50 protein-coding genes are annotated in these 81,180 nt (G+C 43.9%); 19 read left to right on the top strand and 31 right to left on the bottom strand.

Features of this window, described 5'->3' with window-relative positions; all coding sequences use genetic code 11:
* Window positions 1-630: 630 nt before the first annotated feature.
* Window positions 631-822: a response regulator gene (locus tag FAM09_RS30580; protein ID WP_136580982.1), complete on the bottom strand. Its 192-nt coding sequence runs from the start codon at window positions 820-822 to the stop codon at window positions 631-633.
* 549 nt (window positions 823-1,371) lie between these two features.
* Here FAM09_RS30580 and FAM09_RS30575 point away from each other — a divergent pair.
* Window positions 1,372-2,856, top strand: a complete 1,485-nt coding sequence (locus tag FAM09_RS30575) for a hypothetical protein (RefSeq protein WP_136580981.1) — start codon at window positions 1,372-1,374, stop codon at window positions 2,854-2,856.
* A 335-nt stretch (window positions 2,857-3,191) separates the two neighbouring features.
* A complete protein-coding gene (locus FAM09_RS30570) occupies window positions 3,192-6,653 on the top strand; it encodes a transglutaminase family protein (protein WP_136580980.1) in 3,462 nt (1,153 codons plus the stop codon).
* Between the two features lie 95 nt (window positions 6,654-6,748).
* On the opposite strand, the gene FAM09_RS30565 is transcribed toward FAM09_RS30570, so the two are convergent.
* From FAM09_RS30565 to FAM09_RS30555, 3 genes are all read right to left on the bottom strand, one after another.
* Window positions 6,749-7,630, bottom strand: coding sequence for a transglutaminase family protein (locus FAM09_RS30565; RefSeq protein WP_136580979.1), 882 nt, complete (start codon window positions 7,628-7,630; stop codon window positions 6,749-6,751).
* A 7-nt stretch (window positions 7,631-7,637) separates the two neighbouring features.
* Window positions 7,638-10,217 (bottom strand): circularly permuted type 2 ATP-grasp protein, encoded by a 2,580-nt coding sequence (locus tag FAM09_RS30560; RefSeq protein ID WP_136580978.1) that lies wholly within the window; start codon window positions 10,215-10,217, stop codon window positions 7,638-7,640.
* Window positions 10,218-10,632: 415 nt separating this feature from the next.
* Window positions 10,633-13,434 (bottom strand): beta propeller repeat protein, encoded by a 2,802-nt coding sequence (locus tag FAM09_RS30555; RefSeq protein ID WP_243751818.1) that lies wholly within the window; start codon window positions 13,432-13,434, stop codon window positions 10,633-10,635.
* Window positions 13,435-13,783: 349 nt separating this feature from the next.
* Between FAM09_RS30555 and FAM09_RS30550 the strand changes: the two genes are divergently transcribed.
* The gene (locus FAM09_RS30550) at window positions 13,784-14,068 is read left to right on the top strand and encodes a VOC family protein (RefSeq protein WP_136580977.1); all 285 of its coding nucleotides are present in this window, start codon (window positions 13,784-13,786) and stop codon (window positions 14,066-14,068) included.
* Between the two features lie 54 nt (window positions 14,069-14,122).
* Here the strand turns inward: FAM09_RS30550 and FAM09_RS30545 are convergent, their stop codons facing one another.
* Window positions 14,123-15,715, bottom strand: a complete 1,593-nt coding sequence (locus FAM09_RS30545; RefSeq protein ID WP_136580976.1) for a glycoside hydrolase family 71/99-like protein — start codon at window positions 15,713-15,715, stop codon at window positions 14,123-14,125.
* Window positions 15,716-15,945: 230 nt separating this feature from the next.
* Window positions 15,946-18,012 carry a T9SS type A sorting domain-containing protein gene (locus FAM09_RS30540; RefSeq protein ID WP_136580975.1) on the bottom strand — a complete coding sequence of 689 codons (2,067 nt, stop codon included), beginning with the start codon at window positions 18,010-18,012 and terminating at the stop codon, window positions 15,946-15,948.
* A gap of 443 nt (window positions 18,013-18,455) precedes the next feature.
* On the opposite strand from FAM09_RS30540, the gene FAM09_RS30535 reads away from it, so the two are divergent.
* The gene (locus tag FAM09_RS30535) at window positions 18,456-19,298 is read left to right on the top strand and encodes an SDR family NAD(P)-dependent oxidoreductase (RefSeq protein WP_136580974.1); all 843 of its coding nucleotides are present in this window, start codon (window positions 18,456-18,458) and stop codon (window positions 19,296-19,298) included.
* A gap of 59 nt (window positions 19,299-19,357) precedes the next feature.
* Window positions 19,358-20,260 carry a helix-turn-helix domain-containing protein gene (locus FAM09_RS30530; protein WP_136580973.1) on the top strand — a complete coding sequence of 301 codons (903 nt, stop codon included), beginning with the start codon at window positions 19,358-19,360 and terminating at the stop codon, window positions 20,258-20,260.
* A 174-nt stretch (window positions 20,261-20,434) separates the two neighbouring features.
* Here FAM09_RS30530 and FAM09_RS30525 read toward each other — a convergent pair whose 3' ends face one another.
* Window positions 20,435-20,803: a winged helix-turn-helix transcriptional regulator gene (locus FAM09_RS30525; protein WP_136580972.1), complete on the bottom strand. Its 369-nt coding sequence runs from the start codon at window positions 20,801-20,803 to the stop codon at window positions 20,435-20,437.
* Window positions 20,804-20,979: 176 nt separating this feature from the next.
* On the opposite strand from FAM09_RS30525, the gene FAM09_RS30520 reads away from it, so the two are divergent.
* On the top strand, window positions 20,980-21,354 hold the full coding sequence (locus FAM09_RS30520; protein ID WP_166437326.1) for a nuclear transport factor 2 family protein: 375 nt from the start codon (window positions 20,980-20,982) through the stop codon (window positions 21,352-21,354).
* A gap of 122 nt (window positions 21,355-21,476) precedes the next feature.
* Here FAM09_RS30520 and FAM09_RS30515 read toward each other — a convergent pair whose 3' ends face one another.
* Complete coding sequence (locus FAM09_RS30515; protein ID WP_136580970.1) at window positions 21,477-21,848, bottom strand: nuclear transport factor 2 family protein; 372 nt, start codon at window positions 21,846-21,848, stop codon at window positions 21,477-21,479.
* 36 nt (window positions 21,849-21,884) lie between these two features.
* Window positions 21,885-22,022: a hypothetical protein gene (locus tag FAM09_RS30860; RefSeq protein ID WP_153825488.1), complete on the bottom strand. Its 138-nt coding sequence runs from the start codon at window positions 22,020-22,022 to the stop codon at window positions 21,885-21,887.
* Between the two features lie 401 nt (window positions 22,023-22,423).
* Between FAM09_RS30860 and FAM09_RS30510 the strand changes: the two genes are divergently transcribed.
* The 3 genes from FAM09_RS30510 (at window position 22,424) to FAM09_RS30500 (ending at window position 29,102) form a co-directional block, all read left to right on the top strand.
* Window positions 22,424-27,700 carry a LamG-like jellyroll fold domain-containing protein gene (locus FAM09_RS30510; protein ID WP_136580969.1) on the top strand — a complete coding sequence of 1,759 codons (5,277 nt, stop codon included), beginning with the start codon at window positions 22,424-22,426 and terminating at the stop codon, window positions 27,698-27,700.
* A 399-nt stretch (window positions 27,701-28,099) separates the two neighbouring features.
* On the top strand, window positions 28,100-28,612 hold the full coding sequence (locus FAM09_RS30505; protein WP_208025687.1) for a MauE/DoxX family redox-associated membrane protein: 513 nt from the start codon (window positions 28,100-28,102) through the stop codon (window positions 28,610-28,612).
* 184 nt (window positions 28,613-28,796) lie between these two features.
* Entirely contained in the window at window positions 28,797-29,102 is a 306-nt protein-coding gene (locus tag FAM09_RS30500; RefSeq protein WP_136580968.1) for a DUF6520 family protein, read from the top strand.
* 115 nt (window positions 29,103-29,217) lie between these two features.
* Here FAM09_RS30500 and FAM09_RS30495 read toward each other — a convergent pair whose 3' ends face one another.
* The 13 genes from FAM09_RS30495 to FAM09_RS30435 form a co-directional block, all read right to left on the bottom strand.
* Entirely contained in the window at window positions 29,218-29,808 is a 591-nt protein-coding gene (locus tag FAM09_RS30495; RefSeq protein WP_136580967.1) for a hypothetical protein, read from the bottom strand.
* A gap of 40 nt (window positions 29,809-29,848) precedes the next feature.
* The gene (locus FAM09_RS30490; RefSeq protein WP_136580966.1) at window positions 29,849-30,028 is read right to left on the bottom strand and encodes a hypothetical protein; all 180 of its coding nucleotides are present in this window, start codon (window positions 30,026-30,028) and stop codon (window positions 29,849-29,851) included.
* Window positions 30,029-30,184: 156 nt separating this feature from the next.
* Window positions 30,185-31,939 carry a tetratricopeptide repeat protein gene (locus FAM09_RS30485; protein ID WP_136580965.1) on the bottom strand — a complete coding sequence of 585 codons (1,755 nt, stop codon included), beginning with the start codon at window positions 31,937-31,939 and terminating at the stop codon, window positions 30,185-30,187.
* A 250-nt stretch (window positions 31,940-32,189) separates the two neighbouring features.
* Entirely contained in the window at window positions 32,190-33,443 is a 1,254-nt protein-coding gene (locus tag FAM09_RS30480) for an NHL repeat-containing protein (RefSeq protein WP_136580964.1), read from the bottom strand.
* Window positions 33,444-33,756: 313 nt separating this feature from the next.
* Window positions 33,757-35,295, bottom strand: coding sequence for a SulP family inorganic anion transporter (locus FAM09_RS30475; RefSeq protein WP_136580963.1), 1,539 nt, complete (start codon window positions 35,293-35,295; stop codon window positions 33,757-33,759).
* 402 nt (window positions 35,296-35,697) lie between these two features.
* Entirely contained in the window at window positions 35,698-36,306 is a 609-nt protein-coding gene (locus FAM09_RS30470) for a methyltransferase domain-containing protein (RefSeq protein ID WP_136580962.1), read from the bottom strand.
* Between the two features lie 46 nt (window positions 36,307-36,352).
* Window positions 36,353-36,751, bottom strand: coding sequence for a glycine cleavage system protein H (locus FAM09_RS30465; RefSeq protein ID WP_136580961.1), 399 nt, complete (start codon window positions 36,749-36,751; stop codon window positions 36,353-36,355).
* Window positions 36,752-36,767: 16 nt separating this feature from the next.
* Complete coding sequence (locus FAM09_RS30460; RefSeq protein ID WP_317130706.1) at window positions 36,768-37,094, bottom strand: DUF983 domain-containing protein; 327 nt, start codon at window positions 37,092-37,094, stop codon at window positions 36,768-36,770.
* Between the two features lie 163 nt (window positions 37,095-37,257).
* Window positions 37,258-37,776 (bottom strand): methyltransferase domain-containing protein, encoded by a 519-nt coding sequence (locus tag FAM09_RS30455; RefSeq protein WP_243751817.1) that lies wholly within the window; start codon window positions 37,774-37,776, stop codon window positions 37,258-37,260.
* A gap of 262 nt (window positions 37,777-38,038) precedes the next feature.
* On the bottom strand, window positions 38,039-38,743 hold the full coding sequence (locus FAM09_RS30450; protein WP_136580958.1) for a Crp/Fnr family transcriptional regulator: 705 nt from the start codon (window positions 38,741-38,743) through the stop codon (window positions 38,039-38,041).
* Window positions 38,744-39,004: 261 nt separating this feature from the next.
* Window positions 39,005-39,262, bottom strand: a complete 258-nt coding sequence (locus tag FAM09_RS30445) for a hypothetical protein (protein WP_208025686.1) — start codon at window positions 39,260-39,262, stop codon at window positions 39,005-39,007.
* A 135-nt stretch (window positions 39,263-39,397) separates the two neighbouring features.
* A complete protein-coding gene (locus tag FAM09_RS30440; protein ID WP_208025685.1) occupies window positions 39,398-40,138 on the bottom strand; it encodes a LytR/AlgR family response regulator transcription factor in 741 nt (246 codons plus the stop codon).
* Entirely contained in the window at window positions 40,135-41,856 is a 1,722-nt protein-coding gene (locus tag FAM09_RS30435; RefSeq protein WP_136580955.1) for a sensor histidine kinase, read from the bottom strand. The genes FAM09_RS30440 and FAM09_RS30435 overlap by 4 nt, the downstream gene beginning before the upstream one ends.
* A gap of 271 nt (window positions 41,857-42,127) precedes the next feature.
* Between FAM09_RS30435 and FAM09_RS30430 the strand changes: the two genes are divergently transcribed.
* The gene (locus FAM09_RS30430) at window positions 42,128-43,777 is read left to right on the top strand and encodes an RluA family pseudouridine synthase (RefSeq protein ID WP_243751816.1); all 1,650 of its coding nucleotides are present in this window, start codon (window positions 42,128-42,130) and stop codon (window positions 43,775-43,777) included.
* A gap of 165 nt (window positions 43,778-43,942) precedes the next feature.
* Here the strand turns inward: FAM09_RS30430 and FAM09_RS30425 are convergent, their stop codons facing one another.
* The 4 genes from FAM09_RS30425 to FAM09_RS30410 all read right to left on the bottom strand — a co-directional run bounded on the left by FAM09_RS30425 (window position 43,943) and on the right by FAM09_RS30410 (window position 52,803).
* Window positions 43,943-45,487 carry a right-handed parallel beta-helix repeat-containing protein gene (locus tag FAM09_RS30425; RefSeq protein ID WP_166437325.1) on the bottom strand — a complete coding sequence of 515 codons (1,545 nt, stop codon included), beginning with the start codon at window positions 45,485-45,487 and terminating at the stop codon, window positions 43,943-43,945.
* 159 nt (window positions 45,488-45,646) lie between these two features.
* Entirely contained in the window at window positions 45,647-46,276 is a 630-nt protein-coding gene (locus tag FAM09_RS30420) for a response regulator (RefSeq protein WP_136580952.1), read from the bottom strand.
* 3 nt (window positions 46,277-46,279) lie between these two features.
* Window positions 46,280-49,276 carry a sensor histidine kinase gene (locus tag FAM09_RS30415; RefSeq protein WP_166437324.1) on the bottom strand — a complete coding sequence of 999 codons (2,997 nt, stop codon included), beginning with the start codon at window positions 49,274-49,276 and terminating at the stop codon, window positions 46,280-46,282.
* Between the two features lie 332 nt (window positions 49,277-49,608).
* Entirely contained in the window at window positions 49,609-52,803 is a 3,195-nt protein-coding gene (locus tag FAM09_RS30410; RefSeq protein WP_136580950.1) for a reprolysin-like metallopeptidase, read from the bottom strand.
* Window positions 52,804-53,313: 510 nt separating this feature from the next.
* Here FAM09_RS30410 and FAM09_RS30405 point away from each other — a divergent pair.
* The 4 genes from FAM09_RS30405 to FAM09_RS30390 all read left to right on the top strand — a co-directional run bounded on the left by FAM09_RS30405 (window position 53,314) and on the right by FAM09_RS30390 (window position 60,227).
* Complete coding sequence (locus tag FAM09_RS30405; RefSeq protein WP_136580949.1) at window positions 53,314-53,844, top strand: RNA polymerase sigma-70 factor; 531 nt, start codon at window positions 53,314-53,316, stop codon at window positions 53,842-53,844.
* A gap of 57 nt (window positions 53,845-53,901) precedes the next feature.
* Window positions 53,902-54,960, top strand: coding sequence for a FecR family protein (locus FAM09_RS30400; protein ID WP_136580948.1), 1,059 nt, complete (start codon window positions 53,902-53,904; stop codon window positions 54,958-54,960).
* 181 nt (window positions 54,961-55,141) lie between these two features.
* Window positions 55,142-58,480: a SusC/RagA family TonB-linked outer membrane protein gene (locus FAM09_RS30395; RefSeq protein ID WP_243751815.1), complete on the top strand. Its 3,339-nt coding sequence runs from the start codon at window positions 55,142-55,144 to the stop codon at window positions 58,478-58,480.
* A gap of 25 nt (window positions 58,481-58,505) precedes the next feature.
* Window positions 58,506-60,227 carry a RagB/SusD family nutrient uptake outer membrane protein gene (locus FAM09_RS30390; RefSeq protein ID WP_136580947.1) on the top strand — a complete coding sequence of 574 codons (1,722 nt, stop codon included), beginning with the start codon at window positions 58,506-58,508 and terminating at the stop codon, window positions 60,225-60,227.
* A gap of 117 nt (window positions 60,228-60,344) precedes the next feature.
* On the opposite strand, the gene FAM09_RS30385 is transcribed toward FAM09_RS30390, so the two are convergent.
* On the bottom strand, window positions 60,345-62,624 hold the full coding sequence (locus FAM09_RS30385) for a TonB-dependent receptor (protein ID WP_136580946.1): 2,280 nt from the start codon (window positions 62,622-62,624) through the stop codon (window positions 60,345-60,347).
* A gap of 223 nt (window positions 62,625-62,847) precedes the next feature.
* On the opposite strand from FAM09_RS30385, the gene FAM09_RS30380 reads away from it, so the two are divergent.
* The 3 genes from FAM09_RS30380 to FAM09_RS30370 all read left to right on the top strand — a co-directional run bounded on the left by FAM09_RS30380 (window position 62,848) and on the right by FAM09_RS30370 (window position 65,585).
* Window positions 62,848-64,044, top strand: a complete 1,197-nt coding sequence (locus FAM09_RS30380; protein WP_136580945.1) for an aminotransferase class V-fold PLP-dependent enzyme — start codon at window positions 62,848-62,850, stop codon at window positions 64,042-64,044.
* A 273-nt stretch (window positions 64,045-64,317) separates the two neighbouring features.
* Window positions 64,318-64,863, top strand: coding sequence for a hypothetical protein (locus tag FAM09_RS30375; RefSeq protein WP_136580944.1), 546 nt, complete (start codon window positions 64,318-64,320; stop codon window positions 64,861-64,863).
* A gap of 188 nt (window positions 64,864-65,051) precedes the next feature.
* Entirely contained in the window at window positions 65,052-65,585 is a 534-nt protein-coding gene (locus FAM09_RS30370) for a MauE/DoxX family redox-associated membrane protein (RefSeq protein WP_136580943.1), read from the top strand.
* 92 nt (window positions 65,586-65,677) lie between these two features.
* Here the strand turns inward: FAM09_RS30370 and FAM09_RS30365 are convergent, their stop codons facing one another.
* From FAM09_RS30365 to FAM09_RS30855, 4 genes are all read right to left on the bottom strand, one after another.
* Window positions 65,678-67,000: a T9SS type A sorting domain-containing protein gene (locus FAM09_RS30365; RefSeq protein ID WP_136580942.1), complete on the bottom strand. Its 1,323-nt coding sequence runs from the start codon at window positions 66,998-67,000 to the stop codon at window positions 65,678-65,680.
* Between the two features lie 326 nt (window positions 67,001-67,326).
* On the bottom strand, window positions 67,327-67,824 hold the full coding sequence (locus FAM09_RS30360) for a YciE/YciF ferroxidase family protein (RefSeq protein ID WP_243751814.1): 498 nt from the start codon (window positions 67,822-67,824) through the stop codon (window positions 67,327-67,329).
* A 167-nt stretch (window positions 67,825-67,991) separates the two neighbouring features.
* Window positions 67,992-68,768: a hypothetical protein gene (locus FAM09_RS30355; protein ID WP_136580940.1), complete on the bottom strand. Its 777-nt coding sequence runs from the start codon at window positions 68,766-68,768 to the stop codon at window positions 67,992-67,994.
* 396 nt (window positions 68,769-69,164) lie between these two features.
* Entirely contained in the window at window positions 69,165-69,329 is a 165-nt protein-coding gene (locus FAM09_RS30855; protein WP_153825487.1) for a hypothetical protein, read from the bottom strand.
* A gap of 641 nt (window positions 69,330-69,970) precedes the next feature.
* Here FAM09_RS30855 and FAM09_RS30350 point away from each other — a divergent pair.
* A complete protein-coding gene (locus FAM09_RS30350; RefSeq protein WP_136580939.1) occupies window positions 69,971-79,627 on the top strand; it encodes a beta strand repeat-containing protein in 9,657 nt (3,218 codons plus the stop codon).
* 16 nt (window positions 79,628-79,643) lie between these two features.
* The coding region (locus tag FAM09_RS30345) for a hypothetical protein (RefSeq protein ID WP_136580938.1) at window positions 79,644-81,180 on the top strand (1,537 nt) is incomplete at its 3' end.

Below are 81,180 nucleotides of genomic sequence, written 5' to 3'. Positions count from 1 at the left end.
CTCAAACTGTAAAGCAACTTCAGGATTATCACTTGCTTGTGTATAGCTTCTTCAGGACTATCTGCCGCTTGTGTATAGTTGCTTCAGGATTTATTCTTCACCTGTATAGTTATGTTAGGACGAGACACTATGAATTAACCCTCGTTCACTTACTTTCCATCAATTCTTATCTATACGTCACCAATTCTTATCTATAGGTCATCAATAACCAACTATGGAGCATCAGTTCATAACTTTTCAACATAAGTTTGTAACTTGTGAATGTAAGTAAAGAACTTTACACAAAAGTTATGCACTTATTGGCCAATATTGTATAGGGCTGCCCCAAAGTTTAATCAGGTTGTTCTAACGTTTGTCAGGTTGCGCCAATGTTTAATCAGATTGCTCCAAAGTTTAGTCATATTGGTCTAAAGTTAGTTATGGATGCGTCATAGTAAGTTATAAATGCTTCGTATTACATTAGATGTGCGACAAAGTTTGTAACATACATTCAGAATATTTAAAGATGTTACATAATTGCCAACTTTACGCTGAAACTTTCATCTTTAATCAAAGACATTTATCTATATCCGTAAAATAATTACGAGAAGTCATCTTATTGTTTGAAGTTAATAATTTCACTTGATCTATTTAGTGATTCCAACTGAGAGCCCTCCAGGAAAACAATGTGGGGCTGTGCTGTTCTATAAGCAGCCGCCCCTGTTGCAAACCGGCAGCTTTACCCACAAGATCGATCTCTGGAATATATGCCGCCAGCAGGCGGGAAAGCACCTCTCTTCCGGAATGTTCATCGTCAATGATCACCGCCCTGTATTTATACATGCTTATAAATTATCTGGCATGGAAAAAGATACGGAGGTGCCTGCTGCAGTTCCGTCGGGGTGGAATAGGTCTTTTATGGTCAGTTTGAATCGATCCGTTGCATAAATAGAATTTAGTTTTGCCAGCCGTTTATTGATATTTCCGGTGGCCACCCCAAACAGTGGCTATTCCATTTATGGCAGACCTAATTCCCCACCTTTATTAACTAATTAAACTATAATATGAAATTGCTTATTTGATCAACCCTTACCCAATATGCTCGAACCCAGCAAAACGGAATGAAGGCAGTATTACCATGCCATGTTTTGCACGCTTATTGGCACTTTCTACTCAGTTATAGACGATTTCAACGCATTTGTAAAATAGTTGCCTCGTGATAATTAATTTTTCTTAACATCGCACTATAACAACCTGGATTAAGTTTAGGCAGGCTGTTTCAGCCAAAACGGGTTCAAAACGGTCCAGGGGTAAATAGTAATATTATTTTTTTCAATTTTTCATTTACCGGGTACCTGGGAAGTGCCTCCGGGAGAAAAACAAATCGGATCTATGATAAAATACAAACGTGTATTAATCTTCTGCCTGATATCTTTTGTTCTGTTCATTATCCTGCAGAACATCTACCCGGTACCTAATTTTGTCACAGATTCAAGAATGTATATTTACGGTGCTGCTGACGAAAACAGTGTTGTTTCTTATCGTCCGCTGGGATATTCTGTTTTCCTGAAAGCAGTACATAACTACAACTCTTCCATATCAGCTGTCGTCTTTGCGCAATATTTTCTATACCTGGCATCCACATTATTCTTTCTTTTTACCATTCTTAAAGTATTTGACTTAAAGCCTTTATACCAGAATATTCTTTTTTTCTTTACATTGGTCAACCCACCTATGCTATTTCTGGCAAATAGCATACTATCTGATAGCCTTTTTATCTCCTTAACGGTTATCTGGATCACCTTACTGATAAGAATACTGTTATATTATCGCTGGATGGATATTGCACTCATGTTGTTAACACTATGGTGCAGCTTCTTTGTCAGGTATAGCGTATTGGTATACCCGGTACTTGCCATCATAGTGATTCTGCTCTTCCTGCCTCATAAGCTCAAGAAATTTTCCACCATTGCATGCATATTACTGTTAAGTGCTATTTTTTACCAGCATACAAAAAGCCTGGTAGAAGACGCTACGGGCGTATCCACATTTTCCGGGTTCGGTGGCTGGCAACTAGCCAATAATGCCATGAGCGTGTATGAAAGAACTCCTGGCGCCAAGGTAGACACTGACGATCCTGATATCAGCCTACTGGATAGCCTGGCGAGGAAGTACGCCGATTCAGTCCGGAAAGTCAACCCGAACTACAATGGAGTCACGGAGGATGACTATATGTGGCTGGATGCCAGCCCCTTCGTGGTTTTCAAACGCTGGTACCGCGCCCGCAATCCTTTTGTAGATGAGTTTTCCGCATGGACGGCCGAGTCTGTAATTTTAAACAAGTATGCATGGGATATTATTAAACAATACCCTATTAGATATTTCAGGTATTTCGTGCTTCCTAACGCCAGGACTTTTTTTATCCCGGAGATGAATGGGTTATCTGCATACACTACTCCTGAAATCTACCAGATTCCCATCGTCCGGCAATGGTATGGGCTTCCTGAAAGGATTAGTAATGATGCGAACGCTTTACTGCCACGCTACCTGAACGAACCGTTCCGGGATATTTATTCCCTGTTTAGCGTTGCTTTCGTGGTAACCATGCTGTTTTATCTAATGAATCCCCGCAAGTTCATCCTGTCCGCTGTGCCTAGAAAAATCATCTTTTCTATTGCCATTTTCTGGTTATTCCTGGCGGGGTTTAATATCCTGGTAGCGCCGGTGCACTACCGTTTTATCGCTATGCTGTTTCCGATTATTTTATGCGGCATACTCGTTGTATGGGGGAATTACAAAAAGGAGGGAGTACGAGGTAATCCCGGGACTGCTCCTACATCAAAGAAATACGCTGCTGACGTAGCCGCACGGACATGAGCCAGCAGCCTATTTAGTAAATAATCTGTTGCCTCCTCGGAAGTTCCAGCGAAATATTGATGGCCCATTCGAAGGTATTTTTTAAGTTAGAACTCTCAATATTGCCGCCGGCAAGGAACCCTTTTCATGGGCTGGGGTGCCTGTAAATGGCATTAATGTTTAATTTGAATTATCTGAATCCATCTGAGGTAAAAAAGACATTGCTTTCTAAACAATAAAATTCAAGTTCAGCTGCCGATGCCGGGATTGGAAATATATTTTAATATCACCATTTTCAAACTTAAATTTAAATAACGATTGTATTGCTTATTCTATACTTAACCAAACTCTGCTTTATGGCTATCAGGGTGGCAATACAACATAAAACCGTTTATACCTACGACAGGCTGGTTGCTCTTTCCCCTCATATATTCCGGTTGCGGCCTGCGACTCACTCCCGAACTGCCATTGAGGCTTATTCATTTAAGCTGAAACCACGAGACCATTTTATAAACTGGCAGCAAGACCCTTTTGGCAATTACCAGGCCCGGGTAGTTTTTCCTGAAAAAACGGACGTCATGGAAATTGATGTGGAAGTTATCGCCAATTTACAGGTGATCAATCCATTCGATTTTTTTGTAGAGGACTATGCTGAATTATTTCCTTTTGTATATGCGCCTGTGCTGGCTAAAGAACTGGCCCCTTACCTTGAGCATAAAGCGGAAGGACCTTTACTGCAAAAATGGGTTAAAAAACATATTGACACCAATACCCCAACTCCCATTGTTGATTTCCTGGTGAACATTAACCGGCAACTGAATAATGAAATTGTATACACTACCCGTATGGAACCGGGCGTACAAACGCCCGACGAAACACTCACCAAAGCGTTGGGGTCGTGCAGAGATTCGGCCTGGTTGCTGGTTAATATTTTGCGTCATGCCGGCCTGGCCGCACGTTTTGTATCGGGTTATCTGGTGCAGTTGAAAGCTGATGAACAATCGCTGGATGGCCCTTCGGGTGCTGCCAGTGATTTTACCGACCTGCACGCCTGGGCAGAAGTATATGTGCCAGGGGCAGGCTGGATTGGCCTGGACCCCACCTCGGGCCTGTTTGCCGGCGAGGGGCATATTCCATTGGCCTGTACGGCCGATTATGCCAGCGCCGCCCCCGTTGTGGGCGCCGCAGATAAAAGCGAGGTAACATTTACATTTGAAAATAAAGTTTCCCGTATTCATGAAGATCCGCGGGTGACCAAACCGTTTTCTGAAGCGCAATGGCAGCAAATTAACGCCATTGGCTACCAGGTTGATGAAGACCTGGTAGCCGGTGATGTGCGGTTAACCATGGGTGGAGAACCCACTTTTGTTTCTATCGACGATATGGAATCGGCGCAATGGAATACCGCGGCTGATGGCTATGAAAAAAGGATCCTGAGCCACGACCTCATTTACCGGTTACGCGAACAATTCGGGCCGGGTGGGTTCATTCATTACGGGCAGGGGAAATGGTACCCTGGTGAGCCCCTGCCTCGCTGGCAATATGGGTTGTACTGGCGAAAGGATGGTTACCCCATATGGCGGAATATTAATCTGATTGCACATGAAAAAAACGGCCGGGACCTTACGTATAAAGATGCCGAGCGCTTTTTGAATGAACTGGCCCGGCACCTGGCCGTTAGCACCGATAATATAAGCCCGGCTTATGAAGATGTGTTCTATTTTCTGTGGTCAGAGGGGAAGCTGCCGGTAAACGTTGATCCGCTGAAAAGCAACCTGAAAGATCCGCTGGAAAGAAAAACACTGGCGCAATTGCTGAACCAGGGGCTGGGCGAACCTGTTGGTTATGTATTACCCCTGGAATGGAATTACTGGAATAATAAATGGCTCAGCTGTAAATGGGTGTTTAACCGCGAACATCTTTATTTGATGCCGGGCAATTCCCCTGTGGGGCTTCGATTGCCGTTAGACTCATTGCCTGTAGTGACCAGGGCCAAAATGTCGCAGGCTGTAGAGCGTAGTATGTTTGAAGAATTGCCGGCGCTTGATTTTTTTCATGATACCATTACTGAGCGGTATGGGACCATTACGGCGCATTCAGTACCGGAACAGCGGATCGTGCATCAAACCGTAGTTGCTGCCGGGGAAGGAAGCGGAAAGAAGAAGAAAGCGCCTGTAGCCAAAGAAACGCTTCCGGAACCAGAGACTGAAATTACATTTAACGTTGCTACTATCAGAACCGCATTAAGCGTGGAAATAAGAAATGGCTTCTTATACGTTTTTATGCCGCCCATGCATTACCTGGAACATTACCTGGATGCGATGGCATCTATAGAAGCTACCGCTTCCAAACTGAATATACCGGTTCGCATTGAAGGGTATGAACCGCCCCGCGATAACCGGCTCGAAAAACTGGTAGTGTCGCCCGACCCCGGGGTGATAGAAGTAAATATTCATCCTGCCAAAAGCTGGGAAGCGCTTTGTAATAATACCAGCCTGTTGTATGAACAGGCCCGCCTGTGCCGGCTGGGTACTGAAAAATTTATGCTCGATGGCCGCCATACCGGCACAGGTGGCGGTAACCATATAACCATTGGGGGGGCAACACCTGCTGATAGTCCTTTGTTGCGAAGGCCCGATCTGTTGCGCAGTTTGATCACCTTCTGGCAGCACCACCCAGCCCTGTCGTACTTATTTTCCGGCGCTTTTGTTGGCCCCACCAGCCAGGCGCCGAGAATTGATGAAGGGTTGGAAGATAATTTGTATGAAATGGAAATTGCCTTTGGGCAGGTGCCGGAAAAAGGATTCATACCATTCTGGATAACCGACAGGCTGTTCAGGCATTTATTAACCGATCTTACCGGCAATACCCACCGCTCGGAATTTTGTATAGATAAAATGTATTCACCCGATTCGTCATCGGGCCGGTTGGGTATTTTGGAATTCCGTGGATTCGATATGCCACCCCACAAACACATGAGCCTGTTGCAATCTTTGCTCATCAGGGCCCTGGTTGCTGCATTTTGGAAAAAACCTTATAAACATAAACTGGTACGGCGGGGAACTGCTTTGTACGACAAGTACCTGTTGCCCCATTTTGTAAAACAGGATATGGAAGATGTGGTGGCGTATTTGAATAATGCAGGCTATGCATTTGATGTAAACTGGTTCAATGCTTTTTTTGAATTCCGGTTCCCGCAATACGGTTCTTTAAACATACGCGATATAGAATTGGAGTTGCGCATGGGCATAGAACCCTGGCATGTGTTGGGTGAAGAAATGTCGAACACGGGTACTTCCCGCTTTGTTGATTCCTCGCTTGAAAAAGTGCAGGTAAAGCTGAAAGGTTTGGTTGATAAACGATATATTTTATTGTGCAACGGCTCGATAGTGCCATTGACGGCTACCGGAGTAAAAGGCGAATATGTATGTGGTGTAAGGTACCGGGCCTGGCAACCGCCCAGTGCCCTGCATCCTACCATCGGCATAGATTCTCCATTAACCTTTGATATTGTAGATACCTGGAATGGTCGTTCCATTGGCGGATGTACCTACTATGTATCACACCCGGGCGGCAGAAGTTATGATACATTTCCAGTAAATAGTTTTGAAGCAGAATCCCGCCGTCATAACCGGTTTGGTGTTACCAGCCATACACAGGGACAGGCACAACAGCCTTTCCAGTCATTTACTTCGGGCGTGCAGCGTTATGTATTGAACAACCGGTTACCGTTCGTATATGATTCGCCCATACCTGATATCGATAGCGAGTTTCCTACCACCCTTGACCTTCGGAAAAAGAAAAGTTTTAGTTTGTAGTTTGTGGTTTGCAGTTTGTGGTTGCTGCCGCGCTTTGAGCCTCGCTATTAATAATGACTTTTCGAATTAAAGAACAACAAACCATAAACCTCAAACTACAAACCCGTGAGCCGTTTAACATCTACGGCAATAAACAACTGGTGCAGATCGCTGCTCATAATAATGCCGCGCAGGGGAACGATGTCGAAATAATTCCTTCCCCAGCCAATAACTATGTATTGTTCATCTGGCAATTTGTTATTGGTAGGGTCAAAATCAACCCAGCCCATTTCTGGTATAAAAACCGAAAACCAGGCATGTGAGGCGTCGGAACCTGTTAGCCTTTCCTGGCCAGGTGGTGGTACCGATTCAAGATAACCGCTGATGTACCGGGCGGCCAGTCCCATTGACTGCATACAGGCAATGCCCAGGTGGGCAAAATCCTGGCATACTCCTTTTCTTTCTTGCATTACTACCGATAGCGGAGTTGAAACCGTTGTGAAGCCTGGTGTATAGGTAAAATCAGTATAGATGCGCTGCATCAGGTCGCTTGCTGCTTCGAGTAAGGGGCGTTGTGGTGTAAAGGATTGGGCGGCATATTGCTGAATAGCTTCCGTTGCAATAGTAATATCAGCAGGAAAAACGAATTGTTTCTCGTGCATGTATTCTCCCGTTGATGACTGCAGCAGATCGCGTACACTTTCCCAGCTTTGAAGGTTTGGGGCTGTTAGTTTCCATTCCGGCGTTTTCCTTTCTACAATAGAGGAGGTGGTTACCGATAACATTTCATGCTCCTGTTCTACCACGAAATAGAAAACCCGGTTACCAAAAAAGTCAAGGTATTCATCAACGATCCCGGCTACAGGCGATATATCTAGTGCAAAGGAGCGGCATATCTGCGAAGGGGTATCCCGGGGCGCCAGCGTGGCCAGGTTATGGCAAAGCGGCACGGTTTCCTTATACGTATAAGTGGTGGTATGTTTAATGCTATACAACATAAAGCAATTATAAGATCCGGGTAACAAATAATTGTTGCTGCGAAAGGGTATGTTTGAAATAAGTTTTTGAAATAACGGCATTGGCTTCCAATAATAATTCGTTGAGCTTAAAAAGCAATTTGCTCAAGGCAACATATTCTTCGCCGCTACCTTCCGATTTTGATAATACCAGTCCGTTTGACAAACTCAGCAGGGTATGCGCTTCCAGCATCAGCCGCTCCGGCTCACTCAATGTTTGGGTTTTACCCTGTTTGGGCAGTGCTGATACATGCAGCCTGATCTTATCAAAAAGGTAAGCCAGTGATTTGGGATAGTTCATATCTAACATCAGCAACTCCAGTACCAGCGGCAGCTGCAAATGGTCTCTGAAGGTGTACCGGTAGGTAACCATGCTTTGAGTGGCCGTCAGTATGGCTTCCAGCAGTTCATATTCTGTTTGCGTTTCCTGTCTTTTATACAATACCTGTTGCAATATCCTTATAATAAACAGCGACTGTTCCAACTTTCTTCCCAGGTCGAAGATAGCCCATTCCTGCTCGCGCCGGGCGCTTTCACGGTTCATGCCCAAAAAAGCAAACATGGAAGTGTTCAAATTGTCTATGTCGTTGATCATAGAAGCCGGTTCGTGATGGGGCTGGCTTTTTGCCCGTTGCCATGTTTCGCCCAGTTGGTCTATCACCCGCCAGGAGTCGGCCGATAAAAAGCTGCGAATAGTATATACCGATTTTTTAAACAGGACCAGGTTTTGCGAAAGTGCGCCGCTTTTATTTTCATCATACTGGGTTTGCAAAAATTCATTCCAGGGGTCATTGAGCAGCTGCTGATAGGGTTCTGTATTTTCATCGCCTGTAAAGCCCGGATAGGAATAGGTACAATGTGTAAGCGCTGCCAGCAATATTTTTTTGGTAGCATTTGCTGTAGCAGGGGAGGGCTGCTGACTATGCATAACAAATTGCATAACGGTTCGCAACAACCGGGCGTTATTAATAAGCCGGTCTGTATAACGTCCGGCCCAAAACAGGTTTTCGGCAGTATGGCTTGGTAAAGATTCCTTTTGTATCAAATTGTAAGAACCGCTGGTTTGCAACTGAAATTTGAGTGGTTGCACATGGTCTTCGCCCGACGAAATAACCCAGGTGTCTTTACTGATGCCGCCGGTTTGGTTAGAAATAACAAAGCTGCTTTTGGTGTAATTGGTGCGGGTAAGCGCACCAGGCATAGCAACAAAACTATCTTCTTTTTTTACCAGGAAACCCCGGATCAGCGAATGCCTGGATTCTATTTTCCCATTCACCCACGAAGGGGTGGATGAGAAATCGATCTTTTCCTGACCGGTGTATAAATGGGGATTGGCTTTAATTTTTCTTATAAGCGCTGATTTTTCAGCGGCAGTAAGGGACGCTCCGTCAACAGCACTGCGGTTGCCGGCAGTATGCCTGAATATTCTGCGAATAACCAGGTGGGGCAGGTTGTCGATCACATATTGCATTTCCCGGGGCTGGCCACACCACCAGGTAGCAATAGAGGGAACTATCAGGTCTTCGCTGAGCAGGTGGCGGGCGGCCAGGTGCAAAAAAGGCATCAACCCGGCATTTTCAATAATACTGCTGCCCAGGGGATTGGCAATTGCTACGTTTCCTTTTCGTACTACATGTAATAATCCTGGTACACCCAGTAATGAATCACTTTTCAGCTCAAGCGGATCGCAGTATACGTCGTCCATCCTGCGCAGGATCACATCTACTCTTTCAAGGCCGTCAATGGTTTTCAGCCATACAAAATTATCTTTTACCATCAGGTCGTTACCCTGCACCAGGGTAATGCCCAGGTAACCCGACAGATAGGAATGCTCGAAATAGGTTTCATTTTCCGGACCGGGTGTAAGTATAACAATTCTGGGGGTATCATTCGTGTTTGGCGCAATGCTATGGAGCGCTTGTTGCACGGAGTCGAAAAATGGCGATAATCTTCTTACCTGTAAATTGGAAAATAATTCCGGTAAAACGCTCGACATGGCAAAACGATTTTCAAGGGCATACCCGTAGCCCGAAGGGGCCTGGGTTCTGTCGCTGACGATCCATAACCGGCCATCACTTCCGCGTGCCATATCGGCTGCGTATACCACCAGGTGTTGTTGTGCGGGTAATTTAATATGCATGCACGATCGTAAAAACCCGGGGTGCATATATATTAACTCCTGTGGAATAATTCCCTCTTTGATAAGCGTTTGAGGACCGTAAATATCTTTTAGCAATAAATTGAACAGCGTAGCCCGCTGTACCAACCCGCTATTAATGACTGCCCAATCTGTTGCGGATATAATTTGTGGAATGGGGTCTAGCTCCCATGGACGATTTTCTCCTGAAGGATCATTATAAATGTTATACGCCACGCCATTTTCCTTCAGTAGCCGTAAAATATCATGGGTGCGGTTTTGTATTTCCGTATGCCCCATTCCTTGCAACGAAGAAAAAAAACTTTCCCAAACAGCCTTTATGGCACCGTGTTCGGTATATAGTTCATTATACGACTGGGAATCGGGAATATATTGTTGCAGGAAGGCCTCTACAGAAATTTGTGCCGACATATTTGTTCTCAATAATTTTGTATATTTAAAATTACTGAATATTAAGCTGTGAATACGTATCTTTTAAGCCAGCTTGAGGTTCCTGAATGCTCAAAAATAGCTTATAATTCAATTCCTCATTATAAATAGGACCTTGTATGCCCAAAAATTTACTGCAATTGCGTTGACAATAAAGAATAATAAATCCAATTTGAATCGTCATGTAAGATATTGTCAGGCCTTATTCCATAATCTTCATACTGCAAAAGTTTTGCACTTCCTTTCAATAGGTTCTATATTCGTCCGGTTGTTCCGGCGAAAAAAAATTAAAAGCCCCTTCAAATCATCGGATTTGAAGGGGCTTTTGCGTTCGAAGTATTCTTGTGAAAAAGGTACGCAATCAGTACAAGCCGGAACCCAACCTTATTCTCAGCGATCAGAAAATTATTTTTATGGTGGCGATCTTTGATCCACCGGCTGCATTCAACACTTCTGCAAAACAAATATTGCTATGGGGAAACTGATCTGCTGGTATATTTATTACATTCTCTCCTGGTTCTACGGGCACAACAGCACTGGTATAAAGGGTTTGTCCAAACAGGTTAACCACCCGCACCACTACCTGTTGTTTTGCCTGGCTATTCAGGTACAAATTAATAACGTTATTTATGACCGGATTGGGCCTTACAGAAATTGTTGTTCGGGTAATAGCTGATAATCGCAGCGTAAGTACGGCGCTATAGCTGCCATAACCACTCTTATTAATTTCCCTGATACGGTAGCGTATGGTACCACTTAAAGCAGTAACATCTTCGCTGTATGTATAATTATTCTGCCTGTTTGCGGTGGTAGTATATACTTCCTGCCAATGAACCGCATCCAGGCTTCTTTCCACTGCATACCCGGTAATACCGGCATCGGCATTTGTTTGCCATTTCACATCTGCATACACTTTTTGTGATACCGGCCGTTGCGATACGGATGCATGGGTAAATTGCAGGGGCAGCACCGACAGATCTGATTCGACAGAAACCAGACCTCGTCCTACTGTAGCCATATACGCCCGGCCATATACGTTCATATCGCCCATTACAAAATTACCGTTACCCACGCCTCCCCACTCATGGGCATCGTCGTTTATTCGTGTCCACGAAGCGCCCTGGTCTGTAGAACGGAACATACCTCTTACCCCGCCAACAGTTCCCCAAATATAAACAGCGGGATAAGCAGCTCCCGTTGCAGCTTTACCAAATCCAACAGCTCTGCAATTAGTAACATTGGCAACAGTTGTCCATGAGGTTCCATTGTTCGTGGTGTATTTCAATCCGCCCCCGCCCAAAGCTACCCATACATGTCCTTCATTATCCGGAACTGCCCTTGCCCGTGCTGATCCCCATTGACCTGGGTTAGATGCTGAGGCGGTAAAACTTACACCTTTATTGGTACTTACTAACAGTTGTCCGCTATTAGGGCTATACATGTAAAATTTATTGGTGTTAACGTAATCTGCTATTGGATGAGCATCCTGCACATTAGTAACACCTGTACTTGTCCATGAACCTCCATTATTTGTTGAATAATAAGTTGTACTACTGCCGCCGGGACAATGAAGTATGGTATTTCCATCTGCCGACAATGCTACTTTCCCATAGCCGCCGCCATTAGTAGAAGCCGCTTGCGTCCAGGTTGACCCCTGATCGGTAGAGTAGTATAAATTATCTGTAACCCTTACGACTTTACTGGTGTTGTTAGCGGCATATGCCACACTGGTGTTATTAGGAGCACTAGGGTTAATTAACTGAGTCGCATAGGTATAAATATCCGAAGCGTACACCGCTCCGTGTTGGTCTCCCATTACGGTTATAAGAGGGCCTCCCGGAATGCTTATAGCATCAAGCACTACCGTTTCTTCCAGTCCTTTTACATCAAATTTCCAGGAAACGTTGGTTGCATTGATATCATCGCAGGTAAAAAGTCCATTCCCCGACATCACCCTTACTCTTGCCGTATTTAACGGATCAAAGTCAATGCAATCTGCCCAATGTATCCCATAAGGAGCGATCCAGCCAATGCCATTGGTGTTCAGGGTGCTTGTGCACGTCAACTTTGAGGTCCAGGTACTCCCTCCGTCGGTAGATAAGTAAATACGATCTCCCCAAACGTTGTTGCAAAACTGGTTGTTATTCCAGACGTTAACCGTGGAAACAATAACCCTGTTTTTATTTGCCGGATCAACACTTACGCCACCATAAGGGTAATTATTTCCCTCTGGAGTAATGTTGGTCCAGGTTCCCGTAGCAGTAGCCAATTTGTAAACTCTTCCGCTGCTGCCGTTCGATGGACCCTGTTCATCCGCCATTGATACATATAAAGTAGAATTATCAGAAGATAAAACGGCCCTGTGAGGCATAAATGAATTATCAGGCTGAATTGCGGAGAACGTGTTGCCCCCGTCCGTACTTTTGTATATGTTATTGGCTCCCGTGCGGGATACTCCAATATAAATAGTTTGGGTAACTCCTCCCGAAACACTGGAAGGGTCAAACACTACAAAGCAGATCCCGTTTCCATTGGTTGTAGTGGTTACTCCATTCCAGGCCAGCGTCCAGGTAGAACCACCGTTGGTACTTTTCCACAAACCATTTGATTTCGTTCCGCAAAATAGGACGTTGCTGTTATTAGGATCCACAGCCAGACGTTCGCCATTACCCCTTCCCAAAGCATTTCCGTGAGTCTTAAATTGTGAAGTCACCTCCACTATAGAAAATGTATTTCCCTTATCTGTGGATTTTAAGATCGCTGTTTTTCCACCATTGAAGTAATCAGTCCCGGCAAATAAATATAGATTATTTGGATTCTGAGGGTCCAGCGCCAAAGCTTCCACTCCCTGATAGGTTGTTTCATCCTCAGAATTCCAATCGAGCAAAGGGATCCATTTTGAATTTACGGCATCCCAACGGTAAGCGCCTCCAACATCTGTGCGGCAGTAAACATCGCCTGATGTTTTATGACTTATGATCCCTGTTATAAAACCACCTCCCCCAAAGGCTACATTACCAAATGATTGTGCAATTAGATTTGTTTGTGAAAAGCAAAAAAGGATCAGCCAGAAAGCCACTATAAATCGGGGCCGGCAATACTTTACATTTTTCCATGCATAGGTTTGAGCATCAGCCTTTGCTGATATTATGTACAACATTAAGAACAATAAAAGCTTCTTAGGATAACATTGTTTCATGTGACGGATTTTATTCGTTGGTTGAAGCCGTTTAGGATTCAAATGTTATGCCATTAAGGGTGCACCATAGTGTCTGATTGTTTCAGGATGGGGTAGGAAATGTTACAAATGAGTGATTATTATGGTCAAAATTCTCTTGTTTTAATATCCAAACTACCCCTTGTATATATGAAGAGGGTGAAAAAGTAATTTTGGGGATTACTTCAATTCCATTACGCTCTATACATCGCCATAAAACACAAAAAAGGCGCCTCTTATTTTTGAGACGCCTTCGTTTGCTTTTTAACGTTTTCTGGAATGCAGGTCAGGAGCGGGATTGCGGTCTTTCTTTTATCCGCGTTGAATAATTATGCAGCAGAATCAGTTCGGCTGGACGCCCACCGGTATTCCTTTTGCCAACCTGGTGAACACCCGTACTACAGATGGTATACAGGGGCAAATTGTTGCTTTGGGTCATGAACCCCATAATTATGTAATGGTATACATCCAGGTTGACGACATCTATGCACATTTGGAAAAGATAGCCACAGAAGGAGGAGAAAAGCTGATTGGCCCAGTGACCCTGCCTAATGGCAAACAGTTTGCCTGGTTCAAAGATCCTGAAGGTAATATGATAGGGTTGGTGACGAAATAATTGCTCACGATGCTTTTGTGCGAGATAAGCAACTGTTATTTGATTGCGCAAATATTATTTTACCAAACTCCACTGATTACTCTCAAAATAATCTGGCACCACTGTACACTGCGCCAACCCACTCTGATTCTCCAAATTGAGATAAGTGCCTTTCCATTCATTCTTCAACCGCGTATACCCGTTATAATTTTCCAGCACCCAATAACTGCTATAGTAAGTACCCGGTACATCCGTGCTTTCCACATAACTATATAAGTGCTCTACATTCAGGTAATGCCCCGTGGAAAGATTCTTAAATCGTACATGTCCATTCACCGTCTCTTGTACCCAACGATATTGATTCCCGCCTGGGAACGTGGTGTACTTCACCTGCCCATTATCTTCATACAAATAAGTACTCAACCACCTGTTTTTTATATACACCCCCGTAGTTGTATTTCCACCACCCAAATTATTCAATAATGACTCTGCCTGGGTTACCTGCAAATTAGCCAGGTAAATAAACACCTGGTCCAACTGCATCTGCACAGCCGAATTTCCTGCATACGTTTTCCGGGCCTGGTACAATTGATAGATCAACTCTAATTCATGTTGCGTGTAAGGAACGCCTAATTTTTGTTGCATAGTCGTAAGGAAAGAATATCCGAATTCCTGTGTAGGCTCTATCATCGTTCCTTCTCCATAATCATTCCAGGTGGCAAATTGAATAATATTCACCCGGGAAGCAAGTGCCTTATCTAACATCATCCCAAAAGTTCCGTTATACGGAATTTTCCATGTAGGGCCATCTGCCTGCCCTGCTGCATAAAAAGAATTAAACCCAGGATACACTACACCAATAGACAAAGGAAAATTGGCTGATTGTACATAATAGTTATCCACCACCCCGGGATGGCTCTGGTATATCCAGGGATATTCCCCACCTGCATTATTCGTTCCTACTTCTGAAGTAAATCCATACAATGGTAGTATCCTGGGCTTCGGACTGATACCATGTAGAATAGCATCCCACTCAGTAGATGTATGAAAAGTGATCGGTCCAAAATTGAGTACAACAGGGGCGCCATTTGTTGTCAAATAATTAGATTGCGGGAAATAATTGTTTTGCATATAAACAAAGTCACCATGCGCGCCAGCGGTATTGCCGGCATTCCAGTTCCGGTCTTCCTGTACAATTCCAAATTGTAAACCTACTGCATTGAGCTTGCTAATGAATGCATTGGAATTGGTAAGATTATCGGGTAAGTCATAGATCGCTCTCGTTCCGGGCCAATCAATAAAAACGCCATCGGCGCCTGCATATTTCATCAATAATAATTGGTACTCAATGATTGCAGGATCGCCTGAGTAATAAGGCCCGGTTTGTGGATAATAATAAGCGGCAATCTGCCGCTTCCCATTTACAATAATTTCCGGATTCTGCGTATTCATTTTCCAATGGTATCCCCATACCCCTTTAGAGTCAGGCGTTTCAAACCAGGGCATGTAGTGAATGAAAATTTTCTTAGTCGTCGTTTTACTTACCGCTACAACATTGGCTAATGCCGCTGTAGTTGTAGTTTTTTTTGTCAATAGGGGAACGTGCTGTTGTTTATTACATGCAAACAGTAATAATACTGCACAACTGAGCCAGGATAGATTTTTCATATTAGATATTTATATGAATAATAAGGTATGTATCAACGTGGACCTGTACCCGTAAAAGTAAATAGTTTAGCACATGCAAATGTGGCCTGTTAAACAGGAAAAATCCACAAAATGAAGCCGTTGTTCACCTTGCGGCCTGATAATAGTGAATGCTATTTATAAAATGTGGAACGGCACAATGGAGGTGCCTATGTTAGAGGGATAGGAAAGTAAAAAAGCTTATGTATTACTTAGCGCTGCAATTTTACCAATTTACCATTCCGGTAACTGGCGCCATCGGAGGCTTTGACAAAATATATTCCGTTCGGCAAGCTTTGCAGGTCGGTTAGCCGCAATTCATTAAGGCCTGTTTTTAACTTGTATTGCCGGCTCAGCACGGCATGACCGGTTACATCGAACATGGTAACCTGGAGTTTATTAATGCCGGTTGAAGGCCATCTGAGTGTAACATGCTCCATGGCAGGAACAGGACCTATATCCAATGCGCCTTCAGAAAAACCGGTTTGTATGGTAATAACCTTACTTAAAAATGTTTGACCGTTCGTACTGCGTGCTTTGATGCGGTAAAAGACAGTCGCTTCTGTACCGGTTGATGCATCTGAAAAGTTATACCTGCCCATCTCGTCATTCCCACGCTTTACTATGCCGGCTGTAACAAAACTGGTCCCATTGTTACTCCGTTCTATGGTATAGTTTGTTACCTCTTTTTCATGGGCAACCTCCCAGTTGATCAATACCTGCGCCCCGTTCCTTTTTCCATTTATCATTAAAAATTTCATGGGTAAAGCCGTACAGGTAGGAGGGAAGGCCACCACCGTTCCTGTAATTAATGCCCCTGCAGCGCCGCCCTGGGCGCCATAATTAATAGTACCCGAACCATTATTTGTAGTGCCGGCTGTTCCGCCTGTTACCGAAGCTGCATTCAGTGTTCCGTTGGTGCATATAACACCGCCACCGCCACCACCGCCGGGCCCGTGTTGCGGAGTAGGGTTGTTAGTAATCCAAAAATTAGTGCCGCCATTTCCGCCATTGGCAAATACAGTGAGATTGGAATGACCGCTGTGGGCGTTGATCAATACGCTACCACCAGCGCCACCACCGCCTGCTGCGTCGTTGGTAACAGTGCTATTTGCGTTACTACCATTGGCCAATACAACCCCCGGGTTAATAATGGCGCCGGCGCTGATGATAACAATGCCGCCACCCGCGGCGCCGCTGGAAGCCAACCCGCCGCCTGGGGCGCCGGTACCGTCATTACTGTCGCCGGCTCCGCCGCCGCCGCCCATCACCAGTTGCAACGGGTTTCGCTGCGCGAATGGAGCGCCGGGATTACCGCCGTACAGCCTATTCGTTCCATATGTGTTGCCGCCCTTTCCACCTGCGCCGCCATTACCACCGCCACCACCGCCACTGTTAATTTCATTGCCGCCCCCACCAGCGTTGCCGGGGGCGCCCCTGCCAAAACTGCCGCCGGGATAGCCTTCTTCTGTATTTTGCACCAGAGAACCATAATGGTTGCTGTTAATTAGCCGCGGTGTTCCGGCTATCCCTTCCCCCTTGGAAGCATGGAAGCCAGTCTGGGCAATTATGTTGGCATTGGTGGGCGACGCAGTGACAAAGACGGGGTTGTTTTCATTGCCAACAGTCAGCCGTACGCCGCCGCCGCCGCGGAAACCGGCGCCGGAAACGTTGATCGTATCACCGTTCATGTTAAGGGTGTTCATCACCGCCATCACTATTACTCCGCCGGTTGCCCCATTCCAGCGAGGCGCCGTAATGTCGGCGTTCAAAATAAGGTTGTAATATACCGGTACACGAATTACCTGGTAAGTGTACTGGCCATCGGCGCCAAAAGCGGCTTTTTTATAATTATTAACCGTTCCCGTCTGCAGCGTCAACGTACCGCCGGTCAACGGAACGGAATTAGTTGCTACTACATATTCCATATTACCGGCGTATAATTCAGCATTATTCAGGTAACCGCTACTGCTTACACCATCTCCATAAGTAGCGTCATTGGCTGAAATGATCTGCGCACCCTGCATTTGAATGATCAATAGAATATCACCCGCACTTACAGGCGTTGTTCCATAAGCGGCGGCGCCTATGGCAACAGCAGTACTGCCTGCGCTAACCGTTGCCTGCAGCCCCGGATAATACGTATTGGCATTGGAAGTGATAGTGGTTGCAACTGGCGGCGGACAAGTTTGCCCCTTTACGTTATATACTGATAATATCGCTATACACAATATTACCGGAAGGTGTTTAACAACGCTTGCCTGTAAGACGGTTTTCATCGGGTAACGAATTTTCGTTATAGGTATCAGATCCTGAATGTGTAAAAATGAACAGGCCGGGGCAACTGTTTCCTAGTATTAGTTGGATATTGAAAATTCGTTAATTGTATGTTGATGAACAAGAAACTGATTTATACCCGATCCGCTGAAGTGTTGGGTAATACAACAATATCGATTACCCCCGATACCCGTAAATTATTGCCAATTTGAAAATTCAATCAAAGGAGAATGATTATCGATTTTATCAATATTTCCGTTTTGCTTAATCATTCCATTATAAGCCACTTGCTTCTGCTTTTTGTTTGATTCACGCAATTTTCGGTTTGATAGCAGCAACAGATGGCGTCCGGCCGGCCTGTAATTTTGTTGAAATAAAAACAACCATGGCCGCCAGGTATACCCCGGCACATGAGTGTTATTATACAAACAAAAAAACAGCAACAATGAATATTAAAGAAAACAAAAAGGTGTGGTTTGTTACCGGTGCCTCGAAAGGACTGGGACTTGCATTAACGAAAACATTACTTGAAGCAGAATACCGGGTCGCAGCTACCTCCAGAAACGAGGCACAGCTTATTTCATCAGCAGGGGCAGTTTCTGATAAATTTTTGCCGCTTGGTGTTGACCTTACTGATAAGCTTGCTGTTAAAAAAGCAATAGCAAATACGGTGCAAAAATTTGGCCAGTTGGATGTGATCGTGAACAATGCCGGTTATGGCATGGGCGGAACCGTTGAAGAATTTTCTGAACAGGAATTGAAGCAAAGTTTTGATGTAAATGTTTTCGCGCCCGTTTATGTAATGCAGGCAGCCCTTCCTTTTTTACGCAGACAACGGAGTGGACATATCATCAATATTTCTTCCATAGCCGGTTTTGCCGCAGCCACCGGCTGGGCTATGTATGCAGCTACAAAATTTGCATTAACCGGAATGACCGAAGTGTTAGCGCAAGATTTAAAAGATCTGGATATTCACGCAACCGTAGTGGCCCCAGGGGCTTTTCGTACCGAATTCCTTTCGAACAATTCGCTGGTATTTACCCAAAACAGCATTGGCGATTATAGTTCGGTACGTAAATCACACCAAAGATACAGGAGTATGCATGGTGTGCAGGCTGGTGATCCAAATAAAGCCGCAGCCGCTTTTATTGAACTGGCCGAAATGCCTGATCCGCCGACTATACTATTCCTTGGTTCCGATGCGTATAACAGAGCAAAAGGAAAGATCGATGATTTGAACAGGTCGCTGAACGAATTAAAAAACATTACCTTTTCAACCGATTATTGAAACAATGAAAGTCCTGGGCACGGTCATGGGACTTTTTTTAATTTTTGCTAAATTGGATTATGGAAAAAACACAGACCCTTTCAGCGTTCTACAAATCGAAATTCAAGTGGATCCCTGCAGAGCTGAAAGAAGGGCTCGGTCACTTCAATGTCTTTGAGCTGGATCCGTTCGTGGGCAAGAATGCAAAACCGCTCCCGTATAACCGGAAAGATTTTTATAAGATCACCTTGTTGATAGGAAACAACCGTATACATTATGCTGATAAAACGGTTGATTGTCTGAAATATTCTTTGTTATTCGGTAACCCAATGATCCCTTATAGTTGGGAACCGCTGGATGATAACCAATGCGGCTATTTTTGCATTTTTACGGAAGACTTCTTTAGCCATTTCGGTAACATAAAAGAATATCCGGTATTCAAACCAGGGGGCGATAAGGTCTTTATGTTAAATGAGACAACTGTGCAAGAGGTGATCGATACCTTTAAACAGATGTTGGCTGAAATTAAATCAGATTACCAGTTCAGGTATGATGTACTGCGCAATCTGGTGTATGCACTCGTGCACAAGGCACAGAAAATGCAACCAGCCACTTCGGCTGCCGAAGCTGAAACCAGGGGTAATGCTGCTATGCGAACTACGGCCATTTTTATTGAATTGCTGGAAAGACAGTTTCCTGTTGAATCAATAAACCAACAAATAAAATTAAAAACTCCGGCCGAATTTGCCGACCAGTTGGCAGTACATGTCAACCACTTGAACCGGAATGTAAAAGCGGTAATGGGCAAAACAACCTCGCAGGTAATTTCCGGGCGCATAGCTCAGGAAGCCCGTGCCTTGTTAAAGCATACGAACTGGAATATTTCAGAGATCTCGTGGTGCCTGGGATTTGAAGAACTGGCGCATTTCATTCATTTTTTCAAGCGCTTCAATAATTCGACGCCGAAGGAGTTCAGGGGGTGACTTGACAGTTCCAGAAACTTTAACTTGCCACCTCTCAATATGGAATGGATGTGCGCGCCAAAAAGGGAACAGATCATTTGAATGACCTGTTCCTTTTTATTGGAGAGATGATACAATAAAAAGGAACAGCTTACTTTTTGATCAGCCAGCTTTCTACTACCCTCGAAAATTCGGCTACGATTTCTGTCCAATCATTTTTTGGCGATGCTTTTTCCCCCATTCATGCATGGCAATGATCACCTCGGAAAGCGTATTACTGTAGGGTGTAAGTTCATATTCCACCATGATGGGTCTGGTGTCCAGTACCGTCCGGGTAACCAGACCATTGATTTCCATCTCCTTCAATTCCTTTGATAATATTCGGGGCGATATCCCGGCTTCCCTGGATAGTTCCCGAAACTTTAACTTACCGCCTCTCAATATGGAGATCAGTACCAGTTTCCATTTTCCGCCTACTACATCCAGTGTGTCCTGAAGGCTGAGTCTTGCCCTTCTGCATTCTTCGTCGGTGGCGGGTGTTAAACAACGATTTTTGTTTGGCATAGTATCCTTTTTGTAACTGGTATCCTTTGTGTAACAGATATCAAAGATATAGCATCACCCCTGTAGTTTTGTGAGGGAATAAAAAACAGTTAAAAGACGCTCAACTTATTAAAAAAAAGCTCATGAACACAACCATCACCGACAATAGCGCGGCTCGCGCTGAACGTTTATTTCGAATGCACCTTGCTATGTTTACCGACTCTGCCATGACTCGGGAAGCCTATGCCAACCTATGGACTGAGGACGCCGTGCACGAGTATCCTTATGCACCCGCCCCCTATTCAAAGCAGGTAGAAGGACGAGACGCTATTACGGCGTACATCGCTAACGTGACCCAAAGCGCTACCAACTGGAGTTTTTCTAACTTTGCCTTCTCAGCCACATCTGATCCCGATATAGTGTTTGTGGAGTTCGAAGGCAGTTCTCTGGTGACTGCTACCGGCAAGCAGTACAAGCAGATCTATGTAGGCCGCATTACGTTGCGAGAAGGGAAGATCGCAAACTACCGTGAATTTTGGAATCCAAGTTGGATCTTAGATGCCTTTCTTTAAGGTACCTCAGTATTATTTGAATTTATAACATAGCTAAGTCCTTGAATTTCTGTCAAAGCTCTAATCAACAGGTTAGAAATATTTGTTCTGCCGCCCCAACTAAATTTACGAGCCCCTATAAGTCATTGGATTGAAGGGGCTTTTTCCCCGCCTTTAATAACGAAAGCCTTTAGTTCTACAAACTTCCCATCATGTAAACGCCATACGTCACAGTACGTATAGTTAATTTCCTTCCCATCCTTGTCTTTCATAGTTACAATGCCCAGTGCTGTCAGGAACTCATTTTCGGCAATCAGATTAGTAATTGTAACCTTTGGCGGCTCCAAATATGTAGTTGCCATCCATTGACGAACAGCCTCCTTGCCTTTAAGTGTTTTGTCGCCAACAAATGTCCACTCGGTATCATCTGTGCATAACGACAAAAAGAAATCATAATTTCCTTCAGCAATAGCCGCATTTCCCATTTTTAAGATCGCTTTATTTTTATCGGACATATAAAACCAGTAGTTTGAGCATACTCACTTCAAATATCATTCCTTGGTAATAGTGGTGAGATTACTCAGCAGGTTCATAGTGTTACCAATTGGGTATCGTTTTTCCTGAGCATAGGTAAGGGCACTTGCTGCAAATACACCTAACAGTAGCAGGTGAAATTTTAATTTCAGCATAGTGTTTGGATTTAGGGGTGACGCTAAAGTCTTCCGCGGTCCCCGGTTTTACAATTACTTGGATATAAAATCTAATCAATGTCTTATGCAGAACTATTGTAAAGGCATATGTCTTTTTAAAACAACAGGTAGTAATAATTGGAAAAATGATGGGCATGGTTCTCTGCAACACATGTTAACCGAACTTACTATTACCATTGGATAGTGATGTAATAATCTATCTGCATTTACTTTAGAAGTGATCTTTTTGTTTAATGCAAATAAACTATCGTGCAGGCATATGTTTTTTTAAAAAATACCGGGCTCGTAATAATTGGAAAATTAAAAATAAACTTTTCCCGTAAAAGATCCGATTGCCCAACTTTGCCGGCATAAAACCAGTTCCAAACAAAAATCCCTCCATGAGAAAGCTAACTACTATCTTATTGCTACAATTAGTGGCAATCAGTTTCCTGTTTGCACAAACAGGCCCCGGCAAACGAAGAGATGCCATTTTCAATCTTCCCCCTGGCGTGCAGGCTCCCCGTTGGATAACGGATACCGACTGGGAGCACCCCAATATTTTCAGCATCGATGCCGCCATTGCAGCATTCGAAAATGACAATCATTCCGAAGCATCGGAAAAGAAAGGGAACGGTGAAGATCCCTATGTAATGGCCTATATGCGCTGGCGACGGAGCATAGAGCCTTTTATACAGGCAGATGGTTCTGTTGTTGAAAAACCCGGTTATTACGACCAGGTACTGAAAAACGCCATCAACGCACAAGCGAAAAATAAGCAGCAGTCTGCCAGCGCGCGAATAGCGGGCAGCGCCAACTGGACCGTACTTGGGCCCATTGAAACATTTACTGAGGCAAAAAGCAAGATCAGTCTTCAGGTGAATATGTATTCTATCGCCATTGCCCCTTCGAATCCTAATATATTATATGCGGGATCCGAAACAGGCGTGATATTCAGATCAACCGACAAAGGACTTCACTGGGCAAGCATCAGCGATGTCCTGCCGTTGTTTAGTGCAACGTCAATTGCAGTAGATCACACGAATCCTAATATTGTATATGCTGTCTCAGAAAGGGGCGAGATCATAAAAACTACTGACGCAGGATCACAATGGGCTTATCTCTCAGGTTACCAGGGCGGCAGAACCGAAAAGATCACCATCAATAAAAATACGGGAAGGATCTTGGTTGCCGGTGATAAAGGTGTGTATTACAGTAACAACAACGGATCAACCTGGCAACTGGCTTCAGGCAGCAGCGCCGACAGGATGTGGGACGTGGAGATCAATGCCGTTAACACCGACCTGGTGTATGCCGTGGGCAAATCGCAGGCAGGCGCTATTATGATCCTGCGCTCAACGAATGGCGGCGCCAGCTTTTCTGCGGTTAATTCTTCATCGCTGAACAACGTTTCCTCCCAGGACGGAGCAAGGTTCGGCGTTACCCCGGCCAATGGCAATACGGTATATTGTATCACCCTCGGTGGCCTTGGCGTGGCGCCCAGGCTTCTCAAAAGCACCGATGCCGGCGTTAACTGGAACATAAGCTTCACAGGGGGAACGCAATGGGGCACCTTTATCAACGGTCAGGGCTTTTATGACCTTGATATATTGGTTTCTCCCACCAACGAAAACCACCTGATCACAGGTACCTATGAGCCATTTAAGTCGGTAGATGGAGGGCTTACCTTTTCTTCTATCAAAAATATGGGGTATCCGATACATGCCGATGTGCAGTGTATGCGGGCGCTGGGCAATGATACCTATATGTGCACCGATGGCGGCATCGATCACTCAACGGATTTTTTTACCAATATAAATAACTGGTCGGCCCGCAATCACGGGCTCACCGGTGCCGATTACTGGGGCTTCGACCAGGGATGGGACCAGGATCTTATAGTGGGTGGCCGCTACCATAATGGCGACGCCGCGTTGTTTGATAAGTATGGACCCGGGAATGCTTTATCTGTACTGGGAGGTTCAGAGGAGCCTACGGGTCATGTTTTCCATGGCAAAAAAAACACGGTCGGTTTCCTGCTTCACGGTGTTAAAGAGGTCCCGTCTTCTCTTCCCGGAAATGTTACCATACCCGCGGCTCAAAACAGCAAATGGCCACAGGTAGATTATTATGGTATATTTTCAAGTAAATTAATGATCGATCCCTGTTATAGCAATACGTACTATGTGGGCGGCGGTCGCGGGTCTACGGTAGACAGCAATATTCTGTGGAAATCGGTTAATAATGGCATTTCATACACTGCATTGCATGATTTTGGCAGCAAGGTGTGGCGTTTCGATATTGCACGAAGCAACCGGAATGTGCTATATGTATGTACAAAAAACGGGATTTTCAAAACTACCGATGGCGGCCAGGGATGGACATCCCTAACGTTACCAACAGGGGTAACCTATAATTACTATAATGCTGATATTGCTGTTGACCAACTGAATGAAAATATAGTTTTTCTTTGCATGCGGCATGGTATTGAGGGACAAAAAGTTTTCAAATCAATTAACGGCGGCGCTACCTGGGTTAATTACACCGGCATACTAACCAAACAGCCCATCGCATTCATTGTTCCGCAGGCAGGCACCAATGGCGGCGTTTACGCCATAGCCAATGAAGAGCCGCAGAACGACGGTTACCAGGTATATTACCGCGATAACGCCCTGAGCGACTGGATACCTTACAGCAGCGGCCTGCCACGAAATTTTCGTTGCAGACAAGGTGGCATTATTTTTTACCGCGACAACAAGTTACGGATGGCGGGTAACCGGGGCATTTGGGAATCGCCGTTATATAGCACAGGAACACCCGTAGCCCAACCTATGGCCGACAGGCAATTCCTCAACCGTTCGGTCGACACTGTTTATTTTACCGATTATTCGAACCTGAACCATTCAGGCGCCACCTGGAAATGGACATTTCCAGGCGCTTCATACGTTAGCAGCACAACCGACCGGGAACCCAAAGTAGTATACACTTCACCCGGCTCTTATTCTGTAACGCTTGAAGTAACCGATGCATCGGGCAACAAAAATACCCGCACCATCAACAATATGATCACGCAGCTCGCATCGGCGCCAGGAAACTACGTGATAGATACGGTTCCCGGTAAGTGTTTGCAGATGGCAGGCAGTACCGCCATTGACCTGGGTAAAGTAAATATCAACAGCAACAATTTTTCCATTTCCTGCTGGATAAAGCCCAATGGCCTGCAAAAAAGTTTTTCGCAGATCATAGCACATGGTCCCTATCCCGGTTCAGGCACCAGAGGGTTAGGCATTGAATTCGCCTTCCAGGGCACCTATACCCCAACGCTTGAATTGGCCTATACCGATGGCAGCGGGGGATGGCGTAGCGGGTTGTTTGCCGACAGCGAAACCTGGAACTTTGTGGTGCTTACCTATTCGCCAACAGGGGTTAAGCTTTATTTGAACGGCGTGCCGTTTACTGTCAATGGCAACAATTGGCCCGTTGTAGACCTGTCGCAATCGCCATTTTACGTGAACAAAGATATTCACGGGCAGGGCGGCGCTTACAAAGGAGCCATAGACGAGATCAAATTTTACAACTATGCTTTGAGCCAGGATGAGGTAAGAGAAAAGATGCACCTGATCCAAAAATCCCCTGCCGAAAACGGATTACTGAAGTATTTCCAGTTCAACCAATATAACAGCAATGCAGGTACAGTTCCTGATCTAATGAGTACTTTTGAAGCGCTCATTCCCAATGCATCTTTCATAACAGCGTCTACTGCACCGGTAGCCGCCGGCAAGGTGTTTAGAAAACCGAATGTGAATGCAGGAGGCCTGCATAGCTTCCCCGGTACAGGCATCGATCTTTATTTGAAAAACGGCGGCACGTATCCCAACGGAGAAGTGGTAGCCTTTCAGCTTAATGCAGCGCCCGACCAAAATCCCGGCACGCTTCCGCTGGCACCCGCTTCGACGTATTTTATCATTAATAACTATGGCGACAACAAAACGATTACGGCTCCCGACAGCATCCGGTTCAGCGGCCTCAACATCAATGAACCTGCTTACAGCGCAACTGAATTCCGTTTATACAAACGCGCTTCCGGCGCCTTCGGCGCTACCTGGGGCAATGAGCTCAGCCGTTCAACCGGCTTTGGTTATGCGCCCGGCAACAGTATAGTTTCTTTCGGCACAGGCAATAACGTTACCACCTTCGGCCAGTTCGCGCTTTCGGCATCGCCCCTGAAGGCAGGTGATACGGTTGCCGGTAAGTGTGTAACGGTAAGTGCGTATAACGACACCGTTAACCTGGGAAAAGTAAATATCAACAGCAACAATTTTTCTATTTCCTGCTGGATAAAGCCCAATGGCTTGCAGAAGAGTTTTTCGCAGCTCATAGCGCATGATCCTTATCCCGGTTCAATTTACGGGTTCGGGCTTGGCTTTTCATTCAGCGGGTATGCGCCCAATCTTGAATTGGTTTATACCGATAATAAAGTGGAATGGACTAACAGAAACCTCAACCTGATAGCCGACAGTGCTACCTGGAATTTTGTGGTGCTTACCTATTCGCCAACAGGGGTAAAGATCTATTTGAACGGCGAGCCGTTTACGGCTAATCCCAACGCTATGCCTGCTATTGACCTGTCGCAGTCGCCTTTTTATGTGAACAAGGATATTCACGGGCAGGGCGGCGCCTATAAAGGCGCCATCGATGAGATCAAATTCTACAACTATACCTTAAGCCAGGAAGAGGTAAGGGAAAAGATGCACCTGATACAAAAATACCCGGGCACCGAAAACGGATTGCTGAAGTATTTCCAGTTCAACCAATACAACAGCAGCACAGGCAAAGTGCCGGATCTGGTGAGTGATTTCGAAGCCACTATCCCCAATGCATCTTTCATAACGGCATCTACTGCACCGGTAGCCACGGGCAAGGTGTTCAGAAGACCGAATGTAAATGCAGCGGGCCTCTATTATTTCCCCGGCCCCGAAGTGCTGTTTTCTCTGAAAAGCGGCGCAACTTATCCTAACGGAGAAGTAGTAGCCTTTCAGCTCGATGCAGCGCCCGACCAGAATCCAGGCACGCTTCCGCTGGCGCCCCGTTCGAAATATTTCATCATCAATAACTATGGCACTAACAAAACCTTTACTGCTCCCGAATTGATCGCATTCAGCGGCCTCGATCTAACGTCTGGTTACAGCGCAACGGATTTTCATTTATTCAAACGCGCTTCCGGTGCATTTGGCGCCACCTGGGGCAATGAACTCAGCCGTTCAACCCATTTTAATTATGGGCCCGGCAACAGTAACGTCGGATTCAACACCGGCAACAACGTTACCTCGTTTGGCCAGTTCGCTCTTACGGCTCCCGCAGCGGCCCGCTTATCCGCTACAACACCCGGGGAAAACACCGTTCCAAACAACAATGCCCTGACCACTGCGGAGTTTTATCCTAACCCCAACAAGGGATGGGGTTACCTGAATATCAGTTCGCCCTATAATAACGGGCATGTTACCCTGTACCTGCAGGATATAAACGGGAACATCGTGTACAAGGCTTCGGAGCAATTAAATGGCAGTAACAAAGCTATGATGCTATTGAACCTTCATGGAATACCATCAGGTGCTTATGTTTTACAGATCCGGTTCAACACCGGGGAATTGATAACTAAAAAAGTGATGATCGTTAAATAACGGTCCTTTACAGCCGCTTTATAAAGCAGAAGGCCGTCCCGGTTTAACCGGAGCGGCTTTCTGTTTTTAAATTTTCACGAGCCAGTATGGCTACTCTTTATTTTCAAATGTTATGGTTATTATATTACCCTTGCCATTGCCCGGCACAATGTGAAGAATCCCATGTAACCTGCCCGGGGTTGGCTGGCATTTATTAAAAATTAATATGAGGAGCTGTTTCTGGCGGTAGATAAAAAAATGATCCTTGGTTATCGCTCTTTATAAAGTGTAGTAATGATAAAAAATTGTGCAAATACGATAAAGCAAGTGAACTAACTTGCACCCGGTTGAAACGGCAATCACCTTCGCTAATTAACCGGAAACAGCTTATTACCTGTTCCCGGCCTAAAAACCGTATTTATGAAAAATGCTACCTTATCCAGTGCAATGAAAAGAAATGCTTTTGTGAATTTTGTTGTTGCGAAAAGAACTACGATCGTGGAATTAATTTCGGCCTTGTTTATATTGTTGTTTGTGTATACGGCAATTAATAAATTTCTTGCGCTTAAAGATTTGAAATATGTATTAAAAAACTTCCCCCTTATTGGCAGTTTTGCGCAGGTTATAACCTGGGGGCTCCCTATAAGTGAATCGATTATTGCGTTACTGTTATTTATACCCCGCACTAAATTATCAGGTCTTTATGGTTCACTGGCAATGATGACAGCATTTACCATTTATCTTGGTTATATGCTTGTATATACACCTAAATTGCCTTGTACCTGTGGCGGCATGCTACAGAAATTAAGTTGGCCGCAGCATTTGATATTCAATATATTTTTTGTTTTCCTGGCCATTGTTGCCATTCGGCTATATAAAAAGCAACAGGTTACCGGAGAAATAACAGAACCCCCGCTCGTCGTATTTACATAACTAAGATTCTTTGTTTTTTACTGAAAATTCGTAATACAATTTTACTTGTTGGTTCCAACAATACAACCGGAGTTGCGCAGCTCAGGTTGTAAACGGACACCACCGCCGCTATGGTGGTAAATCAGGGAGAGCCGAAAACCTGTTTAAGAGAGTAGGCGATCATTAAACTTAAAAATCACATTTTATGAAAAAGTATTTATTAAGTGCGTCCGCCATTGTTTTGGCAGTTGGTTTCACTGCTTTCACTGTTAAAAAAGAGGCTACACTTTATCTGTATGATGGTGCGCAGTCGGAAAGTGAAAGAAAAATTGCAACAAATTATACAAAATCGGATTCTGACATAATTTGCCTTGGTTCTGGCAATGAGTGCGCCGTTTTGATGTCATCTGACAATGGAGATCATCCTGATTTTACAAACGTTACCTTCCAACCTGGTACCGGGTTTCCTAAAAGTGGAGGTGCATTATTATTTAATTTAAGAAAGAACTAATTTACAGCCGCTATAATGCAGGAGCCGCAGAGAATGTATTCTCTGCGGCTTTCTGCTTTTAAAATTTCAAGGGTCAACAGGATTTTAATTTTTTAGTTTTCATGGGTCGTCAATATCAACAAGGATTATCTGCTATATTTCTTTTAAATGAGGAAACAAGCTCCAGTATCAAAAGACTAAATACATGTTGAATTGTTTCATCGCCCGATGGCGTTATTTCACTCCAACCTAACTTCTTCTGAAGCAGCCAGAACAAAACAGTAACTGTCGCTGCAGTTAAAGTATCAGGAATAACAACAGGATTATTGGAAGCTATTGCTGTAATAGTATTAAGGTGTGTTATGGGCATTCCGCCGGCAATTTCAAATTGAGGCGCAAAGCAAAAAACTTTAAAATGGCAATCGTCACTAAAGCTTAGTAGCTGAACGGTCACTTTGGGAATCTTGTAAAGAAGCATCCCTTTGGAAAGTTTGAATTTTTTCATATCCAGCACCAGGGTAACTTCGCCTTTCTCAATGTATAGGATGGCTGCATCATCTGTTTCCGCAGGGCTCATGAGTGGAAAAAGCTCCATCTCCGTAGAATCTACTATTGAAAAGGAGATCTTCCTTCCGTCGCTGTTTGTTTCTGTCTCAGAAATGCTATTGCAATCCGCCGGATCATATATGCTTTTTACCTGAACGGAAAATTGATGTGCGTTGTTCATTTTATACTGGTTTATAAGACGTTTTTGAATAGAAAAATTATCACAAGATCTCAAAATAGGGGGGATCGGCGGGCGCTGGAACGCAGTGGTCTGATATACTGGCGCGGATCATCTTATTTTCAATCTGCTCAATTCTTTTAGCATAGATCCAGAAAACAATTGCGATCAGCAACCCTGCTGTAAGAATAATAATGAGCAGGAACCAATTTTTTTTCTTCATGGAAATTCAGGCGTCTGCCATTTTGTTAAAGCGAATATACCTGCATACAGGTGCGAGGTCCAAATACGGAGGCTGACAAAAGCCTGACACCGACTGGACAAAAATTGGACATATTTTCATAAACCCTTTCAGGAGAGGGATTTAAACACAGGCTGGTTAAATTTTGGTCAGAAACGTTTCTGTGGCTAACTCATCATCCAGTTGCAGCCGCTTGCGGAGACGTTGCCTGATTTTATAAACGCTATCAGTAGAAATGCCGAGCATGGACGCCATTTGTTTGGTGTTCAGATGCAACCGGATTAGCGCTGCCATGCGCTGCTCGGCTACAGTAATGTCGGGTACCATTTCCTTGAGTTTTAAAAAAAAGCCCGGATATATTTTTTCGAAAAGCGTCTTAAATTTTTCCCAGTCTTCTTCGGTAAGTATGGTTTGCCGGCTAAGTTCGCTGGCAAGCTGCTGCTGTTCATCGGTGAATGGTTTGGTTGCTATCTGCTGTTCCAACTGTTCTATAACCATCGTTTTTTCAATAATGCTTTGGGTAAACATTTCCAGTTGCTCTTTTGCTGCGGTCAGTTCATTTTCGGCCGCAACCTTATGCTGAAAAGCCAATTGGCGCTGAAACCTGGATTTCAAACGCTGGCGATTGAGAATAAGTAAACCCACAATGGCAGCAAAAACAATGGCGGCGATAATGTAATTACGCTCTCGTGTTTGGGCGTCTTTTTCTTTTTGAAGATCACGGATCTCAGAAATATTCGACTGATTGTCGAGTCTAAGCCGGGCAATTTCCAGCCGGCTGTTGGCAACGGCCCGTTCTATAGAATCGTGGAGGTTATTGTATAATTGTGTATAGTGATAAAAACTGTCGTTGTTGCCCAGTACACGATATACATCCGCCGTGGCATAATACACATCTTGAAGGTAATAGGGCAGGGGGTGGGGTTGTTGTTGAAGCATTCGCAGAGATTCCTTCACCTGCAGCAATGCGCTGTCTTTTTTGCCCTGCATTAAATTGAGTCTCGCTATCATTTGCAACGCATGGGCCGCATTGGCAATTTCGTCATGCTGTATACTGGCGCGGTAGTCATATTCAAGCAATGGTTTAGCGATGTCGTATTTTTTTTGTAAGAAATAGACGTATCCCTTATTTCCCGAAATAATTCCCTTCCAAACTTCAGAATTTAACGCCTCTGCCATTTGCATGGCAATATCAAAATAATGAAAGGCAGAATCGTAGTTGCCAATTTTACGCCAGCAAAGGGCTATCGTATTCCAGCGGCTCATCGTATTTACTCTTGCATCACGCGACGTGTCTTTTTCATTTTTAATAGACCGGCGAATGTAATAGATACCCTTGTCAAGGTCGCGAGTGAGATAATAAAGCTCTCCAAGAAACTGGTATTTGTTTGATTCAGCGGTTATTCCTTTTTTATCAAGAATTTCAACCGCATTTAAACAATACATTGATGATAGTTCAATTTGATTGCAGAAAAACATCGTTTCTCCATACCACCAGCTCACATTTGCGATCAGATGATCGTCATTTATGGCATAAGCCTGTTGCAATGCAGGCTTCATTAGTTGTATGATGGAATCCTTTGCCGCCTTGTCGCGTATTTTCCATAGCATAATAGCCCGAAGGTGTTTTATGCGCACCTGAAAATACGGTCCTTCCCGGGCGCCTTTTTTTTCGAGCTCATTTAAAGTTCGGAAAACAATGGTAGTGTCTGTTTTCTGTAATATTTCTACGATCTCGGTAAAGTTTTTATTGAGCGTATCATCATCGGCATCTAAAATTTTTACCCATTTTTCCAGTGGCAGAGATTTGTTTTGTGAAAATGCAGGAACGTTTTGTTGAAGAAAGACAAATAATATCAATAGCAGGTATGGCGTTTTATTCAGGCGCATCATTTGCTGTTATTAAAACGTTACAACAAATTTATAGCAATCTGGTTTATTCATTGTTACATAAAAACCCGGTACTAAGTTACACGCTTAAAGATTAATAAATATTGATGTTGCCATTTTGATATAATCGGGTTCAAAGTCTGCCCGGCTAAAATTAAAAAGAGCCTTCAAATTGTTGAATTTGAAGGCCCTTTAGGTTGATGTACCCGATAGATACCGCAACATAAACCATAATTATAGAAGCTCACAAAAACTACCACCTTTCTATCGCCAGCTTGTGCGTACTTACCACAGCATTCCTTTCATTCAAGATGCGTATATAGTAGAAAGCCTGTGCTGTGATTTTAGGGATCTGTATTAGTTCGGTTTGTCTTTGTCTTGTCAGCTTTACTTTCTGTTGAATTACTTTTCTTCCAAATGGATCTGCCAATTCAATTATATACCTACCGGTGGGCAGATCATTGAATTGAATATTCACTTCATCAAACAACACAGGATTGGGATATACTTTGATATTACCGGTTTTTAGAAGTGGCCTGCCAAATAATATGACCGAAGGGGTGGATTTTTTTATGGGTAACACATTACTGCTTGCCAGATCGGCGATGCCATACAGGTGCTGTATTGCGGGCGAAGGCGATGCCTGCCAGCTTTTATGGTCAACTATAAAAGAGGCTTCTGTGTATATTGAACTGCTTACAAGCAGGTTCCCATTTTCGTTTATGGCAGCTCCGTTGGTCGTAAATGTAGCCGGTAATTTTGCAATTGTTGCAAGATAGGTTGCCAGCCTGGTTTTGATCTCGATCTTATAAACGTGGTTGCTGGCAGTAATGAGATAAAGGTTGCCTGCATCATCGGCAACCATATCGCCGCCAAGGTTGCTACAGGTATTGAGTATTGACATTTCCTTGTTGCGGGGATCATCTTTCAACTCGCCCATGTCGGTAAAAGAAGGCTTGTTATTTGTGGTAAACCGAATCAGGCGATTGTTGTCGGTTGTAATAGTATATCCATACCCATCAGGCGTTATTACCAGCCTGCTAATCGGATTGTTGCTTTTAAATGTATAATTGCCTGCCTTGCTGAAAGACAACTCCGGGTCGGCATATGCCTTCATGGTGGAAAGATCGATATACCTCAGCATGTCATCGTTCATGGCAACATAGAACAGCCGGTTTGTCCTTTGGTCAAAGGCAATGGCTGCAACTCCGGTGTTTACTTTGGGCGCCGCAGCATTATTAGCCATTATTGGAAAGGGCAAAACAGGCCAGACTATGTTATCCTTAAGCTGGTGCGTAGCCATATCGTATTGAAGTTCCCCTCTGTCGTTCATGTTTAACAGCATCTGGCTTAACTTCCCCGTACTCATATTCAGGGTCCGTAAGGCGATCCAATCGTTGCTTCCCTTGTTGACAGATGTGATGGCATAGGTGGTTTGATCTGACTGACCGATAACAGAAACCGGGAAGACAGCAAGCATCAACACATATCTTAACATATTGCGCATAACTTTTTGTTTTAGATTTTACAACAGCGTTGTTCTAATAAGAAATAAGATATGGATTGGGAGGAAGAGCGAGAAATTAAAAGTCGCTGGTTTAAAGAAAGAATAATTGACTTAGCTGATCGTAAGGCTTCGCCAATCATAATCACAGTTACAATGGATCAGGTTCCCAACAAAAGTAAATATTTTTATTTCACGGAAGCAAAATTACAGGGTCAATCTGATTGCTGGTCGAAAAGTGATAATCCAGGTCAATTCTTGTCTAAAATAAATTGTTACAGCATATTACTCCTGAAAGAGCGTTGCCTGTGCCGGATTAATGTATCGCAGTTACATTGACCTTTTCAATGTTTATGGTATATAATGTAATATGCCTGTCTTTCGCCTTATTTTCAAACTCGCTGATTATTTCCAGGATGTCGTAGTCAATGAAATTGCAGTTGCTGCCATCGATAGTCAAAACACTGTGCTCTGAAACTTCATCCAGTACTTTTTTTAGTTTTACCTTGTTTAGGAAAGTTACATTACTATTCAATTTGATCACTTCTGTTTCAATGCCCTGTATAACTGTTCTGGTGATTTTGTATTCTGCTTTGAAGTTATTTTGAATGATAAAATAAACAGACAGTAATAATCCTATGCTTACACCAATTAAAAGGTCGGTTACCAGTATCATTATAATGGTCAGTATAAATGGCAGGAATTGCTTCCAACCCAGGCTAAACATATTTTTATACAGTTTAGGTTGGGTAAGGTTATACCCGGTAATAAGCAGAATGGCAGAAAGGGAAGCATAAGGGATCAGGTTTAATACAAAAGGGAGCAATACAACTGCCAGCAATAGCAATACTCCATGGGTAATGGCAGACATTTTTGTCCTTGCGCCCGCATCTACATTGGCCGCGCCGCGAACAACTACTGCGGTTAAAGGAATTGCACCCACAAGGCCACAGGTCATATTGCCAATGCCCTGGGCGATCAATTCTCTGTTCACTGGGGTGATTCGATTATGTTTGTCCAGTTTATCAATAGCTTCGATACATAAAAGGGTCTCCATTGTAGCCAGCAACCCGATCACCATGCCAGCTTTCCAGATTTGCAGATTAGAGAAAAGCCGGTTAAATTCAGGAAAGGTAAGGTTTGAAAATTTACCCGGAGGAATGTTGACCAACTGGGGCTTTTCCAATGCTAAAAACCCAGCTGTATTTGTAAAGAAAAGAGAAAACAGTATGCCCAGGCAAACTATCAATAACGGTGCAGGTATGAAGTGAACTTTTTTTGCAAAAGATCGTCGCATCAATACCCGTAATAGCAGTGAAAATGCGGCAATAATCAATGAGGCATTACTCATATGGTGACTGAACTCCGTAATATTTCCGGAAGAGAACAGGTTCAAGAAATCGCTTGTCCAAAAGTCGGGTCTGTCATATCCCAGGGCTAATGGAATTTGTTTTGCAATGAGCATTATACCAATTGCTGCCAACATTCCTTTTATTACAGACGATGGAAAATAATTAGCTATTGAGCCTAATTTTAATAACCCCAGTAATACCTGGAATGCGCCTGCAATAATAACTGCCAACAGGAAAATCTGGTAGTTACCCAACGAGAGCAGGTAGGCAGCCACTATGGTTGTTAGTCCCGCTGCGGGGCCAGATACCGCCAGTGGCGATTTACTGATAGCCGCAACGATAATTCCTCCAATCATTCCAGATAAAAGCCCTGCATACATGGGAGCCCCGGATGCCAGGGCGATGCCCAGGCAAAGCGGCAGCGCTACCAGGAAAACGGAAAGACCTGCTGCGAAATCATGCCGCAGCCACATGATCCTGTAATATTTTAATGTTCGTTTCACCTGCTTTTGTATAAGGAATCGTCAGGCATTTTCAATTTTGGTTTTTATGGTACCTTAATGAACCGTCGTGATAATAATATAATAATGCAAATAACACCAACAGATAATGCCGTTCGATAGTCAATGAAATTAAATGGGAAAGCTATCAGTATACTGATAAAAACATCCAGGATAATCCCGGTTATTTTTTCATTATTAAGGTTGTTTGAGTTGTTCATTTCTTTTAATCTTCTTCGAAAATTAAATGAGCCTGGAGGGCTGTTTCATTTATTTAGGGGCTTATTGCATTCTCACAACAGCCCTTCCAGACATCATGGGTAGGGATGATAAACGAGCCTTGCAGACCTGTTTTTCAAACAGGGTAGGAAATATTCAGCGATCTATATACCGCTTAGTAAAGAGTCAAATTTTTATCCAAAATTTTAATAAGTTATTGAAATGTGCCTCTGCCAACTGATAGCAGGGTGGTATTTCATCACCCCAGCTGCAGTAAGTGGCCACCTTGGTGCCTATGCGCATTTTTTCTAACTGATTATACAGATAAATGCTGTAATAGTTATATAATTCATTCGAATACACGATCTCGTTGTCTATCTTATCGGTTCCGTCGAGGTTTTCAAAAAAAGCATTGTAGAAATAAAAATGGTCATACTCGTTCAGGTTTAGCTGGGTAAAATTCCGGTGAATAAAATGCACGTTTTGAAATCCGAGTTTTTTTCGGGCAGCTTCTGCATGTATTATCAGGTTTTTTCTTTGCTCAACACCAAAAAATGAAACCGATGGTTTATAATAGGCGCCGGCTAAACAGAATTTTCCAACTCCGCTGCCGATGTCTAGTATTTTCACTGCATCGTTGACAGCGAGATAAGAAACGACCTTTTGGGCTATGTATAGCGGTGACCAATGCATACGGGCCTGTGCGCTGACCGGCTCAGGATAAAGTTGATGAAATTGGGCATCAGTAGTAAACCAGTCTTTCAAATGAAGCGGCATTTTATTAGTAAGCTTCATAATGCGGAGTAGTTGTATTTTGTCTGTTTTAGTTCTTTCTCTTTAATCAATATTTAGTTTGCCGTAATTGGTATTCTTCAGGAGATAACAGGCCTGCTTTATCATTCAGGTTACTGGGCGCAACTAATGCGATCCAGCCGTTATTCTCAGGTTGTAGAAGCAATACATTTCTTTCTTCTGTAAGCAACAGGTCGTTAAAGCTGATAATTTTTCCTTCTACCGGCATATGAACCTTGATCAGGTAATCATCGAATTGAATACTGCAGATCACCTCACCTGGATTCAGCATGTTTGAAAGTTCATTGAGATTGATGTTATGGATTTCCCTAATGCCAGATAGTTTAAAGCTGCAAACACCAACGTATGCAACAGAACCCTGAAAATCTATCCATTCATGGTCATGGGTATAATATAAGTTTCTCTTTATTATATTGGGCGTTTCCATAATTTAATAACTCTTGCTATTGAATTTTCATATCATATTCAGGGTGCTCAGCTTTTTCAGCCTGCCAGTTTGCATTGTAACGGACAAAAAATGATAACCATATTGCCCTGGACAATCGCATTAAGTAGGGCTGAAGAACAACTAATAGCGTTATGTTTAATCCAAGCCACCAAAAAAATCTGTTATCATTCACTGACATACCTATCAGAACCCACCAGGCAACAAATGTAGTAACCGACAATGCCACTGTTAATGCGTAACTAACATACCCGGTACCATAATAAAAACCCACTTCAATTTCCATACGTTGATCACAAACCGGGCATCTATCATACATTTTCATAAAATGTTTCAACCTGTATGCATTTTTCGTTTGAAACATATCTCCCGATCTGCAGCGCGCACATTTGTTATGAAGGAGGCTCCATATATAGCCAGGCTTTGGGTCCTTTTTTACAGCACACATATTTTTTTGCCGTTTTACCGTTCCAGGGATGAATATTTGATTACAATACCTTAATCCAGAATTTCAATAAAGTATCAACTTTTGAATCTACCACATGATAATCAGGAGGGATCTTATTATTCAGGCAATGAAAAGTTGCAACTCTCGTTCCTGCTGGCATTCCATCGAGTTTTTTATATAACTGCTTGTGATAATAATTGAATAACCAGGTTGAGTGAGTTATGTTTTCATCGATCTTATCATTAGTCATCAGGTTTTCATAAAACGAATTAAAAAAATAAAAATGGTCGTATTGACTGAAATCAAGGTCAGTAATATTAGAATGAATGAAATGAACATTTTGTAGTCCTAATGTAGTACTGGCCTTTTTTGCATGATCTATGAGGTCTTTACGTTGTTCAACCCCATAAAATGTTGCATAGGGTTTATAATAGGCTCCGGCCACACAAAATTTTCCTACACCGCTGCCAATGTCCAATACCTTAACCCCTGGATGAGTTACAAGAAACGGCGCCACCATCTGGGTAATTTGTAAAGGGGTCCAATGTCTGTGGGCCAATGCCTGAATAGATTTAGGGTATAATTTATTTAATTGATCATCTGTACTAAACCAGTGATTTATCGTTTTTGGGTAAGTTGGTGCGGAGTGCATAGATTTACAAAATTACCCTGTTGACCAACAGATTGCGGTAAACCTTATCACTACAAAAAGTGATTTTTATCAATTTTATTTAGAGCATACTTGAGTGGAATGGGGCAGGTGCTATGTAGCAGGTGAAGCTTGCGGAGGTAAATTTGATCATCTTTTGTAACCCGGTTTACTAATAATTGGCAATTTTAATGAGCTGGTTAACATCGTGCACAATGATCTTGCGGCCCTTTGTTTCTATTATTCCTGCCGCTTTAAATTCGGTAAGAATACGTACGGCATTTTCGCGGGCGGTACCTGCAATGCTTGCCAGGTCATCGCGGCTAATATTAATTTCTACCGGCATGCCTGGTTGAAAATTGACTTTGTATTTTTCTCTCAATACAATCAATTGTAAAGCCAGTCTTTCCCTTGCCGATTTTTGGGCAAATACGGAAAGACTATTGGTTAAAACGGCAAATTCATGGCTTAAAGTTTTTAGTAAGCGTTTACTTAATACGGCAGACTGCTGTAACGTGTTCAAAAAATCCTCTTTGGGAATAAAGGCAATTCTGCTTTTTTCCAATGCGGAGGCTGAATCAGGATAGCGATCTTCAGCAAGAATGGCATGGTAGCCTATTAATTCTCCCTGGTTGGCTACATAAATAATATGTTCTCTTCCTTCATTGTCTACTTTGTATTTTTTTACTTTCCCCTCAACAAGGTAAAAAATACCGGCAGGGTAGGCGGCTTCCCGGAAAATAATTTCTCCTTTTGAATAGAATTGCTCCGTTTTATTTGCAGTCAACAATGCAAAATCTTCCGGAGGCAAATCCATTAATATGGATTCACTTTTGAAGTCCCACTTGTCAATTGGAAAAATGCCGCGTATGCTCATGTATGGCGGCAAATTTACCTTTTTGTTGCGGTTTTCGTAGAAGTTTACGCAATCAATAGTCCAATCAGACATATTTGACAACACCTGGCCAGGCAGGTATTATTGGTTTCCTATACCGTTGTTCCAGGACAGATCGTCATGCGCATCCCGACCTGTAGTCGGGAGGGTCGCTGGTTCGAGTCCGTCCGGACCGCGGAAAAATTCGAAAGCCTTCAAGTCGTTGGATTTGAAGGCTTCTATGTTAGAATAAATAATGAACAATCACCACCATTCTTGCATCCATGCAACCGATACCTGCTTTGCTTTCTCATAATCATCTACCACTACTATCAATTGATTGGCATGATCGCTATACTGCGTAAGGATGTTAACCCCAGCATTTGCCAATCTTCTGCAAAATAGGCCCAACTGTCCCGGTACATCCTGCCTGAGCTTCTGGATGACCACATCATTAATGTTCACTACCCGAATATGCACCTGTTCCAGTACTTCTTTCGCCCGTTCAGCCTCTTCTACCAAAAAATGCCCAATGCAGGTATCTCCAGGAATCTGGGATCGATAAACGTCAGTGAGATGAATATGCGTGTCAATAAAACCAGGTGTAACGAGTTTACCCCTGTGTAGGGCAGGGCGGGAGCTACCCTCATAGCAACATTACAACATCTTCAACAAATGCTTCCGTTGTCTGCTTACAGGTACATCCATGCCATTTTGCATACGCAGATAACCTCCGTCTTCCCGTTTGTAACTCTCAAGTTTATAGCTGTTCACTAACCACGACTGATGTACCCTGATAAACCCGTAAGGCTGCAGCAGTGTTTCGTATTCTGCAATAGGTTTGGAAACAACGAGCCCCTGCTTACTGTCACCAATGTAAAAAGTGGTATAGCTGTTTTCTGCTTCGCAGCATACGATATCGTTAATGAGTACATATTTTATTTCAGACTGGTCGGCAAGGGCTATGCGTTTCTGCTGACTATTCGGTATCATATGCGATTGTAACAGCAACTGCATTTGTTCCTGTTGGATCTGTTTGCGTGTTGTCACTTTGTGAACAGCAGCAATAAGCTCCTGCGGATCCACCGGTTTCAGCAGGTAATCAGTTGCCGAAAACTTAATAGCCTTTATGCCATACTCATCATATGCCGTAACAAAAACCAAATGAAAGTTCGGTTCTTTCAACTGCTTCAAAAGATCAAAACCTGTTTCTCCCTGCATTCGGATGTCAAGAAACAAAATATCCACTTCCTCTTTACCTAAAAATGCAGCTGCATCAGTTGTATTAGTGGCCCTGCCTTTTATATGCAGTGAAGGACAATAAAGTTCTATCAGCTTAATGAGACTTTCAATAGCCGCCGGTTCGTCGTCGGTAATAAAACAGGTTAGGGATTTCATGCAAGCCAGTTTTCAAATGAAAAAATAGTTGTAGTTCCTTCGCCGGGTATTGATCGTATATTCATGTCAATACGCATATTCTGCATTTTCTCGTTGATCAGTTCAATTCTTTTTCTCACCAGTCCAAGCCCATGGCCTTCTTTTCGTTCGTTTACATTCCAGCCTTCGCCATTATCGGTAATAGAAATAATAAGGTTGTACTTAACAGAAGATACATTGATGTGTAAAGCAGGATCTTCATTTTTCCCAAATGCATGACGCACACTGTTTTCCAGAACCGGTTGTAGCAGTAGCGGCGGAAAATCGATCTGCGAAGCATTTATCGTTTTATCAATAACAAGATCAAATGAAAAGTTTTTGCGCCTTTGTTCCAGTTGCAGGTAATCTGTTTCAAGATGCAGCTCTTCCTGTAAGGAAATGAATTCTCTTTTACCATAGTCCATGCTGTTACGCATAAACCGGGCTATATCGCCAATATAATTATTCGCTTCGTTGCTGTTATTGCTGTTAATGGTACCCTGTATGGCATTAAGTGAATTAAAAAGGAAATGCGGGTTCAACTGACCGCTTAATAAAGACAAACGTGTTTCAATGTCTTTGTTTTTCCGGCTAAGTGCTGCAAACTGTTTTTTATGTCGGTTCCGTTTTAGTAAATACCATCCGCCAAAAACAAGTAAAGCGAGCATAAAGCCCGCTGTTACTTTGAAAAAAGAAGTTTTTGTAATGTTGGAGACGCCCTGTATTTCTATTTTATGAATCGTTCCCGGTTGGTCTTTATACCGCAGGTAAAGCGTTTGTGTTTTCCCCGGTAGTATATCAGTGTCGTCAAGTAGCAGAAAAGGCCCTTCCGAAAGGGGTTGCTGCGGGCGCTGAATGGATTGCCAGTTACTGGTTCCTGTGAATGAGTATTCGATCCCTTCCCCGGTTTCAAGCGGTTTAAACATCAGCATGCCTATGCTTCCTTTGTTCAGTTTAAACTGAACGGCTGAATCACCACGCACAAGACCTGCCTTATCGAATTGTACATCAAGGAAATCACGGATCACTTTTTTTACATTCGATGAAGTGATCTCCGTTTGCAAATAGAAAAAATGTACAGGCCGGTCCAGTTGTCGTTTAATGAAGAACCTGCGCAGAATTTCCTTTGATACTTTTTTGCGAAGTGTTATTTCTACAATATCGTTATAACCGAAATGGAGCTCGCCGGTTTGGTGAGTGCTTTTCCATTTCCCGATAATATAATCTTTTTTTTCCCCGTTGTAACGGATCCGATTGATCCTGTAGTCTTCAACAGGTTTTAAGTTACTTAGTACCTGCCAGCCAGCGATTTGTTTCTTATTTTTTTCGATATTTATTTCAATTTCGTTGTAGTCGTAATTTTTATCCGCTTTGAAGAATGCTTGTATCCGTTTTGCACTTTCTTCCTCTTCTGTAAGAAAAACCACATTCACAATACTGTCTGTAATGAAGAAGGCGTTCTGCTCGAATGGCTGATCGGGGATCGATCTTTTGAACGCATAATACTCGCTGGATAACCTGAGGGGATTGGCTGTGGCTCCGATAAATGCATAAGGAAGCACGTTGGAATGAGCAAGGTAATATTTTATAACACAAGTATCGCAGGGATTGCCGTTAATAAGCTTTTGCACGGTTTTAGGCTGTGCAAACAACAACATGGGGAGTAATGCCAGGAAAAGAAGGATCGCTTTTTGTTTCATTGTATAATTTTCATGCAAGATGCTTACAACAGCAGCGCTAAAAATACAAAAACTGAATCTGGTATGTTTTTAACTGAATTTGGCAGCAGGGTAGGCGGCTTATGTATGGTGTCAAATTTACCTTTTTGTTGCGTTTTTAGTAGAAATTTACTGCCAATGGCGAAGGTCCTTCCTGAATACCCGCATTTTTGAGCAGGGAATATGATATTTTTGCGGCTTAAACGACATAAATCACTTGAGAGAACATAGTCAGGGGAAGATTTCCTATTTTTTGGACAAGACGATAAATGATATTGAATTACCGGAACGTTTTACTTTCCCTTTTTATTATGAGCCGCACCCTTTAACAAAAATTGCAGCTACTGAACTGCAGCATTACCTCGAAACTCAAACACACCTTGAGCATAATTTTGGACTGAGTACTGATAGGGAGGGCATTGCTATCGGCAAAATGTTTGGCGTTTTGGTTGTGCAGGATCCAGCAGGGAAACTGGGCTATCTGTCAGCTTTCTCGGGTAAATTGGCAGGCTCAAACGATCATCCCAGATTTGTTCCACCGGTCTTCGATATGCTGGTTGAAAACAGCTTTTTTCTCAAAGAGATAGAGATCATTAATGCTATTAATGACCGCATAAAGGAAATTGAGTCGAACAATAACTACCTGCATCTAAAACTTGACCTGGAAGTGCTTTCAGCCCAATCGTTGCAGGAAATATCAGCTTTCAGGGAACAATTAAAAAGCAATAGAGAAAGCCGGAAAGAGATCCGTGAAATGAAAAAGCAGCGCCTGAGTTCCCGGGATTATGAGGCGGTTGAAGCCGACCTTATAAAGCTGAGTTTGCATGACAAACATCAGCTTAATGTTCTCACAAACAAATGGGAAAAGATCCTTGAAAAGATACGAACAGCATTGGCTCAATTTGAAAGTGATCTTGAAAATTTAAAAAATGAGCGTAAGGAAAAATCGGCAGCCTTGCAGCAACAGCTTTTTGAACAATATGTATTTTTAAATAAGGATGGGAAAAGTAAAAGTTTACAGGAGATCTTCAGCCTGACTGCTTTTGGAAAACCACCTGGAGGTGCAGGTGAATGTGCAACACCCAAGCTTTTGCAATTTGCATTTGTGAACGGCTACAAACCAATTGCTATGGCCGAGTTTTGGTGGGGGGCTACTCCAAAATCTGAGATCAGAAAACATAAACAATATTATCCGGCCTGTACTGGTAAGTGCAAACCTATTCTGGCGCATATGCTGGAAGGTATGCTGGTTGACGAAAACCCGTTTTTACGTATCCCGGAAGGCAGTCGCGAGCTTAAAATTGTGTATGAAGATGAAAGTCTTGTTGTAGTTAATAAGCCTGCCGGATTACTTTCCGTTCCTGGAAAAGAGATCCGGGAGTCTGTTTACACCAGGCTGAAAGATGTATTAGACACTGAACCGCTTATTGTTCACCGGCTCGATATGGATACTTCCGGCCTTTTGGTAGTTGCCAAAACGGAGCAGGCGCACAAGCATATTCAAAGACAGTTTATGCAGGGTACGGTAAGAAAACGCTATAGGGCATTACTTTCTAAAGAAATTGATGAGTCAGAAGGAGAGATCAGCCTTCCGCTGATTGCCGATGTGTACAACCGGCCAAGACAACTGGTATGTTTTGAAACCGGGAAAAAAAGCATTACAAGGTGGAAAGTGATAAAAAAATACAACGCAATGACCAAGGTAGATTTTTGGCCGCTTACCGGAAGAACCCATCAGTTACGTATGCACTCAGCCCATGAACTGGGGCTAAATGCGCCAATTGTTGGTGACGATCTTTATGGTACAGTAGCTAAAAGAATGTACCTCCACGCCGCTCATCTCGAATTTACGCATCCCAAAACCAAAGAGAAGATCAGCTTTGAGGCAGAAGAAGGTTTTTAATAGAGCTTATCCTAAAATAAGAAACAGCATTGGGTACTTAATGGCGGTGCTTCCAGCATTTAACCGCCTTTTCATAAATTGTGGTTTGTTACGACGAAATAAAAAAGTCTTGCCGGTTTTAACCGGCAAGACTTTTTTATCTGTGAACGAAATATGCTTATTTGATTATTGTTGCTGATAGGCGCCCATGTCAACTGCTCCATTAACTACGCGTGGCTTACCATCCAGATCCTTTTCTGAGGCATCAGTGATCCATGATAAATTACCTGAACGCAAACAGGGACTTCCAGTTTTCACATGCAGGTCAGGAGTGGCTCCCACACTTACGAAAAGCGGGTCCTTGAAGAAAGAATGCGCATCCTGCCCGGTACCGGCTTTATAGGCTGAGAAAGAATCATAACCTGTATTACGCCAGTTGATCCAGATGTCGTTAGCGTTTCCACTCGGTGTAAACCAGTCATTGTAGTCAAAGCTATTTCCCGATTGCGGCGAAATATTCTCCAGTGAGAACAGGGTATTCTGACTATTGGTATAAAAAACATTATTCCCGATGGTACAATTGGAGGCTTTTGTAATATATATTTCGCCGGAACCATCATTGTCGGTATTGTTTTTAAAAAAACTGTTATTCCTGAAAATACTATTGATCACCTGCCCGGTAGTACCGTCATCATATCCGCCAATAGCAATTCCCGTGATCTGGTTCAGGTAGATCAGGTTATTGGTAACGATGATATTACTGGTGGTGCCATTCTCTTCATGGCCTACTTCTATTCCATAACCGTTTTGATAGGTTATGTTCCGGTCAATTTTAATATCCTTTCCTCCATCCACATAAATACCGCCGCTGGTAGCATAGCTGGCCTTGTTATTGAAGCAGCTATTTCCCCTGATCAAACCATTGCGGGCCTGGTCTACCTGCGAATTGGTACTTACGCCATAATGCCCTAACGCTGCAATGCCAATATTCGCATTGTCGTGTACTTTGTTATTGGTAATAGTAAATCCGTCGATGTTGCCATCTAAAGATAAGGCTTCGCTGAAGCCGGTGATATTATTGGCAAATTCACAACTATCAATAACCAGGTTCGTAATGGCATTTGCCTGAGCGGTCCCATATCCGAATGCAATGAAAGGTTGTGCATTTTGATTGGCATTCGGTATGGTAGATGCATTACTGGTCCAGTTAATTTTTTTGACCACCACATTTCGGAAGGTTAGATCACTTGCCCCTCCGGTTTTACTTGCCGATACCAGAATACCCATTGCGTTGTTCTTTGTAATATTTTGAACAGTGAGGTTGCTGAATGTGAGAAACTTCTTGTCGGTAATGGTAAGAATGGTAGTGCCGGTTATTTTTGATCCGTCAATGATCACCTGTTCATTATTGTAATTCGTAAATGTAACAGGGTTTCCCGCAGTACCGTTAACCCGTACGGTCAGTTGCTCATAGTAAACGCCGCCCCGGATCTTTACCGTGCTTCCGGCCACGGCAGCATCAAAAGATTTTTGAATTGTTTTCCAGGCTGTGGCAGGGGTCCGACCGTCATTCTGGTTGTTGCCCTGCGCTCCATCAACATAATACACCTGGGCTGCGGCCTTACCGGCAGGATTATTCTCCGTATTTTCTGTATCCTCAGGATTTACAGCACGCTCTTTTTTACAGGAAAAGCAAAAAAACAGAACAGATAGCAAAAAAATGTTACGCATTAACATAAGGTTTGATTATTAGAGGGAAGTACAAGAAAAAATAGTGCCGTTTTCCCCGTAACATTAATTTGTAAGTAAAGCTGTTGTAACGTTATTGCTTATATGCAAACTGGTTTGCATATAAGACAGGCATAGTGCAACATCCAACTTGCTTTTTTGCTAATCTTTTTTGAATAACTGAACCATTTGGGTGAGTTCAACTATATTCGAAACACCCAGCTTCTCCATAATATTAGCTTTGTGGGTGCTAACCGTTGAAATATGCAGAAATAGCATTTCGGCAATTTCTGAAACATTCTTTCCCTGCACCAGGTGATTCATGATCTCAAGCTCCCTGATACTAAGGCTATCAAATGGAGTGCCTGCCTGGATGTCTTTATCCTTCAGGGTTAGTATATTGTTCAGGTCATTCCCAAGATATTTTCGATTGTTCATGATGGCCACAATGCCAAGCCTTACCTCCGAAGGTTCAGCTTCCTTATTGATAAATCCTTTCACGCCCATGGCCAGGTATTTTTTTGCATAAATGGCCGCATTGCTCATCGAGAAGATCATCACTTTCTGATCGGGTTTAAGGGTAAAGATGTTTTTCAGAAGGCGAGGGGAGTCCATTCCAGGCATCGTTATATCCAGAATAATCAGGTCGTATCCTTTGCTCTGTATTTTTTTCCATACACAATCGCCATTACTGCATTCATCTATTTCCGCATTAGAGTACTCCTCTTTTATAATAAGGCCAAGTCCGGTCCTTACAATATGATGATCATCCGCCAGTAAAAATTTATTCATATGCTACCCCTTATTTTCAAAAGTTATGGTAATTATATTACCCTTGTCATTGCCCGGCACAATGTCAAGTGAGCCATGTAACCTGTCCAGGATCTCAATAATGATCTTGTAACCCCACCCACCGTGCAGGGAAGGATTAAAACTTTTATTAAGAATACGTGCTACCAGTTCTTTATTCATGGTATCACCTTCATCGGTCAAAATAATGCGGGTGGTGGTTGCATCCTGGATCCCTTCAATCGTTATGGTGCCTTCGGATGTATATTTATTGGCATTGTCAACCAGGTTTCTCAGCACCAGGCTTAACAGGCTGGCATCTGTATGCAGTGTAACAGGTGACGGCACCAGGTTGCTGAAGGTATTTTTTTGAAGCTGGGCGCCCATTTCATAAAGGGAGATAATTTCAGCCACAAGGTCCCGCAACACTATTTTTTCCCGTTTAATAACAAAGCCTTCTTTTTGCATATTGGTAAACACAAAGAAGTCCTGGGTAAAATCGTATATTTCGTTGGTGGCGTTCTCGAATTGAAACAGGATCTGCGACAGTTCCTTATCTGCTGAAGCTTTATGGTTATTATACATTCGCCTGGCCAACATGTGCAGGAACCGGAGCGGCGACCGCAGATCGTGCAGGATAGCTGAGATCATTAACTCTTTTACCCGGTTACTCTCTGATAATTGTACTGTTCTTTCATCTACCTTTTGCTGCAGCAATTGCGCTCGTTTTACCTGGTAGTTATACCGCAACCTGAAAAATAATAGAAATGTTCCTATTGCCAGCCCGCCCAACAGACATTTGAACCATACCTGTTCATACCAGTAAGGAAGTATGGTTAACTGGAAATTATTATAGGTGTAGTGCGCATGGGGGGTCTGACTTCTCACAGTAAGCGTGTACTTACCGCTGTTCAGGTTTGTTATTATGAGTTTACCGTCAGCGTTTACCGGGTACCATTTATCATTCAATTCTTTTATAGCATATTCAAGATGCAGATTGACTTTGTTACCAAAATATGGAGCGGAAATTTCAAAGATCAAAGAGCCGGCATCCTGTGTTGCTACCAGTTTGTCTTTTACTACTATTCTTTTATCATCTGCCGTTACCTGCTCTATAATGATATTCTTATCGGGCAGATCGATACTAACGCTGTCTGGATTGAACCGTACAAGGCCATCAATGGAGGGAAACGAAAACCAGCCATCCCTGGTTTCAATGCCGCAGGGCGTGCATGAATTAAATTCATTGGAACTAAATCCATATGCTTTATCAACATAATAATAATAAACCTGGGTCTGAATGCCTGCCGCATAATCATCCAGCTCTTTTTTAGCCACCCTGAACAATCCTTTGTTGGTGGGGATCCAGAAGTAGCCATGCCTGTCTTCCATAAAACAATGTGCAGTGACAAGGGCATTCCTGCTATCCATAGGCATTTTGATGAATTGATTTTGGTAGAATTTGTACATGCCCTGTCCGTAAGTGCCGATCCAAATGCTGCTATCGGTTGCCACATGAATGACAGAGACTGATTTTTTTTCCATGCCAGGCATCGGGCGCAACAAATTTTTCTTCAGATCATAGGTAAATAAGCCTGCCCACGTGCCTATCCATAATATATTAGGCGTAATTGCCCTGAGGGCAGAGATCTCTTCGTCCTTTGCCAGGCCAAGATCATTCACTAAAATCGTATCTGCTGTTCCGGTGCGCCTGAAGACCTGGTGCTTGTTGCTATAGATGAGCTCTTTATTTTCCGTTTCAATAATGCCGGTAAGAAAATAGCCCAGGTGTTTCACATCTGTAAAAGCACGCAGCTGGCCATCGGTCTTTTTAAGTAATTTGGATTCAGAGTACCAGATGGCGCCATCGGATGCCTGGAACAGAACATGCTTGTCGAAATTTCGGGTAGCGGGAAAGGGAACATGATCTTTGCTGGAATAATTTAGAATGCCTGTACAGGTAAGTATGCGTTGCCCCGGTAATTCAATTTGTGAAGTCTGGCTATTGGCTGCGAAGCCGGGTTTATTAAATAAAAGCCTTTCAAATTCATGCAGCTTCAGCACATACAACCCGCTTGTCATGGACCCTACATAAAGGATCTTGTGATCTTCCTCATAGATCATACATTTGATGTCTTCAACAGGTATATTGGCTGCCAGCAATTTATAGTCCAACACGTTGTTGACCATCCTAAGTTGCAGGATGGTATCTTTACAAATCATCAGGGTATGTGTACCATCCCGTTTGATTTTTAAACTGGTTTGCACCGGGTCTTGGGCTGCTTTGGCTTCAGCAATTAACAGTTGCAGCAGGGGAGCGGTACAACTAATATTTTTTTGCAGGGTCCCATTCCTGAATGCCAGCAGGCGATACTGATCATCTATATAAAAATAAAGATCGTTTACCATGAACTGAAGGGCCGGCTTACGGCCGGTAATTTCAGGCAATACCGTTAAGCTGCGCGTATTTTCATCGAGGAAGTAAGTATGGCCGGCATAAGGGAAATATGCCTGCCGTTCATTCACGGTAACCAGCGCATGGCTGGTTGCCAGTTTTTGGAGCAATTGTTTATGCACCCCTTCCTTACTATTATATGTTTTGTAAATACCAGGGTAAGAAAAAAGGTGGCTGTTGGGAGCGATCAACGCGTGATGCGGAGAGGCGGAAATGACGCTATCAGTCACAATCTGGTAGTCATCGGTTATAGTGAGGATACGACTGCTGTCAGCCGTTGGTTTAATAAAGATCCTGTTGGTTCCCGGCGCTTGTTGTGACAGTAAAAATTCATTCCAAAATAAAGCCGGACTATTCTGTGTATTGTATTCCCTGAAATTTTTGCCATCAAATCGAACGATGCCCATTTGGGTGGTCAGCCACAGGAACCCGTTTTTATCAAAGGCCATACCTGTGATACTGTTCTGCGGAAGGGCATTATCGCTGTTGTAATGGGTTATACTATACCCGTTCGTGAGCGCTTGCTCCTTTGACGGCAGCCATCCCAAAAGCCAACATACAATTAATAATAGTGCCCTTAACCGGCGGCTAATCATGGTGTTATCAGGTCAATTAATGTGCTAACTACACTTCAATATATAATTAATTTATTTATAAAAAGGGCCCCTGACCATATTTTTCAAAAAAATAGATGATATTTTGGTAACTCGCTATTTTCAAAAATTGCTGATTTTGGAATTTCGGGATTTTTAGATTTATAAAAATGCCAAACATAATGAAATCCCGAAATCTCAAATCTCAAAATCAGAAATAAGCGGCTTCAAATAAAAACGGGACTAACCTTTTGGTCAATCCCGTTTTCCAACTTACTACTCACCATTTACTGTTTAATGATCTTCGTCATATTCACTTCCTTTCCTCCGTTCTTAATTCTCATCATATAAACACCTGCAGGCAATGCAGAAATATCAAGTTGCGAGTTACCCGTGCTCACCTGGCGATGCAATACCACGCGGCCATTCACATCGAACATGCTCACCACTGAATTTCCTGTGTAACCTGTAAGGTTAACGTTCACTACATTTTTTACAGGGTTCGGGAATACATCCACTTTCTGTACATCGGTAGTAAGACCTTCGGTTCCGCCGCGGCTGGCTGTACCTAATTGTACCCGTAATGTATAACAAGAAGTAGCACTATTGGCCCCGTTGTAACCATATACCTGTGCATAATAGGTACCCGCAGTGTAGGTTCTGCTAATAGTTTCATTGCTGGTGCCGCCTGCCTGTGAAATAGCGAGCTGTGTACCTGCGCTGTTCAGCACCCTCAGGTCATAATCAAAAGGCACCGTTGTTAATGTAACAGTGGCAGTACCACCGGTAGTGATCACAAATCTATAATTATCAATATCACCACTTGGGCTGATGAGACCAGTGATATTGGTATTAAATGGAATGGTTGCTGCTCCGGTAATTGTTCCATTGGTTGATGTATCCTTTGGACTTGCGCAACCTGTTGCGGTGGTAGTGAACTGTGCAGTAGCATATACACTGCTGCCTGCTGAACAGTTTGCTCTTACCCGCCAATCATATAATGTGCCTGATGTTAATCCGCTTAATGTAACAGACGTGGCTGTGGTGGCGGTTGCAGCACTGATCCATGTAGAAGAGGAATTAGCTTTATAATCCACCGAATAACTCGAAGCGCCGCTTACGGCTGCATAGCTAACAGTAGCGCCGGTAGTTGTTATAGCTGAACTGGTTAAACCAGTGGGCGTACCACAGGTTGATGTAGTGGTAAACTGTGCTGCTGTATACGCACTGCTGCCGCTGGCGCAATTGGTTCTTACCCTGTAATCATAAGTAGTTGCCTGTGTAAGACCTGTTAAGCCAACAGAAGTAGCTGTTGTTGCGGTTGCCGCATTGGTCCATGTAGAAGATGAGGTAAGCTTATAATCCACATCATACGATACACCGCCGCTCACTGCTGTCCATCCTACGGTAGCAGATGTAGTGGTAATAGCAGAAGCTGTTAACCCTGCGGGTGAAGCACAGCCTGAACCGGATGTAATGGTGAAGTTGGTATTGGAAATATCAAAGAAAATATTTCCTACGGCTTCTATTTTTACTCTGGCTGTTGTGGTGGGTGTATTAGGAATAGTTACCACCTCGCTACCGTCGTTAGCCGTACTGGCCACTAAGGTGTTGAATGTAGTGCCGCCATCTGTAGAGATGGATATTTTTACATTGGCGCAACTTACAGGCGCTGCTGTTGTGCTGGCTACATTCCAGGTTATGGTTTGTGATGAATTGCCCGCCCATGATACAGCCGTATTAGGAGCCGTCACCGTAAATGGCCCTGATGTATTGGTAACGGTCACTGTCATGTCGGCAAAATTGGTTTGCCCGATGGTTACCGGTGCTGTAGAACTATAAGGCGCGTTATCCCTTACTGTTAACCGGAAGTTCAACGTTCTTGAAACAGAGCTCAATGCTTCGGTATTGGCGCCCGCATCACCACCTGTTAATGGACCGCTCACCAGGCCGCCTGCAAGAATAGTCGACATTTTGGGGAAATATCTTGTTGGCGACGTGCTGGGGGCAAATGTGATCCAATTGGGGCCGGAAGCTTTGGTAGCGCTGGCCACACTGTTACTTCCTGTTTGTGATGAGGAAGCATTATTATTTTGCTCCCAGCTATAAGTGAGCACGTCACCCGCATTGGCATCAGTAGCTGAACCGGTCAGTGCAAACGGGGTGCTGATAGGAATAGTGTAATTACTGCCGGCATTTACAACCGGGGTGGCGTTATTGCCCGATATAATGGTAGTTACCGGGCAGGTCTTGGTTGCCAAATTAGCCTGGATCTGTGCAATGGAAGCGGCATGAAAATACTCAATAGAATGTGGCGCAAGGTCCTGGCCGGTTATACCGGCATAACCCATAATCGTAATGCCGGAACCAGGTTCAACATTAACCCCTGTGCCTTCATTGCCATGGGAGAACGTATGGTTGGCGCCCAACTGGTGCCCTACTTCATGCACTACGTAATCGATATCGAAATTATCTCCCTGCGGAATGCCATCGGCAGGAGAAGTATAGCCGCTTCCTTTTGAATTGTTGACACAAACGCAACCGATACAACCCGCGTTACCGCCACCGCCGGTTGCCCCGAACAGGTGGCCAATATCATAATTCGCTGCGCCGATCACAGAGGTCAATGTATTTTGTAACTCGCTGTTCCATGCGCCGCCTGCGCCTGAGCTGGCCGGGGAGTAGGGATCTGTTGAGGGATTATAATAGAACACGCTGGTACTTGCCGCCACCAGGTTCAGATGGAGCGCCAGGTCCTTTTCATAAACACCATTGCAACGGGTAAGCGTTGCATTGACTGCCGCCAGCACCAGGGCAACCTGTGAAGCGCTTGTGGCCCCAAAATAATTGGAGTATTCGGCCGTAACTGATTGAGCCAGTCGCATTGTTTTGGCATCACCGGTTGACCTGGCCGTAACGTTATTTACCTGGTTACCTATACTCGTTGCCAATTGCTGCTCTGGCGTAGAGCACTTCCATGGTAAAGACCTCGGTTGTTTTTTGAATACAGCGTAAATAGTGTGGTCGGCAGAATAAGGTTCAATGAATTCAGTTTCCTTTCCCGTACGGAAGACCATTGTTTGGATCCCCTGTGGTGAAATACTCAACTTTACGGTGGCATGTTTGTCGGTAATGCCTTTTCCCGAAAATGCTCTTATTTCAGGAAACTGCGCCTGCAATGCCGGCTCGAAATTGGAAGCTTCAACAATTTCGAACTGCTCAATTTGTCCGTCTGCATTAGGCAATGTGATAATTGTTGAAGGCGCCGCAAATGCTTTACCTACAGCTTTAAATACCTGGGTCCTTAAAGGAGTAAAATTCACATCATATAATTTGAAATCGGTGGGAAATGCAAGCCGGGCTACGGCTTTGTCGGTAATGATCCTGGTGTTATTGGGTAGTAACCTCCAGTTGTAAAGATCCTGTGCAAGCAATGTTGTACTGCACAACAATGCTGTTGCGAAGAGCAAAATTTTTCTCATGTGTAGTTGTGATTTAATAGCAAAAAATGGTATCAGGATAAATTTAGTTTAATTTTCTCCGATTTCAATTGTACCGGCACACAATGCACACCACATTACCCATACACCATGAGTTCTGGTATATTTGTCTAATACTGAAAGCGTTATTGATCAAATTGAATTTTTGAATAAGCTTATATATCCCGCAGCCTGGCCTGGAAAGGAGTGGCGCTATTTCGTTTCCCTTTCAACAGTAATGAAAGCAGCCTTTACATGAAGCAGGCAATAAACAAAGCCGTGGAAAGCGGGAATGAATACCTGATGGCGCAATTTTTTCTTAACCGACCGGTTGTTTGGCCGGCGAACCTCGTCACATCATCATAACTTATTGATTTTGTTTTGTTATAAATTGATCTGCGTTGTGCTTTTTAAGTTTAATTTGCGAAAAACTTACGAATAGCTCAAATAACTTAATTCATAGTTAGAATAGTGAAACTTGCCGCCCATGAGATATTGATCTTGCAGAAAAAAATGTCTTTTTTACAGGACGAAGAATCATACAAGAAATTATTCTATCATTTTTATCCTGTTTTATTAAGTTTTTCTACATCTATTCTCAACAATAAGGAGGATGCAGAGGAAGTTGTATCGGAAGTGATGCTTAAGGTTTGGACGATGGGCGAGGACTTAAACCATGTTGAAAACCTAACCGTTTATCTATTTAAGGCCGCGCGGAATAAAGCATATGATGTACTAAGAAAGAAAAACCGCGAAATTCCTACCGTTGCCATCTCTGATAATATACAGGAATATGCAATTGATAAAAATTCCCCTGAGAGTTTATATGCCAAAGGCGAGTTGGAGCAATATATTGGCAAAATAATCCGCGCGTTACCTACCCAATCTCAACTGGTATTCCGTTTGGTGAAAGAACAAGGCCTGCCTTATAAACAGGTGACCGAAGTACTTGGGATCTCACTCAATACAGCCGAAACACATATGCGTCTTGCGCTAAAAAAGATACGCACGGCGTTGGATGCGTATCTGCATGAAAAAAAATAATTTTTCCATCATTCACGGCAAGCTCCTTTCCATTCGTCTATTCAAATATACAATTGTATGCATCCATCTGTAGAAAATAGGTTTTATGATTTACTCGGCCGCAAACTTGCCGGGGAATTTCAGGCATCAGAACTGGAAGAGCTGGAATCTATTCTTCAGGTCCACCCGGAGTTGCAAATATTTTATGATCAAATTATAGCGTATTCATCCGAAGTGTCGGATGTTGATATTGAGACCGCGTATTTAGCGCATCGTGCGAAAATGATGAAGTCCGATAAAATGGGGGAGCAGAATAAAATATACAAGGGCGATTTTTCTGTTAAACGGGTCCTGGTCAGAACGCTGGTTGCCGCATCTGCCATTTTAGTTCTGGGGGTAACGTGGCTATTGGTAAAGAAGAATGAACCGGTACAAGATAATAAACTTACTACTGTTGCAACAGGCACCCAAAGAGAAGCAAGGTCTACCATGACCTTACCCGATGGTTCTATTGTGAGGCTTAACGCGAAGAGCAGGGTTAGTTATGCAGAAGGATTTGGCAAAACAACAAGAGAGGTGTTCCTGACAGGGGAAGCTTACTTTGAAGTAACACATAATGAAGCCATTCCTTTTATTGTTCACACCGATGAGGCGGATATTAAAGTGTTGGGTACCAGGTTCAATGTGCGTAACTATTCAAATGAACAAAAGATGGAGGCCGCGTTACTGACGGGGAGCATTGAATTGACGTTGCGTGCCAATGCACAACATAAAGTTCTTTTGAAACCGTCTGAAAAAATTATTGTAAAGAAAAATGCGGATGACGATAAGGATAAAATGCCTTCCGGCGGCGATAAAAAAGTGGAGCTAACAAGTATAAAGGTCCAGGATAGTGTTATAGTTGAAACTTCGTGGCTGAATGACAAGATGGCTTTTTTTGATAAACCATTTTCGGAAATAGCATTGGACCTGGAACGACAGTTTGATGTAAAGATCGAGTTTAAAAATAAGGTGATAAGCGGGTATAAGTACACGGGTGTTTATGATGAAGATAATGCAGGGGATATTTTAAAAATATTACAAATGATCAAACCATTCCATTATACCATTAGCAACAAACAAATTACCATTTATTAAAACCCGGCGACAATGATTTAACAAGCTTTACATGCTGTAAAAAAAGTGGAGAATATCGCCATATTCCCCACTTCAGATTTAAACGAAATCTTAGTTCTAAAAACCAAACAAATTTATGAAAATTAGCGATTGCTTTTTTTCTGTAAGGGCCTTTTTATGCTTACGGAAAATTAAACTGCTTATGAGATTATCTACGGTATTTGTTTTTATCGCCTTACAGGTATCTGCTAAAAACCATGCGCAAGAGGCTATTAATCTAAAAGTTGTCAATGGAAGTATTCAGGAGATCTTCAGGAAGATTGAAGGTCAGACCAAATACCGGTTTTTTTATAGCAGCGATGACCTGCCGGCCAATCAACGATTCTCCATTGACATTGAAAATGCGGGGATCAACCAAACGCTTTCTGCGTTGTTTAATGGAACCAATTACAACTGGAAACTGATACCTGCTTACAAGGTTGTCGTCTCTCTTTCCAATCAAACATTTGTCGCCAGCGCGAAGTATAAACGAATTACCGGTACAGTTCGTACCGAAGCCGGAATACCAATTGCCGGGGCTTCCATTAAAGTTAAAAATACAACCAGGGGTACAAGCTCCGACAACGACGGCAATTTTGCCATTGAGGCAAAGGAGGGCGATATGCTCGAGATCTCCGCAATAAATTATGAACCGGTTGAAATTACTATTGGTAATGCTGCCCAGGTTGCTGTGACCTTAAAGCTTAGCGACGCTGTTTTAAGTGACGTGGTAGTAATAGGTTACGGTACAAGAAAACGCCAGGACGTTACTGGCGCGGTAGTGAAGGCCAACTTACAGGTGCAAAAGCAATCGCCCAACTCGAATGTGATGTCGGCTTTAAGAGGAACTGTTCCGGGACTTACCGTGGGGCAAACCACACAGGCGGGCACTGACCCTACGCTGATGGTCCGTGGCCGAAACTCTATTTCCGGAACTACTGCTCCACTGATCGTACTGGACGGTTTAATATACAGGGGATCGATGACTTCTATTAACCCCGCAGACATTTTAAGCATAGACCTGTTAAAAGATGCAAGCGCCGCTGCCGTATATGGTTCGCAGGCGTCGAACGGTGTTGTGCTCATTACTACAAAAAGCGGCGCCAGCGGAATGGACAAGACAACAGTTGATTATTCCGGATCTTATTCCATTCAGGAAATGACAAAAAAAGAAATGAAGCCCATGACGGGCGATCAGTATATACAAAAATTGGGAGATTGGTATCTGTCTGAAAGCAGGGACCCCGGCGACCCCACCAAAATGAACCCTAACTGGGACCCCAGCACTAAACTGGCTGCAGTTGAGGCCAGCAATTATAAAAACGGCTATACGGCAGACTGGTGGAGCCTGCTTACCAACCCAAGCCCCCGGATCCAGAATCATTCCATTGGCATCAGTGGCAGATCAAAGAAGACCAAATTTTATTTTGGCTACGGTTTCTTTGATCAAAGGAACCTGATATTAAATGATAATTACAGCAGGCACAGCTTACGGTTGAACCTTGATACAAAAGTATTTGACTGGATGACGATCGGTGCGCAAACAGGATTATCCATTAACGATTATAGCGGCGTATCTCCAACGTTTACCGATATCACGTACTTAAAGCCTTTTACCCTGCCTTTTGATCCCACAACGGGCCAGATGCTGCAATTTTATGCAAACACCACCACGCCAACGGCTATAGAGCTGCTGAAAAGATCGAGAGACAAGGATAGGAACCTCAACTTCATAGGTAATGTGTACGCCAGCGTAGACATCCCTTATGTGAAAGGATTAAACTATCGGGTGAATTTCGGGAACAATTATATAACCTATAACAGGTTTAATTACAGTGCTCCGAATGTGGAAGCAACGGCCTATAAACGATATGAGGCAGATTATTTTCTCACTATCGATAATATCCTGACTTATAAAAAAGAATTTGGCTTACATGGAGTGGATGTTACCCTGCTATATGGCGCTGAAATAAACAAACATGACGGCGCCAGCACTACAGCGGCAGGCATCCTCAATGGGGCGTTATCTTACGACAGGCTGGATGTTGGCGATGCCTCGCGGCTTACTGTATCTAATGATGGTAACATACTGCCCTGGAAGGAACAGGCGCTTTATCAAATGGCGCGGGCTTCCTACTCATATGATGGAAAATACATTCTCACCGGTACGGTAAGAAGGGATGGCTTCTCTGGTTTTTCGAGCAAAAACAAGACCGCCACATTCCCTTCTCTTGCTTTTGCATGGCGGGTGAGCAGAGAAAATTTTATGCAATCCTATTCATGGATAAATGATCTTAAACTGCGGGTATCCTACGGGTCTACAGGTAACAGAACTGTAGGCAGGTATCAAACCCTGTCTCAAATCAGTGTTGGTTTGGGGAATGGCTATTTATATGGTACCTCGGGAGGTGCGCAGTTGGGATCATTCCTTTCGCAGTTGCCCAATCCGAATTTAAAATGGGAAACCACCAACTCGACCAATACCGGTTTAGACTTTTCATTGTTAAATAACCGGCTTTCCGGATCGTTGGATATCTATTTCTCTCAATCAAAGAACCTGCTGAACGCGAGGGCCACACCTGCTGTAACCGGATTTGGCACCTACCTGATCAACATCGGTAAAATTCAAAACAGAGGCCAGGAGTTAAATATCACAGGTGTTCCGGTTTCTACAAAAAATTTCAAATGGGATGTAACGGTTAATTTCTTCCGGAACAGGAATAAGATCCTGGATATTGACGGAACAGGTAAAGACCTGATCACTGCAAATGACCCTATTCTGAGTTTCTTTATTGGTCAGCCCTATGGCGTAGTGTATGATTATAAGATCACCGGCATGTATCAATTGGGCGAGACTGTTCCTTCAACGTTGGCAGCACAGGGCTTTAAGGCGGGACAATACAAGATCGAAGATGTTGGCAACAAGGACGGCGTGATTACACCCGACGACAAGCAAATCATAGGAAAGCTGGACCCCTCGTACAGTGTAGGTATTTCAAATAGTTTTACCTATAAGAACTTTCAATTAAAATTCTTTATCAATTCTATTCAGGGCGGGAAGAACGGATACCTGGGTAAGCCTGGGATCATGTTGCAAAACCCTGATAATATCAGAAATAACAATGTCTTTCCTTTCGACTACTGGACACCCAATAACCCCGGCGCAAAGTACAGAAGCATAGCTGCCTATGTGGCTACGCTGGGCGAGAATTTCTGGCCTTATATGTCAAGAAGTTTTGTTCGTCTGCAGGATGTGACGCTTACTTATAGTTTGCCAGATGGTATGCTGAGGCGGTTAAAAGGAGTAAAGGCATTAAGTGTTTATGTGAATGCGCAAAACCTGCTGACCATTACCGATTGGGATGGTTGGGACCCGGAAGCAAACCCACCTTCCAGTCAAAGGTCAACGACGGGACAAAGAATGCCGGGCGGGTTGGGATTAGACCAAAATGGATACCCGGTAATGAAGAACTATTCGTTGGGAGTAAACGTATCATTTTAAGGGTTATACAATTAAACTGTAAGACATGAAAAAAATATTATTTCGGATATATATTCTTATGATGGGAACTATTTTGTTCTCATGCAGCAAGAGCTTTCTGGACGAAGATCCACTCTCGATATACACGCCTGATAACTCGCTGCAAACTGCAGCACAATTTCAGCAGGCTATTAATGTGGTATACAACGGCGTAAGGAATGTTTATATGGGAAATATGAACGTTACCAGCAACCTCGATGTGTATTTTGGATTGTATTATGCCACTGATTTTGCCTACAATGCAACGGACTACGATCCCGCTGCAAAATTGAATGCCTATAAGGCTACCATGGTGCCCAGTTATTTTATTCCTACAAATATCTGGACGGTGTATTATAAGATCATCACCAATGCCAACCTGGTTATTGCCAGAGTGCCCAACGCCGCTCAACTATCTGATGCGGACAAGAATAGTTTCCTTGGACAGGCATTGTTTTTCAGGGCCTGGGCATATAATACCCTGGCCAACCTATATGGTGGCGTACCTATTGAGCTGAATGAACTGACAGAGCCCAGGTTTGATTATGTACGGGCTACCAGGGATGAGGTATATCAGCAATGCAGGAAGGACCTGGAGCAGGCAATAGGATTATTAAAAAACATCAATGAGGTAAGCGATGGTGCAGTAAATAAACAAATCGCGCAACACATATTGACCGAAGTGCTTATTTCTTTAAAAGATTATGATGGCGCAATTGCCAGTGCCACCAGTGTGATCAATTATTCCGGCGTGTCTTTGATGAAAAGCCGGTTTGGAAGAAGGGCCACTACGCCGGGAGATGTATACCGTGATCTGTTTGAGTACAACAATCAAAATTACAGTACGGGCAATAGGGAAGGGCTCCTCGTAATTCAAACTGCCCTGAATAACCCGGCTGCTGTGGGCGATCAAACAGCATGGGCTGTGGTGCCAAGTTTGGGTGGTTTAAGATTTACGGAAACAGGGACCAATACCAAGCGAAATGTTTTATTTAACGGAAATTTTGTAGATAGTATATCTTCCAATGGCATTGGATGGATACGGCCAACGTCCCATTTCTTATATGAAATATGGACCCCGGGCGATATTCGTAATTCATCTTACAATATTGTAAGAGACATCCGTATTTCGGGTGTTGCTTCCACATCGCCCGATTATGGCAAGTGGTACGTAAAAGATGGTTATAAGGCTAAAACATTACCAGCAGATTTCAGGGATACCATCCGTAGTTTCTACCCCGTGATCAGAAAGACATCGCCTTCGGCGGGCGACTTTGTTGCGGTAGCAGGTCCGGCCGTGCAAACCAACATGACGAATCCGTTCGGCGGATTCCTGCTCAATGGCGCTACAAGGCTGTTTATGCAAAAATATGTGGCCCGGGTAGCAGAAACGTACTTACTAAGAGCGGAGGCGTATTTGGGAAAATCCCAAACACAGAAAGCAGCGGATGATATAAACGTGTTAAGAAGCAGGGCTAACGCAACACTGGCTACAGCCGCGGAAATGAATATGGATTATATTCTGGACGAGCGTTTGAGAGAGCTGTATATGGAAGAGTTCAGAGCGGTTACACTTACCCGCCTGGGGCTGTTATACGATCGCGATAAAAGATACAATCCCAAATCTGGGTTGTCTATTGAATCGTATCATAATTTGTGGCCCATACCTTCCAACGAAATAACACAGAATACAGGTGCAGAACTGAAACAAAATCAGGGATACCAATAGTTAAGTTCACTATATGAACAAAGCCTTCCCGAAACATCGGGAAGGCTTTGTTGTTAGCATGTATAGCCATACATGTTGCTATCAATATTGTTATTGTAAATCGTGGTATGATTAGGGTTATTTAAATGAGGTCCTTACAGTTATTACAAAATTTCGTCCCGGCGCTGAAAAGCCGGAAGCAAAATACCTGTAGTTCCGGTCTAATATATTTTCAACAGCCCCCTGCAATATTACCTGATCATTTATTCGTACGGCTGTTCTACAATTTAAAGTGAACCACGAAGGCGTACCTTCTACAGTTGCATACTGCGCATTGTCTTCTCCGTCGGCATTGTATTCATCCAACTTTTTCCAACCGTTGTAGTGCACGAAAAATTCTGCATCTACCAGCCGGCTCTTATATTGAAGGCTTGTTTTACCGAATAAAGGAGGAATATGGTCGAGCGGTTTTTCTTTTACATAGGCCTGAACCATTGCATAAGTCCCATTTGGCTGTCGCTGATAAACGGCTGATGATCTTTTGGTGTCGCTGATCCTAAACCTTCCTTTCGTATAATTGATCGTGCTGTAAAGGGATAATTGCGCCGTGATATTTGCTGTAACAGCAACGCTGCCACCATATACCCAGGCCTTATTGCTGTTTTGATTGGCTATCACCTGGCATAGTGCGCCATTGTATAAAATAGAATCCTGCCCATTCAATTGATAGGGGGCCAGCGTTATAGCATTTCTGAACAACGTATACCAGGCTGATGCTTCCAGTGTTATTTTTCCGGCTATGGTATGATTTACACCTGCCTCTCCACTGTATGTATATTCGGGTTTTATAGCGGCATTGGGAACCACTACGCGCTGAAGCGCGCTGGCCGATTCAAAAACCCTTGCCAGGTCATCGATATTCGGCGCCCTGAAACCTGATGACACATTTACATGCATCCGGGTGGCTTTCGATGGCAGGTATACCACACCCAGGTTCCCTGTTACAGCAAAGGGATCCTGTTTCATATCAGTTACGGGCAGATTAAAGAATGAATTATCGGCTATGGTTGAATGCAGTTTCACCGTTTGCAGGCGGAGGCCATCATTCAGGATCCATTTACCGCCTTTTACCTGAAAACTATGCTGGGCATACAATCCAAAATAGTTCATGTTATTGCTGCCATTGGGATAGCGGCTATCCAGTTTGGTTACAGCCCCTGTTTGCAGGTTAGTACGGTCTGCCACCGATTCCAGGTCGTTCCATTGTGCGTCACCGCCAATAGTGAATGTATGATTGCCAAAGATCTTTTTTGCATCTGCTACAAATCCCCACACTTTAATATGTTCGCGCCTGCTGTCGAAACGGTCATAGCGCCGGAAATCGCGGGTTTGCCGGCTTTCCTGAATGTTTTGGAAACTCAACACCGATCTGATCTCATTGAATAGTCCGCTGAGTTGTTGCGCCTGGAAAGTATAACTGTATTGTTCACGCTCCTGCGGCCCGTAATACCATGCTGCATAACGAAGCGTACCGTTGCGGAGATCCTGAAGCCGGTCATAACGTGGTATATTGCTGCTGTTGGAAAACTGTGCCGTAAACACGTGCGACAGTTTATCATTTTGCCGGAACAGTAATTTATTCATAATATCCCACTGCCTGTAGCCGGAAAATTTCTGGATGCGGCTATCGCTGTTGGGCACAACCGAGTCAACAAAGGAGTTATTCAGTTGCGTAACATAAGCAGGCGTGCTTCCAAAGCCGGCATATTTATCCCGGTAGGCATTGCCCATCTTCATATCCCCAAAATCACTGTAAGTGACAGCGCTTAAAAAGCCGAATTTTTCATAACCAAGATTTATATCGGCGTGAGCGCTCTTTTCTGCATTGGCGCTACTATATCGGAAAAATGAATTGCCCGATGGTGTAAACCGCTCGCCGTTGTTTGCCAACCGGGCCGGTTTGCTGATCATATGTATTGTTCCGCCGAGTGCATCGCTGCCATATTGGGTGGATGAAGGGCCATACATCACTTCCATCCGTTCAAGCATGTTCTGGTCAACGGTAATAATATTCTGCAGATGTCCCGCGCGGTAGATGGCATTGTTCATTCTGATGCCATCAACCACCAAAAGCACCCTGCTGGCCTCAAACCCACGGATTACCGGGCTGCTTCCGCCTTGCTGGCTTTTTTGTACAAACACATTACCTGTACTTATCAGCAGGTCGCCGGTATTTTGCGCATTGACCTTGCTGATATAATTTTTATTCAACACTACAACTTTTTGAGCAACATGCTTTGCAGGGGTATAAAATTTTGTGGCAGACACCACTACTTCCTCCAATGCAGTGGTATCGGTTTGACCGTGGCAAAAATGGCCTGGTATAAGAAGCAGGAAGTACAAAAATGGGTTTCTCATAAATAATTGTAATATGTAAGCAGGGGATAATAGAAAAGACCCGATGTTATCGGGCCTTTGCTTTGTATTCACAATAAAGTGCAAGTAGTCAAATCTTTTTTACTAAAAGGGTAGTAATAATTGGAAAGGGTTTAATCATAATTTGCCCGCCTTCTGATATAGTAAAAATTAATAAATCTGCATCTGTTCCGGCTTTAACAAATTATGTTGCTTTGCATACTATATGGAAATAAAACCTTTTGATAAAGCTGAAATACAGGCATTCAGGATGGAAACCACAGGTACAGCCAATCGCATTCATCTGAATAATGCGGGCGCTGCGCTGCCGCCTGATATCGTAGTGAATACTATGGTAGATTTCCTGCGGGAGGAAGCTTTGTTTGGCGGTTATGAAACAGAAGCCAAATACCGCGCCCAACTAAACCATACGCACACCCTGATTGCACAGCTTATTCATGCGCATCCTGATGAGATAGCCCTGGTAGAAAATGCCAGCGCCGCCTGGGACATTGCTTTTAACGGGCTTCACTTTCAGCAGGGCGACGAAGTGATCGTTTCGGAAATGGAATATGTTTCCAATGTGCTGGGCCTGCTGAACGCACAAAAATTGTATGGTATTGTCATTAAAATGATACCCAATGATGCCGAAGGAAATTTCCCTGTAAACGATTTGGAGGCTGCCATCAATGTCCGAACGAAGTTGATCGCCGTTACACATGTTCCCTCAACGGCAGGTAATGTATTGCCTGTGGCTGCAATAGGGGAAGTGGCCCGAAAACATAATATTGTGTATCTATTAGATGCCTGTCAGTCTGTAGGACAAATGCCGGTAGATGTACAGGCCATAGGATGCGATATGCTGGCCGTAACAGGACGCAAATATTTGCGCGGCCCACGTGGTTCAGGCTTTTTGTATGTACGCAGGCAAATGCTTGATCAGCTAAAACTGTTATTCTTTGACGGCCGCACGGTTAGCAGTGTGAACCAGCAGGATTTTGTGGTGCGGAACGATGCGCAGCGTTTTGAATGGTATGAAAAGAATTTCGCTGTGATCCTTGGCCTTCAGAAATCCGTGGAATATGTGTTGAACATAGGCATAGAACGGATATGGCAACGGATACAATCTTTAGCGTTTTTGTTCAGGCAACGCCTTCGGGAATTGGATGGTATTACGGTGCATGATCAGGGCGATGAACTTTGTGGCATTGTCACCTTTTCCGTATCCGGTGTACCGGCAGCTACCGTTAAAACAAAACTGGCAGCAAAAAACATCAATGTACATATCGGCATCGCCAAGTCCACGTTGTATTATATGAACCGGAAAGGGCTCGATGGCATCATACGTGCGTCTGTGCATTATTACAATACGGAGGAAGAAATAGAAGTGGTATGCCGGGAATTGCGCACAGTATTTTTATAAAACCTGAGAGTGAGCTTCCTGGTTAATTATAAGTACGGTGCTTTTTTTAAATGGTGTTACGTTGAGCCCAACGGGCCTGAACATATCAGGTGCACTGACCTTTGTCATTGTATTTAATTCGCGGCTGTAGTAACTTTAATAATATATTCACCCAAAGGATTAATTTAATTCGTTCATTATTAGATTATCCGGTTCGTTTCCTGATTCCATCTATTAATACTCATTGCTGTTAGTCCAATCTCCAATTATTTATTCACCACACAACTGGAGGTTATGAACAACAAATTTTTTCGTGTGATCTCTTGCCTGATTGTCATTGTTCTCGGCTGTCAAAAAGATTATAATGGGGCTGGTAAACTGGCATTAAACAATCCGGAATTTAATTCAACGAGGACCGCAGGAGCCATTCAGATCGCTGGAGTCGGTTTTTTTGATGCAATTGATGCGTGTAATTCAGCAGGTCAGGGCGCCAGTTATGCCCTTAATTTGACCGGGGATCTTGAAGGTTGTCATTATTTTTTCGTGGAGGAATTCGATTGTTCCCCGAGCGGCACTTATAGGGAAGAGGGGAGAGAGTTGTTCGTTGGTATGTACAAAGGAGAACCTGGTACCTTCTGGACCACTTACAAATTTGAAGCGAAGTATGAGGGCTGCGCCCCGGATGGCTCTTATATAGGCGCAGAGATCCTTGGACGTTGCCAACACCCAATTGTAGAAGGTAGTGGTACAGGCGTTTTCGAGGGTGTTACCGGGCGATTGGACTTTAAGGACGATATCGAAGCAGAAAACTTTCCTTACAGAGGTCACTTCAGGTTTTAAATTTGACCGGCCTGGTAACTGCATTTAATTTAAAACCCGCCAACAATTACCCTGGTAGCTACATATTTGTATGTATAAATAAATAAGTTAAGTAAGAAGCTGTTGTATATAGTGGATGGTATAATTCATTTTTCTAATATAATATGGTAGCTTGGGTGTCATTAATATTCTACCATTAAACCCGTGATATGATGAATGCCATCCGGTTGAAAGCCATTGTAAAAACGGAAGCTGCCATTCGCCTTACTGCTATCTACAACAAGACCACCCAGTATATAAAGATCAACTACCTTCTTATTTTTTTATTTGCATATACTGCCGTTAGTAAACTAAACCTCTTTTCATACAGTACGCCTTTTTCCTGGCAGCATTTTAAACTCATTGATGTGTCGGCTTTTGAGGAAGCCATGTTCAAATCGCCCGAGCTGCGTCCTTTTGTGCACGAATTGGCCTGGCTGATACCGTTCATTGAATTAGCAACCTGTGTGCTGTTGCTTTTTAGAAAAACAAAAATAGTGGGTTATTATCTTTCCCTGCTTTTACTTACTTTGTTCACTGCATATATAACTTATATACTAAACACGTACACGCATAATCTCCCTTGTATTTGTAGCGGGGTTATATCGCTGATGTCATGGACCCAGCACCTGTTCTTCAATTACTTTTTCATTGTGATTACAGTAAGAGCAATTTACTTAGTGCTCAGGTTACACAGGAAATAATCAGGCCTTTGCGTTTGAGCAAATACCACGATCAATAAAAAAGCCATCAGCTCTTACCCCGATGGCTTTTTGCAGCTCATTGTTTTATCGGTCTAGTGTTTTAAAACTGTTTTTTTAATCACGGCTGAACCGTTTTTGAAAACCACATGGTATAGGCCGCTTGTAAAGCCACTCATATCAATGTTTGAAATTACCGCATTGGCAGGCAATTGGATCTCTTTTACCATTTGGCCCAGTGCGTTTATAATTTGAATATGTGCGGCGGCGCCCGCTTTCGGGTGTTGTACCATCAATATACTTTTAACCGGGTTGGGCAACAGGGAAATAGTCGTGCTCAGTTTGCTCTTCACACTGATAATATAACTGTATTTAAAAGTGCCATCCATTTCAATCAGTTTCAGTCTGTAGTAGCTAAACGCTGAACCAGGTTGCATATCGGTATAGCTGTAGGTTTTCAGGTTGGCGGCTTTTACAGAACCTATAGCGGTAAAGTTTTTGCCGTCAGTGCTTTTTTCTATTTCATAACTGGTGATACCGCTTTCTTCTGCTACATTCCAAACGAGCTTTGTGCTGAATCCTTCTTCAGCGGCATTAAAGCTGGTCAGTTGAACAGGTAAAGGAGCGCCAACAGCGTCAAGGTTGGTCCAGGCAATGGCAGAAGTAGTTCCATAAGCTATTCGAAAGCCGTCAAAGTCTGCATCTGGAGAATTGATACTGCTTTGCGATATTTCAATAGCGTTTAACACAGCGCCATAGTTTGCTTCATTTGCATCGAGCAGGGTGGCGTTGGCTGTGCCGGTGGCAGGCTCTGAAGTCAGAACAGGGTTTACCCATAAGTAGGCATCATCATTGTTGCCACCTGCACTAACATTATCGTACCGGATCAGGATCAAAAAAGTAGTGTTTGTAGCAAAACTGGCAGTGGTTGGCGTCCAGGCTATATTATTAACATTGGTTGAGTTGCCTGTTAAAATACCAAACCGTACTTCATTGGCGTTGCCGGGCTCTGTAGCTATATAAAAACGTAATGGACGATCCGGATCACCTGTATTGATTAATGAAATACTGTATACCGGGCTGCCGTCTGATGCCGGGGCTGAAGCAACTCTCACTACAAAACTCATATAAACCGTGAGATTGGTGTTGGTATTAATACTGGATGTGAACAGTTTATTCGGATCAGTGCCATCAACCGGGCTTACGGAAGCAAATTGGGTACCGCTGGTATAACCTGAATATATTAAAGGACTTGTTGATGATATTTGCACATCAGTGCCTGAACCGCTTTGCACCCAGGATCCCTGGGTCCCAAGATTGCCAACTGTAAAGCCGGAGAAATTTTCAAGGAATACCAATTGGGCGTTTGCGATCATGGCAATAGCCAATGCCATGATCAAAGAGTAAATCTTTTTCATTTCATTTTGATTTAGGTTGAAGAAAATTGGTGCCCCAGAGGTATTGGAAGAAAAGGCTTTAAATGACCGGAGGTCTTCAAAAGGATGAAAGAAGATCTTACATAGAGGCAATGATTTGAATGGAGTAAGTTTTCGAAGGATGTTTTGGGAGAAGGCTCGAAAACTTATATTACCAAAATTATACCCAACTTGTTGTTATTTCGATATTTTGAAAATTGTCAAAGATCAGGTAAATGGAAATTGTAGTAAAACAAAAAGAGTTCACAATACAATGTATTATGAACTCTTTGACAAATAAATATTTACCGCTTAAAATACGTAGATCCTTAAACGCTCAGCTTTTCGTGACTGGCTTCTGCATTGAGGCCTGATTCTGCAATAGTAGTGAGCGTAACGTCAGTCTGTTTTTCTTCCTCCAGGGTTGGGGCAAGTATTGCAGCGACCTCATTCTGTCCCATGGTTTTCGCAAGTGTCATCAGGCTGCCATAGCAGGCTATTTCATAATGTTCCACTTTTTGAGCAGCAATGATCAGGGCAACGTCGCGTTGCGCAGAACCTTCTTCTGTTTCATCAATAACCTGCCATCCTTCATCGAAGAGTCCCTGCAGGCCTACACAAGGTTCCGCCTGTGCCGGCAGGGCCAGCAGTGCAAATACCTGCTCAAGTCGTGTTTTTTGCCTGGCCGTTTCCTCCTTATGCACTAAAAACGCCTCTTTAAGTTGCGGGGTGGATGCTGCGGTGCTCATCGTATTAAGCACATCTATCAAATGCGTTTCTGACCAATAAAGTTCCTGCAAACAGGTAACGAAAAACTCTTGTAGCATGGAGTTTTTGGTTCCTTGAGTATTTGATCCCATATGAAAATAATTTAGATGAATTAATGTGCAATAGATTAACGTAGTATCTGTATTCTAATAAAAATCATTCCAGATGCAAAAAGCCTCCCTGTTGATCGGGAGGCTTAAACATTTTTCATGGTAACTATTTTTAGTCACTTTGGCATATAATAGACAGCCTCTGGCCGGATCGTCATAACCGGTTGGCTGCTGCATAAGCCCGAAACGTGGCGGCCACCAACAATAGTTTTCTGTTCCATGATATCAGGTTTCCGGCTTTTATCAGCCTGGTGCTTGTCTTCCTGCTGAAACTTTCGTGTTTCCTGCATCATTTGTTTTTCCTTCATTCGCTTTTCCTGCAACATTCGTTCATAGGGCGTCATGCGTTGTTCGCGGGTCAGCTGGCCTGCTGGCTCCTTTCTAATTTTCCGGATGCATATAAATAAACCGATAACAAAGCATACAAATAATACCAGACTTCCGCGTAGATAAATGGTTTCATGGCCGGGATAAGAAAGATGAATGTCAGCAATTATTCCCAATGAGTTGATCCCGTTTTTTACCTGCATCGAGAGGTGGTCCTGCACGAGATAGTAGATCAGTCCGCCTAAAAGCACACAGCAAAGTAAAATAAAGAATCCCGTGAAAGCAGCTCTTACTCTTTGCAGCATCTGTCGCCGGGAAGGGAAAAATAAAATCACAAGCGGATACATAAGGAGGAAAAGAGCTGGCGCCAGGATCAGATCTATTGCTACGGGAATATGGATGGGAATATCCAGGAAAATCAGACTTGGATTGATCTGCACCAGTCCGGAGATGGCGGGAAACTGTTTGGTGATCCAAAATTGGCCAGGAACAATGCAAAGTATAAACAACACAACCACAATGGCCACTGCGGGGAACCGTCGTTGCCGACCAGCATGAGTATTCATTAAAAGAGTTTTAGTAAAAACTTTACGTATAGATTGCCCAAATACCGTAATACAGCAAGAATAAGGTAAAGCAGTGTATTGATAGGGTGGAAATTCAGCCATTTCAAATACAAGTTTTATGCCTTAATAACCGGGGCTGTTTACATTGAATTATTCTTAAGAAATATTTTTGAGTATTTATCTCCACATAAAACAAAAAAAACTGTATCAGGATTTGTTCAGATCAATGTTCCAGGGATCATTAATTGGGTTCGATTATATACACAAAAAAGGGCGGAGGCCCCTTTTCATTTTTGATTTTTTACCTGATCAGAGCTTTCATTTGCAAACAGGCATGGAAATATTGCAATAGCGGTTAAGGAAATATTCAAACATCCTATTATTTTGTGGATATCCTTAACCCAGCTTATCAGATACCATTCGCTGTTTCCGGATATTAATTTCCTGAACAAGAAAATCAATAATTGTTCTTTGCTGTTCCACTTCCTTTGAATTGCCACCAATAAAAGCCTTGGTATATTTTTGCGTTTCCTCTGCCAGCAAGTCAATTAATGTTTGCAAATCTAATTGCTGATAGTTTTGATGCATAATTAACAATAGCAGCAAACACTAATCCAGTTTAATATAAATAAATGTTATGAGTTTTCTGTAGGTGTTAGCACTTATTTTTTTGTAAGGCTTCTGTTTTATGCAGCATTATGAATGCTTTCAGTAACAAGGGTCTTTACCTGAAAAGGAATGTTCTTGTATTGGAAACTTGCTTCTCGTCAATAATATAAAAATATTCTGTGATGCACTTTAAATGTTAAAATCTATTAACTATATTGTATGAGAATAAGCTCCATATAACGCCGGACCCCCATCCTAGAGACATTCCCAATCCACAATGTTTCGCTTCCAATTTCCCTCTAAAACCCCTGTTTCCACCATTTTTCTGTAACTCAAGTGTTATTCCTTTTATTCTCGTGAAACCAATATGAATTCAGGTTCAAACTGAACTGATCTAATGGTTATTTATCATCAAAAAATGAATTGATGAAGCATATGTACTTCTTCAAATAGAATAACTATTTCCGCTAGTTACTAAGTTGAAGCCACTAATGCTTAACGCCTCTATGCAGTTTCTGCTTGGATAGGGATTCATATTGCCCTGAATAAATTTCGCTTTTAGTAAGCCACAAACTGAATCAGTATAAATCTACATGAAAGATAGTTTCAAACATATCTTTTCAATTGGATCTGTTACCCTGATAAACGATTTAATGCGCGGCATTAATCGTATATGTATAGTTATACTTTTATTATTGTGGATCACACCATTCTTTGTTCAGGCCCAGCACCTGGATAATAGAAAAAGACTTGATTCATTTCACAGGGCAAGAACAACCTCGGGGGCTACCATTCTTAAAGTATTAGCCAATTCGTATAATGTAACCGGTGGTGGCGCTTATTGCAGCGGCGGCAGCGGTGTAGCGGTTGGCCTTAGTGGTTCAGAAATAGATACTACTTATCAACTTCAATTAAATGGAACAAATACAGGTTCGCCGGTTATTGGAACTGGCGGTTCCATAAACTTTGGACTGCAAACTGCAGCAGGAACATACACTGTTGTAGCAATTACCGGAAGCGGGCCAATGTTGATGAATGGAGCAGCAACGGTAACCATCAATCCTCTGCCAACGCCAACAGCCGGCAGCAATACACCCCAGTGCGCCGGTTCAACCCTGAACCTGACTGCTACTGGCGGTTCTACCTATAATTGGACAGGCCCCAACGGATTTAACTCAACATCAGCAACCCCTTCGATCACCAATGTAACAACGGCCGCTTCAGGTACCTATACTGTTGTTGTAACCGATGGAAATGGTTGTTCCGCAACGACAAATACGACAGTAACGATCAACGCATTGCCAACGCCAACCGCGAACAGCAATACACCGCAGTGCGCCGGTTCAACCCTGAACCTGACTGCTACAGGTGGTGCTACTTATAATTGGACCGGACCCAATGGGTTTATTTCCAGCCAGCAAAACCCAATGATCTTCAATGTGACCACAGCGGCCTCGGGAATTTATACGGTAATAGTAACGGATGGAAATGGCTGTTCCGCCACGACAAACACGACAGTTACGATCAACGCATTGCCAACGCCAACAGCCGGCAGCAATACACCCCAGTGCGTTGGTTCTACCCTGAACCTGACAGCGAATGGTGGTACAATCTATAGTTGGACCGCTCCGAACGGATTTGCTTCCAACCAGCAAAACCCAGTAATCACCAATGTGACCACGGCGGCTGCGGTAACTTATACGGTAACGGTAACAGATGGAAATGGATGCTTGGCAACAGCAAGCACTACCGTTACGATCAATACGCTTCCGGTAGCAACAGCCAGCAGCAATACACCCCAGTGCGTTGGATCTACCTTGAACCTGGCAGCTACTGGCGGTACTACATATAATTGGACAGGACCCAACGGATTTACATCAAATACACAAAATCCTTCGATCGCTGGTGTAACAACTGCTGCTTCGGGCGTTTACACAGTTGTTGTTACCGATGGAAACGGATGCTCAGCGACAACAACGACAAATGTTACTATCAATGCATTACCAACGCCAACAGCCAGTAGCAATACGCCGCAGTGCACAGGTTCTACCCTGAACCTGACAGCCACTGGCGGTACTACATATAATTGGACAGGACCCAACGGATTTACATCAAATACACAAAATCCTTCAATCGCTGGTGTAACAACTGCCGCTTCGGGCGTTTACACAGTTGTTGTTACCGATGGAAACGGATGCTCAGGGACAACAACGACAAATGTTACGATCAATGCATTGCCAACGCCAACAGCCAGCAGCAACACACCGCAATGCGCCAGTGTTACTTTAAATCTTACTGCTACCGGTGGTACAAATTATAGTTGGACAGGCCCCAACGGGTTTATCTCATCATCGGCAACCCCTTCGATCACCAATGTGACCACAGCTGCTTCAGGGATTTATACAGTGGTTGTAACTAATGGAAATGGATGTTCGGCGACAACAACGGCAAATGTTACTATTAATGCATTGCCAACGCCAACAGCCAGCAGCAACACCCCGCAATGCGCCAGTGGTACTTTAAATCTTACTGTTACCGGTGGTACAAATTATAGTTGGACAGGCCCCAACGGGTTTACCTCATCATCGGCAACCCCTTCGATCACCAATGTGACCACAGCTGCTTCAGGGATTTATACAGTGGTTGTAACTAATGGAAATGGATGTTCGGCGACAACAACGGCAAATGTTACTATCAATGCATTACCAACACCAACAGCCAGCAGTAATACGCCACAGTGCGTTGGTTCAACCCTGAACCTGACAGCTACTGGCGGTACTACATATAGCTGGACGGGACCAAACGGATTTACATCAAATACACAAAATCCTTCGATCGCTGGTGTAACAACTGCCGCTTCGGGCGTTTACACAGTTGTTGTTACCGATGGAAACGGATGCTCAGGGACAACAACGACAAATGTTACGATCAATGCATTGCCAACGCCAACAGCCAGCAGCAATACACCGCAATGCGCCAGTGGTACTTTAAATCTTACTGCTACCGGTGGTACAAATTATAGTTGGACAGGCCCCAACGGGTTTACCTCATCATCGGCAACCCCTTCGATCACCAATGTGACCACAGCTGCTTCAGGGATTTATACAGTGGTTGTAACTAATGGAAATGGATGTTCGGCGACAACAACGGCAAATGTTACTATCAATGCATTACCAACACCAACAGCCAGCAGCAACACACCGCAATGCGCCAGTGGTACTTTAAATCTTACTGCTACCGGTGGTACAAATTATAGTTGGACAGGCCCCAACGGGTTTACCTCATCATCGGCAACCCCTTCGATCACCAATGTGACCACAGCTGCTTCAGGGATTTATACAGTGGTTGTAACTAATGGAAATGGATGTTCGGCGACAACAACGACAAATGTTACTATTAATGCATTGCCAACACCAACAGCCAGCAGTAATACGCCACAGTGCGTTGGATCTACCTTGAACCTGGCAGCTACTGGCGGTACTACATATAATTGGACAGGACCCAACGGATTTACATCAAATACACAAAATCCTTCGATCGCTGGTGTAACAACTGCTGCTTCGGGCGTTTACACAGTTGTTGTTACCGATGGAAACGGATGCTCAGCGACAACAACGACAAATGTTACTATCAACGCATTGCCAACGCCAACAGCCAGCAGCAACACCCCGCAATGCGCCAGTGGTACTTTAAATCTTACTGTTACCGGTGGTACAAATTATAGTTGGACAGGCCCCAACGGGTTTACCTCATCATCGGCAACCCCTTCGATCACCAATGTGACCACAGCTGCTTCAGGGATTTATACAGTGGTTGTAACTAATGGAAATGGATGTTCGGCGACAACAACGACAAATGTTACTATCAATGCATTACCAACACCAACAGCCAGCAGCAACACGCCGCAGTGCACAGGTTCTAGTCTGAATCTTACAGCCAGTGGTGGTTCTACATATAATTGGACAGGACCAAACGGATTTACATCAAATACACAAAATCCTTCGATCGCTGGTGTAACAACTGCTGCTTCGGGCGTTTACACAGTTGTTGTTACTGATGGTAACGGATGCTCAGCGACAACAACGACAAATGTTACGATCAACGCATTGCCAACACCAACAGCCAGCAGCAATACACCGCAGTGCACAGGTTCTACCCTGAACCTGACAGCTACTGGCGGTACTACATATAGCTGGACGGGACCAAACGGATTTAATTCCAACCAGCAAAACCCTTCGATCACGAGTGTTACTACGGCCGCTGCAGGAACGTATACGGTAACTGTAACCAATGCAAATGGCTGTACTTCAATCACCACCACCAATGTTACCATTACTGCATTGCCCACAGCCACGATCAGCTATATAGGAGCGCCTTTCTGCACAACTGTAAGCGCAGCTCAAAATGTGACGCTAACCGGAACCGGAGCATTCAATGGCGGAACTTACAGTGTTGCTCCGTCGGGATTATCAATCAATAGTACAACAGGTGCGATAACCCCATCGACCAGTACTCCCGGAGCATACACGGTTACTTATACAATTGCAGCCACTGGCGGATGTCCTGTTGTAACCGCAACGGCTAATGTTACTATTACGGCATTACCTACAGCCACGATCAGTTATGCGGGAACGCCTTTCTGTACAACAGTAAATACAGCATCTGTAACATTAACCGGAACAGGTGCGTATAATGGCGGAACCTATAGTGCGGCTCCATCGGGACTAACCATAAATACAACGACCGGCGTAATAACGCCTTCGTCAAGTACAGCCGGAACATACACCATAACTTATACCACACCAGCATCTGGCGGTTGTGCAGCGGTTAACTCAACAACCAGCGTTACTATAACAGCGGCGCCTACAGCAAGTCTTTCTTATGCGGGTACGCCATTCTGCCGGTCAATAAGTACCGCGCAGTCAGCTACTTTAACGGGTACAGGTGCATATACTGGCGGAACGTATACCGCGGCTCCGGCAGGATTATCTATTACTCCTTCAACTGGCGCTATTACGCCATCAACCAGTACTGCGGGAACATATACGGTAACTTACACCACGCCGGTATCGGGCGGATGCGCTGCTGTGACTACCACTGCTACAGTTGTTATTACTGCAGTTCCTACAGCAACCATTTCATATGCGGGAACGCCATTCTGTACAACGGTTGGTTCGGCACCGGTAACGCTATCTGGAACAGGTGCATACACCGGTGGTACGTTCGGCGCGCCAGCAGGCTTAACCATTAATAGTTCAACCGGTGAAATAACCCCATCGTCAAGCACACCTGGCACATATACTATAACTTATAATATACCTGCATCTGGCGGTTGTGCGGCGGTTAACGCAACAACCAGCGTTACCATTACAGCGGCGCCTACGGCAAGTCTTTCTTATGCGGGTACACCATTCTGCCGATCTGTAAGTACGGCACAGGCAGCTACCTTAACAGGCACGGGTGCTTATACCGGCGGCACCTATAGTGCAGCTCCATCCGGACTAACTATAAATACGAGCACCGGCGCCATTACACCATCATCAAGTACAGCCGGCACCTATACGGTAACCTATACAAGGGCAGCATCGGGCGGATGCGCTGCTATTAGTACAACTGCTACGGTTGTTATTACTGCGGTTCCTACAGCAACCATTTCATATGCAGGAACGCCATTCTGTACAACGGTTGGTTCGGCACCGGTAACGCTATCTGGAACAGGTGCATACACCGGTGGTACGTTCGGCGCGCCAGCAGGCTTAACCATCAATAGTTCAACCGGTGAAATAACCCCATCGTCAAGTACACCTGGCACTTATACTATAACTTATAATATTCCTGCATCTGGTGGTTGCGCTACCGTAAATGTTACTACATCCGTAACGATCACCGCACAACCAACAGTTAATCTTACCTATGCAGGAAATCCATTCTGCCGATCTGTAAGTACGGCACAAGCAGCTACCTTAACAGGCACGGGTGCTTATACCGGCGGCACCTATAGTGCAGCTCCATCCGGACTAACTATAAATACGAGCACCGGCGCCATTACACCATCATCAAGTACAGCCGGCACCTATACGGTAACCTATACAAGGGCAGCATCGGGCGGATGCGCTGCTATTAGTACAACTGCTACGGTTGTTATTACTGCGGTTCCTACAGCAACCATTTCATATGCAGGAACGCCATTCTGTACAACGGTTGGTTCGGCACCGGTAACGCTATCTGGAACAGGTGCATACACCGGTGGTACGTTCGGCGCGCCAGCAGGCTTAACCATCAATAGTTCAACCGGTGAAATAACCCCATCGTCAAGTACACCTGGCACTTATACTATAACTTATAATATACCTGCATCTGGCGGTTGCGCTACCGTAAATGTTACTACATCCGTAACGATCACCGCACAACCAACAGTTAATCTTACCTATGCAGGAAATCCATTCTGCCGATCTGTAAGTACGGCACAGTCAGCTACCTTAACAGGCACGGGTGCTTATACCGGCGGCACCTATAGTGCAGCTCCATCCGGACTAACTATAAATACGAGTACCGGCGCCATTACACCATCATCAAGTACAGCCGGCACCTATACGGTAACCTATACGAGGGCAGCATCGGGTGGATGCGCTGCTATTAGTACAACAGCATCGGTTACAATAACAGCAGTACCTACGGCCACAATCAGTTATGCGGGAACGCCATTCTGTACAACAGTAAATACAGCATCTGTTACATTAACCGGCACAGGTGCGTATAGTGGCGGAACCTATAGTACGGCTCCATCGGGATTAACCATAAATACAACGACCGGCGTAATAACGCCTTCGTCAAGTACAGCCGGAACATACACCATAACTTATACTACACCTGCATCTGGCGGTTGTGCGGCGGTTAACGCAACAACCAGCGTTACCATTACAACGGCGCCTACGGCAAGTCTTTCTTATGCGGGTACACCATTCTGCCGATCTGTAAGTACGGCACAGGCAGCTACCTTAACAGGCACGGGTGCTTATACCGGCGGCACCTATAGCGCAGCTCCATCCGGACTAACTATAAATACGAGCACCGGCGCCATTACACCATCATCAAGTACAGCCGGCGCTTATACGGTAACCTATACAAGAGCAGCATCGGGTGGATGCGCTGCTATTACGACAACTGCATCGATTACTATTACTACAGCGCCAACAGCAGCTATCTCGTATCCGGCTACATCTTTCTGCACATCTGTTTCTTCACCGCAGGCAGTAACTTTAATAGGAACCGGCGCCTACACAGGTGGTACGTATAGTGTATCGCCATTAGGATTGTCAATCAATAGTACAACCGGTACCATTTCTCCCTCAATCAGCACAACGGGAACATATACTGTAACTTATACAGTACCTGCTTCAGGTGGTTGCGCTGCCGTAACTGCAACTACAGGTATGATTATCAACAGTACCCCAACAATTTCTGTTTCACCTTCATCGGCAACCATTTGTAGCGGTAACAGCACAATACTTACAGCAAGTGGTGGCGCCAGCTATACCTGGAATCCTTCAACAGGTTTGTCAACTACCAGCGGCGCTACTGTTACTGCAAGTCCAACCACTACTACAACCTATACCGTAACCGGAACAGCGGCCAATGGTTGTACAAATACAGCAACAGTAACTATAACAGTAAATCCTTCTCCGGCGGGAGGGACTATTGCGCCGGCTGTTACATCTGCCTGTACTGGTTCGAACAGTGGTACTTTGACGTTAAGCGGCAATACCGGTACAATCATAAGATGGGAATCATCTACCAATGGCGGAGGAACCTGGGCGTCAATCGCAAATACATCAAATACCCAGTCGTATTCTAATTTAAGTCAAACTACAATATACCGGGCAGTTGTTCAAAATGGCGGATGCACCTCTTACTCATCAAATGGAGTAGTGAGTGTTACCCCTGCCTATCCGCCAACGGGGGCAACCGCCAACCCTGCAGAAATTTGCTTAGGTGATTCCAGTACACTATCAGCCACAGGAACGGATCTACCCTCGAGCTGGTCGGGCGTAGAGGATTTTAATAGCGCATCTCTTGACAATTCAGGCGGGTGGAGCGCAACAGAAAACGGCTTACCTCATAATATACAGGCCAGTGCAGATAATGAACAAAATACTCCATTTAACCTGACCAATCCTAAAGTATTTAATGGTATGCTGTATAACAGTGGAGATCCGAAATTTGCCATTGCTGCAGGTACCGGCACTACCACCATGGTAACGCCTGTGTTTAATACTATCGGCATGTCGACTGCTGTCTTCAGCTTCTGGCAAGCTTTTAACATTAATGCAGGGACTACAATATCGGTCGAAATATCAACAGACGGTGGAAGTACTTTTCAATCGGTTCCCCTGTTGCAATATACGGGTCCTGCAACCTTGGGAACTCCGGACAATGGTTTTGTTCAAACAAATATCGATCTCACCAATTACCTTGGTTTATCGAATTTAAAGATCAGATTTAATTACCAGGGATCTGCCGGAAGTAACTGGGCCATTGATAATGCAGGTATGGTGGTGCCGGCTGTACCGCTTACATATAACTGGACGTTAACCAATCCTTCAGGCGTTCAAAGTCCTTATTACCTTAATACTACTACAGGACAATCTGTAAAGGCCAGTCCTACAGCACCCGGTACGTATACCTATACCGTATCTACAACTTATGGAGGATGCCCTGGCGGAAGCGCCAATGTAGCAGTCGTGGTAAAACCATTGCCGGTTTGTGATATAACCGGAAACAATAGTGTATGTCCTGCTTCAACCAATACGTATAGCGGTCCAAATATTTCAGGGTACAGTTATCAATGGAGCATATCAGGTTCAGGAACTATTTCCGGTTCATCTACAGGACAAACTGTAACGGTGGTTGCGGGGGGACGCTGCGGAACATACACGTTATCGTTACGTACGACGCTCAATGGATGTCAGAGTAGCACAGCATGTAATTTTACTGTAAATATTGTTGATACCCAGGCGCCGGTGATCACATTGACGGCAAGTACCAGTGTGCCCTGTAATCCAACTGCAGCAAATATTGTTGCCGCATTTGGAACTGCTACCGTTGCTGATAATTGTACTACAGGTTTAACCGCTACATTCACTGACGGGGTTGAACAGGGAACAGGTTGCATAAGAACGGTAACAAGAACATGGACAGTTACCGATTCATGTGGAAATACCGGAACGGCTACACAGACAGTTAGCTTTACAAGAGATACACAGGCACCGCAATTTGTTGGCGTGCCAGCAAATATTACTATACAGTGTGACAATATTCCGGCTGCACCAGTAGTGACCGCTAATGATAATTGTTCGCCTTCCGTTGCTGTTACGTATGCAGAGGCGGTTAGTGTGGTGGAAGGATGCGGTACCATTACCAGAACATGGACTACAACAGACCTTTGTGGTAATACAGCAACTGCTACGCAGGTATTGACGGTAGTAGACAACACCGCACCAATAATAACTGGGGTTCCTGCCAATGCTACCGTTCAGTGTGGTAATTTAATTGAGGCTGGCTTTGCAGTAACGGCCACTGATAACTGCGATCCTACCATTACTGTAAATTTTTCTGAAACGAATAATGTAGTAGAAGGTTGTGGCACGATCACGAGGACCTGGACAGCAACAGATGCCTGTGGGAATACAACTACTGCTACACAGGTTTTAACCGTGGTTGATAATACACCACCGGTTGCACCGGCTCCTGCGTCACAGAGTTTCCAATGCCTTGCTGATGTGCCGGCTCCCGGTACGTTGACAGCAACTGACAATTGTAGTGGCAACATTACCGCAACGGGTGTTGACGTTCAGGTTGCTAAAGCTTGCGGATATACTATTACAAGAACATGGACATTCACCGATGCATGTAACAATACATCATCGGTTTCTCAAATTATAAATGTGGAGGATAGTATACCACCGGTGATTACCTGTCCGCCGGCACAAGTCTTCTGTGCAGTCAATAGCAATACTTATACTATTCCACCAGCAACTGCATCTGATAATTGCAATGGTACGTTGAATTTTACCTATCAAATCACAGGAGCAACTACAAGAAGTGGAACAGGGAATGATGCCAGTGGAGTATTTAATGTTGGAGTATCAACAATAACATGGACAGTTACAGATGCATGTGGCAATACTTCCACCTGTACAACAACGGTAACTGTTAATCCAAGGCCAGCACCGATAATTTTTCATAATTAATTATAAAAAACGGTTTATGAAAGAAAACAGCAACCCATACAAAACAAAAAATACCGGCAGGCAAGCCCGGCATTTTTGGTCAGCTTTTTTGCTATGGCTTCGATTGCTGGTTCTCTCATTTACCCGAAATAAAGAAGAACTGGAAGGCATCTTCTTCCATGAGCGGGTCCCCGCTTTTTTGAACAAAATGCATTTAGCAAACATCCCTACACCATCTCTAAAGAACAAAAAAATGCCGCACACACACTCCGCTAAACTACTTATAAAATGGGGACTCATGCTGTTGTTCACAGCATTTGGCACAAATGCAATAGCACAAGCGCCTCCGCCAACCCCAGGTGATCATTCGGTATGTATTAATACAACAAAAGAGTATGGTGTAGTACTCACTACCGGGTCTACCTATGCATGGAGCATTACGCCCAATACCGGGTTTACGTTGACTCCACATCCAACGTACCCTAATTTAATTACAGTGACCTGGACAGCCGTCGGTGTATATACCGTGCGGGTAGTTGAAACCAACGCTGAAGGTTGTGTTGGCGACACAGTTTCAATTGTGGTCACCGTGAATCCGCTGCCGACGGTAGTGGTGAACTCGTCAACGGTATGTGAGGGAATAGCGGCGACAATAACAGCAACGCCAGGGGAACCAGGTACCTACAGCTATGCATGGACTGTGCCGGCAGGAGTTCCTGATCCGGGTAATGTGGCCAGCTTCACATCCACAGTAGCCGGAACCTATAGTGTTGTGATCATCAATACCGCAACGGGTTGTGTGTCGGCTTCTGCAAGTGGAACAGTAACGGTGAATCCGCTGCCAGTATGTTCTATTACCGGTAATAACAATGTATGCCCCGGTACTACAAATACATATAGTGGACCATTGGGAATGTCGACTTATAGTTGGTCAATCAGTGGAAATGCAACTATCTCCGGTGCAACAAATGGACAAACCGTTTCAGTGCTTACCAATAATAGTTGCGGAAGCTTCACGCTGAACCTTACTATTATCGATACGAATGGATGTACAAGTACATGTAATCAGACATTTGATATTACGCAACCACCATTTACTTATAATCAGCCAGCCGATACCACTGTGGCAGCCTGTACGTTTGCCGATCAGGCTTCGCTCAATGCAGCAATAGCAGCTTGGGTAACACAGCGGACAAGTGCGATCGCCGCAACCGGTGGTTGCGCACCGCAGGTGACCAGCAACTTCACCAACCAATCGATCAACCTCTGTGATGGCGGTAACATTACCATCACCTGGACGATCACCGATAAGTGTGATACCACTACCGTGGATGCCATCTATACCGTAACACCGGCGCCGGCCCTGGCCTTCAATCAGCCAGCCGATACCACTGTGGCAGCTTGTACGTTTGCTGATCAGGCTTCGCTCAATGCAGCAATAGCAGCATGGGTAACACAGCGGACAGGTGCGATCGCCGCAACCGGTGGTTGCGCACCGCAGGTGACCAGCAACTTCACCAACCAATCGATCAACCTGTGTGATGGCGGTAACATTACCATCACCTGGACGATCA

It is taken from the genome of Niastella caeni, from assembly GCF_004834005.1.
Lineage (GTDB): Bacteria > Bacteroidota > Bacteroidia > Chitinophagales > Chitinophagaceae > Niastella > Niastella caeni.
Note: the sequence above shows the minus strand (reverse complement) of the source record. Positions and strands in the feature narration are given on the sequence as shown.

Bases quoted from the DNA above. Each gene is read 5' to 3' on its own strand.
- FAM09_RS30580 (WP_136580982.1), bottom strand. From the start codon at position 822: ATGTATAAATACAGGGCGGTGATCATTGACGATGAACATTCCGGAAGA.
- FAM09_RS30575 (WP_136580981.1), top strand. From the start codon at position 1,372: ATGATAAAATACAAACGTGTATTAATCTTCTGCCTGATATCTTTTGTT.
- FAM09_RS30570 (WP_136580980.1), top strand. From the start codon at position 3,192: ATGGCTATCAGGGTGGCAATACAACATAAAACCGTTTATACCTACGAC.
- FAM09_RS30565 (WP_136580979.1), bottom strand. From the start codon at position 7,630: ATGTTGTATAGCATTAAACATACCACCACTTATACGTATAAGGAAACC.
- FAM09_RS30560 (WP_136580978.1), bottom strand. From the start codon at position 10,217: ATGTCGGCACAAATTTCTGTAGAGGCCTTCCTGCAACAATATATTCCC.
- FAM09_RS30555 (WP_243751818.1), bottom strand. From the start codon at position 13,434: ATGAAACAATGTTATCCTAAGAAGCTTTTATTGTTCTTAATGTTGTAC.
- FAM09_RS30550 (WP_136580977.1), top strand. From the start codon at position 13,784: ATGCAGCAGAATCAGTTCGGCTGGACGCCCACCGGTATTCCTTTTGCC.
- FAM09_RS30545 (WP_136580976.1), bottom strand. From the start codon at position 15,715: ATGAAAAATCTATCCTGGCTCAGTTGTGCAGTATTATTACTGTTTGCA.
- FAM09_RS30540 (WP_136580975.1), bottom strand. From the start codon at position 18,012: ATGAAAACCGTCTTACAGGCAAGCGTTGTTAAACACCTTCCGGTAATA.
- FAM09_RS30535 (WP_136580974.1), top strand. From the start codon at position 18,456: ATGAATATTAAAGAAAACAAAAAGGTGTGGTTTGTTACCGGTGCCTCG.
- FAM09_RS30530 (WP_136580973.1), top strand. From the start codon at position 19,358: ATGGAAAAAACACAGACCCTTTCAGCGTTCTACAAATCGAAATTCAAG.
- FAM09_RS30525 (WP_136580972.1), bottom strand. From the start codon at position 20,803: ATGCCAAACAAAAATCGTTGTTTAACACCCGCCACCGACGAAGAATGC.
- FAM09_RS30520 (WP_166437326.1), top strand. From the start codon at position 20,980: ATGCACCTTGCTATGTTTACCGACTCTGCCATGACTCGGGAAGCCTAT.
- FAM09_RS30515 (WP_136580970.1), bottom strand. From the start codon at position 21,848: ATGTCCGATAAAAATAAAGCGATCTTAAAAATGGGAAATGCGGCTATT.
- FAM09_RS30860 (WP_153825488.1), bottom strand. From the start codon at position 22,022: ATGCTGAAATTAAAATTTCACCTGCTACTGTTAGGTGTATTTGCAGCA.
- FAM09_RS30510 (WP_136580969.1), top strand. From the start codon at position 22,424: ATGAGAAAGCTAACTACTATCTTATTGCTACAATTAGTGGCAATCAGT.
- FAM09_RS30505 (WP_208025687.1), top strand. From the start codon at position 28,100: ATGAAAAATGCTACCTTATCCAGTGCAATGAAAAGAAATGCTTTTGTG.
- FAM09_RS30500 (WP_136580968.1), top strand. From the start codon at position 28,797: ATGAAAAAGTATTTATTAAGTGCGTCCGCCATTGTTTTGGCAGTTGGT.
- FAM09_RS30495 (WP_136580967.1), bottom strand. From the start codon at position 29,808: ATGAACAACGCACATCAATTTTCCGTTCAGGTAAAAAGCATATATGAT.
- FAM09_RS30490 (WP_136580966.1), bottom strand. From the start codon at position 30,028: ATGAAGAAAAAAAATTGGTTCCTGCTCATTATTATTCTTACAGCAGGG.
- FAM09_RS30485 (WP_136580965.1), bottom strand. From the start codon at position 31,939: ATGATGCGCCTGAATAAAACGCCATACCTGCTATTGATATTATTTGTC.
- FAM09_RS30480 (WP_136580964.1), bottom strand. From the start codon at position 33,443: ATGCGCAATATGTTAAGATATGTGTTGATGCTTGCTGTCTTCCCGGTT.
- FAM09_RS30470 (WP_136580962.1), bottom strand. From the start codon at position 36,306: ATGAAGCTTACTAATAAAATGCCGCTTCATTTGAAAGACTGGTTTACT.
- FAM09_RS30465 (WP_136580961.1), bottom strand. From the start codon at position 36,751: ATGGAAACGCCCAATATAATAAAGAGAAACTTATATTATACCCATGAC.
- FAM09_RS30460 (WP_317130706.1), bottom strand. From the start codon at position 37,094: ATGAAAATGTATGATAGATGCCCGGTTTGTGATCAACGTATGGAAATT.
- FAM09_RS30450 (WP_136580958.1), bottom strand. From the start codon at position 38,743: ATGAGCATACGCGGCATTTTTCCAATTGACAAGTGGGACTTCAAAAGT.
- FAM09_RS30440 (WP_208025685.1), bottom strand. From the start codon at position 40,138: ATGAAATCCCTAACCTGTTTTATTACCGACGACGAACCGGCGGCTATT.
- FAM09_RS30435 (WP_136580955.1), bottom strand. From the start codon at position 41,856: ATGAAACAAAAAGCGATCCTTCTTTTCCTGGCATTACTCCCCATGTTG.
- FAM09_RS30425 (WP_166437325.1), bottom strand. From the start codon at position 45,487: ATGCGTAACATTTTTTTGCTATCTGTTCTGTTTTTTTGCTTTTCCTGT.
- FAM09_RS30420 (WP_136580952.1), bottom strand. From the start codon at position 46,276: ATGAATAAATTTTTACTGGCGGATGATCATCATATTGTAAGGACCGGA.
- FAM09_RS30410 (WP_136580950.1), bottom strand. From the start codon at position 52,803: ATGAGAAAAATTTTGCTCTTCGCAACAGCATTGTTGTGCAGTACAACA.
- FAM09_RS30405 (WP_136580949.1), top strand. From the start codon at position 53,314: ATGTCTTTTTTACAGGACGAAGAATCATACAAGAAATTATTCTATCAT.
- FAM09_RS30400 (WP_136580948.1), top strand. From the start codon at position 53,902: ATGCATCCATCTGTAGAAAATAGGTTTTATGATTTACTCGGCCGCAAA.
- FAM09_RS30395 (WP_243751815.1), top strand. From the start codon at position 55,142: ATGAGATTATCTACGGTATTTGTTTTTATCGCCTTACAGGTATCTGCT.
- FAM09_RS30390 (WP_136580947.1), top strand. From the start codon at position 58,506: ATGAAAAAAATATTATTTCGGATATATATTCTTATGATGGGAACTATT.
- FAM09_RS30385 (WP_136580946.1), bottom strand. From the start codon at position 62,624: ATGAGAAACCCATTTTTGTACTTCCTGCTTCTTATACCAGGCCATTTT.
- FAM09_RS30380 (WP_136580945.1), top strand. From the start codon at position 62,848: ATGGAAATAAAACCTTTTGATAAAGCTGAAATACAGGCATTCAGGATG.
- FAM09_RS30375 (WP_136580944.1), top strand. From the start codon at position 64,318: ATGAACAACAAATTTTTTCGTGTGATCTCTTGCCTGATTGTCATTGTT.
- FAM09_RS30370 (WP_136580943.1), top strand. From the start codon at position 65,052: ATGATGAATGCCATCCGGTTGAAAGCCATTGTAAAAACGGAAGCTGCC.
- FAM09_RS30365 (WP_136580942.1), bottom strand. From the start codon at position 67,000: ATGAAAAAGATTTACTCTTTGATCATGGCATTGGCTATTGCCATGATC.
- FAM09_RS30360 (WP_243751814.1), bottom strand. From the start codon at position 67,824: ATGCTACAAGAGTTTTTCGTTACCTGTTTGCAGGAACTTTATTGGTCA.
- FAM09_RS30355 (WP_136580940.1), bottom strand. From the start codon at position 68,768: ATGAATACTCATGCTGGTCGGCAACGACGGTTCCCCGCAGTGGCCATT.
- FAM09_RS30350 (WP_136580939.1), top strand. From the start codon at position 69,971: ATGAAAGATAGTTTCAAACATATCTTTTCAATTGGATCTGTTACCCTG.